Source organism: Microcystis sp. M169S2 (genome assembly GCF_020245865.1).
Classification (GTDB): Bacteria; Cyanobacteriota; Cyanobacteriia; order Cyanobacteriales; family Microcystaceae; genus Microcystis; species Microcystis ichthyoblabe_A.
The window spans coordinates 1-95,301 of sequence record NZ_JADBUB010000033.1; the positions used below are offsets into that span (position 1 = coordinate 1).

Sequence of the window (95,301 nt, forward strand, 5' to 3'; positions counted from 1 at the left end):
TCAGGTGGTCAACTACCTAATTTTCAGGGAAAAAGTACCTCAATTTTCCCCCTGATCACTCCCATGCCTGGTACTTTTTGATTGACAAAAAGTCTAAAAGTCTTACCCAACAAGGTTTTTAGATTTATTCAGCAGACCCTAAGTAGGGATTGGAAATTCTCTCCTATCGTCCCAGGGACAATCGCTTTGATGCGGTGAGCGTCGAATTGGGGCAGTTGAGTCCCGTCAGTTGATATTAATTGTGTTTAATTTAGTTTGCGATCGAGTTGAAGCGCAGTCAAGGGAGAAGGCAAAGGCGAATCAGACATACTGCGTCACAATATCTCACGGAATGAGGATATACAGCCTGAGAAGGAGTAAAACAAGAGAAACTACCTGAAACTCCTTCTTCTGTGCATCCCTCTATTTAATAGTTTGCCCTCTTTGCAATAGCCTTTCTCGTCTCTTTTGACGGGATTCTGTTTCCAGTTGGGCGAGTATATCGTCTAAAAAAAGATTATAAAGCTCAATCTGGCGGTTAGTTTCCCGTAAGTTTTCAAGACATTGTTTTCTCGTTGCTTCATCGGGATAGGAGGTGCGGTAAGTCATCATAAGTTCCATTGCCTCTTTACTTCATCAACACTAGCACTAACAGCATCCACACTGGCTGTTCCTTGCAAAATCGCTCTTTCTAACATCTCTAGCATCGTATTTGAGAGAGTCGGCTGCTCTTGTAAAATTCTCAGCAGGATATTATTAATTCGGGAGTAGGAATTAGTTACCCTCTCTCTGGCATTAGATAATTCTTCTAATTCTGATAATGTCCGTTCATTTTCCCCATATTCTGTAAAAAGTTGCCATTCCGTTGCCGATGCCTACTCTATCTGATCCGCTAGTTGACGCAGTAGATCAAAAATGCTCGCTAAGGTTTCCTCCGGTAATGTAGCCATATTCAATTATTTCTATTATCCCCAGTCTATCATCTGGTTGGTACGAGGTAATCCTGTTTAATTTAGTTGGCGATCGAGTTGAGGATCAGTCAAGGGAGAAGGCAAAGGCGAATCCGACACACTGCGCCACAATATCTCACGGAATGAGAATAGTTCGCCTGAGAAGCAGTAAAACAGGGGAAAGGAAGCGATCGCCAGTGTGAGAGATATATAACTTAAGATTTGTGACGCGATCACGACAAAGCAGAATTAATAGTTCCACTGGTTCAGGGAAATGAACTGATTAGCAAGAGGGACGTTAGCCGTTTCCAGATTGGCGATCGCATTGACAATTGCCTTGGAGTCCATATTTTTAAAGCGGTTAGCGTTACGGTAAACCGCTAAGACCCCCGAATGGCTTGGATTGGCTTGGTGCAACTCTTCAAAGTCATCGCAGTTATGAGTTAGCAGAATCCGATTTTCCTGTATGGCATAGTCAAGTACGACATCATCTGTGCAGCCAGTCAAACCAATTTTATTGATCGTCAGTACGTCATGACCAGCAGCCGTAAGTAACTTAACCAGAAGTTGGGATTGCGAGTCCTCATCAAGCAATAATCTTAGGCTCAACACTAATCCCCTTTGCTTCCAGACGGTGGCGTTCTTCTTCCGCTTCTTGCTTGAGTAGCTGCTGATTAGCCTCGCAGTAGTCAATTGCTTCGTAGATAGCAGCCAAAGGTAACTCCCAATTAAGAGCTGCTTCTTGAGGAGTCATCTGGTTGACAATCATATCTGACCAGACATCAAAAGCTTTCAGCCTCCTACCTTGAAAATAAAGCTGTTGTCGCCAGGAATGAGGACGTTTCTCTAAATACTGCCATTGAGTTTTTGCTGCGTTAGTGGTCATGCTGATGCCTTGATCAAAGCTGGTATCCCTAGTTTATCAGCTACAGAAGCAGCGCACCGTCGAAGGCGGCTCTCTTCGAGATCGCACTAACCCAATGTTGTTTGGTGTTGTAACCCAATCGGATTCACAAAATTCTATCTTCCTGTTTTTTAACCTCAGCAAGATCATAATTCATCTGGAGGCGCAGCCAGAAAGCAGGGGTGCTACCGATTGTCTTTGACAAACGCACAGCCATTTCCGGGGAAATCCCCGCCTTGCCATTGATTAGGTTAGATAGTCTAGAGCGTGACAGGTTCAGCATTTTTGCCGCAGCCGTAACGGTCAATTCAAGCTCTTCAATCGAACTTTTGACAATTCTGCCCGGATGTACGGGATTTTTCAGGGTCATCATGTTTTTTCCCTCAATGATAATCTACAAGGTCAATGTCGAGAGCGTTTCCATCTTCACCCATCACCCATCCTCAAAATCCCCAAATCACTGAAAATCCTGATGCTGACAAGGAAGTAGTGCAGATACCAGCGTAAGCCATGAGGGTGAGGAATGTAAAGATTTATTAAATATAGGGAAATTGCGGCATGAGATATGATTGATCTGGTTGCCTATTAGTCTAAGTCAAATGAACATTGAACAAGTTATCATTAAAAACCTAAGAAAACTTCCCTTAGAAAAACAACAAGAAGTGTTATCCTTCACCGAATCTCTCACCTCAAGAATTTCCCTCACTTCCCCAGATTATAGTCTCACTCCCCAGGAAAAAGCTCAAAAATGGCAGAAAGTAATCGCTAAACTTCCTAAAACAAGTGCGAATTTACCTGATGAAGCTTTACACCGTGACACTATGTATGAAGACTAATGACTCAATATTTACTGGATACTAACATTTTGCTTCGGGCGGCTGATACGTCTTCAGCAACTTATTCTCTTGCTAATAATGTAATTACTCAAATCGTTGAAACAGCTAATGAATGTGTTATTATTCCTCAAGTTTTAATTGAATTTTGGGTAGTTGCAACCCGACCCCTTGATGTTAATGGTTTAGGTTGGACTCCAGCACAAGCTACAAATTATGTCAATGATTTATTAGATAACTTTACATTAATTGCAGAAACGCCGGATATTTTTCCCCTTTGGTTTCAATTAGTCACCATCTACAACATTAAAGGAAAACGCACTCATGATATTAGGCTTCTTGCTGTTATGAAAGCTTCTAACATTACCCATTTATTAACCTTTAATCCTGATGACTTTATCCCTATTCCCAATATTACCATCGTTCATCCTCAAGATTTCATTAATTCCCAATAATTAGGCAGCAAATCCGACATACCGCGTCACAATCCCTCACGGAAGGCGATAGGTCGCCTGAAAAGGGGAAAAACAGGGAAAAACACCGGAAACTCCTTCCTCTGTGAATCACTGTCTTATGGCGAAAGGAGAAACAGCAGTCTAGAAAAGAGTTCTGGTATTATTTATAGACATCGCCGCGAGGTTTAATAGTTGTAATGATCTATAGATTGTTGTCTCTATCTTCAAAAAACAACACTCGATACTTACCTACTCGCAATCTTAGTTCATCTCTTCCGTAAAGGGGTTTAATATCTAATTTTGTAGAATCCGAAATCAAAGTATCCAAAGCTTCAAGAAGACGAATTTGATCATTTTTAGGCATCCTTTCTAAGTAGCGCTCTGCTTGTCTAAGTAGAATATAATCAGCCAAGTTTATCTCCAAATAATTTGTATTTTAATTCTGTTGAAGTGATTCCAGTATCTCGACCGGATAAATAATCTTGCCATGCTGCTTGGCTTTCAGCAAGTTCTTCGGCTGGAATGATCTCATCGTCATCTTTTGGCGCTAGGGTCGGCTTGATGATAGTTTTTAAATACTCTAAAAGTCGCAACTTATCCGTAAGGGGAAGATTCTCTATTTGGCTGAGGATTTCATAGTAAGTTGTCATAGACCTTGATCGTATCAGATAATCCGAACACACCTCAAATAATACCACATCCAGATACTAACCAAAAATGGTAAAAGCGGTGGGCTGTTCACAACCGACTTGGTTCTGCGGTTTCTTTATCGGGATTAAGAAAGGAATATAAAGATTTATTAAACTGTAGCTTTTGATACAGTTGTGGGGGGGAGTGTGTATGCTTCTGCTATCTCCCTTTGGTGTTGGGTTGGGCTGTTGCTTGATCTAGCTGCGAGGGGGGCGATCATACAAATAAAACTTCGGAGCAAATTATGCGTGTTACCAGAATTGTTTTAACTATGTTAATTATTTTAACTGGAACAGGTTTTTGGAAAAAAAACTCTGCTTTTGCTCTTACGCCGGGATCGGACAGAGGATTATGGAGTATTACAGATTATCCAAGATGTAAACGGGAAACTGGGTTCAGTAGGTCTGGTTGCTTCTTCTTTGATCCGCCTTTAGATAGTGGAGTTGAGCAAATAGGATTTCAACTCCAGTATGATTCTTCTAAAATACAAATACTTCCAGAACTATCGGGATTTCTCTGCGATTTTTCTTCTAATGGCGACTGTCCTGTTCCTGGAAACGTAACGGGAGATGTACAACTTGGAGATCCGAGAAATAATACAACTGCTAATCTATCAGTTACAGGGAATACTGTTACGTTTATACATGATCTATCGGGCAATCCAACACCACCGATAGTTGGTGAGACGTTTTTCTTTGGACTTGCCTATAAACTGCTTGTACCATTCTCAAAATTAGTGCCAACTGATACTCCTGAAACTGGTGATATTTTTCAAGTTTCTGAAGGAAATTTTTGCGTCACAGTATCACGAGAAAATAAATGTGGTAGTACAAATCCTACATTTGGATACTTGGTTACACCTATTCCTGAACCCACCTCAACCCTAAGTCTCCTCGCACTCGGAACACTCGGCGCAGCTTCAACCCTGAAGCGCAAACTAAAACCCTCCCAATCCACCGAAAAAGAAACCACAAAAGTAGGCTAAATTGCTTCTAAAAATACCATAAATGCCCCTTCATTTAGTCAGTTGAGGGGGTGTTTTTTGTGTATTGTTTATTGTCTATTATTTAATTGTTGCTAACTAATTGACAACAAGAGCGTTTTTTGTGGTAAAATAGTCAGCCTAGTGTAAATATAGTAAAAGTTGAAATGTCTATCACCCATATTAATAATCTTCGAGACCAGATTTTGCAAAGTATTAAGACTTTACCGCTAGAAAAACAGCAACAAGTCCTTGAATTCGCTCAATCCTTACAAAGAAATTCACGTTTTCAGAAATGGGATAATATTTCAGATGCAGAAGCACAATCGTTACAAAATTAATTTGCTCAAGAGGATATTAGCTTTTCAGAAAGTATTTTACCCGATTATTTATCTCACCTTAAACAAGAGGATAAGAAATAAATGCGAGGCGATATTTATCTAGCTGATTTGAATCCGAGTCGTGGTTCAGAACAAGCCGGTATTCGACCTGTTATTATTGTCGAATATAACAATATTGATCGCTTCACTAGCACTGTTGTTGTAATTCCATTAACCAGTAATTTACGTCGCACACAAATCCCCAGAACAATGGTTATTCCCGCAGGACAAGGAGGCTTAAATCAGGAATCAGTAGCCTTATGTTATCAAATTGTTGTTATTGATAGACAACGACTTCAGAGACAGTTGGGGACACTTTCTTCTAGTTATTTACAGCAATTGGAAGAGGCGATGCGATACACATTAGATTTAACATAAAACCCTAATATGAATGTTTAATTAGTTTAATTTTCTTTCTGGAAAACTTGAACTTTAAGTCTCCTGGTAGTCAGTACACTCGGCGCAGGTGCAACCCTGAAGCGCAAACTAAAACCCTCCCAATCTACTGAAAAAGAAACCAGAAAAGTAGGCTAAATTGCTTCTAAAAATACCATAAATGCCCCTTCATTTACTCCCTTGAAGGGGATTATTTTTTTCCACCTTTTTAAACTCTAAAAATTTCAGAGTTCACAGCTTATCGCTTACTTAAGATGGATAATTATTAGGATTTTCCATCAGCAATTCCTCACTGATAACAGCAACATTCAATTCATTATCTGCCGAGACAAAAGTGATAGAAGGTAAACCACTAGCTAGGCAAAGTGTATTAACAGCACAACCTACTGCTAACTGGATTGCGTCATAACCTCTTAAACCATAAGTTTCCGCTAATACCATTCCTGAATTAATTATACTTTCGGTAATTTCAATGACTTGATAATCTTTAAGCGAGTCCTTTCTCAACTGATGAACTATTGCCGCTGCATCCGTAACGCTAATACTTCCAGTGCGGGATCTTCGCGTAATAGCAGCCACAATTTCTACCTTGGCGATTGCGGCAATAAATATTTCATTATTTAAAGCAGCAGCCAATAATCCCAATACCCACGCCGAACCGGTTTCGCTGATATAACGCTTGACCAAGGCACTACTATCTAAGAAATAAAGTGCCATTTAACGGCGTTCCTCAATAATCGTTTCTGAAATAGGTTTTCCCTCGATTTTAATCAATCGTCGCTCAGTTATCGGTTGAGATGAAGGACGCTTAATCTGCTTGACTAATCCAGCATCAAGAAGAGATTGGTGAAATACCGCTTGTTTCTCAGCTTCTTCTTTATCCATAAGATACTGTTGAATCGTCTGATTAAGCAGCTGAAGTTCTTTTAGATCAAGAGTCTCAAGCTGATTCAAGATTTGAGTAAGGATTGCCTGTGTCATAATCTGCTACTTTTTTTGCTGTCTGAGTAATTAATATTTTATAGCAAAGTTATAATTGAGTTAGTACAATGGACAGTATCATAAAAATTCACTCTTTAGACCTGCTTGATCGTAAATTTTTAGATTCTAGGCGCTTAATATCCTCTTGCCAGTAGCTGTTGAAAAGCAAAATGATCAAATCCTAGAGAAACGCTTGGATATTTGTTTGATTCTTGGCCAATTCTGCCAATGTCATTCCCTTTGTAAGTCGTTCAATTTCACTGCATCAGCTTAATTCCTTGCCAATAAATCAAATAAAGACAAAGACTTTATCCCCAGTTTTGGCAACTATTCTCGGTGTGAGAGGAGGAGGCAGATTTTGCTGCCGTTTCCCCCTCATAGCTAAGACAGGATCAGTTTTTGCGGTAAAAAATCTTACTGCCTTGGTCACTGACAAAATGACAATTGCGGTAGGACCGCCAGAGAGATTTGAAAATCGGTTCTTTCGAGACGCGATAATAGTCTCCTAAGACGGGACGGATAGCCTCGGTTGCTTCTTGGAGATGATAGTGGGGAATAGTGATAAAAATATGATGGGCGACGTGAGTACCAATTTGGTGATGGATGGGATTAAAGATGCCATAATCGCGATCGATAGTAGAAAGCGCCCCTTTGAGAAAGTACCAATCTTGACCGCGATACCAGGGAATATCATCTTCGGTGTGGTGTAGGAATGTCACCAGGTCTAACCAAACCACAAAGACGATATAGGGCATGATGTAGTAGTTAAACAGAAACCAAAAGCCTTGGCTAATACCCACCCCGATTAATAGACCTAACATAAAGGTACAGCAAACGGTGCTAGTCAGTACCTGCCACCGTTCCGAGGGGCGAAAGAGGGGGCTTTCTGGCATAAAATGGGACCCCTGTTTATTGGGGGAACGACGGAAAAGATAAAGGGGATAAACAAATAAAATTAGCTGAAAACGAGCTAATTTTTCGTACCAGGCCATATTGTTATACTGGGTTTCCGTGACGGGATACCAACTTTCATCGGTGTCGATATTGCCGGTATTAGCGTGATGGGTGCGATGACTGATGCGCCAACCGTGGAAAGGTACGAGAATAGGAGTATGACTGAGATGACCGATTAAGTTATTTAACCAACGATAACGGGAAAAGGAACCGTGACCGCAATCGTGACCGACGACAAATAAGGCCCAAAACATGGTTCCCTGCATAAACCAAAAAAGGGGGAAGAACCATGCTTGATTAATCTGGTAAGTTATCCAGTAAAGTAGGGTAATAATGCCAATATCAAAAAAAAAGTAAGCTAAAGAGCGAAAAACGCTTGATTGGAAGCAACGGGCCGGGATAGCTAGACGGATATCCTGTAGGGTAAATGGCAAAAATTCTCTTTTTAGGGAGGGTTTAGGTAGGGTTTGGGACACTAGGTTATAACTCAAGATGGATGACAGGGCAGTATTGACGAAGGCTTGAGTAGCTCAATTTTTCTGTTTGTCGATGCGCTATTTTTTCTCTGTCTCAGCTAGGAGCAGATAAGACCGAGCGATCGAGCGAATTTCGTCTAACTCACCAGAATTATATTGTAGGGCTTAATGTAACTTAACAAAAGCCCCTGGGGAAAGTTAATCAGATTCTCCCCCTGTCTGTCCGTCTGTCCCCTTGGGCATCTAGTACAATAATATCTGAGAAAAGAGATAAGACGCTCGATCATTCAATCAACATTATGAACCAGTTACCTATTCGTCCAGCTAACAAAAATTTTACCCATAGTCGCTTGACTTTTGCCGATTTTTATGCGGGAATTGAAGGAAGGAAGACATTTAAGTCTCTTAGAAATAAAAAGATTAATTTTCCTGTTTCTCGCACCGCTGCTATTAAACAACTTTCTCACGCTGTCTATCTCCCAGTAATCGGTACCCTGCCGATGGTTGTGAGTGTCATTTAAGCATCCTCGTAGTTTTGTACTGAAAATTTTTCCGTTAAGCTTGACCCTTTTCAAACGTCCTCTAAATCATCACCGGGGATAACCGTTGTATAGAATACATAATTAGGGTCTGATAGGTAGCGTTTATCCTGCTTGATGATTGCCATAAATTCTTTGTGTCCTTGTTTTGTTCGTCCCACGAGACAACCGGCACTTGCTCCACTAATGGCATTTTTCGGCAAATCATAGCCCCAGTGCTGATTAATGCCAAATATACCCTTCTGAATCCTGTCCCCATCCCGTCGAAAATCCTTGTTGGAGTCTCGGTACACCTCGATAGGTTGGGTCTGAAACAGTGCTTCATGACTTTTTGAACTTTTGGGCATGGGGTGCCAAGCTTTGATCCATGCTTGGTACTGTCCGAACTTGATGCGAGCGGCCCCGTTTGGATTTTGAGGACTGTAAGTATATTTATCACCAGGCTCTGTGGTAGCTTCCCAACTCCCAACAATTTCTGGTTTCCCATTTTTAAACTCAATTACCATACGCAGATCATTGAACTCATTGGGACGATCATCATTGAGGGTTCCATTAGGATTCATGCCTTCTACATAGACAATGTTATATTCTCTCGGATTCGTGAAGACTTGATAGCCTTTTGTTTTCATATATTTAATGATTCGGCTGGCCAAATCATTACCCAAGTCAAGGCTCCCAAATGATTGAGCAGTGGTAGTCGAGGTTGCTGCCTTGACTGTTTCCGGTTGTGGTGTAGATGGAGGGGTGCAGAATAATTTAGCCTCGGCTTCTCGGCGGCGGCGTAAACCGGATTCGACATTAGTACCGGGGTTTCGGTACTTCACGAACTGCTCCTTAACCCACTCCTGATCATTCCAGCGTTGAGGAGAGTCGCAAACCTTGGTAATCGACTCGAAGTTTCTGCCGCGATAGAAGCCACTTCCCAGGTTGAAGCTAAAGCTGTAGAGGGCAGCACGCTGGTTCTCATTCATGTCCTTCCAGGTGGGAATTTTCTCTAAAGCAGGGCGACGTATTTTGTCAAGATCGTACATAAGGTATTCCTCGGCTTCATCCCTAGTGATGATCTGCCCTTTTCTAACAGGGCTACCATCAGGACATCTAGTCGAACCGTAGCCGATGGTGGGAAGCTTCCAACCTGTTTTCGGGTTGGGGTCAGGGTAGGCTTGCACCCGACCATCAGGAAGTTTCTTTTCGCAACCCTCAAACTCCTTGATCAGTTCAATTGCACGCTGAGGAATTTGACCGGTCCCGGGCTGAGCTTTGTCAGTTGCTTCTGACGCGGATACAGATGATAGGCTATTGTCTTTGCTAGATTTTTGCCAAGGTAAATGCCAATGATCCGACCAAAGATACCAAATGCCAGCACCGTAGTCTAACTCCACTAGGCAATGTCCGTCAATTTCTTCTGAATACTTGAGGACTTTGTACTCTCTGCCCACAGGAACTTCTTTTTTCTGGTTGTAACTGAGTTGTGATGAATCAATAGGCTGCTTTTTCAGATAGGTTTTAGTAGTTGCCTTGATGATGGTATTGGGGGGCGCAATGACCCAATTTTCGGGTTCTACCTTTGTAGCTGTAGCTGATCTTTGAATCGAGCGGGTGGCTGCGGCTTTGAGGGTTCCTCTATTTGTTGAGGAGATGGCAGACATTCTTGATAATTGGTCAATGGCTTCCCGCGCTGAACCATTTTTACTGGACTGGGGAACAGATGATAGTATTTTGTGTTCCCAGGGTAAGTACCAGTGATCTGACCAAACATACCAAATTCCCTGGCCGTAGTCTAATTCAACGAGGTAATGTCCATCAGATTCTTGTGAATGCTTGAGGATTTTATACTCTGTACCCACGGGAACTTCTTTTTTCTCGTTTTCACCGAGTTGTGATGAATCAATGGGTTGCTTTTTCAGATAGGTTTTAATGGTTGCTTTAATCTTTGTATTGGGGGGAGCAGCGACCAAATCTTCCCGATTCTGGGTTACTGATAAGGTTGAGGTGACAGGTTTCGCCGCCGCAGAAAGTTGAATTTTATCAAGTAAGGCTTTCCCGTTAGTCTGTTGACTTACCCAATCTTGATTTTGGATCAGCCAGTTTTTTATGGAATTATTTCCCCCATCTACTCCATCCCTTTCATACTCGTCAATAGCTTGCGCTAGTCCTTTCCTCTGCTCAACAGCAAACAAATCTTTTAGGATATCATCCCTTGATTGAGAATTGCCAAGGCCAATTCTGGCGATTGCCCGATTCATTTCATACTTCCAGCTATCTCCCTCCGTTGATGACCCCGGTACTCGTAGTTCGATGGCGCGATCAAGATAGGAGATAGCTTTGTCTAAATCAGCAGGCTGTGAACTGATATAAGCATAACCTAACTCTGCATTATACGAAGGATTATTGTTATCACTGGCTACCAGAGCCTCAAAAATCGGAATTGTTCTATTGACCCGATCTTTAAACGTTAGAGTTCTCCTTCCCAAGCTACGGGCATCATGGGCAAGATTAAAAGCACGTTCTTTAACATCATCAGTAGCATATTCAAGTTTCTCTTGCATTTCTGATAATTCGGACTGATTTAGCCCTTCTTGAATCTGCTGGTTGACTAGATTGCGTATGTATGTTTTTTCTTCGAGTTCTTTTGCCTGAGATTCTGCTATCTCTTTGGCTTCATTAGCCGTGTCTATACGGTTAATTACCTTCTTTAATGCCGCATCTAGGATGGCTTTACCACCGTAGCCGCCCACCAATCCAGTGACAAAAATCGTGATTTCCAAGCCTGGATCGCCAGGTTTTCTAAGTTCCTGGGGTAAGAACTGATAGGCGATAAGTGACCCACCTATGCCAACAAAAATTTCTCCCAAAAAGCCGGGGTTGAGATTATTGGGATTTTTCTTACTCCAAGACGGCAATTCTAACTCGCCGTCAAGCAATATCGAGCAAAGTAACCCGCCTAATCCCCCAGCCAATACCAGACTTAGATAGATAGTATTTATGCCATTGAACCATTGTAAGTAACCTTGCAAATCGCTAATTTTGGCGGCATTGTTACTCGCAGAACTTGTAAAACTGATTAACTTAGCAAAGCCCAGACTCATACCAAGTCCTAATAAAAAAGTAAGGATGAAATTAATAGTCTTGGGAATGGGAGGAAATGTTAGGGGAGGTTTTTGTTTTGCTTTGTTCATGAACTTAAATCCAAAACTCAGTTTTTTACTGTTGAAAAATTATTTTTATTGGCAGGGATTAATGGGCTTAGATGACTCAATCTCGCTGTTACTTATACGTCAGAATTATCCTATCCGCTGTTGCTATCGTTATTCAAAGAGCGGAGCGATTTACCTAATAAATCTCCTAACTTACCATTTAGTAAAGATTGAATCAGTAACATACCACTGGTGGAAAGCATCAACTTGTTAATCTCTTCTCCATTTCCATTGGGAAAATTATAGATATTGGAGTCTCCCAAAATCCCCGCTTGGGGAGCTAATGCTTTAGCAATTTCAACAACCTGGGGTAAATTTTCTATTAGTTGAGGTGCTAACTCCCGAATCATTTGAGCCGTGCGATCGGCATCTGTAGCCTGTATGAGATGGTAACGCTTGCCTTCTGCTTGTGCCAAACGTTCGATAGTTTTTGCTTCGTTCTCCACTGACTCTGCGGCTATTTCCGCTTGCAGCTTCTGGCGTTCTGCTTGGGCTTTTTCAATTGCTGTAGTAACAGCTTCTTCTGCTTCGGCGCGTTCTATTTCTGTTTCCAGCCGTTCTTTTTCTTTACTAATAATCGAGATGGTTGCGGCAATTTCTCCCGTTTCTATTTCTTGATTGACTGTTGCTTGTTTTAAGCGAAACGTTTTATTTTTCTCAATTAAGTCTGTGTCTTGTAGGAGTTTGTTAAGTTGAATTTCAATCTCTGTTTTGTGTTTGAGGGATTCTAGCTCTTTTTTGTCGTTTAACTCAGCAATTTCGAGCTTTTTCTTTAAAGCTAATTCAGAGAGTTCGAGCGCCTCCTGTAGTTCTTTTTCTTTATCATTTTGGTATTTTTCTATAATTAGCTCATGATCAGTCTTCCTCTTTTCGACTTTTTCCAGTGTTTCTAAATTTTTCAAAGATGTTTCTTGATGTGTAAGCTCTTGATTTTCTAGTTCAATCCCTATCTCTAATTCCTTTAGCCTTATATCTCTGCCTTTCTCTAATTCCTGTTTTCGTATTGTTTCTTCCGTATCTAATTCATGTTTTCGTATTGCTTCTTCCGTCTTTAACTCTTCCGTGCGAGTTGCCAGAATTGCCGGTTGAATAACTTTTGTTCGAGCTTCAACTGCCTTGGCATCGAAATAGTTGTCAGCAGTATAGTTGGCACTTTCTTCAATTTCACCAATAACTAGGTCTCTAACAGTTAATCCTAGAGGATTTAGGCAGTTACCAAGTATAGTTGTAGCCTCTTTTCCCACCTCTGTGCGATTTGTATGGAGATAGTCTAATGTATGTTTACTGGCACTTCCTCGTAGGGCGGTTTCGGCGCGTTTTTTAACAGCTTTCTCTACGGCTACGGTTGAAATACTGTCTTCTTCTACCAAAAATTTTTGAGCCTTTTGGTTGTCTTCTTTGGTGTCGGCAATAAAGACATAAATTGTCGCTTGTACATTGGCTCGTAAATAATCCTGAGTACGAATATTTGAGACTTCTATATCGACAGCAAATTCTTGGGATGGAATCGTGTCTGAGTCTGGCTTTGGTTCAGTCCATGCCTTTAAACCTCCAATAATTTTGTCTTTTTGCGACCACAAAGCAACCAGCATCAAAGTAACCACAACAGTTACTCCTATCGGCACTAAAGAGGAACTGCCGTTACCTGGCGGTGGATTTGATCGGGAAGGATCAGGGGAGGACTGAGCGACAATAACAGGTTCTGTTTGGCTGGGTTGTATTGGTCTCATGTAGCAAAGATTCAGATCAGGAATTGCCAGCGATCATAACATTTATGGTTCTTCGGTAGATAATATGTTAACAAAAATTTGTAACCGTTCAGGGGTAGGGCTGTTTCATTTAACCCCATATTTCGCACTTCAGTCTTATTCTTTGTATGATAAGTTTAACTTATATAGTAGTGATCGATCTCTGTGTCCTTTGTGTCTCTGTGGTTCGTTCCACGCACTCGTCCGCAATACCGTATCTTAGAATACATTTTACCCACCAAACCCGGGAGAGCCAACGGATTTAGTATTAGAGCTAATTGGCTGTGAAAACCGAAAAAAAGGGCGAACAAAATTCACCCTAACAGACAAAGTAATCATCCTACAAAGTGCCGATAAACTTATCAATGCGATCGAATCCTTTTTCAATCGTCTTTAGGTCTGTAGCATAGGAAAGACGAATACAATCATCAGCACCGAAAGCAATACCGGGGATAGCAGCCACTTTTTGGGTTTCGAGGAGTTTCTGACAAAAATCCCGGGATTTTAAACCAGTTTGACTAATATCGATAAACACATAAAAAGCACCGTTGGGAGTAGGACAATTGAGTCCGGGGATTGCTCGCACTCGTTCTAAAATATACTGTCGGCGCTGGCTAAAAGCTTTGACCATTTCCTCGATACAATCTTGGGGACTCTCCAAAGCAGCGATCGCACCGTATTGGGCAAAAGTGCAGACATTGGAGGTACTATGACCTTGGATCTTAGTCATAGCCTTGACAATTTCCACCGGTCCTGCTATGTAACCAACGCGCCACCCCGTCATCGAGAAAGCTTTAGCAAAACCATTACTAATAATACTGCGCTGAAAGATTTCCGGACCAAAAGAAGCGATACTGCGGTGAATTGCGCCATCGTAGAGGATTTTCTCGTAGATTTCGTCAGAAACCACTAAAATATCCTTTTCAACCACAATTTTTGCTAAAGCTGCGATTTCTTCGGGAGTATAGACAATACCGGTGGGATTAGAGGGGGAATTGAGAACAAATAATTTAGTTTTCGGTGTAATTGCCGCTTCTAGCTGTTCAGGGGTGATTTTATACTGATTCTCTAGGCTAGTGTTCACTATAACCGATGTTCCTCCCGCTAACGTCACCATTTCAGGATAACTCAACCAGTAGGGTGCGGGAATAATTACTTCGTCCCCCGCTTCAATTAACGCCATGATTAGATTATAGAGAGACTGTTTACCGCCATTGGTAACGATGATATTATCGGCATTGTATGCTAGTTGATTATCCCGCAGTAATTTCTCAGCGATCGCTTTTCTTAACCCCGGTTCTCCGGCAGCCGGTCCGTAGCGAGTTTTTCCCTCATCGAGGGCCTTTTTCGCGGCAGCTTTGATGTGAGTGGGTGTGTCGAAATCTGGCTCCCCGGCGCTAAAACTACAGACATCTTCGCCGTTTTTCTTCATTTCCTTGGCCAGAGAGTCGATAGCTAGGGTAAGGGAGGGGGTGACTTGATTGACTCGTGACGCTAGTTTCATAGTATTTTACCCTGAAAGGGCTTTTCTGATGACCTACACAACCTTTAGTATTGTCCATCACCTCGATTGTTCTGGGTGTTTTTTTATATAATCTCCGGAATTGCGGCGCTTAGGGATGGGTGTGGGGTGATGGGGTGTGGGGTGTGGGGTGTGGGGTGTGGGGTGTGGGGTGTGGGGAAATGGGGAGAATAAATAAAAATAATCTCCTTTTGCCTTTTGCCTTTTGCCTTTTGCCTTTTGCCTTCGTTATTGAGGATTTTTTCTTTTTGCGGGTTTTTGTTTGCTGGTAGGGAGTAGGGGAGCGGTTAATTTTTCGTAGAGTTCAAAGAGGTATTCAATACGGTTTAATTCACTGGTAAAGGGTTGGGGACGATAACACAAATCAACAGCTTTGTCAAGTTTTTGGTGAGCTTTGAGCAAGTCGGGAGGCATGGTTAAAGGATCGTATAAATCCGCAAGGCTACTATCGGGATATTTTACCCTAGTATCTAGCACAGCTTGAGCGCAAGTTTCAACGGTTTGTTTTTGTTTGTCGGTGATATTTTCTGGAAAGGGGTAGTTATTATAAACGATGGTGTTTGAATAACGATAATCGCTTTTTAATCTTCCGCAAACATATTTAACCCATGCCATGTGCATTTCTGAAGTTAAGATACCAAAATGATAAAGAGTTGCATAAGGAATAATTAAACATGAATTACTTGTAATTATATCAGGAGATAAAAATCCAGTTGGAATATATTTTCTATTCTCTGATGAAACACCCGGAATAAGTAAATAATTAGTATCAGGTTGTCTATTTTCTCCAAAAAGAGTTGGAAACTTAGATAATTCTTGAGTGGTTTTTCGATTGCTTTCACTTCGCACTTTTCTAACTTCTTCAACTCTTCTATAAATTTCTTTTGACTTCTTTAATTCTTGAGGTTGAATGTTAACAAGCCAAAGACAATAACGAGAATAACCATTAATAAATTCTTGCGCCCCTGTATAGCGTCTTATCCATTTATCAGAATCAGGTTCATTCTTAACTAATTCTTCTTTTTCAGATTGTGAAAGAATAAGATGACCACCATCGTTTGGCATACTTCCAAAGTTTATTTCTGGAACAGATGAAATGGTTTTTCTTCTACTTAAAATTACCAAGTCACTACCCTCAACTAGGTAAGGATTAATATTTTTAACCTTTCTTTCTGTTGGTTCACCTTTAATATCAGCATAATCAAAAATACGTTTATTGTCAATATCTTCTAGCCCAAAACCAATAATAACACAATGAACTGCGGCGTTTCCTTTTGCTTCATTACTCCAGCTAAAAGTTCGATGGGCAAAATAAATTTTTATTTTATATTTTTGATAAAGCTCTTGCCAAAGAACACCAACTTGTTCACCCTGAGAAATAGAATTTGTACTAACTAAAGCGCAACGAATTAAACTATTTTGAATAAATTCAGACGCTTTAATATACCATGCCGTCACATAATCTAAAACACCTGCTCCTTTAATGTCCCCTAAAACATGATTCATGTCAGCCTTTTGGTCGGCATTTTGTAACTGTTTCCCCACAAAAGGAGGATTACCTAAAATAAAATTGAGCTTCTCTTTTGAGATAACTTCCTCCCAATCAATCCGCAAGGCATTTCCATTAACAATCTTTGCTGCTTTCTTTAATGGTAAACGCACAAAATATTGACCAAAAGTATTACTAACTTTAATATTCATCTGATGATCAATTAACCACATTGCCACCTCTGCCACCCTCACCGCAAACTCATCGTATTCAATACCAGCAAACTGATTGACATCTACCTGAATAATGGTACTAATATCTGTTACTAACTGCCCCGTTTTATCTAATTTATCTAACTCCTGTAATACCAAAATCTCTAAATCTCGTAACTCCCGATAGGTAATAATTAAAAAGTTGCCGCAACCACAGGAAGGATCAAGAAAATATAAATTAGCAATCTTTTTCTGAAATTCTAGTAACTTATTGCGATTGCCTTTAACCTTCTCAAATTCTCTGGATAAATCATCTAAAAATAACGGTTTAATCACCTTTTGAATATTTTTCTCGGAGGTATAATGCGCCCCTAAATTGCGTCGCTCTTTTGGATTCATTACCGCTTGAAACATAGAGCCAAAAATAGCAGGGGAAATTTTTCCCCAATCAAAAGCACAAGCTTCTAATAACATGACTCGCATCTTGCTATCAAAAGCCGCTAAGGGTAATGACTCCTCGAATAACTTGCCATTTATGTAGGGAAATTGAGTTAAATTCTCATCGAGATTTTTTAATCTTTTTTCTTCTGGTGTATTCAGAACCTGAAAAATATAAGCGATGTGCATCGCCAAATCACTGCCATCTTCTTTGGTATGTAGATCAATATATTCCCAGAAAATACCCTTATTAAAAATACCCGTATCATCGGCAAATAAACAAAATAATAAACGCACTAGATAAACTTCTAAATCATGCCCTATATAACCAATTTCTTTGAGGCAATCATGAAGTTTTCCCATTAACTCGGCAGCTTGAATATTGACGGGATCTTCGTCTTTATAAACTCGCTTTTCGTAACCAGCAATAAAATCAAATAAATGAACGTTATCAACAAAATTACTTAATTCAAATTCCCATTGATTGCCTGAATCTAAATCATATAATTTAAACCGTTGAAAATCCGAGACTAAAATATAACGCGGTAACTCATGTTCCTTTAAATTGGGAAAATAATCCTTAGCCTGTTGTGTGGCTTTTTCTAAATCTTTCCCCTTCGATTTATGCTCAACTAAAATCGTTCCTTTCCAGAGTAAATCAATAAAACCCTGCTTATTATCTGCTTTTTTTATCGGTTGCTCAAAACTGGCTACCCTACGCCGTGAAATGCCAAAGACATTAAAAAAATCATTCCAAAAAGACTGAGATTCTGCTTTTTCTGAAGTCTCTCCTTCCCACTCTTTTTGAAAAGCGATGGCGCGATTTTTAATTTCATTCCAACTTAAAGGCATAGTTTTAACTCCTTATCTTTCGCCGGTTTGCTCAACGATAGTAGAAAATGGTGTAGGGAGCCAGATGCAGTCAGCAAGGGATACAGATAGTTTCAATTTTAGGTGATTTTTTGGTAAACTACAAGGGAAGCTAGAAATTAGTAACGCCTTGAGAATTGTAGCCGCTTAGTTACCAATCTAGTTATTGACTCGAAGGAACAACTTATCGCTATGTCCAAAACTCTCTACGAACAAGATTTTCAAGTATGGCTCGCAACAACAATTAGCCACCTACAGAAGCGGGAATTTGCTGCGCTGGATACTGATAACTTAATTGAGGAGTTAACCGAGTTGGGAAAATCGGAAAAAAGAACTTTAGAAAGTAATTTGATGATTCTTTTGGCTCATTTGCTCAAATTAAAAGTACAGCACGACGCACCGCCATCAATGAAGGATAGCTGGTATTGTTCTATTATTGAGCATCGCCAGCGAATTGAGAAAAACTTACGCAATACACCTTCCCTGAAATCCTATCTAGAAACTGCTATCGAGGAAGCTTATCCAGATGCTCGTCAAGTGGCAATTAAGGAAGGGAAACTTGCTCAATTTGGTGTTCGGATTCCCCCAGAAAATGATTATCCTCAAATTTGTCCTTTCTTGCCAGAGCAAATCTTAGATGAGAACTTCTATGGCAATTGACCAAATGTGTCTCAGCTTATAATAATATGAACAACCACAAAGGCACAAAGGACACAAAGATTAGGTTTTTCTGGCAACCCTAACTAAAACTTACCTGAATAAAAGCCCCCAGAAAACATCACTTTCTAGGGGTCTAATTACAGTTGACGGAAAACAAACTTATGGGGAGGTTAACCTCCAGCCACCGCAGGAACGATACTGACTTCATCGCCATCTTTTAAGGGGGTTTTTGTCCCATCGAGGAAGCGAATATCTTCACTGTTGACGTAGAAATTTAAAAAGCGCCGGGGTGCGCCCTCTTCATCGCATAAGCGGGCCTTAATACCGGGGAAACTTGCTTCTAAGGATTCGATTAAATCACCGACACTACTAGCACTACACTCGATGGTAGCCTTATTTTCTGTAAATTTTTGCAGGGGAGTAGGAATGAGAACTTTTACAGCCATAGATATCAAGGAAAAAGTGGAAAGGACGGTAAGCTGCACGCGAATTTAAATTGCTTGTGGAGATGAGGCAAGAGGATAATTGCCCCATCATCCCTGAACATCAATTCTAGACGAGAACCTGTTGCCATTCGAGGCGTTCGAGGGTGCGGGAACGTTCCAGGGCCCGTTCAAAGCTTTCTAATTTCGGTTCGATTAACAGGGGTTCACCGATATAACCCTGTACCGCTTCTTGGGTTTTTAGACCATTACCGGTGATATAAACGACCGTGGTTTCTTCGGGGTCGATTTTACCCGCTTCCACTAATTTTTTCAAGACGGCGATGGTTGTACCGCCCGCAGTTTCCGTGAAAATGCCTTCCGTTTCTGCCAAAAGTTTAATACCTTCGATAATTTCGGCATCGGTGACGGACTCAATATTGCCGCCGGTTTTACGCGCAATATCAAGGGCATAAACACCATCGGCGGGATTACCAATAGCGATCGATTTGGCGATAGTATTGGGTTTAACTGGGGCGACAAAATCCCGTCCTTCCTTGAAAGCTTGGGCAATGGGGGAACAACCCTCCGCTTGAGCGCCACTAAAACGCACTGCTTTATCTGCCACCAAACCGACTTTGACGAATTCTTGGAAGCCTTTATAAATCTTGGTAAAGAGGGAACCACTGGCTAAAGGTGCGACAATATGGTCGGGGAGTTTCCAGCCTAATTGTTCAGCCACTTCAAAGCCTAAAGTTTTGGAACCTTCGGAATAGTAGGGACGCAGATTGATATTGACAAAACCCCAACCGTAGGTATTACCCACTTCGGAACAGAGACGGTTAACCTGATCGTAGTTGCCTTTAACCGCCATGACCGTGGGATTATAGATTAGGGTGCCGAGAATTTTACCTGCTTCTAAATCGGAGGGAATGAAAACACAACAGTCTAAACCGGCGTGAGCGGCAATAGCGGCGGTGGAATTGGCCAGATTTCCCGTACTAGCACAGGAAACGGTGGTAAAACCTAATTCTTTGGCCCGGGTAAGGGCGACGGATACCACTCTATCTTTGAAGCTGAGAGTGGGCATATTGACGGCATCATTTTTAATGTAGAGATTTTTTAGACCCAAGCGCCGAGCTAAACGGTGGGATTTAACTAGGGGAGTCATACCCGTACCCACATCGATGGGATTTTCACTTTCTACCGGCAAAAAGGAACGATAGCGCCAGATGGAATTGGGACCTGCTTGAATGCTTTCTCTGGTGACGGTGCGACGGATGAGGTCGTAATCGTAGTCCACTTCCAGGGGGGCAAAGGTTTCTTCGCAGATATTCAGCGCTTTCAGGGGGTAGGAGGTCCCTCCTTCCTTAGAAACCAAGCGGGTAAAGGTGGGGATGAATTTTGAGGTTTCGATGTTTGTCGCTAGGGTCATGATTTTCCTGTCTTGCCGTCAACTGATGTACAAACATCCTATCACCGGCAAAATCTTGGTGTCAAATATACCCGACTATTTTTATCGGGTATAAATTTATACAAAAACTAGGTGATATTCTGGGGAGCAGCAAGGGTTAAGGGGAGAGAGTTCGGCTGCCGTGTCAGGAAACTTCGGGGTAGTTTTAGGTCAAAAAAAGGACTAGGAGAAGGATTTTAAGTGTTTTAGGAGGCTATAGCCTATTTACTGCGAATTTTATCGAAATAAGCTCTGATGTTTCTTTAAATAGCTTAAATAGGGGGCGATTAACTGCGGTTGCCAGAAAGTTTCTCGGGTTGCTCAGGATAATTGTCAAGAAAAGTGACAAATTATGTGATTTTGTTGAGAAATAATAATTTTTCTAGGCTGCCCAATAAAATTGACTATTTCCGGCAGGAGTCAGGAGATTGCTTTTATTTATTCTCCCCACACCCCACACCCCACACCCTACACCCTCTTTCAAGTCAGTGGTCAGGAGATAACTGCTTTTTGATAAAAAGTTAAGGTGGTATTGCCGTAGCGTTTCTGACGACAAATGGTTAAACCTTCTAGATTAATTGCTGGCCAAGATTTGGGATTATGTTCCACGGCAATTTCCCCCAGAGAATCTAATAAATTATATTGAGAGATGGCAGTTAGTACCGGTAAATATAACCCGCTTTCGTAGGGAGGGTCAAAATAAATTAGATCAAAACTTTTCCCCGCTAAAGTGGCTAACTTTGTCAGTACATCCCCCCGAATTAATTGAAATTGCTGGTGAGAAGTTGCTAAATTGCGCCAATTTTCCTTAATAATTTCGCCAGCGCGTCCTGATTGTTCAATTCCGATTACTAGACTCGCACCTCGACATAAAGCTTCCGCACCCATGGAACCATTACCCGCACAAAGATCTAACCAACGACAGCCGGATAATTTCTGTTGCCAGATATTAAATAAAGCTTCTCGGACCCTTGCTGTCGTCGGACGGGTTAATTGTCCTGCTAGGGTTTTTATGGGACGATTGCCGTAAATTCTCATTAGTTAAAAGGCAAATTCAGTTAATCTTTTTTGTAATAAATCAGGAAAAAGAGCATAGTATCTTTGATTGAGAGGAGAAGGATGGGGGAGAGGCAATAAAGTCACTTTCTTTTGCTGTTTTAATCCATCTTCATCGGTAGCGGTAAGGGTAACTAGCAGTTTTTTGGTAAAGCGTTCTTTATCAAGATAGAATTTATCTACTTCTTTCGGTTTACCGTAGGGTTCAAACCATTTAAAAGCTTCCGTACCAAGGGGAATGATATGATCACCTTGCCAATAAAAAACGAGCAGTTTTTCTATAAATGGACGAAAACGATCTTTCACTTCCCCAGAATAAGCTTTATTACCCGGCGGTTTGTAGGGAACTGTATTAGTCAAGAAAATTCGATCGCACACCGATAATAACTCTTGACGATCATGGGATTTTCTCCCCTGCCAAGCTTGAAAAAATCCCTCTCTTACCATTCTACCAGCAGCCCCGATCAAAGGTTGTCCTGCATACACTTCATCTCGTCCTAAATCCCGGCCAAAAAAGCATAACTGACTAGCAAGATTACCAGCATACAAAACCGGTTCAAAGGGGTCTTTTTTTGCCTCTTGGTAAATCAGGGTATCGATGGGAAAATCCTCTTTTTTTGCCTCTTGGTGTACCTGTTTAATTAGGGTTTTAATATCGGTCATTTCAGTTATCAGTTATCAGTTATCAGTTATCAGTTATCAGTTATCAGTTATCAGATGTGAGTTATCAGTTATCAGTTATCAGATGTGAGTTTTCAGTTCAGTGATTACTGTTTACTGTTTACTGATCACTGAAAAAAGCTTCTCCCTACACCCTACACCCCACACCCTACACCCCACACCCCACACCCCACACCCCACACCCTACACCCCACACCCCACACCCTACAACCCAATTCACTCCTCGGTGCGATAGCCAAATTCTGCTAAAAGTGAGCGAGATTGTCGCCATTTCGGTTCTACCTTCACAAATAATTTTAAATATACCTCCCCGGCGATTAACTTTTGAATAGCCGATCGAGCGGAAGAGCCGATCGCTTTTAACATACTGCCATTTTTACCGATGACGATCCCTTTTTGGGAAGCTCGTTCCACATTGATGGCGGCAAAAACCTTGGTTAAAGCGGGAGTTTCCTCGACGCGTTCAATCACCACCGCCACAGAATGAGGAATTTCCTGACGGGTTTGCAGTAAAATCTGTTCGCGGATTAATTCGCCCATAATAAACCTTTCCGGCTGATCGGTGACTAAATCGGGGGGATAGTAATAGGGACCGACTTCGAGGGAATCAATTAACAGATTTTGCAGTTCTTCGATTCCCGTCCCCTCCAGTGCCGAAAACTTGAGCAGAGGCCAGTTATTTTCCGCCGCTAAGGTGCGATAACTATCGTCGATAGGCTCCGGGGCTTCCGGTTGCTGATCGGCTTTATTTAGCCCTAAAATCGTGGGAGTTTGGTTTTTAGTCAGTAAATCGGCAATATAGCGATCGCCATTGCCCAAAAAATTACTACTATCGACAACAAATAAAACTAAATCTACAGAATTTATGGCGTTTTCGGCATTTTTAACTAAAACTTTGCCTAATTCGTGATGGGGTTTGTGAATGCCAGGAGTATCGACAAAAATCATCTGAGAGCGCTCGTCGGTGACAATGCCACGTAAACGGTTGCGGGTAGTTTGAGCGATGGGGGAAGTAATGGCGATTTTTTGTCCCACTAATTGATTCATCAGGGTAGATTTGCCCACATTAGGACGACCAATAATGCCAATAAAACCGGATTTAAAACCGGTCGGTGCGATGGGAATTACTGCCGAATCGAGATTAAAGGCTTGGGAGTTGATAAAATCGTTCATAATTAAAGAATATTACTTAAAAAATATTTTTACCCATGCAAAGGATAATTTTGTTCTTGTTAGTATTGATTCTAGGCTGTAGTAACCATTTAGAATTATCTATAGCGGGAAATTTAAGCGATCGCTTAACTAATTATCCTCGCTGGATGACTAAACCAGTGGTTAGTTTTGCCAGTGGAGATTTAGTTTATCCCGATTGGATGGTGGGCAGTTGGACTGTCACCAGTACCCTAATCGATTTAACCGCTCCTCTTTCTCCCCAGATTATCACACCCGGTTTTGAAAGTAATCGTCGTTACCTAGAAAAATCGATCGAGTTTCCGGTGAGATTCATCGAGAAAGCTATTTCCAGACCGATAAATGCTGCCTTTTTATCCACTATTATCAGTAAACCATCAATTGTGGCCGATCGATCCTTTAATGGTTTAGCAATTAGTCGCGCCTACTTAGGTAATCAATCGGTATTATCCGTAAAAACTGACCCTAATAATCCCAATCGTCAGATTACCTTTTTACGCGGCGCTCATCAACTAATTTCCACCGTAATTGCCAGAAATAGCGAAACTCCTAGCCGAAATCAATTTATTGCCACAGAAATCAGTCAACAAATTTTCCGGGGAGAAACCAATACTTATCTTAATGAGGTGGAAACCACCACCGCCTATCAGTTATTATCTCCTAATAAAATTCTAGGCGATCAGGTGACAGCCATTTATCTTTCTCCCCAATCGCCGGATTATTTCCAAGCGCCGAATCGTCCTGTGGCTTTGTATCGTTATCGCTTAGAGTTGCTGAAAGATTAATAGAAATCCTGTAAAAATCAAAAATCTTCCCTTAGATGAGGAGACAGGAGGAGAAAAAAGACAAGAGATAATCCTAGCCATAAAACCTAAGATTAGGTCAAATTTATCTAATTGGGTCGCCAGTCGCCGGTCGCCGGTCGTTAACACCACATTAGGTTATACTTCTAGAAAAATGACATCGCTATTAAAATAAGTTTAATTAATGTTTGTGAGCAGAGGAGCTAGGAGTTAATGGTTTGGGATCTGGGCAAGAAAATTAAAGATGGCCAGTACAGGATTCAGGAAGTATTGGGTGAAGGAAGATTTGGCATTACCTATCGAGCCAGCGATCGCAATGGTGATTCAGTGGTGATCAAAACGCCCAGGGATGTGGGTTTTAAATTGTGGGAGTCTAAGCGTTTACAGAAACTTTTTTGGCAGGAGGCGAGTAAATTAAAAGGTTGTGATCATCCTCATATCGTGCGAGTTAAAGAGTTATTTTCAGAGGGTAAAGCTAACTGCATGGTTATGGAATATATTGATGGGACGACCTTAGATCGGCGATCAACAAAAATTTTACCAGAAAAAGAAGCCTTACGCTACATTGAGCAGATTGGACAGGCTTTAATGGTGGTACATAGTCGCCGTTTTCTGCATCGAGATATTCGACCAGGTAACATTATGATTCGGACTGGTAAACCAGAAGCGGTCTTAATTGATTTTGGTTTAGCCTTAGATTTTGATGAAGAATTAACCAAAATTCGTACCCAGGAATTAGCCTCAGGTTTTGCGCCTATTGAGTGTTATTTTCTTAATAATAAACGCGGAGCTTTTACCGATATTTATAGTTTAGGAGCCGTGTTATACGAGCTTTTAACGGGTAAAATTCCAGTGAATGCGATGACTAGAAAAGATGCGATGACTCGAAAAATTGATCATCCGCCTTTAATTGAGCCGAAAACCTACAATTCAAAAATCAGCCCTAATATCAACAAAGCAATTCTTTGGGCATTGGAATTAGACGCAGATAAACGTCCTCAGTCAGTGCAAGCATGGTTTAAGGATTTAGGTTTGTCTATTCCCAAACCAGAACAATTTAAAATATCTCAACCCATTGTTATTAATTGGACAGCAGTGACAGCAACAACAGGTTTACTAGCTCTTTCCTTGACTTTTTTAACATCTATTGGGGTGACAGATAAAATTAAGCAAATTTTATTTCCTCAACCAACTCCGACAGTTTCTCCCCCATTTTCTCCTAAGTAGGTAGGCGTTAAAAATTATCAAATGCCCCCCTTATCAAGGGGGGATCAAGGGGGGATCAAACCCCCCTTATCAAGGGGGGATCAAGGGGGGATCAAACCCCCCTTATCAAGGGGGGATCAAGGGTGGATCAAACCCCCCTTATCAAGGGGGGATTAAGGGGGGATCAAACCCCCCTTATCAAGGGGGGATTAAGGGGGGATCAAGGGGGGATCAAGGGGGGATCAAGGGGGGATCAAACCCCCCTTATCAAGGGGGGATTAAGGGGGGATCAAGGGCGATTGCAGTTCGATAAACTCACTAACCACAATGGGATGCAAGACGTGCCATTGGTGTAAACTTAAGCACCACCAAACTCCCGTAAGGGTGAAGCATTTGGGCAATAACCTATCGCTGAAACCGTAATTTTTTTATCCGAATGCTTCGCCCCTACAAACTCAAATACCAAAACATAAGCCAATTTTGAGACAAAAGCAGATTTTTTGGTATGATAAAAATAACTGTCGCAAAATTCTATGGTTTGGCAAGCGGGACAACTCCTCCACAATGGCAAGTACGAGATCCTTGAGGTCTTGGGACGGGGAGGTTTTGGCCTGACCTATAAAGCACGTCATCGCCAACTCACCCTGGAAGTGGTGATCAAAACTCCTGATATTTTGCAAAAAAGAGATACGGAATACGAGGATTATGTTAGACAATTTGAGGCGGAAGGGCGCAAGTTAGCCAAATTTTCCCAGACTCCCCATGCCCATATCGTCCGTATTTCCGATTTTTTTACTGAAGGTCAAGTTCCCTGTTTGGTGATGGATTTTATTCAGGGTCAAACTTTGATGGAAAGGGTGAAAACTCAAGGAAAATTATCGGAAGCGGAATGTTTAAAATATATTCGGCAAATTGGCAGCGCATTAGAGGCAGTTCATCAAGCAGGAATGGTACACCGAGACGCTCACCCTGACAATATTATGATTCAACCCAATGGGAATGCTATCTTGATTGATTTTGGCATTGCTAAAGAGATTATTCCGGCCAGTAGTAGTTCCACAAATTCAGGAGCTAATTTGTATTTTGCCCCCTATGAACAGATTGTAGAACACTTTCAAAGTCAAGATAGAGCTTTAGAAAACATTACAAGTAATCGTAAACCTAGTGTCGATGTTTATACGCTTGCGGCTACTTTTTATTATGCGGTAACTGGTCAAAAACCGACTCCTTCAATGGAACGCCGTTTAGATAATCGTCCTTTAACATCACCGAAAGAAATTAATCCTAATTTAAGTGATCATCTTAACAAAGCCATTACTCTGGGGATGGCTTTGGAAAAAGAAAACCGCCCTCAGTCTATGTCCGATTGGTTACAACAATTGGAATTACCACCGCCTCCTGTAGAAGAAAAATATCGTCGAGAAATAGTTAATCCCCCACAGCCAAGTAACGAACCAAAAGTAGCTGAAACAACAGCCCCTGTTAACCCAAAACCTTCTGAAAATTCTCTTCAGTATCCTTTCGATTCCCGCTTGCCTAGCCTCCGCATAACTGTTAACCCAAAACCTTCTGAAAATTCTCTTCAGAAAAAACTCCAAGCTCTTCCCTGGGATTGGTTAATCGGTGTGTTTCTTGTTTATGGTGCAATTGGTTACATTTTAGCTGCCAATTCAGCACCCTGGCAAGTTTGGGCTGCGGCTGTGGCTGGGAATGGGTTATGGGTTGTGGTTGTGGCTTGGGTTGCGGTGGTTTTTGTTGTGGCTGCTGTGGCTGGGTTTTGGGCTGCGGCTGGGGTTGTGGCTGGGGTTGTGGCTGGGCTTTTGGTTGTGGGTGCGATTTTCTTAAAGACGGACTCTCTTTCCCAGGCATTACTTTCTGCTTTGTTGGGTCTTTTCTGCATGGCTTTTCCTGGATTAATAGGCGGTATTACTTTCAGCCTTACGTCAGGAAATTTTATTGAAGGAATAGTAACTGGAATAGGGAGCATGGTAATAGTATTTACTCAGGTTTATATTGCAAGGGAGTTAGACCAGAAAAACTTTAGATCCTTCGCTATTTTTCTGATTCTTGCGGTTACAAATCTAAGCGGTTTAGCAAGCGGTTGGTTATTGGCTTTTCTCCTGCATTCCAAAGGCTAACAAAACATAAAACTATCCTCACAATTCCGTTTTTTCTATTGTTATCTTCCCTAGATTAGGTTAATTAATGCAACCCAAAAACTAAATTGCGCCATAGTAGTGAGTCTATTCTGCTGAGGAGCATCTCACTTGTGCAATGCGTATTAATGCTTATAGCTGTCAAAAACTATAAAACAATGAGCTTGTAATCAAAAGTTCATGTCTGCGTCACAGTAAGTTCATATCCCCCGCCTAAATTAGAGATAGTCAGTCCCAAGCCGTTTTCCGAAACACTCCTCTCACACCCACGATTATTAGGACTGACTTTTATTCCCTTCTCAAAATGGTTAAACAATAAAAACTATGACTCACAATATTTTTAACGATAATATCTCCCCGCTCAACGAAGGTAATCCCAAACGCTCCAAATCTTCTGCAATGAAAAAACTTTTTGCCTATTCCTCCTTACTGGTTTTGGGTGCCGGGTTAGGCATCGGTGCCACCTATGCCTACAGCCAAAATCCTCTAGAATTAGCCCAAAATATTGCCACCGCTACCAATAATCCTCGCCCCTCCACAGCAGCCGCAGCCGCTCCCTCAACCCTAGTTATTCCCACCAATTTTGTCGCTTCTGTGGTGCAAGAAGTGGGGCCGGCGGTGGTGAGAATTAATGCTTCTAGGGAAGTCAATAGAGGCGGTGATTTTTCGGAATTTGCTAACGATCCTGTTTTCCGTCGCTTCTTCGGTTCCCAAATACCGGAGCGAGGAGAGAGACAAGTTCAAAGAGGCACGGGTTCAGGATTTATTATCAGTAATGACGGTAAAATTATCACCAATGCTCACGTTGTCGAGGGAGCAGATAAGGTGACTGTCACCCTCAAAGATGGTCGCACTATTGATGGTAAAGTCTTAGGTAGTGATCCTTTAACTGATGTGGCAGTGGTACAGGTGGAAACGAGCAATTTACCCACGGTTAAATTAGGTAATTCTGATAGTTTACAGGTGGGAGAATGGGCGATCGCTATCGGTAATCCTTTGGGATTAGATAACACTGTCACCACGGGAATTATTAGCGCCAAGGAACGCAATGGCTCCCAAATTGGTGCTAGTGATAAACGGGTGGATTTCCTGCAAACCGATGCGGCAATTAACCCCGGAAATTCCGGCGGACCTTTGTTAAATGCTCGGGGAGAAGTTATCGGAGTTAACACTGCTATCATTCAAAATGCCCAGGGTTTAGGTTTTGCTATTCCGATTAAAACTGCCCAAAGAATCGCTGAACAATTAATCGCCACGGGTAAGGTGGAACATCCCTATCTCGGTGTTCAAATGGTACAGTTAACCCCAGAGGTAAAAGAACAATTAGCCGATAGTCCCATGGCTGATAATTGGACTATCCCCGATGATTCTGGTGTCTTGTTAGTGCGGGTGATGAGAGATTCTCCCGCCGCAGCAGCGGGATTGCGATCGGGTGATGTGTTAAAGTCTGTAGGTGGTAAGAATGTCACCGATCCCAATGCGGTTCAGGAAATTGTTGATAACACTCAAATCGGCGATAATTTACCCGTAGAAATTAGCCGAGAAGGACAAAAAATTAATCTGAATATTCAAGTGGGTAGCTTGAATACTGCTAACAGATCCTAGTCTGGAAGATAAGTGGTAGAATACCTAAACTTTATAGAGAGCTTGTTACTAAGCTCTCTATATTTCTGGTTTTACTTTTGGCTCTTGAATCGAATAATTATAGCAGTTATCTTAAGGGTGAGGTAAGTAGGTAGGCGTTAAAAATTATCAGATACCCCCCTTATCAAGGGAGATCCCCCCGCCTATCGGCACCCCCCTTATCAAGGGGGGATTAAGGGGGGATTAAGGGAGAATCGAAAGATAGTTAAATACTTGAACCTAGGCTCACACTTTTACTGTTGCGAGATAGAAAATAAAAACCGCTCGTAAGCTCGATTAATTTTTTGCATAATTTTAATCGCCATGGCGGAGGAATTGTGATCGGGGTGATACTGACGAGCAAGCTGATAATATCTTTGTTTAACTTCTGGAAAACTGGCATTCTTAGAAATTTCTAAAACCTCCCACCAATCCTCGGAATCGGAGGGCAATATTTCTAATTCTCCTAACATTTCTGACCATATTTTTACCTTATGTCCATAACTACCTGTAATTAAAAATTGACCGTCAGGACTAAATTTTAAGGGAGCAGTTCCCCGTAAAGTTTTAATTAATTCTCCTGTTTGTCCTTGCCAAATTTTAATTTCTGTTCGGGAAGCACTAGCAATTAAATGGCGATGAGGATTAATAGCAATACTAATAATTGCCTGCTCGTGTGCCTGCCAACTTTTAATAATTTCTCCTGTCTTTATATCCCAGATTTTAATCGTTTTATCACTACCGCCACTAATTAGATATTGACCATCATTACTAAAAGCTAAACTGTTAACGGCTGCCCTGTCACCGATAAAAGTTTGATAAGCATAACTATGATCAAATCGCCATAATTTAATAGTTTTATCATCACTACCACTAGCAATAATTTGGCTATCGGGACTAATAGCACAGGTATTAACTGCCTCCTCATGACCGATTAAAGTTCGCTTTAATTCTCCTGTATGATAACCCCAGATTCGCAGAGTTTTGTCATTACTAGCACTAACAATAAATCTTTCATTGGCAGCAAAAGCTAATTGTAAAATTACACCATCGTGGCTATGGGGAGCATTGACACGAGCGAAAAAACTACTTTTATACTGCTTAGTGTCTAATTGCCACTGACTAATTCTGCCATCCAATCCACCAGCAATAATCGATTTACCGTTAGGACTTATCGCCAGAGTTTGGATCGGTTCATTAACTCCCACAAAGGAATAAATTAATTTACCCGTTTCTCGCTGCCAAAGTTTTATGGTTTGATCTTCTCCCGCACTAGCGATAATTTTACCATCAGAGCTAACATCGATCGCCCCAATATTTTCCTGATGACCTTTAAGAGTTTGGAAACACTGCCAAGATAAACGCTCTGGAATAGTAATTTCTGTAGAATCTAACTGTTGATTTTCCTGAATAGATACTTCTTCCAACAGTTGCTGTAGTTCTGCCTCTAGATTTTTATATTTTCGCGTAACTTCTTGCCAAAATAAAGCTTCTTCGTACTCTCTAGTAATGCGATCAAAAAATTCTAGATTCCTATAAAAATTATCGTTGGAGTAGGTGGGAGATAACATTTTCATCACTCCGTAGATTCCTAACCCGACTAGGCCACCAGCGATCGCCATAGAACCGACACCAACACCGAAAGCTGTACCTTTAACCGCGACTCCCACACCCCCAAAGGTAGAGTAGATACCGATTCCGCCAAGGCTTCCTGTCCCCAAAGCTAACCCGACATTGTGATCGTTTGTTTCTAGTCCTTGCAGACTGGCATAAATTGCCGAACTTGTCAGGATGCCAATCCCCGTCATTCCCACTAAACCGACGCTTATACCGCCAAATCCGCCGACTAAGCCAATATTTCCCAGACAAGCAGATAAATTGGCTCCTGTGACTCCACCGACGGCGGGAATAACAAAATCGAGCTTTTTAGCCATATTTTTGCGAAATAATCAAGTTAGTCATCGGGTTTCTCCTATAGAGTTTAGCCTAGTTTGGTATCGACGACTGACTCCCCAAAATTACTCTGGGGAGGGAAAAGTCAGAGGCAATCAGGAAAAATGATAAGTATTTTCTATGTAAATACCTTCAATACTTAAAAATATTTAAATTTACAATCGGTAATATTTATTTTTACTTAAGAATTTATTGAGAATAATTTTTATTTATTTACGAGGTTGCAATACTTCCAGCGATTCTGGTACAATTTTCCATTATGCTATGATGGCTCTTGTTGTAATTTTTAAGGTTTTTATGGTCTAGGTTGTCTTAAAACCCTTGCTAAATCTAGATTTTTCCCTTGAGCAAAACCAAACACTTTCGCCAATTATCCCTTTTTTCCCCAACAACGTTGATCTAATTTTTGTGTAGTTTTGTTGCAAAGTCAAAATTTTTTTGACAAAATGGCTAAATTGTGGTATGGACAAAGTATAACGGGTTGTGAATTGACCATACCTGTCACCTTATTTTCAGCGAATTATCAGAAAATTTGCCCACTAGAGTCGCCCTAGCTTGCTTTCTTTTTCTATAATAAGTGTTAATCTTCCCACACTTGTCAAACGGCTATGAGTCTCTGTCTCAATCCCGATTGTTCGCACCAAAACACCCCCACGGATAAATTCTGTCATAAGTGCGGTTCTCAATTACTGCTCAGAGAACGTTATCGAGCGCTAAAATTAATCGGTCAAGGGGGTTTTGGCAAGACATTTCAAGCCATAGATGAAGATAAACCCTCAAAACCCTATTGTGTAATTAAACAATTTTTCCCGTCAGCGCAGGGAACAGGAACTTTACAGAAAGCAGCAGAATTATTTAAAGAAGAAGCGATTCGTTTAGATAGTTTGGGAAGATACCCACAAATCCCCGAACTTTACGCCTATTTTACCGGTAATGACGGGCGACAATATCTCGTACAGGAATATATCGAAGGACAAAATCTCGAACAAGAATTAAAACAGGAAGGAGTATTTAACGAAGCCAAAATTAAACATCTTTTGTCAGAGATTTTACCGATTCTAGAATTTATTCATAGTAAACAAGTAATTCATCGCGACATTAAACCCGAAAATATTATTCGCAGAAAAAGCGATAATAAATTAATTTTAGTGGACTTTGGAGCGGCAAAATTTGTCAGTCCTTTAAATCGTTCCATTACAGGAACAATTATCGGTTCTGCCGAATATATTGCCCCAGAACAGGGAAATGGCAAGGCAGTTAATGCCAGTGATTTGTATAGTTTGGGTGTAACTTGCCTTTATTTATTAACAGGAATATCTCCCTTTGATTTATTCGATGGGGGGGAACACCAATGGGTATGGCGACAGTGGTTAGTTAATAATCCTGTTAGTAATGAGTTAGGGAATATTCTGGATAAATTAATCGAGTTCGGCACAAAAAAACGCTATCAATCCGCCTCGGAAGTGTTGTCAGCTTTGCCGATAAAAACATCAGTATCTATACCCCAGACAACTATTCCACAAACTCCCCCATCTATTCAGCTTAAAAGTGCCAAAGGAATCGATTATCGGAACTTAGAGGATTTACTGAAACGGCAGCAATGGAAAGAAGCGGACAAGGAAACCGCAAGAGTGATGCTACAGGTAGCCAATCGAACAAAAGAGAGATGGCTGAGAGAGGAGGATATCGATAATTTTCCCTGCGAAGATTTGCGAACCATTGACCAATTATGGTTGAAATATAGTAACGGAAAATTTGGCTTTTCTGTGCAGGCGAAAATCTACCGCGAACTCGGTGGGACGCGGCAGTATAATAGAAGAGTTTGGGACGCTTTCGGAGATAGGGTAGGCTGGCGAGTGAATAATAGCTGGATACAAATGCTGGCGAATCTGGAGAATAATAGCTGGATGAATCAGATTAATCTGGAGAATAATAGCTGGATATGCTACAAAGATGTTACTTTTGACCTAAAAGCACCCCTAGGACACCTCCCTGTGATGAATGGATTGGATTCCGTCTGGCGTAGGTGGGGTGTTTTCGTCTCTTCTCTCGCGTCGAGACTTGTAAAATGTAAAATCTAAAGTCCAGTCGGGTGCGTTAGGGAAGCATAACCCAGGGAGCATCTCATTTATGCAAGTGAGTAATTATACTTATCCCTAGAACTTTTTTCTAGCAAGGCTTTCAAAATAGCTTGACATAAAAACCTGATTTAGGGGCTACAAAGGTGAGATGCTCCCGGAGTTAGGAGTCAGGAGATAGGAGATTATTTTATTTATTCTCCCCACACCCCACACCCTAACACCCGACTCCCCTAAACTTCTAATAAATTTTCTAGGCGATCGAGAACTATATCGGTGATACACTTAATCCGGTATAAACAGGCTTTAGTATCTGTGGAGTTAAAAGTGCCATTTTCCCAATATTTGTTACTACCAGCACCACCCCCACAAACCCCAAAATAATCGCATTTTTGCCGACATAAATCAACTCCACCGCGCATATCAGCGTAAATTTTTTGAAATTTCTCAGTTTCACAGATAGATTCTAGGGAATCGGTCAAAACATTACCAAAAATAAAATCGCCGTAGGGTTGGGTTTTAATCGATAGTAATTCCGGATCAAAGGTAGAAAAATTACCTTGATTATCAAAATTGACAATCATAAAAGGTCGATTCATATCGGTATTTTCTAAGCGTTCATCGGCATAAATCAAACTACAGATCGATTCAAATTCCCGCAGCTTAAATTCTCCTTGTTTAGCCGTGACTAACTGCCAAAATCTGGCGATAAATTGGCGATAACGTTGTTCAATACCTAATTTATCTAAAGAAGATTGCGAATGAATCCCCTCGGTTTCTTCCATATTAAAAGCCACATCAGTAAGACCATAATCCCAAAAAAAGTTAAAAATTTCGTCGGGATAGTCGAGAGAATCTTCTGTTAAAACTGCGATGATACTCACATCAATTTCATGTTTTTGCAAGAAAGAAATCCCCCGCATGGTAGCAGCATGACTGCCAGTTCCCTTGCGGGTTTGCCGGTGGATATCATGAATGAAAGCCGGTCCATCAAGACTGACTCCCACATAAACATCATGCTTTTTAAATAATTCACACCAAGCATCGTTAATATAAGTGGCGTTAGTTTGTACTGAATGACGAAAACAGTAACCCTGCTGATTATATTTCTCGCTAACTTCCGCAATTTTAGCAAAGGCACTTTCATAAAAACTAATGGGAACTGCCAAGGGTTCGCCCGCGTGCCAGCAAATGGTAAAATTATCTTGGAGAAAACGACTACTAAAAACCCTCTGAAAAATCGGCTCGATTAAATCTAAGGATAGGGTATTTTTTAAATGGCGATCAGGTAAATAACAGTAATCACAATTAAGATTACAAAAAGAAGTCGGCTGCACGACTACTAAAGTAATTGGACCACAATCCGACCAATCTATATTTACAGTTTTTTTCATGATTCTATTGTTTAAATTCTCACTTAAGTATGATAACTGATTCTGGGAAGTCTATCTTAATTTTACCTATAGTAGAGCATTTTTCAGTCTGCTGAGGTACAAAAGTTATGGATTTTAGGCAAAAGGCAAGAGGGAAGAAAAATAGGTGTACCTCACTAGCTTAGGAAACGCTATATTTCCTATTCCCTCAATAATAAATAATATAATTGACCGGGAGTATTAATTAAACCGGCTCGCTCGCCAGCATTTTTTCCTGTTCCCATAAAAATATCTACCCTCCCAGTACCTTTAATTGCGCTGCCAGTATCTTGATCAAGAACATAGCGACTAACTAATTTTTTATTAAGATTTCCCTCGGGAATTTCTGTCTCAATTACCGCTAAAGCACCGGGGGGAAAAATACTTTTATCTGTAGCGATCGATCTTTCTGGTAAAACTGGAACTCCAATACTACCAGTGGGAGGCGCACCGTGGGTTTCTCGAAAGAAAATAAACCGATTATTGCGGGGAATATAATTCTTTAATTGCTCGGGATTATTTCTGAGAAAATCCAAAACCATTGGTAAGGTTAAACCCTCAGCAGGAAAAATACCATCGGCAATCATTTCTTTTCCCAGACTTGTGTAGGGATGCTCGGTATTGCCATCAAAACCGATGCTCATAATTTGACCATTGGGTAAACGTAATTTTGCCGAACCTTGCACATGAACTAAATAAGCTTCTAGGCGATCTTTTAACCAGACTAATTCGTATCCCGCTAGACGGCTATTTTCCCCCAGTAAACCATCTTTTCCCTCTAATTCTACCCTAGCTGGATGGGGTTTAGACCAGCGAGAAAAGTTAGCAGGTCGGCGATAGAGAGGATATTTATACTCGGCGTTTTTTTGCCGACTTGCTTGATAAATTGGCTCAAAATAACCAGTAAATTTAACATTTCCCTGGCTATCATTACCTAAAGAACGATACCAAATAAATTCTTTTTTAACTGCCTTTTGTAGAGCTGCGGGAGTGGGAGAATTCTGCACTAATTGACGAAACCTTACTAAGGAACGCTGCACTCGCTGACGAGTTATTTCTGGAATAGGATAATTTTGATAGGCACGGATCGCCGCCGAGCTATTCAGATAACGTAAACTATGATCGATCGCTTGTAGTAGGGTTTTTTTGTCCGTTAGCAGTCGTTCATCGTATCCCGTAGATGTTCCCAATTGTGAGATTTCAAGGCGTTCTAGGGGCAAATTTGCGGGGGTGAGGGCAATTAATCCCAAGCTGAGGGGGAGGATTGTCAAAAGGTGTTTCATGGTGACAGGAGTGGGCAGCTATTGACTCGATTATACTAAATCCGTTGAGTATAGGCTGCTTATGAGGACAGGCAAAAGGCAAAAGGCAAAAGGTAAAAGGTAAAAGGTAAAAGGTAAAAGGTAAAAGGTAAAAGGCAATAGGCAAAAGGCAAAAGGCAATAGGCAAAAGGCAATAGGCAATAGGCAATAGGCAATAGGCAAAAGAGGCAATAAATAATCAGTTTTTAATAACTGGATTTAGTATTAACAATCAGGAAGGATAAATGAGAAAAGTTGTTTCTTGTTTATATACTTAGGATGGTTGTTGTCGATAAATCTTAATTTGTTCCAAGCGAGGGCCTACCTTAGAAATAATGGTAAATTCTAAATTTTGGTAATATAATTGTTCTCCCACCCTCGGTATTTTTTGCCAATGATGGAGGATAAAACCGGCTAGGGTTTGGTATTCATCGGCCAAGGGTAAGCTTAAATTTAATGCTTTGTTCACGTCCTCTAAATTCATTTGTGCTTGTACGAGAAAAGTTGATTCATCGAGGAGTTGATATTCCACTGTTCCCGATTCATCACTAGGGGAAAAAGTTCCTAGAATCTCGCCAATTAAATCTTTTAGGGTTAATAAACCGGCTGTTCTGCCAAATTCATCCACAATGATAACCATCTTTGAGGATGATTCCCGCATCACTGCTAGTAATTCATTTAAAGGAGTGGTTTCGGGGAAAAAACGCACAGGTTTTAACCAAGGTTTAATCGGTGTTGTTAAATTTAACTGACCTTCGGCAAGGGGTAAAGCTAAATCTTTAAAATCGATCAGACCACGGATATCATCACCAGAATCTCCTGTCACAGGATAACAAGAATAGCCACTGTTAACTACTTGGAGCAATAATTCCTCAAAAGTTGCAGTCGAGGAAATAGCTATTAAACGGTTATGGGGAACCATAATTTCTGCCGCAGTGATTTCGCTAAACTGGAAAACATTGTTTAAAATTTTCCTTTCCGCTGCTTCTAATCCCGTTAATTCCCCTTCCATGCTGATAATTAATTGTAATTCCTCGGAAGTTACCCGACTAGAACGCTGTAGATCCACTTCGGGAATACGGGTTAAAACCAATAAAAAACGAGTTGATTGGTTGAGAATACCGATAAAAGGCTTAAAAATCCTGGAAATAACGCCAATAGGTGCTGCTAATAATCGCGCCATCGGTTCGGCATAAATTAAAGCTAGGGATTTGGGATAAAGTTCCCCAAAAACTATCTGGAGATAGGCAACAATTAAAAAAGCTAGACAAAGAGAGAAGCCATGGGAGAGAAGATTTTGCCAGTTTAAAGAAAAGGGTAAAAAACTTAGTAATTTCTTCACAAAAACGGTCATGGTACTCTCCCCAATCCAACCTAAAGCTAAACTAGAAAGGGTGATACCTAATTGGGTAGTGGAAAGTAAGCGATCGAGACTTCTTTGTAGAGATTGGACCGTCTGCGCTGGCACATCTCCCGCAGCCACTAGCTGACTGATGCGGGTACGACGGACCGACACAAGCGAAAATTCCGCCGCTACGAAAAAAGCATTGAGGACGATTAGTAAAAAGACTAAAATTAAACGAGTCAATAAATCCTGATTATCCATAGCGAAAAGGCAAAATTCGCCTTTTTTAAAGCCTATCCTTTGGTTTCGTCCTTTGATTGCGGTTTGTTTTTCTGTTGTTGCATATAAACTCTCACTCTTTTCAGCACCTCTTCTTCCTTCACGGGGATAAAAGTCTGATTGCGTCCATAACTGGTGCGATCGTTGGTAAACTTTTTAGCGGGGTTGATATCCGGCTGACTGACTCCCTTCAGGGAGGCGATTCCCAATTGATAGGCTACCCAACCGCTACCGAAACCGGCGGCTAACATGGCTACCATCAAAAGGAGTCCTAACTGCAAGGAGGTACTGATTGCAAATTTTTTCATCTTAGTGGGGCTGAATTTTCACGTTCAGAGTAATTACCGATCTATAATGAGTTAATAGTATAACCCAGGGTTGGCCGAGCGGTTGAGGCAACGAACTCATAATTCGTGCTAGGCAGGTTCAACTCCTGCACCCTGGATAGTTTTGATCGCTTTAGGCGACTGGCTTCCACTGCACTAGAGTAGGCGGCGGTGACGGATTACCTAACCATCCTCGGCTGCTTTGAGAACAAAAGTACGATCATTAATTTTATCCTTTTCATTTTTCAGGAAAGCTAAAAAAACACAAGAATCGCAGTAGTGTAGCTTTTTTGATCAACGAATTAATTACTTCCTCCCAAAATTCCGATCATTTCCTCAATGCTAGGTAAATCTTTTTTCTCAGGAAAAAGATCAATTGACTCAACTTTAATCCCGATTTTTTCCCCATCTTCTCTAGAGGTAACTATCCCCGATACAGAGACTCTTTTTTCTAGATAGGGTTTGCTGAATAATGGTAAAACCCTTTTAAAATAAGGATTTTGACCTGTTAAAAGCCTTATTTTATACTAAATCCAGTTATTAAAAACTGATTATTTACTTTCCGTTTTGCCTGAGTGCCTCTCCTCATAACTAGCCTCTACTCAACGGATTTAGTATTAATTCCTAGAGGAGTAATTTTGGCGCTGTCAACCAGAATAACTGACACTTGCCTAGGGGATTTTGTTGATTGGGAACCTCTAGACCAATTATTCCCGCTTTTTTGACCGATAATTTTCCTTGAAACTTGCCCCAAACTAGCATTTCCGTCCAATAGCCTAAATCTGGTTCGTGGCCCACCAGTGCGATCGCATTTTCCTCTCGCTGATAGTCGGACTTTTGCCACCACTGCACCCAATCTTGAAGATTGCCGTTGGGTGATAGGGGATTAAATTGCTCAATTTTACGGCTCAAACCAGCTTTTTGCAAAATTTCGGCGGTTTGCACGGCACGCACCAGGGGAGAAGTCAAAATCAGGTCAAATTTCACCCCCAACTGTCCTAATCTTTGGGCAACTTTAGCAGTTTTTGTCTTACCTTCCTCGGTTAAAGGACGTTCCCTATCGTTGAGATAATCCCCCGATTGTCCTGCTAATCCATGACGCACAAAATAAAGTTTCATATCAGTTTAGGGTCGGTCTTTGTGATGATAATAAATAGCTGAGATTTAATACCTAGGTGCGAATTACCTTTTCATCGGGGTTAACTAGATGGGAAAGTTTCTGTTTAATTTGGGTGTCATACAGTTCCCACTTGAGTTTTGCGTATTCGGCATTATTATTAAAACCACCGAGGAAACCGATAGGAATTTCAAAACCTCCAGCCATGTAACGACCACCACCAAAAAAGCGACCTTGGTTATCCTGTCCGAAAGCTTCCTTGAGAAATTCATCGGGATCTAGGGTAATTTTACTGGTACGCATAGAACCGATGACTAACTCGATATCCTCATCTTCATCGTGAACGATACCATAAACTAAAGCCGTGTGAACATTTTCTTCTGTCACCAAAAAATCGGCAGCTTGGGGAATCGCATCTCGGTCATCATAACGCAAATAACCGACCCCGGCGATCGAATAATTATTTTTAATAATACGGTTTTTCAGGGCCCGTTCAATCACATCCATCACCCGTCGGGATCTGGCCGATTGCAGGACAGCGTTTAATAATTGAGCATCGTAGAAACGACTGAGATAACCAGCAGCGATAAATTCACACTCTTGCGCTTGCATTAAATTATTCGTATCCGATCGCAATCCGTGCATCAAAGCTGTGGCACACTTAACATGGACGGTATCGCTAGTATTAAAACTTATTAACCCTTTTTGGATATATTGGGTTAATATCGTCGCTGTTGCCCGGATTTGGGGACGAATATCGACAAATTCCGCCTCTAGATCCCCTTGGCGAGTATGATGATCAATCACGGCAATAATGGGAATTTTTGCCTGTTTAACCAGAGTGGTTAACTGACTATTGGTTCCCTGACCATCGACGAAAACACAACCCTGATAAACCGAAAGATCTCTATCCTTGAGGGTATGGACTCCCCAACGTTTAGCCGGTAAACCCGTTAGTTTTACCAAAGCGACATTTTCCTGATGGGAGAGAGTACCCGCATAGACTATATCACAGTGAATATCGTACTGTTCGGCGATAATTTGATAGGCCCAGGCACTAGAAAGAGCATCGGGATCCGGGAAATCCTGCATCACCACAATTTGATTTTCGCCACGATGATTTTCCAAAGTACGTCGCAGGCGATCGATCAGGGAAATAAGTAGGGTATCATTACTAACCGTGACTGGAGGAAGGGGACATACTGCCGGCGCTTCCCCTACCACTACATCAGTTTCGAGGGACTTGGCAGGAACTAGACTCAGTAATTCAGCCATCATTTTTAGAAAAGTTCGCTTAAAGGTAGATTCAGTCAGGATTTTTTGAGTTAATTAATTCTAGACGATATTCTCGCTCGATCGGTTTATCTCAATTATTAAGCTTTTCTCGCCCCTAGCTCCTTACTCTGGGGCTATAACTCTAGTCTATCAAAAGACCTCTCCCGTTTGTTCTGGGAGAGGAGTTAGGGCAATTAACCATCGCTGCCATTACTTGTGAAAAATGATATAACTGAACTTCCCCACTTCCCCACTTCCCACTCTCCCATACTTTTTAAACAGGATTTAGGATCATCACCGTCCCTAAATATTTGCTCCGATTTTTTGTAGTAAAGTTATACTATTAAGGAAGCAAAGACGAAATTCTAGGGTTAAGCAATGGTTAGACAACTCGACGACAGCCCGAAAACCACAATCGTCTATCCCGATAGCGATGGTAAACCGATGGCCGACAATACAAGACAATTTCGCTGGATTACGACGATTAAAGCGAATTTAGACTGGTTATTTGCCAATAATGCCGATGTTTTTGTCGCCGGTGATTTACTCTGGTATCCCGTGGAGGGAGATAATAAGACTCGACAAGCACCCGATGTCATGGTAGCTTTTGGCAGACCAAAAGGGGAAAGGGGTTCCTATCAACAGTGGAAAGAGAACAATATCCCCCCGCAAGTGGTTTTTGAAATTCTCTCTCCGGGTAATACCCAAACGGAAATGACCAGAAAACTACTGTTTTATGACCGTTATGGTGTGGAAGAATACTACATTTATAATCCCGATAAAAATGATTTGGGCGGCTGTATTCGTCGGGAAAATCGGCTCGAAAGTCTGGAAAATCTCGATAATTGGGTCAGTCCTCGCTTGGGCATTCGTTTTGAATTGGCCCAACCAGAGTTACTCTTGTATTATCCCGATGGTCAACCTTTCACCAGTTACAACCAAGAACGACAACGGGCCGAAACGGAACGACAACGGGCCGAAACGGAACGACAACGGGCCGAAACGGAACGACAACGGGCCGAAACGGAACGACAACGGGCCGAAAGGTTAGCGGCAAAACTGCGGGAGTTAAATATTAATCCCGAAGAAACTTAAAAAAATTATCGATTGATGGAGTCGATCGAGATAGTCTCGCTACAATAAAAGTAAATAAATATCAAGTCCTCTAGCTAGAGTCGCAACAGTAAGCCCAGAAAAAATGCGATCGGGCAGGGTTGACTAAATCGACGAAGCAATCGCTAAATAGGGGTAATTTCCGCCCAATTCTCCCCAATCCTGAACGGGAGAGGCAGAACCGAAAATTTTCTATAAAATTTCGGTAAGGGTGGAAAGATCAAGTAAGTTAGCGTTAGGGCTTAATCTTCGCCACGGAAAGTAGAACTATGACAGTTTGTGAATATCGGCCAGGTTTAGAAGGAATTCCCGCCGCCCAATCGAGTATCAGCTTTGTGGATGGGCAAAAGGGAATCTTAGAGTATCGGGGCATTCGGATTGAGGAACTCGCCGAAAAAAGTACCTTCCTCGAAACCGCCTATCTCCTTATCTGGGGTGCTCTGCCCACGGGGGCGGAACTGGAAGAATTTGCCGATGAAATCCGTTATCATCGACGCATCAAGTACCGTATCGAAGACATGATGAAATGCTTCCCCGAAAAAGGTCATCCCATGGATGCGCTACAAACTTCGGCGGCGGCTTTGGGTTTATACTATGCCAGGCGGGCCTTGGATAATCCCGAATATATCCGTCAGGCAGTAGTCCGGCTATTAGCGAAAATACCCACCATGGTGGCGGCGTTTCAATTGATTCGCAAAGGTAATCACCCCATTCAGCCCAACGATAGTCTTGATTATGCGGCCAATTTCCTCTATATGTTGACGGAAAGACGACCGACGGATTTAGCGGCGAAAGTTTTCGATGTCTGTTTGACCCTCCACGCCGAACATACCATGAATGCCTCGACTTTTTCGGCCATGGTGACGGCTTCCACTTTAACCGACCCCTACGGTGTCATCGCTTCAGCAGTGGGAACTCTCGCCGGTCCCCTCCACGGTGGGGCAAACGAGGAAGTATTGTTAATGTTAGAGGAAATCGGTTCGGTGGCTAATGTTCGTCCCTATGTGGAAAAATGTATCGCCAATAAACAAAAAGTTATGGGTTTTGGACACCGGGTATATAAAGTTAAGGATCCCCGGGCGACGATTTTACAAAATCTTGCCGAACAATTATTCGCGGAATTAGGTTCCGATGAATACTACGATATCGCCCTAGAATTAGAACAGGCAGTGGTGGATATCTACGGCGAAAAAGGTATCTATCCCAATGTGGATTTCTATTCGGGATTGGTTTATCGGAAATTAGGCATTCCCAATGATTTATTTACCCCGATTTTTGCCATCTCCCGGGTGGCTGGTTGGTTGGCCCACTGGAAAGAACAATTAAATGCTAACCGCATTTTCCGTCCTACCCAAATCTACACCGGACAACACGAAGTCCCCTATACACCGATCGAACAACGTTCTTAGATTTTATCTCCCATTCTCAATGGAAACACGGTTTCTCGCCTTTGTCAATCTCACCTAGGCGAGATTTTTTGTCTCATTTCCTGTTATATTGATGGGGCAAGGAAACAGTCCAGCGGCTTTCAGCTTGGTCAGTTTCGGTGTATATAGGGTCTGCTGAAAAAGTTTTTCGGTGGGGGCAGGGTGTGGGGTGTGGGGTGTGGGGTTTTACCGGTTTTGAGGTGGCCAATTACCTAATTTTTAGGGAAAAAGTCCAGGGATTTCCCCCTGATCACTCCCATACCTGGTACTTTTTGATTGACAAAAAGTCTAAAAGTCTTACCCAACAAGGTTTTTAGATTTATTCAGCAAACCCTATATAGCAAGACAAGGTCTTTACTTCTAAATAGTCGGACAGAAAAATATTAAAGATTATGGTGAAATTTTGGCGCAGATTAACGGTATTTTTAATTTCTTGTTTATTGCTGATTTCCCTAACTGCTTGTGGTAATCCAGTTAGACGCAATCAAGTGGTCATATCGGTATTAAGTGACCCAAAAACCTTTAATGCTGTTTTATCGGCCGAATCTCCGAATATTTTTGGTTTAACCTACGAAGGACTATTAACAGAAAATCCCATTACTGGCAAAAAAGAACCAGTCTTAGCAGAATCTTGGACAATTTCCGATGATAATTTGAACATTATTTTTACTATGAGAGAGGGTTTAAAATGGTCAGATGGTCAACCCTTAACCGTTGATGATGTGGTTTTTACCTATAAAGACTTATATCTAAATCCTGATATTCCTAACAACTACCGCGATAGTTTAAGAATAGGATTAAAAAAAGAATTTCCAGTTATCACTAAACTAGATAATCGCCGAATCGAATTTAAACTCCCCGAACCTTTTGCTCCTTTTTTAGATGCTGTCAGTTCACCGATTTTACCTAAACACGCTTTAGAAAAAACTATTCAGAAAAAAAGCCCCGATGGTAGGTTAGAATTTCTCTCCACTTGGGGGTTAGATACTCCTCCCGATAAAATTGTTTTTAATGGTGCTTATAAACTAAAAGAATATATCACGGGACAAAGGATTATTTTTGAGAATAACCCTTACTATTGGAAAAAAGATGACCGTGGACAACAATTACCCCATATAACTTCAGTAATTTGGGCAATTGTTGAATCTCAGGATACAACTTTACTACAATTTCGTTCGGGAAGTTTAGATTCTATTGGGGTAACTCCCGAATTTTTCTCCCTCTTAAAAACTGAAGAAGAAAGAGGAAATTTCACTATTTTTAACGGCGGACCTGCCTACGGAACCCAATTTATCGGTTTTAATCTCAACCAAGGCAAACGCGACGGAAAACCCCTAGTAGATCCAATTAAATCCAGGTGGTTTAATAACTTAAATTTCCGTCAAGCTATTGCCTACGGCATTAATCGTCAAAGAATGATTGATGATATCTATCGAGGGTTAGGAGAAGCACAAAATTCTTTTCTTTCTATCCAATCGCCTTTTTATGATAAAAACCTGAAAGGTTACAATTACAATCCCGAAAAAGCCAAAGAATTATTATTAGAGGCGGGATTTAAGTATAATAGTGATAATCTGCTAGTCGATGCTGATAATAATCCCGTTAGATTTAACCTGATTACTAACGCGGGTAACAAAATCCGGGAAGCTATTGGGGCGCAAATTAAAAATGATTTAGCCGCAATAGGAATTCAAGTGGATTTTCAAGCGATCGCTTTTAGTAATTTAGTTGATAAACTGAGTAATAGTCTAGATTGGGAGTCCCATATTTTAGGTTTTACCGGTGATAACGAACCCCACGCCCCTAATATTTGGTATGTAGATGGAAATCTCCACGCTTTTAACCAACAACCTCAACCCGGCAGCCCTCCGATTCAAGGCTGGCAAGCGGCGGATTGGGAGAAAAAAATCGCCGATTTATACGTCAAAGGTTCCCAAGAATTAGACTTTGAGAAGCGCAAAGTTATCTATAATGAAATTCAACAACTTCAACAGGAATACGTCCCGTTTATTTATCTTGTCAATCCCCTCGCTTTGGGGGCTGTGCGTAACTGCTTTGAAGGAATACAATTCTCCGCCTTGGGTGGTGCATTCTGGAATCTAGAAGAATTAAAGAAAACCTGTGGAGGTGTTTAATGACTCATTTTGGTTTACTCTGTCCTACAACTTCTGGACATATTTATTCTCTCCTACCTTTAGGAAAAGAGTTACAAAAACGCGGTCATAAAGTTACCTGTTTTTTAACTCTTGATGGTGAAGAAATGGTGCAAGCAGCCGGGTTAGATTTTCAGGCAATTGCACCCAACAAATATCCGAAAGGCACATCAGCCAAAAGTTTAGCCGAAATTGGTCAATTACGGGGAACAGCCGCCGTCCGACGCACGGTAGAATTAGTAACTGATTCTACAGCGACCCTCTTTGAAACTATCCCTCAAGAGATGCGTCGCTTGGGAATTGATGCCCTAATTGTCGATCAAGTCTCCGCCTCAGGGGGTACAATCGCAGAAAAATTGGCTATTCCCTTTATCAGTTTTTGTTCGGCATTGGTTTTAAATCGTGATCCGCTTATTCCGCCCTTTATGACCACTTGGGACTATAATCCCTCATTTATCGGGGTTATTCGCAATAAAATTGGCTATAAACTCCTTGACTCTTTGACTCGTCCCCTGAATGAGTTAATCAACCAGCAGCGTCAAGAATGGGGGTTAATTCCCTATCAAAACATCAATCAACGCTATTCCCCCCTTGCCCAAATTAGCCAACAACCTGCCGAATTTGAGTTTCCTCGGCAAAATTTACCCGCTCACTTCCACTTTACCGGCCCCTTTCACGATTCCTCCACCAGAAAACCGATTCCTTTTCCCTACGAAAAATTAACCGGACAACCCTTGATTTATGCTTCCCTTGGTACAATTCAAACTCGCCTACAATCGACTTTTAATGCGATCGCCGAAGCCTGTGCCGATTTGCCGGTACAATTAGTTTTATCCTTGGGCAACACCGACTCTAACATTCAAATAACCACCAAAAACGCCCTAGTTGTTCCCTACGCTCCCCAATTAGAGCTTTTAACCAGAGCCTCTCTTACTATCACCCCCGCAGGCTTAAATACTACCCTAGAATCCCTTGCCCAAGCTGTACCGATGGTGGCCATTCCCATCGCTAACGACCAACCGGGGGTATCTGCTCGGATAAAATGGTCGGGGACAGGGGAAGTGATTCCGATTTCCCGTCTAGAAGTTCCCCGTTTACGAAAGGCGATTGAAAAGGTCTTATCCTTCCCCAGTTACCGAGAAAATGCCCTGAGAATGCAAAAAGCGCTACAGAAGACTGGCGGAGTGAAAATGGCCGCCGATATCGTCGAAAAAGCCATTTCTACCAGCCAACCCGTCCTCTCGGTCTAATACTAAATCCATTACTCAACGGATTTAGTATAACTCAAGTAAAACTTATCACTTGGGCGGCAAATTATTGACACTCAATAGGATAATTCTTTGAGGGACTTTTTCAGCAAACCCTATTTACTTTTGTGAGGATTGGTCAGGTTTTATTAAGTAATGCTGCGGATGGAGGGAAACGCCGAGAATTTGTGATACCCACACCTCAAAATCGTGGATTGGATAAGCTTGCCCCCCCGTCAAAGGGTTTACCATGGGTTTCACCAGAATGGTAAACATTCCCAGACGATTTCCCGCTAAAACATCGGTAAACAAGCGATCGCCAACCATAGCAATTTGTTGGGGGGGAAGTTCCATGGCTGTCATCGCTTGTCGGAGTTTGCGTCGAGAGGGTTTCACCGCACCGAGAAGGTAGGGAAGTTGTAAATTCTCAGCGATCGCACCAATGCGATTTTCACTGAGATTATTGCTGACCAACCAAATCGGTAGATAAAGACGCAAGGAATCGACCCAACGCTCTAAATCCTCAGAAACCGTCGTTTCCTGGAGGGGAACAAGGGTATCGTCCACATCGAGAATCAATCCCTTAATCTCATGCTGACTCAAAATCTCCAGAGTGAGACCGAGAATCGTATCCCCTAAAATTAAATCAGGTTGTAGAATTTTTGCTCTAGTCATTAACTTCTCAAAAATAACTGGCAGCGAGTCGATCGAACTCAGCTTGATTAAAAAACCGTTGCCTTATTCAGTATAAATGACCGACAGCCCCTGAAAATAATGCCGGATCCATCCCTTCACTTGGCCGCTTGAATCACCTGTAAACTACCACCAGCGTATAATTTTTGTTGACAATCACGAAAACCGATCGCCTGTAAAGATTGGATCAGGTCGCTATCGATAAACTGCCAAGCGGTATCGGTTTCAAATAATTGCAAAAATAGGGCTAAAGAAGGCCAAAAAAGCGGGTTAGTGGGTCGATGAAAATCCACGAGAGCAAAAATTCCCCCCGGTCTGAGAACTCGATACACTTCTTTAAGGATTTCCTGTAACTGCTCTGGTTCCATTTCGTGGAGAGCGGCGCTAGTATGAACAAGGGCGAATTCTCCGGCATTAAAGGGCATTTTTTCGGCTAATCCCTCCACATAATGCGCTTGCGGTACCGCTAAACTAGCTCGCTCCAGGGCCCGGGGAGAGACATCTAAACCCGTACAGCGATCGGATAGGGGGACTAAATAACGGGTGGTTTGACCCGCACCACAACAGAGATCGAGGATAGGGTCATTTTTAGCGATTTTTAAGCCTTCTAAGGCTAATTGCCGAAAACGGGACTCGCCACCCACTGCTAGGGCAGCCAGACGGGAGATACCATCGTAAAGCCATTGATATTGATAACTGAGGGGACGTAAAATTGTAGCCAAGATCAACCTCCAAGATTTGATTAAGTTCTCTGTAGCCTGTAATTTGTTTTAACGGTTCCACCGATATATTGTTAAACTTGGTAAAGAATCTGAAAATTTAAAAATTATCTGTTAACACTATGGGTCGCGTTGGCGTTTTATTATTAAATTTGGGTGGGCCGGAGCGGTTAGAGGATGTGCGTCCTTTTCTATTTAACCTTTTTTCTGACCCAGAGATCATCCGTTTACCGATCAAAGGATTACAAAAACCGTTAGCTTGGTTAATATCGACGCTAAGAGCGAGTAAATCCCAAGAAAATTACCGTCAGATTGGTGGTGGCTCCCCTTTACTCAAGATTACGGAAGCACAGGCCACGGCACTGCAACAACGTCTCGCGGAAATGGGCCGCGAGGTGAGCGTTTATATTGGGATGCGTTACTGGAATCCCTTCACCGAGGAAGCGATCGAGCGGATTAAACGAGACCATATCAAAAAATTGGTTATTCTTCCCCTTTATCCCCAATTTTCCATCAGCACCAGTGGTTCCAGTTTTCGTGTACTGGAGGAAATGTGGCAGCAGGATCCCTATCTACGTTTGACGGAATATACTCTCATCCCCTCTTGGTACGATCATCCCACCTATCTGAGTGCTATGGCGGATCTGATTGCGCGAGAGTTAGAGCAGTGTGCTAATCCTGACCAAGTACATATCTTTTTTAGCGCCCATGGTGTCCCCCAAAGTTATGTGGAGGAAGCGGGAGATCCCTATCAAAGGGAAATTGAAGAATGTACTAGGGCGATCATGCGTACTCTAAACCGACCCAATCAGTACACTTTAGCCTATCAAAGTCGCGTCGGTCCGGTGGAATGGTTAAAACCCTATACTGAAGATGCTTTAAAAGGGTTGGGAGAGCAGGGAATTAAGAATTTATTGGTCGTGCCGATTAGCTTTGTCTCGGAACACATCGAAACCCTGCAAGAAATCGATATAGAGTACCGAGAAGTGGCGGAAGAAGCGGGAATTGAACATTTTCAGCGAGTACCAGCTCTTAACACTCACCCGATGTTTATCGAATCTCTCTCCCAGTTAGTGGTAAAATCCCTAGACGAGAAACCCACCACTTTCGAGCAAATTACCCATCCGAAAGCGAATATGAAAATGTATCCCCAGGAGCGTTGGGAATGGGGAATGACAACGGCAGCCGAGGTGTGGAATGGCCGATTAGCGATGATCGGTTTTCTGGCAATTATTATCGAATTAATTACCGGTCAAGGACCGTTACATTTTGTTGGTTTATTATAACCTCAAGCTTCGTTGCCATTGCCTTTGACGGTAACTACCAAAATAAGGTTGGGTTTAACTATATTTAACCCAACCATTGGCGATTTTATCTTCTCTTAGGACATCATATTAGCAGAACGAACATTAACGTTAACTTCTAGCCTGCCATTGCCGAGCATATCTAACCCAGTGACGCTAAACAGATTGGCTTTAATGCCTCTTTCCTGAAAATTAGCCTGTAATTCTTTGATGAGAACCTCTTCCACTTTCCCTTCATCATCTGCTAGAGCTTGGACGATTTTAGCAGCAAAAGAGCCAATTTTTGCGCTCAATATTTCTTCCACATTGGTGATCTCGATAATAACCATTGATTTTTCTTCTTAGTAGAGGACAAATAGCTTGACAAGCCAATAAGAACAGAATTTGCAAGAAAATATAGCTGCTCTCATCTTAGGAATCAGTATAACCTGCACTGTTCCCCCCTAAACGGAAATTCCCACCCAGAAGGAGATTACTGCATGATAAACCTAGAGACCCTAGAAGGTTGGTTAAATGCTCCAGTGGAAAATGAGCGACTAGAATTTAAACAGGCTAAAAATCAATTTGATACAATCAAACTGTTAAAATATTGCGTCGCCCTTGCTAATGAAGGAGGTGGCCATTTTATCTTAGGTGTTACCGATAAACGTCCCCGTAAAATTGTTGGTTCACAAGCCTTTCCTACACCCGAAGAAATTAACAGCATTAAATCGCTAATCGTTCAAAAACTTCGCTTGCGCGTGGAAATCACCGAATTGGCCCACCCTGATGGTCGTGTCTTGGTTTTTGAAGTGCCAACCCGTCCCACAGGACAACCTATCGCCTTTGAAGGTGCTTATCTAATGCGAGCAGGGGAAGACTTAGTATTCATGACACCTGATCGGCTTAAGCTCATCTTTGCTGAAGATCAACAAGATTGGTTTTGTCAATCCGCTCGCTCTCATGCCAGTCCAGATGAGGTTATTGACCTACTCGACACCCAAACCTACTTTAAATTGCTCAAGCTTCCCTATCCTAGCCATCGTGATGCTGTTTTAGAAAGATTACAAGGCGATCAACTCCTGCAAAAAACCCCACAAGGTTGGACAATTCCTAATTTATCTGCCATCCTTCTGGCCAGACAACTTGAGAGCTTTTCCCCTACCTTAGCGCGTAAAGCACCACGAGTGATTATCTATGAGGGAACAGGTAAAATTAAAACTCGACTGGAACAGACAGGAACTAAGGGATATGCTGTGGGTTTTGATGGTTTAGTTAATTTTGTCCACGATTTAGCCCCTCAAAATCGCGTCATCGAGGAGGTTCTTAGGGAAGAAGTGAAAATGTTTCCTCCACAAGCTTTGCGAGAACTGATCGCCAATGCTTTGATTCATCAGGACTTTCTCGCTACAGGCGCTTCGGTGATGATTGAAATGTATGATGATCGAGTAGAAATCTCTAACCCTGGTATTCCTTTTATCAAAGTAGAACGCTTTATAGACGAATATCGCTCCCGTAATGAGCAATTAGCTGACATAATGCGTCGTTTTGGCATTTGTGAAGAAAAGGGCAGTGGTATTGATAAAGTTATTTCCGCTGCCGAGAAATTTCAACTTCCCGCACCAGATTTTAGAGTAGGTGAGATCCGAACAACTTCTATCCTATTCGCTCATCAGGATTTTGGCAAAATGAGTCAATCTGACCGTATTCGCGCTTGTTATCAGCACTGTTGTCTCCTCTATGTCGATAATCAACGGATGTCTAACCAAACCTTACGAAATCGCTTTTGTTTAAATGAATCAAAAAACAATACTGTTTCTCAAGTGATTGGGGCAACTAAAGAAGCAGGACTGATTAAACTTGACGAATCTGAATCTAAATCAACTCGTTATGCTCGTTATCTCCCCTTTTGGGCCTAGACTAGCCTTGAGCGAAGTGTACACTGAGCTTAGTCGAAGTGTGGAAATGCTAAAAAGTGCTTCAACGCAAATCCATTTTAGGGATGTCAAATCGGCGAAACCCTTATACAGCGAGCAAAAAAGTGCTTCAACGCAAATCGACATTTTTCCAAGAGGAGATTTTATCATCGCGTCCACACGGGAGTGGGACTTGTGGACGACAAAGGCGATACATTTCTTTAAACTGCACCCCCCAAACGTAAATAGGCTTCAATAAAGCTATCTAAATCCCCATTCATTACCCCGGTAACATCGGTGGTTTCCACATTACTACGGAGATCCTTAACCAATTGATAGGGATGAAAAACATAGTTACGGATTTGATTGCCCCAAGCGGCCTCCACCATATCGCCGCGAATTTCGGCGATCGCTTGAGCCTGTTGTTCCCGAGCGATAATTAACAATTTCGCCTTTAATAAAGCTAGGGCTTTTTCTTTATTTTGTAATTGCGATCGCTCTTGGGTACAACGTACAGCTATACCTGTGGGAAGATGAACTACACGCACGGCAGTTTCCACTTTATTAACATTTTGTCCACCTTTTCCCCCCGATCTAGTGGTGGTAATTTCTAAATCTTTATCGGGAATTTCTACCCTCACTGCATCATCGCCCAAAATTGGCATTACTTCCACCCCAGCGAAACTGGTTTGACGTTTACCATTAGCATTAAAAGGGGAAATTCTTACTAACCGATGGGTGCCTTTTTCTCCTTTTAGATAACCGTAAGCATAAGTTCCGGCAATCTCAATTGTCACCGATTTAATTCCCGCTTCATCTCCTTCTGATATTTCCGCTAAAGTGACTTTATATCCCTGTTTCTCGGCCCAGCGAGAATACATTCTCAGTAGCATTTCTGTCCAGTCTTGGGCATCGGTTCCCCCGGCCCCCGCATTAATCGTTAAAACCGCTCCTTTTGCGTCGTAGGGACCATTTAAAAGCTGTTGCAATTCCCAGCGATCGAGGTCATGCTGTAAATGAGTTAAATTGTCCGTCGCTTCTTCTAGTAAAGTTCGATCGGATTCTAATTCTAATAACTCGATAATTGCCTTGGTATCTTCTAATTGTTCACACCAACCCTGATAGGTTTCTAAAGAAGATTTACACTCGTTTAGTTCTTGCAGGGTTTTTTGAGCAGTATCGGGATTATCCCAAAAAGTGGGGACGGCTGCCACCTGTTCTAAGTCTTTAATTTTGGCCCTTAAAGTGGGTAAGTCAAAGATAGTCCTGGGTTTTACCCAGGCGCGATCCTACTATCTCGATACCTTTTTTTAGTTCCGATATTTCCATGTTTTCAGTTATCAGTTATCAGTTATCAGTTATCAGTTACTCTAGAAGTCAGGAGTCTGGGGAGTCAGTCCCGATGAAAAAATTTTCACCCCCACAGAGGAAAGAGGTTTCCTTCCCTACACCCCACACCCCACACCCTACACCCTCTTTCAAGTCAGGAGGCCGGAGTTGAGAGTTAGGGTTTTAGGGTTTTGGGGTTTTAGTTGAAATTCCCCCATTTCCCCATTTCCCCAATCCACTATCTGTTACCCGTTCCGCAGTTCCAGCGTTCCCTAAAATGGTACGATCGATCCGCGCAGGGGAGCAAGACTTTGTAAAGCGTTTTCAGCCTTATCACGACTACTAAACGCGCCTATTTGCCAGACGCGACGACCTTGGTGGGAAGTGGGGAAAGCGTCGGGATAGAGAGAACGAACTTTGGTTCGATCGCTCTCGTTTTTAGCTTCGATTACTACTTTAAAGCCTTTGCGGCCACTATTGCTAGTATTGCCACTACTGGGATTAGGGGCAGCCCGATTAAAAGTGATTACGTCTGATAAACTTCTCTGATTGCCTAGGTTGCGCGGTGGCGGTGGTGGTACAATTGCATTATTATTCTGAGCATTGGCTTGCCCTGAGCCAAGTCGAAGGGGAGGAGTTAGGGGAGGTAAATTAGAGGTAACGGTCGGCTGCGGCGTTAAATTTGGCTCTGGTACTGGATTAGTGACCCCTGGCTGAGGATTGCTCTCTACTGCTGTTTCTGCAGCGGTAAAGGTATATTCTCGCACTTCGGGATCACCGGAAGGATTAACCGGTGTTTCTGCTTTGACGGATTCTCTGGGGAGGGAATAACTATTACCCGCGAGTAATTCCGGGGGAGGATTGAAACTGGGACTATCAGCAGTTAGATAGATATGACTGAGATTTTGACCGGCTAGACTGCGTTTAGTAAAGCGCCAGCCATCGATGAGATAAATTTGGATTAAACCGGTCCCTAAACCTTTTGTCCGTCCAATAATTACCTCTGATTGTCTGGGATTGCGGGGGGTTCCCACGAGGACTAATTCCCCGTTGCGTTGTACGATACGCAGCAGGTATTCTAAACCGTAATCTTTGCCCTGAATGCGAAGGGAATAACCGTTACTGTCGGTGGCCCGTTCACAACTGCCGGTAAAATCGAAATCGAGGAGAAGAGGCTGAACAATGGTCGGTTCTCTGCCATTTACCGCCCAACATTGGCGTTTTCCGGGGATTTGTTGCAAAATCAGTAAATCGTATTTACCGTTACCGTAGGGACGGGCAATAGCGATAAAATCCTCTTGATTAACTTCTCGTTGTTCAAAGAGAGTTGCTTGACTAGGTGTAGTCAGGAGACAACCCCCCAGAAGTGAAAACAGTAGGGTAAATTTTAAGGATGATTTTAGATTCATAAATAGGCAGCCTTGTTATGGAGATTGTACTTGCATTTATTTTATCGATCTAGACGTAAGCGGGAGAATTTTGTTTTCAAAGGAAGATAGCTAGGGTTTGTTCAATAAATCTAAAAACCTTGTTGGGTAAAACTTTTAGACTTTTTGGTTTCCAAAAAGTCCCAGATCTGGGAGTGATCGGGTGGAAAATTCAGCTACTTTTTCCCTGAAAATTAGGTAATTGACCCGCTCAAAATCGCTAAAACCCTACACCCTACACCCTACACCCTACACCCTACACCCCACACCCTGCCCCCACCGAAAAACTTTTTGCCGCAAACCCTAGTTATTACTCGACCTAATCCACAGTAGGATAGAGATTGCTAAAAATTGACTCTTGAGTAGAGTGGCAACAAGATGGCGAAAGCGGCGATTATTGGATTGGGAAGATCGGGAATAGCAGCGGCAAGATGCTTAAAACGGGATGGTTGGCAGGTGACATTAAGCGATCGCTCCGATTCTCCCAGTTTACAAGCAACCAAAACCAATCTGGAAAGGGAAGGAATTATTGTCAATCTTGGTCAAAATCTCAGTCTAGAGGCAGATTACTTGCCTAATCTTATCGTGGTTAGCCCCGGGGTGCCTTGGGATGCCCCGATTTTAATTACTGCCAGAGAAAAAGGCATCGATACGATCGGAGAATTAGAATTAGCTTGGCGTTATCTGCAATCTTCCCCCTGGTTGGGTATTACGGGAACTAACGGCAAAACCACCACCACCGCCCTCTGTGCCGCTATTTTTCAAAAAGCGGGGTTAAATGCTCCTTCCTGCGGTAATATCGGCTATGCTGCCTGTGAATTGGCTTTAAAAGCCGATAAATACGATTGGATTATTGCAGAGATTAGTAGTTATCAGATCGAGTCCAGTCGGGATTTATCGCCGAAAATCGGCATCTGGACAACTTTTACCCCCGATCACCTCAGTCGTCATCAAACCCTGGAAAATTATTATCAGATTAAAGCCTCTTTACTGCAAAGAAGCGATCGCCAAATCCTCAACGGTGATGATCCCTATCTGCGTCAAATCGGTGTTAGTCAATGGCAACAAGCTTATTGGACTTCTGTGAAAGGCAAAGATGCGCTTTTGGGCGATCCTAGTCGTGGTGTTTATCTGCAAGATAACTGGATCGTGGCTTTTGGGGAGTTAATTGCCCCGGTTAATCTCCTGAAAATGGTCGGTAGTCACAATCAACAGAATTTGCTTATGGCTGTGGCCGCCGCTAGATTGGCAGGAATCGAGAAAAAAGCCATTACCGAAGCGATCGCCACTTTCCCCGGGGTTGCCCATCGCCTAGAGTATATTTGTACGTATAAAGGTCTAGACTTTATTAATGATAGTAAAGCAACTAACTACGATGCGGCCGCAGTAGGCCTACAATCCGTCCCCAGTCCAGCGATTTTAATCGCGGGAGGAGAAGCGAAAGCCGGGGATGATCGGGCTTGGATCGCTGAAATTAAGGCAAAAGTCGCCACCGTGCTGCTTATTGGTGACGCTGCCGCCGATTTTGCCCGTCGTTTACAGTCAGCAGGTTATCAAGATTATGAATGTGTAGAGACGATGGACAGGGCAGTTCAACGTGCAGCTGAACTAGGAACAGCAAAAGCCGCTAAAGTGGTGTTATTATCGCCCGCTTGCGCTAGTTTTGACCAATACCAAAGTTTTGAACATCGCGGCGATCACTTTCGGCAATTGTCCTTACAGTTGTAGGGAGATGGGGAATTATGAATTAAGTAGCTGGTTATAATTAAATTAAAAATGGATTTTAGGTTCGATCCCCCCTGCCCCCCTTGATAAGGGGGGTGCCGATAGGCGGGGGGATCCTCCTTAATAAGGGGGGCATCTGATAATTTTTAACGCCTACCTACTTATGAATGGGGGAATGGGGGAATGGGGGAATGGGGAGGTGGGGAAGTGGGGAAATTCAACTAATACCCTAAAAACTCAACACTGGCCTTGCCGACGGCTAAGACGCACTTTTTGTTCCCAAAGATACTCTTTTTTGGCTAAGTTGGGTAAGATCAGGAGGAGTTAACCAAAAAATTAAGAGAAAAAAACGTGCTGGGATCGTCCTTCCATCTTGATCATCTTTTTAAAAAGCCGCTAATTGCCTGTCTTTCGTCCTGTGTTGCCGTTTTGCTACCGATCCCAGTGTTAGCGGCACCAGTGGCAGTGTTAAAAAGTCAGGAAAATGCCAATCAATGGACAGATATAACCAATCGTTTGCAAAATGTCGGGGTTAATTACTGCATTCTCCAGAGTAATCAGTGGCAAAGCGACGCGGATTTAAATAAAATTAAGGTTCTCATCATCCCCAATGTCGAGACTATTTCTGGTTTACAAGCTAGTGTCTTGAGTCGTTGGCTGAATCGCGGTGGTAAAATTATTGTCACAGGTCCGGCGGGGAATCTTTCGGAACCTGCTGTGCGTGAACAGTTGCGATCGCTATTTGGGGCTTACTGGGCTTATCCCCACTCCCAAGCTTACACCCTGCGACCAACTAATTTAGGCGAACTGAAAAACCAAAAACCTTTAGCCAGCAGTCTCCTCGGTGGCGTGGTTATCCCCACGGGAGTTAATAGCCAAACTGTTGCCGTCTGGGGGGCGCGCAATAATCCCCCCGCCGTTGTCCTCAATAATAACTCGATCTTTCTCGGTTGGCGCTGGGGCAGCGATGCCGTCGCTAATCTCGCCCTCGATAGCGCTTGGCTAGAAACCGCCCTGCAACGCTACGGCATTAATCGCAGTTCTTCTACTAACACAATTGCGCCCTATTGTCAAGGAAGCTCAACAATAGTTAATAATATTAATAATACACCAATGGCGACCGCACCCCGTCGCCCTTTACCCCAGATTTTAGAAAATCCCCCCAGTGAAACAGCGAGATTAAGTCCGAATACCGAGGCAATTCCCCCCAGAGCGAGCCTAACTCCTCAACAAATTGGCCAGATGACGGCGGAATTGCAGGGATTAATCGGGCGTTATGGGGTGACTCTCTTAGCTTTAGAAGCCAGTAATAGTAATATATCCAATACTGATAAATCCTTAGCACAAGCATTTCATAATCGGGCAAAAAATTCCCCCACCTCGGATGGGGCGAGACGATTCCGTTTAGCCCTGGAAAATGCCCAAGGAGCGTTAAATAATTTTCAGAATTTAATCGCTCAGGGGGACTATACCCAAGCGCGGGAATTTTGGTTACAAGCGCGGCGAAATCTTTGGGATAATTATCCCACTAATCGACAATTTGCCCAACCAGAAATACGGGCAATGTGGTTAGATCGAGGAACGATCGTACAAGCTAAAAATGAGGAGGATTTAGCTAAAGTATTCGATCGCATGGCGGCAGCGGGTATTAATGTGGTCTTTTTCGAGACAGTTAATGCTAGTTATACTATTTATCCCAGTCAAGTTGCTCCCGAACAAAACCCTTTAACTAGAGGTTGGGATCCGCTCAAAGTTGCCGTTAAATTAGCCCATGAACGCAATATGGAAATCCACGCTTGGGTGTGGGTTTTTGCGGCGGCTAACCAAGCTCATAATAAAGTATTAGAGCAACCATTAGATTATCTCGGTCCAGTTTTATCGCGTAATCCCGATTGGGGGGCAACAAATAAAAGTGGTGGTTCTTTTGATTACAGTCAAGGCACGAAAAAGGCCTTTTTTGATCCTGCTAATCCCGACGTACAGAACTATCTTTTATCTCTTTACGAGGAAATTGTCAAGAATTATGATGTGGATGGCTTGCAGTTAGATTATATTCGCTATCCCTTCCAGAGTCAAGATTTTAATCAAACCTATGGTTATGGTAAATCCAGCCGGTGGTTATTTAAACAAATGACGGGAGTTGATCCCATTACTTTAAATCCCCGGGGAGCTTTATGGGAACAATGGACTAGCTTTAAAATCCGTCAGGTTGATACTTTTGTCTCGCAGGTTTCTACTAGCTTAAAACAGATTCGCCCCCAATTAAAAATGTCAGCGGCGGTGTTTCCCTTAGAACAAAAAGAACGGTTATATCGTATTCAGCAAAACTGGGAAGAATGGGGACAAAATCAATGGATAGACCTGATATTTTTAATGACTTATGCTCTTGATACAGGGACTTTAGAAGAGAAAACCCAGTCTTTACTTGATCGCCAAATTGCGGGAAATGCTCTGATTATACCCGGTATCCGTCTGTTAAAAGTACCCGATCAAGTCATGATCGATCAACTACAATTTATTCGCAATCTTCCCACTTCGGGATTCGCTCTTTTTGCTACGGAAAATCTCAATCCCAACCTGCAAACAATTCTTAATCGCATTCAGGGATCGATAATTACCAAAAAAGCTGAACCTTTACCTCACCGTCAACCCTTTAAAACGGCAGCGGTGCGGTTTAATTCTCTGCGTCAAGAGTGGAGTTTTTTAATAGTTAATAATTTATGGGCAATGGAAGAAGGAACCTTAAAAACCTGGGGGCAAGAAGTGGACGAAATGGCTAATTTATTAGAACAATTAGCTACTAATCCCAGCCCTCGCAATTTGACTTTAACTCAAAATGCTCTAAAGCGATTTAGCTATCAATTTAAATCTGTGATGTCCAGACAAAAAGATTTATCTGCTTATCAAATACAAGTCTGGGAAAATCGCCTCGTCACGCTACAAAGTCTCCTAAGTTATGGTCAAAGGGTTGAGTTTTAGGGTAATTGCTATAAAATAAAGTACCAGCTAGAATGGCGGAATGAGAATGTACCATTTAAGACAAGGGAAATTTTGTTATAATTGCTTCTGGATAACCCCGATTGCTTTCTTGGATAAATAAATGCCTTTTTTGTCAACAACTAACGAGATATTTGTTTTAATTCACGATTCCGAAAACATTTAATCGGCGACTATGATAACTATAAATAGACAAGTATTTTCTGATATTTCGCGATCCAGACGGGACGAAAAGGACGAGGCTAAATCTTTATTTTCTAGTTATTGAAATTCTTCAAATGGATGAAACTATCACTAATTATGAAGATAAAATTAGCTCTTTTATTTATTGGCAAACCTATCCCATCAATCATCTATATTCTCAATTAAAATGCTCAAAACTCGCCTTTTAGCTAGACCAAGTAATATCTTTTTTCTGTTATTAATTTTGGCGATTATTTTTAATCCTTTTGTGATTGTCAATGCGGGGGAAAGAGGGGTTTTAATGGTTTTTGGTCAAGTACAGGAGAAAATACTTAATGAGGGTATTCACGGGATTATTCCCGTTGTTAACACGGTAAAAAAACTAAGTGTGAGAATTCAAAAACAACAGATAGCGGCCGAAGCTTCCTCCAAAGACCTACAGGAAGTATTCACAGATGTGGCCCTGAATTGGCATATTTTAGCATCAGAAGTTAATACTATTTTTCAACAAATTGGCGATGAAGCGGCTGTCATTGAACGAGTAATCGATCCGGCAGTGGAGGAAATTCTCAAGGCAGTTATGGCTAAATATACCGCCGAAGAATTAATTACTAAACGGGAGGAAGTGAAAGGGGAAGTAGATATTCGTTTGAGCGAAAGACTGAAAAATTATCATATCGGTGTCGATGATATTTCTTTGGTTCATGTCAACTTTTCCGATCGCTTTACCGATGCGGTGGAAGCCAAACAAATTGCCGAACAGGAAGCTAAAAAAGCCGGTTTTATGGTGTTGAAAGCCTTGAAAGAATCGGAAGTGAAAATCAATCTGGCTAAAGGAGAGGCGGAAGCTCATCGCATTCTCCAAGATTCCTTAAGTCCAGAAGTTTTACAGAACAAAGCGATCGAAAAATGGGACGGTAAACTCCCCCTATTTATGGATGATAATCTGCTTAAGTCCCTTGAATTGGTTAAAGATAAGCGAAAGACTAGATGATAAAAACAATTTATTAAAACCATAAGAAAGAATACTTGATTTTATTGAAGTTCACTGCGAGGAACTCCTCTATGCTGTTTAAATCCCGAAAGACAAAGCAGAAATTTAACCCCGATTACTGGCGAGATCATTCGGCCAACGAACGCACCTATCTGTCTTGGATGCGCGCCTCGATCGCTTTGATGGGTTTTGGTCTGGTCATTTTGCGTTTACGGACGGCATCTTCTACTGTACTAGGATTGGGGTGGTTGTTGGGTTTTGTCTTCGCTATGGTGGGATTATTAATCGTTGTCATCGCCACGCGCCGGTATTTTCTCATCCGGCGAGCGATCGATAGTAATAGCTACGAACCCGCTCAAGTCTGGATTATTTGCTTTAGTATAGCGATCGCTTGTCTCGGGTCAGGAATTCTCTATTTTGTCGCCACCAGTCCCGATAGCGGTGGAGTGGAAAGCATCGGTTTCGATTAAAACCCCATCCTCGCAGGGAGCGGGATGGGGAAAAATTGCTCGATACAGGCGGTAAAATCCAGATAACTACTTATAATTGCCCGTTTTCCGACCTTTCCCAGGAAGGGGCGAAAGGTGGACAAATCAAAGGACAGGCACGCCAATGACTGTGAACAGGGACTCCCAAGCGTTGACAATAGCCATTTCCTCTCCCCTGAAACTTATAAAACCGACAGTAACGACAGGTAGAGGAACAAGTAGCAACTTTCGGGAGAGGATTTCCCGTGGATTCGATCGCTGTTAGTTTTGGGGATAGGGTGGAAATGGTGTCTAGCAAGGAAGTCTCCAAGGCTAACGGGGTTCACTAGCGACTCTTACCGTACCTAGTCCCAAATTATGTCACAGTCGCCCATCCTCCCGGAGTATAACGATTGACACGCTCCTAAAAAATTGAGAAAGTACCTTGCTGCCAGATCTATTCCACCACAACACGCTTAGAAAAGCCCCAACTTAACGAGATCGCCACCATCATCAATACCATCCACTCTGGCGGCAAATAGGTTGGTTGACAAGCTTTTAAAAGCAATCTTCCCCCTACCGCTAAAACCGTCAGATAGGCCGCATCTTGTAGGTAAACAAACTCAGCCAACCACCTAACAAATAAACCGGTCAAAAATCGTAGGGCTAACATTCCCAAAATACCACCAGTCAGGAGAATCCAGAATCGATCGGCTAAGGCGATCGCTGTTGTCACACTATCGAGGGAAAAAGCCATATCTGTAAAAGCAATCAGAACAATAACACGGCCAAAAGATTCTATGGCGAGATTAGGGGCAAAATTTTGGTCTTCTATGTCTATATCTAAAAATTTCTGGCAAAAATGCTTACCCGCTAACCAGAGCAGATAAATAGCACCCAGTACCTCCACCTGCCAGAATTTAACTGTCCAACTGGCACTCACTAACATGGCAACTCTTAATACAAATGCCCCCGCTAACCCCCAGTTTAAAGCTTGGCGTTGTTGTCTGGGGTCGGGAAGTTCTCGCACCAAAGCGGCCAGGGCGACGGCATTATCGGCCGATAGAATAGTTTCTAAGACTGCCAGGGTGAGAATAGTGCCGCAAGTGGTTAGAGAGAGATTTTCGGCTATATCGAGAATTTGAGGAGACATATAATTATATTTTCACTTTTATAACGTTGTAGATGCGTCTTGGTATTTGCTGCTAGGATTCTTGACTATTTTTTTGTCGGTATAAATCCAAGGTCAAGTTCTTGAGCTTGCGATCGAGGGTGAGATTGCTGACAACAATCTCCTTCCCTAGGATTTTGGCCAGACACTATCATCTTAGGTAGGGGACAAGCATAAAAGCAAATATTCTTAATTGTCGTTTTAATAAATAAAAGTGATGGAACGGCGAGGGGGCTTCCCAGCTTTGCATAAAGCAAATTTATGGATGTGAAAACAAAGAATATTTGTTTTTATTAAAACCATTGCCTAGAGTGAAAACAGAGACTCAAAAAGATCACTCAAGGAGATCAAAAACGATGAAACCGATTACAGTCCCCCTCACTCGATCGCTACTGACAGCCTTCTGTCTATTGCTAATCACAGTTTTTTCTTGCTTCCATCCTGCCATCGCTAGGGCCGTTACCACCACCAGTGCCGCAGCTCCTAAAACTGCCGTTGTTGAACCAGTTTCGCCACCGTCAGCTGCCGATAATCTGCAAAAACTACAGGAAACTAACGCCTGTGTCGGTTGTGACTTTAAGGGAATTAGCCTCAAAGATTTAAACCTGTCCTCAGCCAATCTAGAAGGAGCAAACCTCAGCCAAGCGGATTTAGAAAGAACAAACTTACAGGGTGCTAACCTCAAAGGGACTGACCTCCGGGGAGCCGACCTCGGCAAAACTCTCCTAGCGGAGGCCGATTTAAGCGGGGCCAATCTCTTAGGTGCAGATTTAGAAAAAGCCAACCTGCAAGGGGCCAACTTAACCAACGCCAATCTGCAAAAAGCTGACTTAGAGAAGGCCAATCTCACTCATGCTCGTTTAGACGGTGCTAACCTGCAAGATGCGGACGGTGAAGGGATGATCGGTGTCGATCCCAATCAGTTTAACAGTTAATACAGGAGCCTAGTCTCGTAAAATAGCCAACGACAGAGGCTATCCCTAGCTAATGCCTTAAAAATCGGTGACTATTGGTTAACTTCGATTTTATGCCCAGTTTTTTCGTCTCGAGTAAAATAGGGATGAATTTCAGAATTTAACCAAGAGTCTTTAAGTTTAGCGATAATATCAGTTTTAGAGGGTTTATTCGGGCAAATAGTGCAAAGAGCGTGAGCATACAAGTCAGAGCGCACCAAATCGGAACCCTGCTAAGATTTCTTGATTTTATCTCGTTCGGCCGAAGTGTCCCCAGAAATTTGATAGGAATAAGCCTGAAATTTTCTTGGCTGATATTGTGATCACCCTTAACATAGGGTTTACCGTTGACCAAGAATCTCTCGATAGGATAGGGTGTCAGAGTTTGGTTGTCAGTCGTTTGATCGCTGTTCCATCAAGCTTTTTTTGTTTGGGGTCTTTCCTCGGAAAAATTTGCTATAATGTAAGGGACCATTTAGTATTTGGTAAAAATAACCATAAATGCCGCCGTGTTCACAACTGTTCAACCCGCAAATCGATCGAGCTTACCTGATGACCTATTTACAGCAATTAAAGAGCTTAAACGGGAATTAAATGCTGTTATTCTGGCTCACTACTATCAAAATTCTGACATACAGGATATAGCTGATTATATTGGTGATTCTCTAGGTTTATCCCAGCAGGCTGCCCAAACCCCAGCAGATGTGATCGTATTTGCGGGGGTTCACTTTATGGGAGAGACAGCTAAAATCTTAAATCCGGATAAGTTAGTATTGCTGCCGGATTTAGATGCGGGATGTTCTTTAGCTGATAGTTGTCATCCTAAAGATTTTGCTCGTTTTAAAGCCCAATATCCCGATCATATCGTGATTTCCTATATCAATTGCAGTGCAGAAATTAAAGCCATGAGTGATATTATCTGCACAAGTTCCAATGCGGTCAAAATAGTTAACCAAATCCCTGCCCATCAACCGATTATCTTCGCTCCTGATCGCAATTTAGGCCGTTACGTCAGTCAGCAAACTGGTAGAGATTTAGTTCTTTGGCAGGGTAGTTGTATTGTCCATGAAACTTTTTCCGAACGCAAGATAATAGAATTAAAAATCGCCCATCCCCAAGCAAAAATTATCGCCCATCCTGAGTGTGAACCATCGGTTTTACGCCATGCCGATTATATTGGTTCTACGACGGCACTATTAAATTATTCTCTAAAAAGTTCTGAAAAAACCTTTATTGTCGTCACAGAACCTGGAATTATTCACCAGATGCAAAAATCGGCCCCGGAGAAAATATTTATACCCGCACCAGCTTTGAATAACTGTGCTTGTAATGAGTGTCCCTACATGAGACTAAACACTCTCGACAAGTTGTATCTCTGTATGCGAGATAAAACTCCAGAAATTACTATTTCTGAAGATTTAAGAGTTAAGGCACTGTTGCCGATTCAAAGAATGTTAGAAATGTCTTAATCAGTTATCAGTTATCAGTTATCAGATGGCGCAATAATACTAAATCCGTTGAGTATAAATAGTTGGATGACTGAAATGTATATCTATCGTTGTTCATTTAATTTAACTGAAAAAATACGGAGCAATAAAAATCATTTGTATTTGGATAATTTTCTTGTCTAGAAAGAATTATAGTCTTGAGATAATATTAGGTAGAAGTCCACTGATTACTGTTCACTGATTACTGAAATGCTGAAGATAAATTTTTTCGTTGTGTTTGATCGATTGAAAAAAATCGACAATGGGACGAGGATAATTAACCCCTAAAATCACCCCGTAAAGCCTTTGTTCCTCTGGGGATAATTTATAAGGTTCGTGAACTTTATCGCCTTTTATTCGGGCTAATTCGGGCAACCAGTGACGTAAATAGTCACCTTTGGGATCATAATCTTTCGACTGTTTTGGGATATTAAAATAACGAAATCCTCGCGCGTCATTACCGACACCAGCAGTGTAATTCCAATTACCCCAATTACTACAGACATCATAATCAATTAATAATGACTCGAACCATTCTGCTCCCATACACCAATCAATACCGAGATTTTTGGTCAGAAAACTAGCGACATTTTGCCGGCCACGATTTGACATAAATCCTGTCGAAGCTAATTCTCTCATATTAGCATCTACAAGGGGATAACCAGTTTTTCCTTCACACCAAAGATTAAATCTTCCCCAATCTTCTAACCAAGGTAAATTAAGTTCTTGCAAACCAGATTTATAGAAAATTTTATTCCCGTGTTTACTGCAAATAAATCGGAAAAAATCTCGCCATAATAATTCAAAAATCAGCCAATAGGTAGAGTCATTTTTTACTCTTGTTTGCTCATATTTTTGTACTTCCTCATAGATATAACGGGGGGAAAGACAGCCAAAACTTAACCAAGCAGAGAACTTTGAGGAATAATTAGTCCCTAACATTTCATTGCGGGTTTCCTTATAGGTTTTTAAGGAATCACTATCCCAAATATATTCTTTAACCCGTGATTTTCCCGCCATTTCACCCCCTTGAAACGACAAAACACCTCCCCGTTCTAAAATTGGTTCTGTTAAGCCTAAATCGTTTAAACTAGGAAGGTTTCCCCAATCTATTTTAGGTAATTTTGTCAACTTTTTCGGACTGGGATAAGTTGTTCTTATTTCCCAATGGCGTTCTAATTGTTTACGAAAATTAGTAAATAATTCCGGCAGTTGATTAAGGGTAAAAGGTAAATCATCAGGATGGTATAAAGTGGCTGTCCAAAAAGTTTTTATCTGCACGGGAAACCCAGATAAAGCCTTATTTACAGCCTTTTCTACCGCTAATTCCTCTGCTGTTACCTCTTGATGATAATAAACCCGGGCTATCTGCAATTCTTGAACTAATTGCGGGATAATTTCTTCTGGTTTTCCCCGTCGGATAATTAAATTACCGCCTAAACTTTCCAGAGATTGTTGTAAATTTGCTACGCTTTCTAATAAAAATTTAGCCCGGAACTTGCCAGTTTTGGGAAACCCGTAGGAAGTAAAACCAAATTGACGCTCATCAAAACAATAGAAGGGAATTATCTCTAATTGTTCTTGAATGGCTCGATAAATTGCCTCATGATCGTGAACTCGTAGATCATTGCGATACCAGATTAAAACCCGCATTTAACATCAATTAAAAGTTGATAACCGATCAATAAGTAGTTAGGTGTTAAAAACCATCAGACACCCCCCTTATTAAGGAAGGATTAAGGGGGGATCGAAACCCCCCTTATTAAGGGGGGATATATCTTTATTGTAATTATCTCTTCCCGTAGTAATGGCCATAGTAACGATAATTGTGGTCTTTCCGACTAACATTATTAGCCACTAAACCTAACACAGAAATGTGAGATAATCTCAGATCTTCGAGCAGATTTTTAAGCACAAAGCGATCGGTTTTGCCCAGTTTGGTGACGAGAATCAGTCCGGTGGCCATGGCGGCGAGAATTTTCGCATCGGCAAAGGCGGCGATCGGTGGTAGATCATAGATAATTAGATCGAAGGCCTGCTCTTGCTGTAATTGTGAGATCATCTCCTGCATTCTCTGGGAAGAAAGCAAGCGGGTTGGATCCGGGGGAATTGGACCAGCGGTAAGAATCGATAAATTCTCGTAGCGGGGTAGAGGTTGAATCGCTTCCTTCCAATCGAGACCCTCAGCGATGACATTACTAAGGCCGTGGTCGTTATCGAGATTAAGTCGCAGGTGAACCTGGGGTCGTCGCAGGTCGGCATCCACCAGTAAAACTCTTTGTCCCATACCAGCGGCGGCCTTAGCGATATTCATTGATATGGTGGTTTTACCATCTCCCGGTGATACAGAACTAATCACGAGGGACTTGCGGGGGGAATCGGAACCGAGGAGGCGAATATTGGTGTTGAGGGTGCGGAAAGCTTCCGAGAAGGGGGAGAAATTATAGTAGGAGGGGTTTTCGTCGGCCGATTTCCCAGTACTATTAGGGATAGTAAGTTTGCGATCGCCGACTGTTAACTGAGGTAGGGCGGCGGTGATCACTTTTTCGATCATACCGAGGTCTTTTTGCCAGGGAATTGCGCCCAAAAGGGGTAGTTTGGTATCTTCTTTTATTTCATCTGCACTGTGGTGAACGGGGTCTAATCTTTCAGCTAAAAAGGCTGCCCCCAGTCCTAATAAAAGGCCACCGATAACGCCTAAAGCCAGATTTCGCGCGGGTTTAGGGGAAACGAAGTTTTCTCTTACTTCTGGTGGGGAAATTAGTTGCCAAGGCACCACTTGTTGTGCCACCTGTAACTGTAATTTTTGCTGTTGCTCCAGAAAACGGTTAAGGCTGGTGGTGGCGATTTCCAATTCTCGTTGCAAATCCGTATAGCGACGGGCTAAAACCGCCAGATTTTTGACCGAGGCTTTCTGTTGTTCGAGGGCCTGGGCAAGGGATTCTACCTTAATTTCTAGGGTTTGGCGACTGTTAGCAGCTTCCACCAATTGCTGGGTTAATTCTACCCGCAGAGCACTCCGTGATACCAAAGCCGGGGAATTACCCACTGTCTGGGGCAGTTTTTCCCCTAGGGTTCTCTGTGCCTCGTTTTGCAGTAGAGGCAGTAAATTAGCGCGTTTTTCCTCTAGGGTGGCGATTATCGGGCTATCTTTGGCAAAAACTGCCGATTGTTTGGCCAATTCCACTTCTACTTCCTGCAGCTGCTTGAGCAAATCTTGATAACCAGGAGATTCACTGAGATAAGTAGCGATAATTGCTTGATCGGGGGCTAATCCCACCTGTTGCTGTAAAGCCTGATAGCGAGAGTTAATTTCGTTAAGGGCAACTTGGGCTGCCCGATAATCTTGTTCAGTATTGGTTAACTGTTGTGATAAACGAGTCGCCTCTTTATCGGGATCGAGGAAATTGTATTGCTGCCGAAATTGCTGCATTTGTTTTTGTAGAGAATTAACTCGTTCCTGCAGCACGGGCAATTGAGCGTTAACAAAATCTAAGCCTTGATTAATTTCGGTCTTTCGTTCCTGAGAACTATAGTTGAGGTAATGACGGGCTAAATTGTCTAAAACCAACTTAATTTTTTCCGGTTCCTCATTTTGATAGGAAATTTCTAAAACTTTCGTCTCTTTTAACTGACTAATTTCGAGATTAGATTTGCCAGTTTTACTAATTAAATCACTGTAGGTAAAATCGGGATACTTAGGAGTTATTTTACTAAGGATGGGGTTAAGGAGTTGAGGACTGGTTAAAACAGCGATTTGGGTATCATAATCGATGTTCTCTCCACCTAACTGAGGCAGGATATCTTGGGCTGCCAGTCTGGAAGAACTTTTATTTTCTTCGATGGGTTGACCGATGAGCAGCAGGAATTTACCTTGATAGATAGGGGTTTTTGAGAAAGTATAAACAGCGATCGCACTCGTCAACCCTAGGGTGATGCCAGCGATTAACCACCAGCGATGCTTGATGACGGAAAGCAATTGACGCAGATTGAGTTCCTCTTCTTCCTGCGTCGGGGAGGGGATAAAAGCCGGTTGAGCAAAGACTGGCAGATTTTCTTGGCTTTGGGTTTTCAAGGCCCCGTTTTGTTGGTTGTTCATCATTAATCAAATATTCAAGGGATAACTCTATTAAAAGATTTTGCGGTAGCAATCTGGCTCGATCAATCACCGCTTAATCATAACACCGTGCTACGATGATAACTCTAGTTTTTCCAGAACTGCTAATTTTTGTCCAGCCTCGTCTTATGGTCAAGCTTGCTGATAATCCTACCCACCGTTCAGAAAATTGATTATTAAAAAAGGGGAAAAGTCAGCCATGACAGGAAGCTCGGCTGGACACCTCAGATGGACAAATGAGATGCTAGATGAATTGGCAGACTCAGTTTCGGAATTGTGGGAATCGGTTTCAGAGGTCAGAGATTCGGTAGAAGTGTTACAATTGACAGCACAAGCTCTGCTACAAATCGCCACACAGCAACAACGAGAAAATGAAGCAAGGAGAGCAGAAATTACTGAAATCAGACCAAGATGGCAAGAGTCGGACTGACGCTTTCAGGTTTTACTCTCAGAAGTCTGCCATCTGATTGGGCAAATTAAGCCAGAAAATCAATCATAAGCTTGAGGCGACTGGCGGCGATCGCGTGTACAATTCAAGTAGTTATCAAAAATTATAGCGGTTCTCGCATCTGTGCGGCACACTTAAATCTTTGCTGATTAAGCTGTTCAGAATCGGAAATGTACTTCTTCTGAATCAGAAACGCTATAAATAGGGAGCAAAACAAGCGATGACAAAAAATCATGAAGGACGGACGCAATGGACTGATGAGATGCTAGATGAATTAGCAGACTCGGTTTCAGGATTGAGGGGATCGGTTTCGGAATTGAGAGAATCGGTTTCAGAAGTTAGAGATTCAGTGGATGGAGTACGGCTGACAGCACAAGCTTTACTCGAGATTGCAGCACAGCAACAGCGTAATATGGATGAAATGAGACAAAGACAGGAAGAGTCAGACAAGCGTTTTGAGGTTTTGCTGTCAGAAGTTCGCTATTTGATTCGGCAAATTAAACCAGAAAATCAATCATAAGCTTGAGGGAAATGGCGGAGATCGCGTCTATAATTACGATTACCTACAATTTACGCAGCTATTGAAACTGAGAAGGGAGAAAAACAAGCCATGACAAAACGGGATGGGGAACGGACGAGATGGACAGATGAGATGCTAGATGAATTAGCAGACTCAGTTTCGGAATTGCGAGGATCGGTATCGGAAGTCAGAGAATCAGTAGATGGGGTAAGAATAACTGCACAAGCACTGTTACAAATAGCTGCTCAACAACAGCGAGAAAATGAAGCTCGGCAAGCAGAAATTGCCGAAATCAGGCAAAGACAGGAAGAGTCAGACAAGCGTTTTGAGGTTTTGCTGTCAGAAGTTCGCTATTTGATTCGGCAAATTAAACCAGAAAATCAATCATAAGCTTGAGGAAACTGGTGGCGGTCGCGTCTCGACAATTTAACCTAACCTTTTGTGGAACTAATTGACAAAATAATTGATAGACTATCATGGAACAAAAATTATTGTTGGCTAAACTGTTAAAAGGTCTCTCGAGTAGGATGTTTCGGCTATCGAAAAGAATCGAATATTTTGGATGTGAATCAAGTATATTCAGATATATAGATTGTTTTGAGACCATAGATGTATTGCTGAAATTTATTCAACCAAAGTGTCTCTGTGATATAGGGGCAAATGCTGGTAACTGGACTTATGTTTTGAGTCAAATGAGTCCCACTTTGGAACACGTGGTTTTTTTTGAACCCCAATCTCAGTATCAAGAAAAATTGCAATCTTTATCTTTACCCGGAGTTAGCAAAGTTATTTACCATTGTGGATTAGGTGAAAGGGAAGATAAGTTATTAATTAAAGGAGGAACTTCTTCAGCATCTTTTCTTGATTCTGAAGAACAAAATAAATATTTTCCCAATAGTATTTCACAAAACCAGCAGGATATGGAGGAGGTAGAAATTAGAACTTTAGATGCAATATATGCCAATGATAATCTACCAATCCCTGATGTAATTAAACTAGATGTTCAAGGTTTTGAGCTTGAGGTTTTAAAGGGCAGTATGAATTTACTAAAAAAATCCAAATACTTAGTGATTGAATTATCATTTCGTCAGTTTTATCGAGAGCAACCCTATTTATGGGAAATCATCAAACTACTAGAAGAGAATAAATATATTATGGTTGGCAAGGGATTTGAATGGCGATACCATGAAAATCTTTCAGAAATACTGCAAATGGATGCTATATTTAAGAACACTGATGTTATGTAATTAGAGCGGTATCAAAAAGGAGTTTACTTAAGTTGAGCGATCTACTTGCCAAAGCTGTTAATAATTCTAAGTGGACTGCCATTGGTTCTCTCATGACAGCTATCCTCGGATTCCTTTTTGCCGGGTTAACGATTCGCTGGTTGGGAGAAGCGGAAGCTGGATTTGCCATTGCTATTGCGACTATTGTTGGCATTAACAACACCTTTAGCGGTTTGGGACTGGGTGCGGCTGCAACCCGGTTGATTAGTCGCGCTCATGAAGAAAAGAATTATCAAGAAATTCAGACAATAGCTGGTGTCTGTTTTACAACTTCTCTGGCTTTTGGATTGTTTGGGTTTTGTATTTTTGCTTTCGGTTCTGCTTGGATTGTTCAGTGGAGTAAATACGAAGGAAATGCTTCTATAGGACGTTGGTACTGTATATTATTAGGATTGGCATTTTTGTTACAACAAATCACTGGTTATTTTAAGATATTTCTCGCTTCTCTTCAAAGATTTGACTGGCAGACTAAAATTAATACTACTTTTATGTTAGCCAATGGTATTTTGGGAATAACTTTTTTGAAAGCCTTTCCTAATATTTTAACATTAGGCATAATTAGTTTAACTCTATCTATTCTGAGTTGTTTATGTACGGGGTTTATAGTTACTAAAATTCTGGGATTTTTGACACGTCCTTCCTGGGATCAAGCAATGTTTATTGAGCTTTGGTCTTTTGGGAAATGGGTTTACATGACTCAGATAAAAGTTATATTTTTTGATGGTGTTGATAAAATATTTTTAACTTCTGTATTTGGCAGTTCTTCTTTACCTTTTTACACCTTTGCTCAAAGAATTTATATAACAGTTCACCAAATGTTAGTTGGACAGTCTTCTTATCTATTTCCCATGCTCTCGGCTCAAGGAGATAAATTAGAAGTAGTAGCAGAACAAATAGAAGACCGCTTGCGCTGGTTTATTGGGTTAATTGCAGGTTTTGTCTATTCAGGACTGATTATTGCCGGTCCAGCTTTATTGACTATCATGGTCAATGCTGGATTTTCTAGCAAAGCGAGTTTTCAGTTGTTTATTTTCTGTTGGGTAGGCTATATTCATGGCAATGCGATAGTACCATTCTTTTTCGGACTAAGTAAAGGAGATGCAAAAGGTAACTGGATTTTTCACATGATTATCGGGCTTGGTTATCTGCCATTTTTTGCTATATTTGCTTTAGTATTTGGTTTTCAATATGCGGTGCTAGGACAGCTAATGACGTTCGTTGGAACAATTTATTTATCTCGCCGTCTTAAGCCTAAGATGGACTGGATGACTTTTTGTCGTTGGTTAATTAAACCTCTATACTCGTCTTTGTTATTGATGGTTGTAGCTTGTTGTTTTCATGCTATACTTATTTATATAAAAGCAAATACTGTAATACAAATTGCTACAATGATTGTTTTTTATATAGTTGCAATCTTATTAATTCCTCGCATTGAATCCTCTTATTTTGACGGCATATATCGCCTGAAAACTCTAGCCAAAGCCCTGTCATTAGTTTTGGCAAAATTGGGCATTCCAGAGAAATTAGTTTTTCGTTTGATGGGTATTAAATCATTCTGATTTTTTTGTATATAAGGAGTACAAAATTGTGAAAACCTTAAAATTCTTTTCAAGAAGGTTAACAAGAGCAATAGCCCGACGATTGCAGTTAGATCAAAATCTTTTTCATCAAAACCAGCTTAAATTAGAAGCGGCAAAAGCCAAAGGTCAAGAGTTGGTGGATGTAATGCCAGGAATTAATCTAGCAATGGTGATCCACCCAGATATGTACTTTAAAATTGGCTATACTAAATATATATTTGAACCTGAATCACTTGATTTCATCCGCGATCATCTCCAACCTGGACAAACTTTTCTGGATATTGGTGCTAACGTTGGCTACTTCTCGCTATTTTGCTCTAAAATAGTAACTCCAAGCGGTCGTGTTATAGCTTTTGAACCGGGAGACTTTGCCTTCAATCTACTGAAAAAAAATAAGGAGTTGAACAAATTTAATAACCTGGAAATACATCAGGCAGGTTTTGGAGAAAAAGATGAGATTGTAGAATTCAATTCAGGCGCACCAGGAATGGAAGTTTATAACTCATTGGGCAAGATTATTCATCCTTCAGCAGCTCCCGATAAATTTAAGACAATACCAGTTCAACTTTTTCGGGGTTCTACCTGGTTACAAAAGAATAATGTACAGCATATAGATTTAATGAAACTTGATGTTGAAGGCGGAGAATACCTTGTACTCAAGGGAATGCTGGAAATGTTTCAATCCCAAAAAATCTCTCGACTTTTAATAGAAATTACCGATGAAATGTCAAAAGCCTTTGGTTATCACCCTTCAGACATTATCTTAATGCTTAGGGATTGTGGCTATAATTGGTTTAAACTGGGTTCCTACGGCCGGCTTGAGCCATTGCTTGAAAATGACATAAGTAAGGTTAGTATAGGCAATCATATGTTCGTGGCCGTATCACAGAAATCTAAGAACCAGAGTTAAAAGCTTTGAAAACCATCGCCCTAGTTGATACCTTGTGGGGTGGCCACCACCCTACCTACCTGAAGTTTTTCGCCAAGACGCTACTAGACCTGGGAAATGAAGTAATCTCTCTGTGTCCCGAACCGGAAGAGATGAACCTGTGGATTGCCAGCCACTGTCCAGAGTTGGCAAGTAACTTTCACTCCTTTGAGTTGCATGAACCCTCGCCAAGTCAGTTTTCTGGTCGCCGGTTGCAGGCGAGAGCAATGGCTGTAGCCCGCTGGCAACGAGTCGCTCAGAGTATCCAAGAAATTTCCTCAAAGCTAGGCAAAACCCCCGATATCACCTTTTTCGCCTGGCTTGATACATACTTAGGATTAATTCCCGCTATCACCGACACCATCTTTCCCTATCCTTGGTCAGGGCTTTATTTTCAACCTGGCTACCTACGGATACCACCAAAACTTGAGTGGATGCGCCACGGCATCTTAAATCCCTTATCAGTGCTAAAATCTTCCCACTGTCCAGTAGTTGCCGTGCTAGACGAAGGTATTGCTGACAAGTTACAGCAGAAGCTTAATAAACCTGTGGTCATTTTTCCTGATTTTACCGATGAATCGCCACCCGATATGAGCTTTGAGACTACCCAAAAAATTCGTGCTAAAGCTGCTGGCAGGAAGATCATTGGTTTGTTGGGATCTCTAGATAAGCGGAAAGGAACACTTACACTTCTGGAAGTTTCTCAACAAGTGAGCAATCGCTGGTTTTTTGTCTTTGCAGGTAGGCTGGCTGAACCAGCATTTACAGCCGTAGAACTGGCGAAAATTGAGGAGATTGTCAAAGTAAACCCAGACAACTGTTTCTTCCATTTAACTCGGATTCCTACTGAGGCACAATTCAATGCCATTATTCAGGTATGCGATGTCCTTTATGCTGCCTATGAAAATTTCTTTCCCAGCGTCAACGTATTGATTAAAGCAGCAATCTTCGAGAAACCTGTAATCGCCAGCAAAAACTACTGTATGGGCGAACGGGTTCAGAAGTTTAATCTTGGCTATGGGATTGAAGGAGGAAGTGTGTCTCAGTGTGTTAGCATCTTAGAAAGATTGCATGAGGAACTCTCCACCGGCAATCTTTCTATCCAGCCAGATTTTGAAGGGTATAGACGCCTGCATTCAATCGAGCAATTGAGATATGCTTTTCAGAAAATTTTAGAGTTTGTGTAAAATTCAATTTATGACTTCCATTACATAGGATATCAACTAAAATGAACAGTAGAGAAAATAAATTAGTTAATAAACTCATCGCTACTTTGATTTTCTATATCAGTTTGCCTCTAGTTTATTTTAATTTTTTTGAGTATATTTGGTTTGGGAAAGTTGAGGCTACCATTAGATTTATTATTTCCCCAACGATGTGGGGATTTTTAATTTCCTTAGCATCGGCATTTTTGATTGAAAAAGAGTTTAGAAAGTTGCTTTTGGGAAAAATAGGAATATTATATGGCTCTGCTTTATTGTTGTATAGTTTGATCGGCTGGATCTCTGGTAATGAAATTGACTGGATGTACAAAGAATGGCTTGTTCTTATCTATCCATGGTTCGGAATGGCTATGTTTTTCCTTCTCTCCAAATCCTATTTTCCAAAGTTTCAACTTACTGCTTATGTGTTTTTTTTAACTTACATAATCTACCAAACTTTTCAGACAACTCTTAAAGTTATGTTAGCGAAAGGAGTGATAAGTACAAACTCGGCTATAGGAATAGATACAAGAGTAGCAGGTGGGCATATGGTAATTATAACGGCAAGCTTGATAGCCACTGGTATTTCTCTAGTGATTTTATGCAGGGTGGGATGGTTTTTGGTAATTCCACTATTAGGATTAGTATTTTTACAATTCTACTTTTCTGGATTTATAGGTGCAACTAGAGGGGCTTTTCTAGGCGTACTAGTTGTCTTCATTTGTTCTGGCTTTGGCTTATTATTTTACAAAGTATGTAGCAGAACTATGGTTCTTAACCCTCAACCATCTATGTCATTAAGGTGGCTAAAGTTTATCTTAATATCTTTTACCATTTTTATGTTTATTGCTATTATTGCTATAGTTTTCGATTTTGATCTGGTACAACTATTCGAGGGAAATTTACTATATGAGAGAGCTTTTACTGACGAATCTAGCGGTTCGGATAACGCCCGAATTGAAGAGGCTTATTTTGTAATTGGAAATCTACAAGATCTAGATTTTTTAGCCGGTAAAGGTCTAGGTGCTACTTTTATTAATCCTATACGCAGAGGTTGGAATGTAGATTTGGAAATAAATTGGCTTCATATAGGGCCGCTGACTTTTCTTCTCAAGGGTGGATTACCTTTATTCCTTGTCGTTATCTTCTTTTTCTATATTAAGATACCCTATTTATATTGTAAGGCATTACTTAACCCCTATGCTTTTGATCCCAAGGAACGCACGGCTTTGCTAACTGTTCTACCAGGTGTGCTTGGATGGTCAATATGGCTATTAACTTCTGGAGGTTACGATACCCTAAATTTCTTCGGATTGGGGTTTGCTTTTGGTGCTTACTCACATATTAGAAAGCATGGTCTTGGCATTTTCTTTGAGTAATTAATAAATAGACACAAAGCAATCTTTAAGCTTTTTGTCCTGTACTGAAGCTGAAAAATTGTATAGGAGCCACAATTAACTGAGAAGCGATTTTTCTTGCAATTTACTCTGACAAATAAAATGTCAATAACAGCTAATCTTGAGTCTTAATTAAAGGAAATTTTTGAAGAAATTTTTCAACAATTAGGATCGATAAACGCCGCGTCAATCACCTTACTTTATCAACAGGTTGCCTTGAATAAGGGGCTACCTTTTTCTGTTAACATTCCCAACAAAACAACCGAGGAAACCTTTAAAAAGACCGACCGAGAAGAAGAGATGGTAAGTTGTCAAAGTGCAGAAGATATGTTTGATAAACTTGGCATCTATATCTGGCACTGAGAGCCGCAATCGCCTTCGATATAATAGAATTAAAGAGGTGGCCTGCGATCTAAAAATCATGACACAAGAAGAAATTAAGGCGATTATCCGCCAAGAAATGGCCGAAATTCTCCAAGATAGGGAAATGCGGGACGATTACCACAGTAGTGTTGGTGCTTTGGCATCGATAGGGGGACTGCACTCGGAGGAATCTTTCCGCGATGCTCTGAAAGCAATTTTAGAAGAGTCTTTCGGAGTGCAGGTGATTAATATTACTGAATATGATGACGAAGGCGAAGTCTTTGGCAGACCAGACCAAATAGAATTGGATTTGTTAATCAAAAATGGACTGTTGATAATTGGCGAAATCCAATCCTCTATAAGTAAAAGTACAATTTTATCAGCAGCGACACCAACAAGAATCCAACTGCAAGATAGTTATTTCACTGACGGTAGATTTCAAGGCGCAGGAAATAGCTAAAAATTTAGGAATAGAAGTTTATAGTTCTGCAAGAGATGTAGAAGTCAGTTAATAAAAGAAAGGTTAAGGAAGATAAATAGTACAAGGAAATTATCAGGTGATCGCCAATTGACAAAACGCACAATATTTGTTAATATTAGGCTTGTCGAAGTTATATCATTAATAAAACTGCGAGAAATGTCCACTATTTTATATGATTCTGATTTTGATTTGTGGATTGAGCAGACAATCCAACAATTAAAAGATCGTCAATTTGAACGACTAGACGTTGAACACTTAATTGAGGAATTACAAGACTTGGGCAAGTCAGAAAAAAGAGCCTTAGAAAGTAACTTAATGGTTTTGTTGGCTCATTTACTCAAGCTCAAGATACAAGGCGATGCGCCTGAGATTATGACAGGCAGTTGGTATGATTCAATCAACGAACACCGGCAGCGAGTTCAAAAAAGCTTACGAGATACTCCATCTCTCAATCCCTATCTGTCAACAGCAGTTTCCTCAGTCTATCCAGACGCTCGCCAGCTGGCAATTAGAGATGGAAAAAAAGCTAAATTTGGCGTTCGCATACCATTAGAAAATGAGTATCCAATCACCTGTCCTTTTTCAATTGAGCAGCTCTTGGATGATGATTTCTACTTAAATGAGTCTTAGCCTAGAATTGTGATGTAACATATAGTAATCCCTAAACCCTTGACAACAGGTAGCTGAACAAGGGGCTTAAGCCCCCTGCCTGTTCACGACTCATTTAGAATTGCTATAGCCAGTCAATTAAAGTAACATTTGCATGAAAGAGGGCAAAAAATCTAGGAAATCTAAATAACTAAACCCAAAATATAGGACAGAAATATGGAAACTCTGACGCTTAGTCAACCGATGCAGTTAACTGCATTACCCACGCAAGATGAACTTCCCTGCGATGATGGAGTACCCATGGAAACTCAAAGGCATAAATGGCAGATGGATCTGTTAATAGACACTATATCACCTTGGCTAGACCAACGAGAAGATGGTTATGCCAGTGGCAATATGTTCGTCTATTTCAGTACAGCACAACTGAAAAATCAAGACTTCAAAGGACCTGATTTTTTTGCCGTCTTAGACGTACCAAAAGGGGAGCGAAAAAGTTGGGTTACTTGGGAGGAGGGAAAAGCCCCCGATGTAGTGATTGAACTACTTTCAGAAAGTACCGCCCAAATAGACAAAACCGAGAAAAAAAAGATTTATCAAGATAAGTTACGAGTGCCTGAATATTTCTGGTACGATCCTTTTAATCCTGAAGATTTCGCCGAATTTGTCTTAGTTGATGGCCTATATGAACTGCAGCAACCCAACGAGAAAGGATGGCTAATCAGTGGTCGTTTGGAATTAGCTTTAGTTCGTTGGCAGGGAGAATATAGAGGGGTAACAACCGTCTGGATTCGCTGGGCGACTTTAGATGGAATCTTGTTACCAACCCCGCGAGAGTTGGCTGAGGAAGCACAACAGAAAGCTGAGGCAGCCGAAGAAAAAGCCGAACGATTGGCGGCTAAACTCAGGGAATTGGGGATTAATCCCGAAAGTCTCTGACTTCGTCTAGGCGGATTTTGGTAGTCCCACTACAGCAATTCTAAATTTGCCCTGTAGCAAGGCTTTTGGGAGTTAGTTCGCATCATACGGGGTAAAATTCAATGGGATGGCGAATTTCATTTCACGAGTCTTCAGGCTTTTGACGTGATAGTACACCCAAAGTTGCCCCAAAAATCCCCCTTTAAAATGTTCTTTAAATCCCAAAAAGGCTTGCTGTGTCTAAAACTGAGAATTGCTGGTTCCACTAGCCTAGAGTTGACAATTTGGTCAGGCTGGGTTATGATGCTGCGAGTTAAAAGTAAATCCGTGTATGACTGACTTCCAACTAACCACTCCTGTGGCCTTCCTGATTTTTAATCGACCAGACACGACGGCGAGGGTGTTTGAAGCCATTCGTCAGGCGAAACCACCTAAGTTATTAGTGGTTGCCGATGGTCCGCGTCCAGATAGAGCTGATGATATTGAAAAGTGTAACGCGGCTCGTGCGATTATTGACGGAATTGATTGGGATTGTGAGGTGTTGACTAACTATTCTGATGTTAATTTAGGTTGTAAAAGTCGGGTATCGAGTGGTCTAGATTGGGTTTTTGAGATAGTTGAAGAGGCGATTATTCTTGAAGATGACTGCTTGCCTCATTCTACTTTTTTCCGATTTTGTCAGGAATTACTAAAACTCTATAGAAACGATTCAAGAATCATGCAAATTTGTGGCTCTAATTTTCTGAATGGTAAGAGAAAAATCGGTGAAAGTTATTACTTTTCAAAATATGGTCCGACATGGGGCTGGGCTTCTTGGCAAAGGGCGTGGAAATATTATGATGTTGATATGAGTTTATGGAAGGAAGTCAAGAACAAACAGATATATTATGATTTTTGTGAAAATAAAGAAGAGATATTGATCAGAATCAACTTATATGATAAAATTGTTGCTGGTGAAATAGATACCTGGGATTATCAATGGAGTTTTGCAAAGTTTATTAACTCCGGTCTTTCTATAACCCCCAATGTAAATTTAATTTCAAATATAGGTTTTAGAGAAGATGCTACCCATACGTTTAACCCCAATACTAAAGAAGCCAATATGTCAACTTCAGCAATAGAGTTTCCTCTGAAGCATCCTTTGGGCATCTATAGGGATCGTAAAGCGGACGAGATTTACTTCGCACACACTCTTAAAAGATCAAGCTTGAAATCTAATGTCCGTAAGTTTGTGAGTTTGCTTAAGTCCCTCAGCGCAAAAGTTGTGTAATATCATTGTATTTTAATTAATTTTAGACAAATTTAATAGATTTATGAAAGTCACAATAATTACCACAATCAATCATAATGTAGGAGATGACTTTATTAGAGAAGGAATAATTTATCTTCTCAAACAAAGGTTTCCGGGAGAGAACCTCTCTATTCAAAATGTACATAAACACTCCCCCATCACATCTAGATATGGTTTTGAGTGGTTTCGGAATTTACGCTTTTCCAAACCTGTTGATCGACTGCTACCATTAAAATTGACAAAAGACAGACTTCTAGAAGCTGATTTACTGGTGCAAAGTGGAGCACCTGTTTACTGGTCTCATAAAGGTGGACCTAATTGCGCTAATAGTGATTGGTTTGATCCGCTCATTTGCCGTCGTTATAAACTTATCCAAGAACGAGTTCCATTTATTAATTTAGCAGCAGGTTCTTGCCAAACATATCACAGTGATGGTACTGAATTTCTTTGTTCTCAGAAAGATGTAGATTACGTTAAAAAATTACACGAAATAACACAAATTACTACAGTTCGTGATAGTTTGGCAGGAAAAATATTGAATAGTCTTGGACTCAATGCTCCTATTATTCCCTGTTCGGCAATTTTTGCTAGAGACAATTTAGGTATTGAGCCTGAAGAGCCTAGTTTTGTGGCATTAAACTACATGAAAGGGTCATCTCATTACGGATTTAATCAAGATATTGATATTCGTAAATGGGAGGTAAATTTTCTAGAATTCTATAATCAAATCAAGAATCAAGAACAGTGTATTTTTGTTTGCCATAACATGGCTGAGGCTATAGAGGCTCGTAAAATCGATCCTGATGCAAATATTTTTCTGTCTAACAATCATATTGACTATATAAAATTTTATGCTCGAGCGAAATTTGGTATTATGAATCGAGTTCATGGAGCTTTTATTCTGGCAAGTTTTGGTCGTCCATCTTTTACTGTGGGAACAGATTCTAGAGTTCGTATGACCGAAGAAATTGGTTTACGTAATGCTTTTGTTAATGATGTCGATGTGACTCGTTTAATTTCTGAGTATCAATATCTCAAGAATGGGGCAGATAGTTTTGAGGAACGATTCTCACAGATTAAAACAAAAGCTTATCAAGATTACCAATCAGCTTTAATTAAATTATAAAACTTGCTTTAAGCATACTATGGAAAGTAATCTAGACATACAAGAATATCCAGACAGCTTCTTCCTCTTACAAAAACAGATACAATAGAGTGTGGAAGAGCATACTTTGGTTATTAACTCTCTAGCTAATTACTTAGCAGAGATTCAACAACTAGCCACTCTTGTAGTCAAAACTCTAAAAACAGGAAACAAAATTTTGTTAATGGGGAATGGGGGTAGTGCTGCTGATGCACAACATATAGCAGCGGAAATAGTAGGACGATTCACCACAGAACGTCGTGGACTTCCAGCGATTGGCTTAACAACAGATACCTCAATTTTAACTTCGATTGGAAATGATTATGGTTATGACAATATATTTAGTTGCCAAGTTGAGGCATTAGTTAATGCTGAGGATCTAGTTATTGGTATCTCTACATCTGGCAGTAGCAAAAATGTACTACAAGCGTTGACGGCGGCTGCATCTCTCGGTTGTCAAACAGAGGCTCTACTAGGTAAAGGTTGCGGAGAAATAAAAAATGTTGTAAACTTATCTTTGATAGTTCCTTCTAATAATACAGCCCGAATTCAAGAGGCACATATTCTAATCGGACATATATTATGTCAAGTAGTTGATTCTACCTTTACACCTTAGGGATTAATATAATAAATCTAGTACTATGAATATTAGCAACGTGGTAAAAATTTATAAGCAGAAAATTAAGCAGCATCGAGCGATAAAAATGCTCAAAAGTTTTATATTTGGAACTCACCCACTTCATAAATATTTGCAAAATAGTTATACAAAAAAACCAGATATCAACTTACTTGATCTCGGATGTGGTAATCATTCTCCGACAAGGTACAAGTCATTATATCCCAATATAATTTATACAGGATTAGATATAGCAGAGTACAATCTTGATGATAATGACAGGAAAATAGCCGATGAATTATTGATATTAAATTGTCATCCCAAAGATTTTCTATCCCAAGTACAAGATGCGTTAAAAGATAATTATTATGATTTTATTATCATGAGTCATGTGATTGAACACCTTGAAAATCCTCGAGAAATTTTAGTTGCTTTAGCTAGTAAAATTAAAGCTGGTGGAATATTTTATCTGGCATTTCCCGCCGAAGATACAATCTATTTTCCCAGTGCAGAAGGAACTTTAAATTTTTATGATGATAATACTCATAAATGGATACCTTCACTCAGAGAAATATTAAATATTCTAGTTAAAAATGGTTGTAAACCTATATACCTAAAAGATAGGTATCAACCCTTAGCTTATGCCTTTGTTGGATTTTTTTCAATTATAAAGGAGTATATAAAAAGTAAATTTTTTCAAAAGCCAATCAAAGTCAATAGCTATATTTGGAGTCTGTATGGCTTTGAATCAATTATTATAGTTCAAAAACTGACCTGACTAATTAGGCTTTTATATGACACTCAATTATTCTGATTTACCTCTACATTCTAAGCTCGCTAATTTTGCTCGAGACTTAATTGATTTATTAGTATCACTAACCTATTCAATCTCAGGTTCAAAAATTGCTAGAGTTGCTCAAAAAAAACAGCTTTTAATAATTAGGCCAGATGCTATTGGTGATTTCATCATATTTACAGGAATTTTACCGTCAATACGTGAACTTTATCCCAATCAAGAATGGGAAATAACACTTTTAGGCTCTCAAGAATACAAAAGTCTTGCTGAATTTATACGTCTAGGCGTTATTAGCTTTGAGCCAGTTTTTGATTCATTCATTTCTATAAATAGACTGATATTTCGTAGAAACCTAATCTATCGCTTTAAGTTTCAAAAATTTCTACAGAACTTCTTTTATGATACAGTATTGTATCCAGTATATTCGCGAACATCTGATGGAGATCAGTTGGTTTTCATTACTAATGCCAATGAAAAGATCGGAATAGATGGAAATTGTCTGGATATAACTGAGCAAAGAAAACAAAAAAATAATAGCAATTATACAAGGTTAATCTCGGTAAAATCTGGCTGGCCTTCGGAAGTAGAAAGAAACGTTAGTTTTGTCAAGGAGTTAGGTATAGATAAGTCAGTTGATGGCATACCTAGATGGAAAATTTCAGAAACCATAGTTGATGAATCTATGAAATTAGCTACTTCTCACGGAATTGAACCTCCTTTCACTATATTTTGTCCAGGAGCATCGGCCAAGTACAGAATATGGCCTGCTCGAAAAATTGCATCTGTAATCGATTATATATGGAATAAATATAGGATACCTGCTCTTATCTGTGGAACTCAAGCCGATAAAATCATTTCAGTAGAAATACAGAAAAACCTCAAAGGAGCAAAAGTGGCTTGTCTCTGTGGTTCTACCGATTTAGCTCAACTGAGTGCTTTGATCTCTAGTGCTAAACTTTGTGTTACTATGGATAGCAGCCCGGCTCATCTGGCTGTTGCAGTTAATACACCTACAGTCTGTGTAATTGGAGGAGGACATTATAAGCGGTTCTTTCCTTATGGCGATCCCAAGCTATTTAGAGCTGCTACAGAAGAACTAGATTGTTTTTACTGTGATTGGAAATGTAAATTTGATACCCCATTGTGTGTTAAAGATATTTCTGTTTCAACAGTAACAAGAGAGATTGATGAATTGATGAATGTACTTGATAATTCAATGAAAGGAGAATAGTTTAATGAAACTTAACATTGGTTGTGGAACAGACTACAGAGAAGGCTTTGTAAATATTGACGGGAGCAAAAATCTACCTAAAATCGATCAAGTCATAGATATCAGTGCCGAAAGTTTGTTGACATATTTTAATCCAGGAACAATTGAATATATTCTTGCAAATGACATAATTGAACATCACTTTCATTGGGAGGCAGTTCGCTTGCTGACAGAATTTTTTACTCTTCTAAAAACTGATGGAATAGTTGAAATACGAGTACCTGACATTGAGTACATAATAAAAAGTTGGAGGTTTTGGAGGTCACCCATTGAAAAAAAAATAGTTATGCTTTATGGAGGTCAAGATTTACCACAAGGAAATGACATCGCAATGAACGAATCAAGAAAGAAATTTCCACAATTCTTTTGTCATAAGTATGGTTATTCAATGCAGTCTATGAAACAAGAGTTAGAAAAAATAGGATTCCGTTCAATTAAAAGCAAAAGAGCTGGCACTAATTTCGTAACCTATGCTATAAAATAGGATGAAAAAGGAGAAAAAAGAGATGATAAAAAAATTTTTTATTAAAGGTCTAGGTTACAACATTGCTAAATCATTATGGTGTTCAGAACACTTAATAAATTCAACAAATTCAAAGTCTATAGAACAGCTAGGATTAAGCTTACATTATAGACAATTGTATCAGAATGGTGCTGCTCCGTTAGCATTTAGCGAGGTTGGGTTTAGAGTACATTCTCAGAATGAGGAAGATGGTATTCTCCTTTATATATTTTCACTTATTGGAACGACAAATAAGAAGTGCGTTGAAATTTGTGCGGGTGATGGAATTGAATGCAATACAGCAAATCTAATTATTAACCATAGATGGATTGGTTTACTATGTGATGGTCGGCAAGAAAATGTAGAAAATGCTAAAAGATTATACTCCAAACACCCAGATACAAAGTATTGGCCGCCTTCAATTACTTGTCAATGGATTACAGCCAAAAATGTTAATCAAACTATTGCTGAAAATGGTTTCAATGGAGAAATAGACCTTCTCTCTTTAGATATTGATGGGATTGATTATTGGCTATGGAAAGAAATTTCTTGCATTTCTCCGAGAGTGGTAGTTCTTGAATTTAATCATCTCTGGGGACCTGATGTTTCTGTCACTGTTCCCTATGCAGATGATTTCAAGGCAGAGTTTACCCAATATGGTTCTGATTATGTCGGTGCTTCTCTACTAGCCTTTGTTAAGTTAGGTAAAGAAAAAGGCTATCGCCTGGCGGGAACGAATGCTATCGCTACAAATGCCTTCTTCATCCGAGAAGATATTGCCTGTAGTTGGTTACCTGAAATAGAACCTGCTACCTGCTTTGGACATCCGCGGGCTCAGTTTGGCATGAAACATCGTTTGCCTGGGGTGAAAGATAAAAAATGGATTGAAGTATAGTTGTAAATCTAAGCTTATTCAATCACATATCGCTCATTTAACAATAGTAAAAAATGCTTATATTTCTTAATCAATCTACAACCCAGCAGTTAATCAGAGAAAAATTTATCAATATCAAAATTGCCGTAATTGGTGATTTAATGCTAGATCGATATATCTGGGGTAGCGTTTCTCGTATATCTCCCGAAGCACCCGTTCCAGTGGTTAGGGTTAATAAAAAAACAGTATCACTTGGAGGAGCGGGTAACGTCGCTTGTAACTTAGCTGCTCTTGGCTGTCAAGTTCATCTACTTGGTATAGTTGGCGCTGATATTGAAGCAGAAATTCTAACTCGTGAAATGCTAAATCTAAATATAATTACAGATGGAATAGTCACCGATCCAAACCGTCCAACTACAGTTAAAACAAGAATCATTAGTCACTCCCAGCAAATGCTCCGCCTAGATGATGAGAATACAGGAGCAATTGACTCAGATATGGAGCAGAATTTACTAGAACGTAGCATCAACAAACTTGATGATGTAAATCTTGTCATCCTATCAGATTATGGCAAGGGAGTTTTAACTAACCACTTCTTGAAGGTTTTCTTGCCAACAGCTAGACAAAAAGGGGTTAGAGTATTAGTTGATCCCAAGCGTACTGACTATACAGCTTATACAGGTGCGGCTGCCATCACACCAAATCGTCCTGAATCTGAGTTGGCAATCAAGCACTCTTTAATCAGCGATGAAGATTTTGAATTTGCCGCCCAAGAATTTCAACAAAAGTATGCGCTGGAAGCTGTACTAATTACTCGTAGTGAGCGCGGCATGACTTTATTTTGGAATGGTAAAAGCTATCACTTTCCCACTCAAGCACGAGAAGTATTCGATGTATCTGGTGCAGGGGACAGTGTAATAGCTATATTAGGAGCCGGTTTATCTGCTGGCTTATCTTGGACTGAAGCAGTAGAATTAGCTAATCTAGGTGCTGGCATTGCCGTTCAGAAAGTGGGAACTGCTCCTGTACACGCTGAAGAATTGCTGCAAGTTATTGAGCAGGAAGGAATTAGTGCCTCAAACGGTAAAATTCTGCAACTGTCAGATTTAATGCGCCAAATAGCTGCTTGGCGAGTTCAAGGAAAGAAAATTATTTTCACCAACGGCTGCTTTGATATACTACATATAGGTCATGTAGTATATCTAGAAAAAGCTAGAGCTATGGGGGATGTATTAATTGTTGGACTGAATACGGATCAATCTGTGAAAAGATTAAAAGGAGCAGAACGTCCCCTGGTTTCCGAAGCCGATCGAGCCAGAGTTCTGGTAGCACTTAGCTCAGTTAGTGCTGTCGTTTTATTCGATCAAGATACTCCGATAAAGTTAATTGAAGCTATTAAGCCTGATATTTTAGTTAAAGGTGCTGACTATCAGGAAGAAGAAGTGGTTGGTGCTGATTTTGTACGCTCATATCAAGGGCAAGTAGCACTGATACCTTTAGTGAAAGATAGATCGACTACACAAATCATCAATAAATTCCCAAAAATTATCCCCAACTGGCATTAAAACCATGAATAAAGCCTTATTTTTGGATCGAGATGGAGTTATCATTGATTACATTCCCTATCTAAGTCAGCCAGAACAAGTAAAGATTCCCCAAAGTGCCGGTTCAACCTTGAAGCAATGGCAAGATGCAGGTTACTTACTGATTTTATATACCAACCAATCTGGTGTCGGGCGGGGCTATTTTAGTCTTGAAGACGTAGAAGCTGTCCATAGGCGAGTTTTTCATGAATATCAAAAATTTGGTGTATTTTTCCACGATCTTTTACTTTGTCCTCACCATCCTTCAGAAAACTGCCAATGTCGGAAGCCTTCACCTTACTTGTTACTAGAAGCATCGAGAAAATATGATATTGATATTGCCCAATCTTTTTTTATTGGTGATGCACCAAGTGATTTAGAATGTGCCATAAAAGCAGGTTGTCAACCTGTTTTGCTATTAACTGGCAGGGGGAAATCTACAGTAAAGCAAATCGACAAATATTCAACAAAAATTGCAGTTTTTAATCAACTGTATGAGACTCTTGAGTTGATTAAAAACCATAAAACTTTAGAATGTTCTAGGTAAGGAGATTTTAGCCATGCTCAAAAAAATAGTCAAGAAACTCTCCAGAAGTTTAGGAATTGATCTAAAAAGATACAATATCCAAACATCTGAAGCGGCGAAAATGCAGCGGTTGTTAGCCTATCACAATATTGACTTAGTATTCGATGTTGGCGCTAATATTGGGCAATATGCCAAATTACTGCGAGAGTTAGGCTATTCGGGAAGGATAGTTTCCTTTGAACCGCTGTCAAGTGCTTACTCTCAATTAAAAGCTGTCAGTGAAAAAGACCCTCTGTGGGAAATTGCTCCCCAAGCTGCCATCGGCAACCAAGAAGGTGAAATTATCATCAATATTGCTGGTAATAGTTATAGTAGTTCAGCTTTGCCAATGCTGGATGCTCACTTAGAATCTGCCCCTGAATCAGCTTACTGTGGTTCAGAAACAGTAAAATTGAGCAGGCTAGATACCCTTGCCAAGGACTATATCAAAAGCGAAACTAAATCCATTTTTCTCAAAATAGATGTGCAAGGTTTAGAAAAGCAAGTGCTAGAAGGCGCAACAGCAATTTTGCCATCAATCAAAGGCATTAAGCTTGAATTATCTTTAGTCCCTCTCTACGAAGGTCAAGTCCTGTTTAAAGAAATGATTAATATCCTAGAAAAATTAGGTTACGAACTGTACGGTATTGAACCAGGGTTTACTGCTGAAAAAACTGGGAGGATGTTGCAGATGGATGGTATTTTCTTTAAACCAGATTAAAAATTTAATCTGGTAAAACATGAGCAAAGTTATTTGTTGATATCCTTTCTCAAATAGTGCTACCCTGCTACCCGTGCTACCCTATGTACACAATGCGTACACAACGAGAGAGACATCTCCAAAAATCTATGCCCCAGTCCTAGCAATGGTATTCCTACTTGGTAATGGGATTTCTTATCCTTTTAGCTAAACAGCAACATTGCTCCTATGAAATTAGCCCCCATCCTAACAAAACAGTACATCGAGCAACAAGACGAAGAATATTGGCTCGAAGGAACTCGTATATCTCTTGATTCAGTTGTCTATTCTTTCTTGAACGGAGAATCGCCCGAAAGCATTGCCCAAAATTTCCCACTCCTTTCCCTCGAACAGGTTTATGGCGCGATCGCCTTCTATCTGGTCAATCGAGAGCTTGTCGATGCCTATCTGAAAAAGGGTGAAGCCGAGTTTCAGCAACTACAACAGTCTTGTAGAGAAAAGAGTCCTTTGCTGTACTAAAAATTGAAGGCAGCTCAAGCCCAGAATTGGAAAGCAGTATAACAGAAATTCGCTGGTTCGCTTTCTGGTATTAGCTGATTAAAAATTTTCTTTACAAGAAGTTGATCATCGGGTAAGATGTACCCAATATACCCATTGAATCTGGTCTTGAACTGGTTGGTTAATTGAATTGCCCATTATGGGTGACAGGCTGCCGCAGCAGTACTTTGTCAAGATTTAATAGGAAACAACCAGCTAGTAATAGTTTGATCAAGAATGCCAGTTCCTAGTTGGCTTTAACGACAAAACATGACAGTAAATATTAGTAGTGTAAAGGTTGACAATGTTGAAAAAATTACTTAACCGTATGCAAACCGAGCAGGGTAGAAAAAATATTAAATTTGCCCTAGCCAGAAAAATATTCAATCCCCTCTTAAGAAATATTGGCTACACCCTAATTACTGACCATTTTTATCAGCCGATACCCAACCGTCAGGAAATTATGACCTACGCGGGCAAAGAAAGGCCTCTTAGCTCAATTGAATGGCATCTAGATAAGCAAACTGAACTGGTTAGGTATTTACTAGAAAAATATGGTTTGGAATTTAACAATAAAGAAATTTTTTCAGCATTTGGTTATTCCGAAGATAGTTCTGCTCTCATTAGTGGCGATGCAGAAGTACTCTATGCTATGGTCAGAGAAAGGAAACCCTCTCAGGTAATTGAAATTGGGTCGGGTGGTAGCACTAAAATTATCGCCGCAGCTTTAAAAATGAATTTTATAGAAAATTCCCAAAAATCACAACTGATCTCGATCGAGCCTTATCCTCAAGATTTTTTAAAAGACTTTGCTAATGTTAGTAAAGATTTTCTAGAATTTAGTTTGCTTACCCAGAAAGTAGAAGCCGTAGATTTGTCTGTTTTTGAATCCCTGCAAACCAATGATATTCTGTTCGTTGATTCTAGTCATGTGTTTAAGTCTGGTAGTGATGTGGAGTTTGAATTTCTTCAAGTTTATCCCCGTTTAAAAACAGGAGTCTTAGTTCATATTCACGATATATTTTTTCCCTATGATTATCCCAGCGAATGGAATCTCAAAGAATCACGATACTGGAACGAGCAATACTTTTTAGAGACCTTTCTACAATTTAACAAAAAGTTTGAAGTTTTGGCATCCTTATCTATGCTATCTTATTATAAGAATTCTGTGTTTCTTGATAATATCAATGCTTATCATGAAGCTCGATTACCAGGTTCTTTCTGGATGATTGCTTGAAGATTACTCGCCTTAAAAAAACCATGAAAATAATTAATCTTAATCATAAATTTTCCACGACTCGCAAGCTCACTTCTGATCCCCTACAATATCCAATATTATCCCCACCAAATCTAGAACGCAAGGGAGAAGGGGGGTTGAGAAGCCAGGGATACTTCAAACAGTCTTACGATGAAGCTAGTGGTTTGTCTGACAATTCACCGCTTCCTTTGGTTACTATCATTACTGTAGTTTTCAACGGCGAGAAGCACCTAGAGCAGACGATTCAGAGTGTGATTAATCAGACATACGATAATGTTGAGTATATTGTTATAGATGGTGGTTCTACGGATGGGACAGTTGATATTATTCGTAAGTATGAAAACCAAATTGATTATTGGGTAAGTGAACCTGATGGTGGTTTATACCATGCAATTAATAAAGGAATAACTTTATGTATGGGAAGACTTGTAGGCATAATTCATGCTGGTGATAATTATACTTTAGAAGCTATTGTTGAGGTAGTCGAAGCATACCTTAAAAAAACATCTGCGGCACTCTTTACAGGGGATTGCCAATGTTTGTTTAGAGATAATTATAATTGGTATATTCGGTCGGGTAATCTAGGACCATTGCCCTATAAAACTTTACCTCATCCATCTACTTTTGTTTCTCTTGAAACATATAAGAAATACGGAGCTTTTGAAACTTCATTTAAAATAGCTAGTGATTACGAGTTTTTCTGTCGTTGTTTTGCTCAGTCTGTAGAATTCATTTATATCAATAAAACGATTGCTATTATGATGAATCCTGGAATTTCAAATAACTATTATATGACTGCAAAAGAAGAATTAATGGTTCGTATGCGTTACCTGCCCAAGTTACTTGCTATCATTATTTTCCTACGCTCTTGCCTAACAATTACAGGTCATAAAGCTTTAGAATATTTAGGACTATGGTATTTAATTGAGGCTAAGAGACATGGAAGCATCGGTTAGTGTAATTATTCCCTGCTATCGTTGCTCAAATACAATTGAGAGAGCAGTGGATTCTGTAGCCAGACAAACCCTCCGTCCTGCCGAGGTTATTCTGGTTGAAGATGGCAGCGGTGATGGTACATTGGAGAAGTTGAAAGAACTACAGCAGCAGTATGGTAAAGAGTGGATTAAGGTTGTTGCTTTAGAGTCTAACTCCGGTCCTTCTATTGCACGTAATACTGGTTGGAATTTAGCATCTCAGGATTTTATTGCTTTTTTAGATGCTGATGATGCTTGGCATCCAGAAAAAATTGAGATTCAGTATTCTTGGATGCTAGTCAATCCTCAAGCCTTAGGATGTGGTCATGCCTATGAGTTAGTTCAAGCTAATTCTCCTCGTCTAAATTATGGTGAAATTATATCGGCTTTTACAGTTCGTTTAGTAACCCCAAATCAAATTTTGTTAACTAATCCATTTGTCACTCCATCTATCATGTTAAAACGTAAAATTGACTATCGATTTGATACCTCAAAAAAATACGCTGAAGATCATTTTTTATGGATGGAAATGTGTCTAGATGGATGTCAGCTTTATTACCTTGATATCAAGGCCACTCTTGTTTTTGAAACATCAGGCAGCTTGAGTAGAAATAAACTCCATATGAGATATAGTGGAATAAATAACTATTGGAGATTGTGGAAAAAACAAAAAATTGATTTATCAACAATGATTTTTTATGTTCAATATACTTCTCTCAAGGCGGTTTTGTCAATTTTGTTTCCGAAATTACACTTGTTTTTTAGACAAAAGTTAGAGCTTTTTTTGTTTAATTAATAGTAATGGTATAATTTTGTTTAGGTTCTTATCTATAGCGGTATTCAGAATTATGAGGTACGCCGATTTTCTTCCCTGTTCCCTGTTCCTTTCTTCGAGGAAGACCCGAACAAAAACTTCAAGACTTGTGGCTACAAGCTGACATAGCTATCTGTAATAAGATTCCCAAGGTTTTTCCTCAAGAGATTGTTAAACCTTGGCACAGGTACAAGAAGTAAATATATCATCCATAATGTTTAACTTTATTACTTCAGAATTATGAAACTTAGTGCCTCCCTTGTCCTTTACAAAAATGACCCAGAGATAGTTATTCAAGCAATTAAATCTCTGTTCGGCACACCCATAGAAATTAATTTATCAGTAGTAGATAATTCTCCCACCGATGAATTCAAAAAAATATTCGATAATTTTCAGGAATACGATATAGATTATTACTTCAATAATGGTAATAACGTTGGTTTTAGCAAAGCTCAAAACCTAGCTATTGTTAGGGCTAAAAAGTATGATTACCATCTTGTAATGAATCCCGATATATATTTTGACAAGAAAACAATTTTAGAACTAATAGATTACTTAGAACATAATTTAGATATTGGATTAATTCAGCCTAAAATACTTTATCCCTACGGTGAAATACAATATCTGTGTAAACAGAACCCAACTTTTTTGGCACTGTTTATGAGAAGATTTATACCCAAAGAATTGGCTAGTCGGGGGATGTTTAAAAAATATATGGACTGGTATGAAATGAGGGAAACTGGTTATGATAAAATTATGGACGTTTCCTATTTGTCTGGGTGTTTTATGCTGTTTCGTCGTCAATATTTAGAAGAAATTGGATACTTTGATGAAAACATTTTTATGTATCTAGAAGATGCGGATATAACCTTGAGAATGGCAGAAGAATATAGGTCTGTATTTTATCCTAATACCTATATTTATCACTACTGGGCTAGAGGTTCGCAAAAATCTCTTAAATTGACTTGGGTGACTATTCAATCAGCATTTTATTATTTTAGTAAGTATGGCTGGAAATTTTGGTAAATTAGGTTAACATTATAATTGTAAAATAATTTTATGAAAAACATTTTAGTCACGGGTGCAACAGGTTTTATCGGCAGCTATCTTTTGCCAATTTTATCTCAGCAGAAATTCCAGATTACTGCGGCAGTACGAAATAATTTGTCTCAGTCCTTATCTATCCCAATTAAAACTATCAAAGTTGGCAATATCGATGAAAAAACTAATTGGCAAGAGGCTCTTGAGGGAATTGATATAGTAATCCATCTAGCGGCCCGCGCTCATATTATCAACGAAACTATTCCCAATCCAGAAGCGGAATTTATTAAGGTTAATACTCAGGGTACAGCTAACTTAGTTCAACAATCAATTCAAGCAGGAGTTAAACACTTTATTTTTATCAGTTCTATCGGTGCGATGACAACTCAAAGCGATAGGATACTCACAGAAAACTCTCCCTGTCACCCTGATAGTCCCTATGGTCGTAGTAAATTGCAAGCAGAACAAGCTTTAATTAACCTTGCCAAAGATACTAACATGACTTGGACGATCCTTCGTCCTACTCTAGTTTACGGCCCTGGTAATCCGGGTAATATGGAGCGCTTGATGAAACTAATTAAACGGGGACTACCTTTACCTTTTGGTGCGATCAAAAATCGTCGTAGTTTTGTCTTTGTGGGTAACTTAGTTGCTGCCATTATTACCTGTTTAGATCATCCTAATGCCGCTAATCAAATTTTTTTAATTAGCGATAACCAAGCTGTTTCTACTCCCCAATTAATTCGACTCATTGCTCAACAAATTCAACAACCCTGTCGATTGCTGCCCGTCCCCACTACCTTACTTAGATTCTTAGGTTATCTGGGTGATACCATAGAATCCATAACAGGGAAAAACCTCCCTTTTAACACCTATAGTATCGATCGCTTGCTTGGTTCTCTTACTGTTGACTCTAGCCATATTCAAAAAACCCTGGATTGGCAACCTACCTTTACTTTAGAGCAAGGATTAGCCCAAACAATTCAGCCATAAAATTAGTGATCAACCTGTCAAAAAGACTTCATAATTCAAGTTCCGCTTTGACAAAATCGGCAGTTTTATAGAGAGAAAACCCCACTTTAGCGGCTATCATCTGCATAGCGCGATTATCCCTTAAAATTTCCCCTTCGATTCCCTCTAATCCTTCCTTTTTGCCAATAGTGACCAAACGCTGTAGTAATTCTGTACCAATACCTTGACCTTGATAGTCATCCCTAACTAATAGGTCAAATTCCGCCACATTAACGCCATGCAGTTTATTTAAGCGTCCTATAGCGATAATTTCTGGTTCTTCCGTCTGATCGTTATTAATCTCTACCACTAAGCTCATTACTCGATCGTAGTCGATAAAACAAATGCGCGTAAGACGATCATAAGCGGTTTGGCGATCGAGATTGACAAGGTGAAAATAACGATAATAAATGGTTTCTTCCGAGAGATAATGGTGAAATTGTCGCACTAAAGGCTCATCCGCTGCCCAAATCGGACGAATTAGCACCTTTAAGCCTCTTTTCGTCCTCCAAGGCCCTATATAATGTTCGGGATAGGGACGAATCGCCGGATGAGATAACTTTTCTGGGGGAGTAGTTGGAGGATGAAGAAGGATAGAGGCGGAAAGGGCGATTAATTGCTCTGAATCGGCAAAAAAGGGATTAATATCGATAGTTTTAATGCGAGGTTGTTCACTAACCAAGTGACTAAATCTAACGATTATTTGCTCCAAATTCGCTAAATTAAGCGATTTAAGCCCATTTGTCCCGTTAAAAGCCCGATAAATCTTGGTTTTTTCTAAAAGTCGGCGAGCGAGATTAGTATTTAAAGGAGGTAGAGCGGTGGCGTAATCTTGAAAAATATCGACTAAACGGCCACCAGTACCAAAAATTATCACCGGTCCGCACTGATCATCGTAATTAGAGCCGATAATTAACTCATATCCTCGATCGATTTCTAACATCGGTTGAATAATCACCCCGAGAAAATGCTCCCGACCCACTTGTGCGCTAATATTAGCTTCGATCGCCTGATATGCTTGCACCACTGCCATAGATGAAAAAAGCGGCAATTGTACCCCACCCACCGCACTTTTATGGATAATCGTCCTCGAATACAGTTTCATCACCACGGGATAACCGAGAGATTCAGCGAGATTAACTGCTTCTGCGGCACTTTCGGCGACTTTAGTGACAATAACAGGGATTCCATAAGCTTTCAGTAGCTCTAAAGACTCTGGCTCACTGAGAATTGTTCTATCCCCTGCTTGCTCGATAATCTGGCTCACTAAAACTCGATCCGAGCCATTTTCCCTGGAATTGGTTAAAATTGGCGTTTGATAAAGACCGCGCAGATTCTCTTCATATTTCCAGAGCAAATTAAACACCCGGGCCGCCGAATCGGGATAGCGATAGGTGGGGATACCCTGCTGATTTAATAACGCTACTCCCTCTGCAATGCCCTCCCCTCCCATCAAACTTGCTAAAATGGGTTTTTTGCTATTTTGAGCGATTGAGGCGATTCTAAGGGCAATTTCTCGCAGATCAGTGTTAAAGCGAGGCGAGAGAATCATCAACACCGCATCGGTATGTGCATCCGCTAAAGCGATCTCTAGGGCGCGAGCGTAGCTATCGGGATCGCTGCCGCGACGCAGATCGATGGGATTTTGGGGGACGATATCCGTGGGAACAAGAGGCGCTAGTTTTCCGATCGTTGCCGGGGTAAGGGTTGCCAGTTGTCCATCTTCCGCCAGTAAAGCCGAGGCCGCTAAAAGAGCGGGAGCAACACCATTGCTGATGATTGTCAAGCGTTTTCCCCGGGGAAATCGGGGAATTTTCGCTAAAACTTGCGTGATATTCAAGAGATCGGCCAGTCTTTGTACTTCAACGATGCCACAACGAGCAAAGGCAGCGGAGAGAGTTAGCTGATCGCTGGTCAATTTGCCAGCATGGGAAAGAGAAGTGGGGTCAAAGTCTGTACTGTGGCGACTAATGGCGATAATTGGTTTATTTAGGGCAACTTCTCTGGCTGAGGACAGAAAAGAGCGGGCATTATTGAGGGATTCCAGGTAGATAACGATGCTTTTGGTTTGGGGATCGTCTCCTAAATAATAAAGTAATTCGCCCCAATCCACATCTAAAAGGACTCCGAGGGAGATAAAGTGACTAAAACCGACATTTTCGCTTAAACTCCAATCAAGCACGGCAGCAGCGATCGCCCCACTTTGACTAATCAGGGCAATTGAACCGGTTTTCGGCAGGATGGGGGAAAAGGTGGCGTTAAGATTTTGGCTTATATTGCAGATTCCTGAGCTATGGGGACCGATGATGCGTAATTTTTGACCAGCGATCGCTTTAATTTCCCTAAGTAAATTTTCCCCCATCTGTCCAGTTTCCCGAAAACCCGTGGAGAGAATCAGGGCGCATTTAACCTTTTTTTCGACAGATTGGGCAATAATAGCGGGAATTTCGGGAGCAGGGGCGGTGATAATTACCAGATCGATCGCCGTCTGGATATCCTCTAAACTGCTATAGGTGGGAAGATCGAGCCAGTTTTCGGGGTGAGGATTAACTAGATAAAGGCGGTGCTGACCGGGATTATGATGGAGATTATTTAAAAGAGTGCGATCAAGTTGGGGATTTTGGCGATTAAATCCCACCACAGCGATGTTTTTTGGCTCAAAAAAGGCTCTTATGGTTTGATGTTCGCCACCACGAGGCTCTAAGATGGGATTTAACATAAGTAGGGCTTGCTGAATAAATCTAAAAACCTTGTTGGATAAGGCTTTTAGACTTTTTTGACCTCAAAAAGTGCCGACCATTGGAGGGATCGGGGGTAAAATTCAGGTACTTTTTCCCTGAAAATTAGGTAACTGACTACCTCA

At 40.9% G+C, this 95,301-nt stretch carries 87 protein-coding genes, 1 tRNA gene and 3 pseudogenes; 55 read left to right on the forward strand and 36 right to left on the reverse strand.

Annotated elements, in window-relative coordinates; translation table 11 throughout:
* Nucleotides 1-402 precede the first annotated feature (402 nt).
* The 4 genes from IM485_RS03125 to IM485_RS03140 all read right to left on the reverse strand — a co-directional run bounded on the left by IM485_RS03125 (nucleotide 403) and on the right by IM485_RS03140 (nucleotide 2,203).
* Entirely contained in the window at nucleotides 403-588 is a 186-nt protein-coding gene (locus IM485_RS03125; RefSeq protein WP_238141971.1) for a hypothetical protein, read from the reverse strand.
* A 590-nt stretch (nucleotides 589-1,178) separates the two neighbouring features.
* Entirely contained in the window at nucleotides 1,179-1,541 is a 363-nt protein-coding gene (locus tag IM485_RS03130; protein ID WP_104396507.1) for a DUF5615 family PIN-like protein, read from the reverse strand.
* Nucleotides 1,516-1,815 carry a hypothetical protein gene (locus IM485_RS03135; RefSeq protein WP_079208870.1) on the reverse strand — a complete coding sequence of 100 codons (300 nt, stop codon included), beginning with the start codon at nucleotides 1,813-1,815 and terminating at the stop codon, nucleotides 1,516-1,518. Before IM485_RS03135 ends, IM485_RS03130 begins: the two co-directional genes overlap by 26 nt.
* A 124-nt stretch (nucleotides 1,816-1,939) precedes the next feature.
* Nucleotides 1,940-2,203, reverse strand: coding sequence for a HigA family addiction module antitoxin (locus IM485_RS03140; protein WP_104396506.1), 264 nt, complete (start codon nucleotides 2,201-2,203; stop codon nucleotides 1,940-1,942).
* A gap of 229 nt (nucleotides 2,204-2,432) precedes the next feature.
* Here IM485_RS03140 and IM485_RS03145 point away from each other — a divergent pair, with 229 nt between their 5' ends.
* Both IM485_RS03145 and IM485_RS03150 read left to right on the forward strand, forming a co-directional pair.
* Nucleotides 2,433-2,669, forward strand: coding sequence for a hypothetical protein (locus IM485_RS03145; RefSeq protein ID WP_287741215.1), 237 nt, complete (start codon nucleotides 2,433-2,435; stop codon nucleotides 2,667-2,669).
* Nucleotides 2,669-3,121 (forward strand): type II toxin-antitoxin system VapC family toxin, encoded by a 453-nt coding sequence (locus IM485_RS03150; protein WP_002750618.1) that lies wholly within the window; start codon nucleotides 2,669-2,671, stop codon nucleotides 3,119-3,121. Before IM485_RS03145 ends, IM485_RS03150 begins: the two co-directional genes overlap by 1 nt.
* A 202-nt stretch (nucleotides 3,122-3,323) precedes the next feature.
* Here IM485_RS03150 and IM485_RS03155 read toward each other — a convergent pair whose 3' ends face one another.
* Together IM485_RS03155 and IM485_RS03160 are read right to left on the reverse strand one after the other, a co-directional pair.
* Nucleotides 3,324-3,533: a type II toxin-antitoxin system RelE family toxin gene (locus IM485_RS03155; protein WP_002798168.1), complete on the reverse strand. Its 210-nt coding sequence runs from the start codon at nucleotides 3,531-3,533 to the stop codon at nucleotides 3,324-3,326.
* Nucleotides 3,526-3,771, reverse strand: a complete 246-nt coding sequence (locus IM485_RS03160) for a hypothetical protein (protein ID WP_104396505.1) — start codon at nucleotides 3,769-3,771, stop codon at nucleotides 3,526-3,528. The genes IM485_RS03155 and IM485_RS03160 overlap by 8 nt, the downstream gene beginning before the upstream one ends.
* 284 nt (nucleotides 3,772-4,055) lie before the next feature.
* Between IM485_RS03160 and IM485_RS03165 the strand changes: the two genes are divergently transcribed.
* The 4 genes and pseudogenes from IM485_RS03165 to IM485_RS03180 all read left to right on the forward strand — a co-directional run.
* Nucleotides 4,056-4,796 (forward strand): PEP-CTERM sorting domain-containing protein, encoded by a 741-nt coding sequence (locus IM485_RS03165; RefSeq protein WP_238141970.1) that lies wholly within the window; start codon nucleotides 4,056-4,058, stop codon nucleotides 4,794-4,796.
* Between the two features lie 164 nt (nucleotides 4,797-4,960).
* Nucleotides 4,961-5,215, forward strand: a pseudogene (locus tag IM485_RS03170) (hypothetical protein).
* Complete coding sequence (locus tag IM485_RS03175; RefSeq protein WP_104396504.1) at nucleotides 5,216-5,551, forward strand: type II toxin-antitoxin system PemK/MazF family toxin; 336 nt, start codon at nucleotides 5,216-5,218, stop codon at nucleotides 5,549-5,551.
* Between the two features lie 51 nt (nucleotides 5,552-5,602).
* Nucleotides 5,603-5,707 (forward strand): annotated as a pseudogene (locus IM485_RS03180) (PEP-CTERM sorting domain-containing protein); the annotation flags it as partial.
* Between the two features lie 111 nt (nucleotides 5,708-5,818).
* Here the strand turns inward: IM485_RS03180 and IM485_RS03185 are convergent.
* The 3 genes from IM485_RS03185 to IM485_RS03195 form a co-directional block, all read right to left on the reverse strand.
* Nucleotides 5,819-6,286, reverse strand: coding sequence for a type II toxin-antitoxin system VapC family toxin (locus tag IM485_RS03185; protein ID WP_104396503.1), 468 nt, complete (start codon nucleotides 6,284-6,286; stop codon nucleotides 5,819-5,821).
* The gene (locus IM485_RS03190; RefSeq protein ID WP_104396502.1) at nucleotides 6,287-6,550 is read right to left on the reverse strand and encodes a hypothetical protein; all 264 of its coding nucleotides are present in this window, start codon (nucleotides 6,548-6,550) and stop codon (nucleotides 6,287-6,289) included. It lies immediately after the preceding gene.
* A 392-nt stretch (nucleotides 6,551-6,942) separates the two neighbouring features.
* The gene (locus IM485_RS03195) at nucleotides 6,943-7,980 is read right to left on the reverse strand and encodes a fatty acid desaturase (protein ID WP_104396501.1); all 1,038 of its coding nucleotides are present in this window, start codon (nucleotides 7,978-7,980) and stop codon (nucleotides 6,943-6,945) included.
* A gap of 299 nt (nucleotides 7,981-8,279) precedes the next feature.
* Between IM485_RS03195 and IM485_RS03200 the strand changes: the two genes are divergently transcribed.
* Entirely contained in the window at nucleotides 8,280-8,501 is a 222-nt protein-coding gene (locus tag IM485_RS03200) for a hypothetical protein (RefSeq protein WP_287741221.1), read from the forward strand.
* A gap of 50 nt (nucleotides 8,502-8,551) precedes the next feature.
* On the opposite strand, the gene IM485_RS03205 is transcribed toward IM485_RS03200, so the two are convergent.
* The 4 genes from IM485_RS03205 to IM485_RS03220 all read right to left on the reverse strand — a co-directional run bounded on the left by IM485_RS03205 (nucleotide 8,552) and on the right by IM485_RS03220 (nucleotide 17,977).
* Nucleotides 8,552-11,698 carry a glycoside hydrolase family protein gene (locus IM485_RS03205; RefSeq protein ID WP_287741224.1) on the reverse strand — a complete coding sequence of 1,049 codons (3,147 nt, stop codon included), beginning with the start codon at nucleotides 11,696-11,698 and terminating at the stop codon, nucleotides 8,552-8,554.
* A 110-nt stretch (nucleotides 11,699-11,808) separates the two neighbouring features.
* Entirely contained in the window at nucleotides 11,809-13,446 is a 1,638-nt protein-coding gene (locus tag IM485_RS03210) for an SPFH domain-containing protein (RefSeq protein WP_104396499.1), read from the reverse strand.
* Between the two features lie 358 nt (nucleotides 13,447-13,804).
* On the reverse strand, nucleotides 13,805-14,968 hold the full coding sequence (locus IM485_RS03215) for a pyridoxal phosphate-dependent aminotransferase (RefSeq protein ID WP_104396498.1): 1,164 nt from the start codon (nucleotides 14,966-14,968) through the stop codon (nucleotides 13,805-13,807).
* Between the two features lie 246 nt (nucleotides 14,969-15,214).
* Complete coding sequence (locus IM485_RS03220; protein WP_287741229.1) at nucleotides 15,215-17,977, reverse strand: DNA methyltransferase; 2,763 nt, start codon at nucleotides 17,975-17,977, stop codon at nucleotides 15,215-15,217.
* A gap of 210 nt (nucleotides 17,978-18,187) precedes the next feature.
* Between IM485_RS03220 and IM485_RS03225 the strand changes: the two genes are divergently transcribed.
* A complete protein-coding gene (locus IM485_RS03225) occupies nucleotides 18,188-18,655 on the forward strand; it encodes a DUF29 domain-containing protein (RefSeq protein WP_002750864.1) in 468 nt (155 codons plus the stop codon).
* A 170-nt stretch (nucleotides 18,656-18,825) separates the two neighbouring features.
* On the opposite strand, the gene IM485_RS03230 is transcribed toward IM485_RS03225, so the two are convergent.
* The 4 genes from IM485_RS03230 to IM485_RS03245 form a co-directional block, all read right to left on the reverse strand.
* Nucleotides 18,826-19,101, reverse strand: a complete 276-nt coding sequence (locus IM485_RS03230; RefSeq protein WP_002735127.1) for a MoaD/ThiS family protein — start codon at nucleotides 19,099-19,101, stop codon at nucleotides 18,826-18,828.
* Nucleotides 19,102-19,207: 106 nt separating this feature from the next.
* A complete protein-coding gene (gene thrC / locus IM485_RS03235) occupies nucleotides 19,208-20,512 on the reverse strand; it encodes a threonine synthase (protein ID WP_002783420.1) in 1,305 nt (434 codons plus the stop codon).
* A 510-nt stretch (nucleotides 20,513-21,022) separates the two neighbouring features.
* Nucleotides 21,023-21,568 carry a 16S rRNA (guanine(966)-N(2))-methyltransferase RsmD gene (rsmD, locus tag IM485_RS03240; protein ID WP_287741233.1) on the reverse strand — a complete coding sequence of 182 codons (546 nt, stop codon included), beginning with the start codon at nucleotides 21,566-21,568 and terminating at the stop codon, nucleotides 21,023-21,025.
* A gap of 3 nt (nucleotides 21,569-21,571) precedes the next feature.
* Nucleotides 21,572-22,249 (reverse strand): uracil-DNA glycosylase family protein, encoded by a 678-nt coding sequence (locus IM485_RS03245; protein WP_002750869.1) that lies wholly within the window; start codon nucleotides 22,247-22,249, stop codon nucleotides 21,572-21,574.
* A 100-nt stretch (nucleotides 22,250-22,349) separates the two neighbouring features.
* Between IM485_RS03245 and IM485_RS03250 the strand changes: the two genes are divergently transcribed.
* Complete coding sequence (locus IM485_RS03250) at nucleotides 22,350-22,502, forward strand: hypothetical protein (RefSeq protein ID WP_287741235.1); 153 nt, start codon at nucleotides 22,350-22,352, stop codon at nucleotides 22,500-22,502.
* Here IM485_RS03250 and era read toward each other — a convergent pair.
* Nucleotides 22,484-23,440 carry a GTPase Era gene (gene era / locus IM485_RS03255; protein ID WP_104396495.1) on the reverse strand — a complete coding sequence of 319 codons (957 nt, stop codon included), beginning with the start codon at nucleotides 23,438-23,440 and terminating at the stop codon, nucleotides 22,484-22,486. The genes IM485_RS03250 and era overlap by 19 nt on opposite strands.
* A gap of 35 nt (nucleotides 23,441-23,475) precedes the next feature.
* Between era and IM485_RS03260 the strand changes: the two genes are divergently transcribed.
* The 4 genes from IM485_RS03260 (at nucleotide 23,476) to IM485_RS03275 (ending at nucleotide 29,228) form a co-directional block, all read left to right on the forward strand.
* A complete protein-coding gene (locus IM485_RS03260; RefSeq protein ID WP_002792476.1) occupies nucleotides 23,476-24,243 on the forward strand; it encodes a DUF6816 family protein in 768 nt (255 codons plus the stop codon).
* Between the two features lie 231 nt (nucleotides 24,244-24,474).
* Nucleotides 24,475-25,488: a serine/threonine protein kinase gene (locus tag IM485_RS03265; RefSeq protein WP_104396494.1), complete on the forward strand. Its 1,014-nt coding sequence runs from the start codon at nucleotides 24,475-24,477 to the stop codon at nucleotides 25,486-25,488.
* Between the two features lie 512 nt (nucleotides 25,489-26,000).
* Complete coding sequence (locus tag IM485_RS03270; protein ID WP_069474702.1) at nucleotides 26,001-27,605, forward strand: serine/threonine protein kinase; 1,605 nt, start codon at nucleotides 26,001-26,003, stop codon at nucleotides 27,603-27,605.
* Between the two features lie 342 nt (nucleotides 27,606-27,947).
* The gene (locus IM485_RS03275; protein ID WP_104396491.1) at nucleotides 27,948-29,228 is read left to right on the forward strand and encodes an HhoA/HhoB/HtrA family serine endopeptidase; all 1,281 of its coding nucleotides are present in this window, start codon (nucleotides 27,948-27,950) and stop codon (nucleotides 29,226-29,228) included.
* Between the two features lie 272 nt (nucleotides 29,229-29,500).
* On the opposite strand, the gene IM485_RS03280 is transcribed toward IM485_RS03275, so the two are convergent.
* On the reverse strand, nucleotides 29,501-31,180 hold the full coding sequence (locus IM485_RS03280) for a WD40 domain-containing protein (protein WP_104396490.1): 1,680 nt from the start codon (nucleotides 31,178-31,180) through the stop codon (nucleotides 29,501-29,503).
* A 627-nt stretch (nucleotides 31,181-31,807) separates the two neighbouring features.
* Here IM485_RS03280 and IM485_RS03285 point away from each other — a divergent pair.
* A complete protein-coding gene (locus IM485_RS03285; protein WP_287741244.1) occupies nucleotides 31,808-33,280 on the forward strand; it encodes a GUN4 domain-containing protein in 1,473 nt (490 codons plus the stop codon).
* Nucleotides 33,281-33,510: 230 nt separating this feature from the next.
* Here IM485_RS03285 and grrM read toward each other — a convergent pair whose 3' ends face one another.
* The 4 genes from grrM to IM485_RS03305 all read right to left on the reverse strand — a co-directional run bounded on the left by grrM (nucleotide 33,511) and on the right by IM485_RS03305 (nucleotide 37,922).
* Nucleotides 33,511-34,671 carry a cyclophane-forming radical SAM/SPASM peptide maturase GrrM/OscB gene (gene grrM / locus IM485_RS03290; RefSeq protein ID WP_287741246.1) on the reverse strand — a complete coding sequence of 387 codons (1,161 nt, stop codon included), beginning with the start codon at nucleotides 34,669-34,671 and terminating at the stop codon, nucleotides 33,511-33,513.
* Between the two features lie 179 nt (nucleotides 34,672-34,850).
* Nucleotides 34,851-35,972: a murein transglycosylase A gene (gene mltA / locus IM485_RS03295; protein ID WP_287741249.1), complete on the reverse strand. Its 1,122-nt coding sequence runs from the start codon at nucleotides 35,970-35,972 to the stop codon at nucleotides 34,851-34,853.
* A gap of 292 nt (nucleotides 35,973-36,264) precedes the next feature.
* Nucleotides 36,265-37,596 carry a hemolysin family protein gene (locus IM485_RS03300; RefSeq protein ID WP_287661306.1) on the reverse strand — a complete coding sequence of 444 codons (1,332 nt, stop codon included), beginning with the start codon at nucleotides 37,594-37,596 and terminating at the stop codon, nucleotides 36,265-36,267.
* 32 nt (nucleotides 37,597-37,628) lie between these two features.
* A complete protein-coding gene (locus IM485_RS03305; protein WP_079209647.1) occupies nucleotides 37,629-37,922 on the reverse strand; it encodes a hypothetical protein in 294 nt (97 codons plus the stop codon).
* A 64-nt stretch (nucleotides 37,923-37,986) separates the two neighbouring features.
* Between IM485_RS03305 and IM485_RS03310 the strand changes: the two genes are divergently transcribed.
* Nucleotides 37,987-38,059: transfer RNA gene (locus IM485_RS03310), tRNA-Ile, on the forward strand.
* Between the two features lie 505 nt (nucleotides 38,060-38,564).
* Here the strand turns inward: IM485_RS03310 and sixA are convergent.
* Both sixA and IM485_RS03320 read right to left on the reverse strand, forming a co-directional pair.
* Nucleotides 38,565-39,059, reverse strand: a complete 495-nt coding sequence (sixA, locus tag IM485_RS03315) for a phosphohistidine phosphatase SixA (protein ID WP_104396482.1) — start codon at nucleotides 39,057-39,059, stop codon at nucleotides 38,565-38,567.
* A gap of 52 nt (nucleotides 39,060-39,111) precedes the next feature.
* Complete coding sequence (locus tag IM485_RS03320) at nucleotides 39,112-40,335, reverse strand: DHH family phosphoesterase (RefSeq protein ID WP_104396481.1); 1,224 nt, start codon at nucleotides 40,333-40,335, stop codon at nucleotides 39,112-39,114.
* Between the two features lie 375 nt (nucleotides 40,336-40,710).
* On the opposite strand from IM485_RS03320, the gene IM485_RS03325 reads away from it, so the two are divergent.
* Nucleotides 40,711-41,427 carry a Uma2 family endonuclease gene (locus tag IM485_RS03325; RefSeq protein WP_287741256.1) on the forward strand — a complete coding sequence of 239 codons (717 nt, stop codon included), beginning with the start codon at nucleotides 40,711-40,713 and terminating at the stop codon, nucleotides 41,425-41,427.
* A 287-nt stretch (nucleotides 41,428-41,714) separates the two neighbouring features.
* Nucleotides 41,715-42,854 carry a citrate synthase gene (locus tag IM485_RS03330; protein ID WP_104396479.1) on the forward strand — a complete coding sequence of 380 codons (1,140 nt, stop codon included), beginning with the start codon at nucleotides 41,715-41,717 and terminating at the stop codon, nucleotides 42,852-42,854.
* 73 nt (nucleotides 42,855-42,927) lie between these two features.
* Here IM485_RS03330 and IM485_RS03335 read toward each other — a convergent pair whose 3' ends face one another.
* Nucleotides 42,928-43,080 carry a hypothetical protein gene (locus IM485_RS03335; protein WP_287741344.1) on the reverse strand — a complete coding sequence of 51 codons (153 nt, stop codon included), beginning with the start codon at nucleotides 43,078-43,080 and terminating at the stop codon, nucleotides 42,928-42,930.
* A gap of 184 nt (nucleotides 43,081-43,264) precedes the next feature.
* Here IM485_RS03335 and IM485_RS03340 point away from each other — a divergent pair, with 184 nt between their 5' ends.
* The gene (locus tag IM485_RS03340) at nucleotides 43,265-45,007 is read left to right on the forward strand and encodes an ABC transporter substrate-binding protein (RefSeq protein ID WP_104396478.1); all 1,743 of its coding nucleotides are present in this window, start codon (nucleotides 43,265-43,267) and stop codon (nucleotides 45,005-45,007) included.
* Nucleotides 45,007-46,275, forward strand: coding sequence for a glycosyltransferase (locus tag IM485_RS03345; RefSeq protein ID WP_287741261.1), 1,269 nt, complete (start codon nucleotides 45,007-45,009; stop codon nucleotides 46,273-46,275). The genes IM485_RS03340 and IM485_RS03345 overlap by 1 nt, the downstream gene beginning before the upstream one ends.
* A gap of 117 nt (nucleotides 46,276-46,392) precedes the next feature.
* Here IM485_RS03345 and IM485_RS03350 read toward each other — a convergent pair whose 3' ends face one another.
* Together IM485_RS03350 and IM485_RS03355 are read right to left on the reverse strand one after the other, a co-directional pair.
* On the reverse strand, nucleotides 46,393-46,947 hold the full coding sequence (locus IM485_RS03350) for a YqeG family HAD IIIA-type phosphatase (RefSeq protein WP_104396476.1): 555 nt from the start codon (nucleotides 46,945-46,947) through the stop codon (nucleotides 46,393-46,395).
* A 116-nt stretch (nucleotides 46,948-47,063) separates the two neighbouring features.
* Nucleotides 47,064-47,687: a class I SAM-dependent methyltransferase gene (locus tag IM485_RS03355; RefSeq protein WP_104396475.1), complete on the reverse strand. Its 624-nt coding sequence runs from the start codon at nucleotides 47,685-47,687 to the stop codon at nucleotides 47,064-47,066.
* 119 nt (nucleotides 47,688-47,806) lie between these two features.
* On the opposite strand from IM485_RS03355, the gene hemH reads away from it, so the two are divergent.
* Entirely contained in the window at nucleotides 47,807-48,970 is a 1,164-nt protein-coding gene (gene hemH, locus IM485_RS03360; RefSeq protein WP_004163720.1) for a ferrochelatase, read from the forward strand.
* Between the two features lie 95 nt (nucleotides 48,971-49,065).
* On the opposite strand, the gene IM485_RS03365 is transcribed toward hemH, so the two are convergent.
* Nucleotides 49,066-49,317, reverse strand: coding sequence for a DUF8653 family protein (locus tag IM485_RS03365; RefSeq protein ID WP_002739055.1), 252 nt, complete (start codon nucleotides 49,315-49,317; stop codon nucleotides 49,066-49,068).
* Nucleotides 49,318-49,467: 150 nt separating this feature from the next.
* Between IM485_RS03365 and IM485_RS03370 the strand changes: the two genes are divergently transcribed.
* Entirely contained in the window at nucleotides 49,468-50,886 is a 1,419-nt protein-coding gene (locus IM485_RS03370) for an ATP-binding protein (RefSeq protein ID WP_104396474.1), read from the forward strand.
* A gap of 218 nt (nucleotides 50,887-51,104) precedes the next feature.
* Here IM485_RS03370 and prfB read toward each other — a convergent pair.
* Nucleotides 51,105-52,212, reverse strand: a protein-coding gene (prfB, locus tag IM485_RS03375) for a peptide chain release factor 2 (RefSeq protein ID WP_104396473.1) whose coding sequence is annotated in 2 segments (ribosomal slippage) — nucleotides 51,105-52,139 and nucleotides 52,141-52,212 — 1,107 coding nt in all. Because the reading frame shifts where the segments join, the coding sequence is not laid out codon by codon here.
* 272 nt (nucleotides 52,213-52,484) lie between these two features.
* Entirely contained in the window at nucleotides 52,485-53,621 is a 1,137-nt protein-coding gene (locus tag IM485_RS03380) for a DUF3747 domain-containing protein (protein ID WP_287741268.1), read from the reverse strand.
* A 396-nt stretch (nucleotides 53,622-54,017) separates the two neighbouring features.
* On the opposite strand from IM485_RS03380, the gene murD reads away from it, so the two are divergent.
* From murD to IM485_RS03400, 4 genes are all read left to right on the forward strand, one after another.
* Nucleotides 54,018-55,367 (forward strand): UDP-N-acetylmuramoyl-L-alanine--D-glutamate ligase, encoded by a 1,350-nt coding sequence (gene murD / locus IM485_RS03385; protein WP_287741270.1) that lies wholly within the window; start codon nucleotides 54,018-54,020, stop codon nucleotides 55,365-55,367.
* A gap of 348 nt (nucleotides 55,368-55,715) precedes the next feature.
* Nucleotides 55,716-58,343 (forward strand): glycoside hydrolase family 10-like protein, encoded by a 2,628-nt coding sequence (locus IM485_RS03390; protein ID WP_287741273.1) that lies wholly within the window; start codon nucleotides 55,716-55,718, stop codon nucleotides 58,341-58,343.
* 388 nt (nucleotides 58,344-58,731) lie between these two features.
* Complete coding sequence (locus IM485_RS03395; RefSeq protein WP_287741275.1) at nucleotides 58,732-59,538, forward strand: prohibitin family protein; 807 nt, start codon at nucleotides 58,732-58,734, stop codon at nucleotides 59,536-59,538.
* 71 nt (nucleotides 59,539-59,609) lie between these two features.
* Complete coding sequence (locus IM485_RS03400) at nucleotides 59,610-60,008, forward strand: YidH family protein (protein WP_008207369.1); 399 nt, start codon at nucleotides 59,610-59,612, stop codon at nucleotides 60,006-60,008.
* 70 nt (nucleotides 60,009-60,078) lie between these two features.
* Here the strand turns inward: IM485_RS03400 and IM485_RS03405 are convergent, their stop codons facing one another.
* Together IM485_RS03405 and IM485_RS03410 are read right to left on the reverse strand one after the other, a co-directional pair.
* On the reverse strand, nucleotides 60,079-60,324 hold the full coding sequence (locus tag IM485_RS03405; RefSeq protein ID WP_228009843.1) for a hypothetical protein: 246 nt from the start codon (nucleotides 60,322-60,324) through the stop codon (nucleotides 60,079-60,081).
* 138 nt (nucleotides 60,325-60,462) lie between these two features.
* Nucleotides 60,463-61,158: a TerC family protein gene (locus tag IM485_RS03410; RefSeq protein WP_104396467.1), complete on the reverse strand. Its 696-nt coding sequence runs from the start codon at nucleotides 61,156-61,158 to the stop codon at nucleotides 60,463-60,465.
* Nucleotides 61,159-61,532: 374 nt separating this feature from the next.
* Between IM485_RS03410 and IM485_RS03415 the strand changes: the two genes are divergently transcribed.
* Both IM485_RS03415 and nadA read left to right on the forward strand, forming a co-directional pair.
* Nucleotides 61,533-62,111 carry a pentapeptide repeat-containing protein gene (locus IM485_RS03415; protein ID WP_104396466.1) on the forward strand — a complete coding sequence of 193 codons (579 nt, stop codon included), beginning with the start codon at nucleotides 61,533-61,535 and terminating at the stop codon, nucleotides 62,109-62,111.
* A gap of 527 nt (nucleotides 62,112-62,638) precedes the next feature.
* A complete protein-coding gene (gene nadA / locus IM485_RS03420; RefSeq protein WP_104396465.1) occupies nucleotides 62,639-63,598 on the forward strand; it encodes a quinolinate synthase NadA in 960 nt (319 codons plus the stop codon).
* A gap of 213 nt (nucleotides 63,599-63,811) precedes the next feature.
* Here the strand turns inward: nadA and IM485_RS03425 are convergent, their stop codons facing one another.
* Complete coding sequence (locus IM485_RS03425) at nucleotides 63,812-65,269, reverse strand: DASH family cryptochrome (RefSeq protein WP_287741280.1); 1,458 nt, start codon at nucleotides 65,267-65,269, stop codon at nucleotides 63,812-63,814.
* Nucleotides 65,270-65,405: 136 nt separating this feature from the next.
* Complete coding sequence (locus IM485_RS03430; RefSeq protein ID WP_287741282.1) at nucleotides 65,406-67,718, reverse strand: GumC family protein; 2,313 nt, start codon at nucleotides 67,716-67,718, stop codon at nucleotides 65,406-65,408.
* 214 nt (nucleotides 67,719-67,932) lie between these two features.
* Between IM485_RS03430 and IM485_RS03435 the strand changes: the two are divergent.
* The 28 genes and pseudogenes from IM485_RS03435 (at nucleotide 67,933) to IM485_RS03565 (ending at nucleotide 92,420) form a co-directional block, all read left to right on the forward strand.
* Nucleotides 67,933-68,232, forward strand: a pseudogene (locus IM485_RS03435) (hypothetical protein).
* A gap of 169 nt (nucleotides 68,233-68,401) precedes the next feature.
* Nucleotides 68,402-68,701, forward strand: coding sequence for a hypothetical protein (locus tag IM485_RS03440; RefSeq protein WP_287741284.1), 300 nt, complete (start codon nucleotides 68,402-68,404; stop codon nucleotides 68,699-68,701).
* A 90-nt stretch (nucleotides 68,702-68,791) separates the two neighbouring features.
* Complete coding sequence (locus tag IM485_RS03445; protein WP_287741287.1) at nucleotides 68,792-69,091, forward strand: hypothetical protein; 300 nt, start codon at nucleotides 68,792-68,794, stop codon at nucleotides 69,089-69,091.
* 86 nt (nucleotides 69,092-69,177) lie between these two features.
* Complete coding sequence (locus tag IM485_RS03450) at nucleotides 69,178-69,948, forward strand: FkbM family methyltransferase (protein WP_287741290.1); 771 nt, start codon at nucleotides 69,178-69,180, stop codon at nucleotides 69,946-69,948.
* 32 nt (nucleotides 69,949-69,980) lie between these two features.
* Nucleotides 69,981-71,546 carry an oligosaccharide flippase family protein gene (locus tag IM485_RS03455; protein WP_104396459.1) on the forward strand — a complete coding sequence of 522 codons (1,566 nt, stop codon included), beginning with the start codon at nucleotides 69,981-69,983 and terminating at the stop codon, nucleotides 71,544-71,546.
* Nucleotides 71,547-71,574: 28 nt separating this feature from the next.
* Entirely contained in the window at nucleotides 71,575-72,477 is a 903-nt protein-coding gene (locus IM485_RS03460; RefSeq protein WP_287741295.1) for an FkbM family methyltransferase, read from the forward strand.
* A 5-nt stretch (nucleotides 72,478-72,482) separates the two neighbouring features.
* Nucleotides 72,483-73,682: a glycosyltransferase family protein gene (locus tag IM485_RS03465; RefSeq protein WP_287741299.1), complete on the forward strand. Its 1,200-nt coding sequence runs from the start codon at nucleotides 72,483-72,485 to the stop codon at nucleotides 73,680-73,682.
* Between the two features lie 41 nt (nucleotides 73,683-73,723).
* Complete coding sequence (locus tag IM485_RS03470; protein ID WP_287741301.1) at nucleotides 73,724-75,076, forward strand: hypothetical protein; 1,353 nt, start codon at nucleotides 73,724-73,726, stop codon at nucleotides 75,074-75,076.
* A gap of 159 nt (nucleotides 75,077-75,235) precedes the next feature.
* Complete coding sequence (locus IM485_RS22635; protein WP_104396456.1) at nucleotides 75,236-75,457, forward strand: type II toxin-antitoxin system RelB/DinJ family antitoxin; 222 nt, start codon at nucleotides 75,236-75,238, stop codon at nucleotides 75,455-75,457.
* A 58-nt stretch (nucleotides 75,458-75,515) separates the two neighbouring features.
* Entirely contained in the window at nucleotides 75,516-75,917 is a 402-nt protein-coding gene (locus IM485_RS03475; RefSeq protein ID WP_238141965.1) for a DUF3782 domain-containing protein, read from the forward strand.
* Nucleotides 75,918-76,094: 177 nt separating this feature from the next.
* Nucleotides 76,095-76,568: a DUF29 domain-containing protein gene (locus IM485_RS03480; RefSeq protein WP_287741342.1), complete on the forward strand. Its 474-nt coding sequence runs from the start codon at nucleotides 76,095-76,097 to the stop codon at nucleotides 76,566-76,568.
* Between the two features lie 195 nt (nucleotides 76,569-76,763).
* A complete protein-coding gene (locus IM485_RS03485) occupies nucleotides 76,764-77,483 on the forward strand; it encodes a Uma2 family endonuclease (protein ID WP_287741305.1) in 720 nt (239 codons plus the stop codon).
* Nucleotides 77,484-77,793: 310 nt separating this feature from the next.
* Nucleotides 77,794-78,732: a glycosyltransferase family 2 protein gene (locus IM485_RS03490; RefSeq protein WP_287741308.1), complete on the forward strand. Its 939-nt coding sequence runs from the start codon at nucleotides 77,794-77,796 to the stop codon at nucleotides 78,730-78,732.
* A 43-nt stretch (nucleotides 78,733-78,775) separates the two neighbouring features.
* Complete coding sequence (locus tag IM485_RS03495; RefSeq protein WP_104396453.1) at nucleotides 78,776-79,879, forward strand: polysaccharide pyruvyl transferase family protein; 1,104 nt, start codon at nucleotides 78,776-78,778, stop codon at nucleotides 79,877-79,879.
* Nucleotides 79,880-79,970: 91 nt separating this feature from the next.
* Nucleotides 79,971-80,513 (forward strand): D-sedoheptulose 7-phosphate isomerase, encoded by a 543-nt coding sequence (locus IM485_RS03500; RefSeq protein ID WP_104396452.1) that lies wholly within the window; start codon nucleotides 79,971-79,973, stop codon nucleotides 80,511-80,513.
* A 25-nt stretch (nucleotides 80,514-80,538) separates the two neighbouring features.
* Nucleotides 80,539-81,291, forward strand: a complete 753-nt coding sequence (locus tag IM485_RS03505; RefSeq protein WP_287741312.1) for a class I SAM-dependent methyltransferase — start codon at nucleotides 80,539-80,541, stop codon at nucleotides 81,289-81,291.
* 16 nt (nucleotides 81,292-81,307) lie between these two features.
* Entirely contained in the window at nucleotides 81,308-82,540 is a 1,233-nt protein-coding gene (locus tag IM485_RS03510) for a glycosyltransferase family 9 protein (protein WP_287741314.1), read from the forward strand.
* A gap of 4 nt (nucleotides 82,541-82,544) precedes the next feature.
* Nucleotides 82,545-83,063, forward strand: a complete 519-nt coding sequence (locus IM485_RS03515) for a class I SAM-dependent methyltransferase (protein WP_104396449.1) — start codon at nucleotides 82,545-82,547, stop codon at nucleotides 83,061-83,063.
* Between the two features lies 1 nt (nucleotide 83,064).
* A complete protein-coding gene (locus tag IM485_RS03520; protein WP_287741319.1) occupies nucleotides 83,065-83,976 on the forward strand; it encodes a hypothetical protein in 912 nt (303 codons plus the stop codon).
* 53 nt (nucleotides 83,977-84,029) lie between these two features.
* Nucleotides 84,030-85,520 carry a D-glycero-beta-D-manno-heptose-7-phosphate kinase gene (rfaE1, locus tag IM485_RS03525; protein ID WP_287741322.1) on the forward strand — a complete coding sequence of 497 codons (1,491 nt, stop codon included), beginning with the start codon at nucleotides 84,030-84,032 and terminating at the stop codon, nucleotides 85,518-85,520.
* 4 nt (nucleotides 85,521-85,524) lie between these two features.
* Nucleotides 85,525-86,085: a D-glycero-alpha-D-manno-heptose-1,7-bisphosphate 7-phosphatase gene (locus tag IM485_RS03530; RefSeq protein WP_103112314.1), complete on the forward strand. Its 561-nt coding sequence runs from the start codon at nucleotides 85,525-85,527 to the stop codon at nucleotides 86,083-86,085.
* A gap of 13 nt (nucleotides 86,086-86,098) precedes the next feature.
* On the forward strand, nucleotides 86,099-86,824 hold the full coding sequence (locus tag IM485_RS03535; protein WP_104396446.1) for an FkbM family methyltransferase: 726 nt from the start codon (nucleotides 86,099-86,101) through the stop codon (nucleotides 86,822-86,824).
* A gap of 207 nt (nucleotides 86,825-87,031) precedes the next feature.
* Nucleotides 87,032-87,322: a DUF433 domain-containing protein gene (locus IM485_RS03540; protein ID WP_104396445.1), complete on the forward strand. Its 291-nt coding sequence runs from the start codon at nucleotides 87,032-87,034 to the stop codon at nucleotides 87,320-87,322.
* A 322-nt stretch (nucleotides 87,323-87,644) separates the two neighbouring features.
* Nucleotides 87,645-88,577, forward strand: a complete 933-nt coding sequence (locus IM485_RS03545) for a class I SAM-dependent methyltransferase (protein WP_311131359.1) — start codon at nucleotides 87,645-87,647, stop codon at nucleotides 88,575-88,577.
* Nucleotides 88,578-88,600: 23 nt separating this feature from the next.
* Nucleotides 88,601-89,554: a glycosyltransferase family 2 protein gene (locus IM485_RS03550; RefSeq protein ID WP_287741329.1), complete on the forward strand. Its 954-nt coding sequence runs from the start codon at nucleotides 88,601-88,603 to the stop codon at nucleotides 89,552-89,554.
* A complete protein-coding gene (locus IM485_RS03555) occupies nucleotides 89,538-90,368 on the forward strand; it encodes a glycosyltransferase family 2 protein (protein WP_287741332.1) in 831 nt (276 codons plus the stop codon). Before IM485_RS03550 ends, IM485_RS03555 begins: the two co-directional genes overlap by 17 nt.
* Before the next feature lie 258 nt (nucleotides 90,369-90,626).
* Nucleotides 90,627-91,412: a glycosyltransferase gene (locus IM485_RS03560; protein WP_287741335.1), complete on the forward strand. Its 786-nt coding sequence runs from the start codon at nucleotides 90,627-90,629 to the stop codon at nucleotides 91,410-91,412.
* Nucleotides 91,413-91,445: 33 nt separating this feature from the next.
* Nucleotides 91,446-92,420 (forward strand): UDP-glucose 4-epimerase family protein, encoded by a 975-nt coding sequence (locus IM485_RS03565; RefSeq protein ID WP_104396440.1) that lies wholly within the window; start codon nucleotides 91,446-91,448, stop codon nucleotides 92,418-92,420.
* A 28-nt stretch (nucleotides 92,421-92,448) separates the two neighbouring features.
* On the opposite strand, the gene IM485_RS03570 is transcribed toward IM485_RS03565, so the two are convergent.
* Nucleotides 92,449-95,157: a bifunctional acetate--CoA ligase family protein/GNAT family N-acetyltransferase gene (locus IM485_RS03570; RefSeq protein ID WP_287741340.1), complete on the reverse strand. Its 2,709-nt coding sequence runs from the start codon at nucleotides 95,155-95,157 to the stop codon at nucleotides 92,449-92,451.
* Nucleotides 95,158-95,301 lie beyond the last annotated feature (144 nt).

Coding starts and splice junctions, on each gene's coding strand:
- IM485_RS03125 (WP_238141971.1), bottom strand. CDS start 588: ATGACTTACCGCACCTCCTATCCCGATGAAGCAACGAGAAAACAATGT.
- IM485_RS03135 (WP_079208870.1), bottom strand. CDS start 1,815: ATGACCACTAACGCAGCAAAAACTCAATGGCAGTATTTAGAGAAACGT.
- IM485_RS03140 (WP_104396506.1), bottom strand. CDS start 2,203: ATGACCCTGAAAAATCCCGTACATCCGGGCAGAATTGTCAAAAGTTCG.
- IM485_RS03145 (WP_287741215.1), top strand. CDS start 2,433: ATGAACATTGAACAAGTTATCATTAAAAACCTAAGAAAACTTCCCTTA.
- IM485_RS03150 (WP_002750618.1), top strand. CDS start 2,669: ATGACTCAATATTTACTGGATACTAACATTTTGCTTCGGGCGGCTGAT.
- IM485_RS03160 (WP_104396505.1), bottom strand. CDS start 3,771: ATGACAACTTACTATGAAATCCTCAGCCAAATAGAGAATCTTCCCCTT.
- IM485_RS03165 (WP_238141970.1), top strand. CDS start 4,056: ATGCGTGTTACCAGAATTGTTTTAACTATGTTAATTATTTTAACTGGA.
- IM485_RS03175 (WP_104396504.1), top strand. CDS start 5,216: ATGCGAGGCGATATTTATCTAGCTGATTTGAATCCGAGTCGTGGTTCA.
- IM485_RS03185 (WP_104396503.1), bottom strand. CDS start 6,286: ATGGCACTTTATTTCTTAGATAGTAGTGCCTTGGTCAAGCGTTATATC.
- IM485_RS03190 (WP_104396502.1), bottom strand. CDS start 6,550: ATGACACAGGCAATCCTTACTCAAATCTTGAATCAGCTTGAGACTCTT.
- IM485_RS03200 (WP_287741221.1), top strand. CDS start 8,280: ATGAACCAGTTACCTATTCGTCCAGCTAACAAAAATTTTACCCATAGT.
- IM485_RS03205 (WP_287741224.1), bottom strand. CDS start 11,698: ATGAACAAAGCAAAACAAAAACCTCCCCTAACATTTCCTCCCATTCCC.
- IM485_RS03210 (WP_104396499.1), bottom strand. CDS start 13,446: ATGAGACCAATACAACCCAGCCAAACAGAACCTGTTATTGTCGCTCAG.
- IM485_RS03215 (WP_104396498.1), bottom strand. CDS start 14,968: ATGAAACTAGCGTCACGAGTCAATCAAGTCACCCCCTCCCTTACCCTA.
- IM485_RS03220 (WP_287741229.1), bottom strand. CDS start 17,977: ATGCCTTTAAGTTGGAATGAAATTAAAAATCGCGCCATCGCTTTTCAA.
- IM485_RS03225 (WP_002750864.1), top strand. CDS start 18,188: ATGTCCAAAACTCTCTACGAACAAGATTTTCAAGTATGGCTCGCAACA.
- IM485_RS03230 (WP_002735127.1), bottom strand. CDS start 19,101: ATGGCTGTAAAAGTTCTCATTCCTACTCCCCTGCAAAAATTTACAGAA.
- thrC (WP_002783420.1), bottom strand. CDS start 20,512: ATGACCCTAGCGACAAACATCGAAACCTCAAAATTCATCCCCACCTTT.
- rsmD (WP_287741233.1), bottom strand. CDS start 21,568: ATGAGAATTTACGGCAATCGTCCCATAAAAACCCTAGCAGGACAATTA.
- IM485_RS03245 (WP_002750869.1), bottom strand. CDS start 22,249: ATGACCGATATTAAAACCCTAATTAAACAGGTACACCAAGAGGCAAAA.
- era (WP_104396495.1), bottom strand. CDS start 23,440: ATGAACGATTTTATCAACTCCCAAGCCTTTAATCTCGATTCGGCAGTA.
- IM485_RS03260 (WP_002792476.1), top strand. CDS start 23,476: ATGCAAAGGATAATTTTGTTCTTGTTAGTATTGATTCTAGGCTGTAGT.
- IM485_RS03265 (WP_104396494.1), top strand. CDS start 24,475: ATGGTTTGGGATCTGGGCAAGAAAATTAAAGATGGCCAGTACAGGATT.
- IM485_RS03270 (WP_069474702.1), top strand. CDS start 26,001: ATGGTTTGGCAAGCGGGACAACTCCTCCACAATGGCAAGTACGAGATC.
- IM485_RS03275 (WP_104396491.1), top strand. CDS start 27,948: ATGACTCACAATATTTTTAACGATAATATCTCCCCGCTCAACGAAGGT.
- IM485_RS03280 (WP_104396490.1), bottom strand. CDS start 31,180: ATGGCTAAAAAGCTCGATTTTGTTATTCCCGCCGTCGGTGGAGTCACA.
- IM485_RS03285 (WP_287741244.1), top strand. CDS start 31,808: ATGAGTCTCTGTCTCAATCCCGATTGTTCGCACCAAAACACCCCCACG.
- grrM (WP_287741246.1), bottom strand. CDS start 34,671: ATGAAAAAAACTGTAAATATAGATTGGTCGGATTGTGGTCCAATTACT.
- mltA (WP_287741249.1), bottom strand. CDS start 35,972: ATGAAACACCTTTTGACAATCCTCCCCCTCAGCTTGGGATTAATTGCC.
- IM485_RS03300 (WP_287661306.1), bottom strand. CDS start 37,596: ATGGATAATCAGGATTTATTGACTCGTTTAATTTTAGTCTTTTTACTA.
- IM485_RS03305 (WP_079209647.1), bottom strand. CDS start 37,922: ATGAAAAAATTTGCAATCAGTACCTCCTTGCAGTTAGGACTCCTTTTG.
- sixA (WP_104396482.1), bottom strand. CDS start 39,059: ATGAAACTTTATTTTGTGCGTCATGGATTAGCAGGACAATCGGGGGAT.
- IM485_RS03320 (WP_104396481.1), bottom strand. CDS start 40,335: ATGATGGCTGAATTACTGAGTCTAGTTCCTGCCAAGTCCCTCGAAACT.
- IM485_RS03325 (WP_287741256.1), top strand. CDS start 40,711: ATGGTTAGACAACTCGACGACAGCCCGAAAACCACAATCGTCTATCCC.
- IM485_RS03330 (WP_104396479.1), top strand. CDS start 41,715: ATGACAGTTTGTGAATATCGGCCAGGTTTAGAAGGAATTCCCGCCGCC.
- IM485_RS03340 (WP_104396478.1), top strand. CDS start 43,265: ATGGTGAAATTTTGGCGCAGATTAACGGTATTTTTAATTTCTTGTTTA.
- IM485_RS03345 (WP_287741261.1), top strand. CDS start 45,007: ATGACTCATTTTGGTTTACTCTGTCCTACAACTTCTGGACATATTTAT.
- IM485_RS03350 (WP_104396476.1), bottom strand. CDS start 46,947: ATGACTAGAGCAAAAATTCTACAACCTGATTTAATTTTAGGGGATACG.
- hemH (WP_004163720.1), top strand. CDS start 47,807: ATGGGTCGCGTTGGCGTTTTATTATTAAATTTGGGTGGGCCGGAGCGG.
- IM485_RS03365 (WP_002739055.1), bottom strand. CDS start 49,317: ATGGTTATTATCGAGATCACCAATGTGGAAGAAATATTGAGCGCAAAA.
- IM485_RS03370 (WP_104396474.1), top strand. CDS start 49,468: ATGATAAACCTAGAGACCCTAGAAGGTTGGTTAAATGCTCCAGTGGAA.
- IM485_RS03380 (WP_287741268.1), bottom strand. CDS start 53,621: ATGAATCTAAAATCATCCTTAAAATTTACCCTACTGTTTTCACTTCTG.
- murD (WP_287741270.1), top strand. CDS start 54,018: ATGGCGAAAGCGGCGATTATTGGATTGGGAAGATCGGGAATAGCAGCG.
- IM485_RS03395 (WP_287741275.1), top strand. CDS start 58,732: ATGCTCAAAACTCGCCTTTTAGCTAGACCAAGTAATATCTTTTTTCTG.
- IM485_RS03400 (WP_008207369.1), top strand. CDS start 59,610: ATGCTGTTTAAATCCCGAAAGACAAAGCAGAAATTTAACCCCGATTAC.
- IM485_RS03410 (WP_104396467.1), bottom strand. CDS start 61,158: ATGTCTCCTCAAATTCTCGATATAGCCGAAAATCTCTCTCTAACCACT.
- IM485_RS03415 (WP_104396466.1), top strand. CDS start 61,533: ATGAAACCGATTACAGTCCCCCTCACTCGATCGCTACTGACAGCCTTC.
- IM485_RS03425 (WP_287741280.1), bottom strand. CDS start 65,269: ATGCGGGTTTTAATCTGGTATCGCAATGATCTACGAGTTCACGATCAT.
- IM485_RS03430 (WP_287741282.1), bottom strand. CDS start 67,718: ATGATGAACAACCAACAAAACGGGGCCTTGAAAACCCAAAGCCAAGAA.
- IM485_RS03440 (WP_287741284.1), top strand. CDS start 68,402: ATGACAAAAAATCATGAAGGACGGACGCAATGGACTGATGAGATGCTA.
- IM485_RS03445 (WP_287741287.1), top strand. CDS start 68,792: ATGACAAAACGGGATGGGGAACGGACGAGATGGACAGATGAGATGCTA.
- IM485_RS03450 (WP_287741290.1), top strand. CDS start 69,178: ATGGAACAAAAATTATTGTTGGCTAAACTGTTAAAAGGTCTCTCGAGT.
- IM485_RS03470 (WP_287741301.1), top strand. CDS start 73,724: ATGAACAGTAGAGAAAATAAATTAGTTAATAAACTCATCGCTACTTTG.
- IM485_RS03475 (WP_238141965.1), top strand. CDS start 75,516: ATGACACAAGAAGAAATTAAGGCGATTATCCGCCAAGAAATGGCCGAA.
- IM485_RS03480 (WP_287741342.1), top strand. CDS start 76,095: ATGTCCACTATTTTATATGATTCTGATTTTGATTTGTGGATTGAGCAG.
- IM485_RS03485 (WP_287741305.1), top strand. CDS start 76,764: ATGGAAACTCTGACGCTTAGTCAACCGATGCAGTTAACTGCATTACCC.
- IM485_RS03490 (WP_287741308.1), top strand. CDS start 77,794: ATGACTGACTTCCAACTAACCACTCCTGTGGCCTTCCTGATTTTTAAT.
- IM485_RS03495 (WP_104396453.1), top strand. CDS start 78,776: ATGAAAGTCACAATAATTACCACAATCAATCATAATGTAGGAGATGAC.
- IM485_RS03505 (WP_287741312.1), top strand. CDS start 80,539: ATGAATATTAGCAACGTGGTAAAAATTTATAAGCAGAAAATTAAGCAG.
- IM485_RS03510 (WP_287741314.1), top strand. CDS start 81,308: ATGACACTCAATTATTCTGATTTACCTCTACATTCTAAGCTCGCTAAT.
- IM485_RS03515 (WP_104396449.1), top strand. CDS start 82,545: ATGAAACTTAACATTGGTTGTGGAACAGACTACAGAGAAGGCTTTGTA.
- IM485_RS03520 (WP_287741319.1), top strand. CDS start 83,065: ATGAAAAAGGAGAAAAAAGAGATGATAAAAAAATTTTTTATTAAAGGT.
- rfaE1 (WP_287741322.1), top strand. CDS start 84,030: ATGCTTATATTTCTTAATCAATCTACAACCCAGCAGTTAATCAGAGAA.
- IM485_RS03530 (WP_103112314.1), top strand. CDS start 85,525: ATGAATAAAGCCTTATTTTTGGATCGAGATGGAGTTATCATTGATTAC.
- IM485_RS03535 (WP_104396446.1), top strand. CDS start 86,099: ATGCTCAAAAAAATAGTCAAGAAACTCTCCAGAAGTTTAGGAATTGAT.
- IM485_RS03540 (WP_104396445.1), top strand. CDS start 87,032: ATGAAATTAGCCCCCATCCTAACAAAACAGTACATCGAGCAACAAGAC.
- IM485_RS03545 (WP_311131359.1), top strand. CDS start 87,645: ATGTTGAAAAAATTACTTAACCGTATGCAAACCGAGCAGGGTAGAAAA.
- IM485_RS03550 (WP_287741329.1), top strand. CDS start 88,601: ATGAAAATAATTAATCTTAATCATAAATTTTCCACGACTCGCAAGCTC.
- IM485_RS03555 (WP_287741332.1), top strand. CDS start 89,538: ATGGAAGCATCGGTTAGTGTAATTATTCCCTGCTATCGTTGCTCAAAT.
- IM485_RS03560 (WP_287741335.1), top strand. CDS start 90,627: ATGAAACTTAGTGCCTCCCTTGTCCTTTACAAAAATGACCCAGAGATA.
- IM485_RS03565 (WP_104396440.1), top strand. CDS start 91,446: ATGAAAAACATTTTAGTCACGGGTGCAACAGGTTTTATCGGCAGCTAT.
- IM485_RS03570 (WP_287741340.1), bottom strand. CDS start 95,157: ATGTTAAATCCCATCTTAGAGCCTCGTGGTGGCGAACATCAAACCATA.